The organism is Staphylococcus sp. SA22, assembly GCF_054165785.1.
On the sequence record NZ_JBSZQY010000001.1, the window covers coordinates 115,344 to 230,686 of the forward strand.

The 115,343-nt window shown below is 33.1% G+C and carries 81 protein-coding genes, 1 other RNA gene, 3 pseudogenes and 1 riboswitch (1 of these 86 only partly in view); of the genes and pseudogenes, 69 read left to right on the forward strand and 16 right to left on the reverse strand.

What is annotated here, in order from left to right; translation table 11 throughout:
* The 25 genes from rpsA to ACXQH5_RS00755 all read left to right on the forward strand — a co-directional run.
* On the forward strand, positions 1-251 hold the final stretch of the coding sequence (gene rpsA, locus ACXQH5_RS00635) for a 30S ribosomal protein S1 (protein WP_000133960.1). The gene continues 925 nt to the left of window position 1, outside the view; only the last 251 of its 1,176 coding nucleotides appear in the window; the start codon falls outside the window, past its left edge; the stop codon is at positions 249-251.
* A gap of 216 nt (positions 252-467) precedes the next feature.
* The gene (gene der / locus ACXQH5_RS00640; protein ID WP_000165530.1) at positions 468-1,778 is read left to right on the forward strand and encodes a ribosome biogenesis GTPase Der; all 1,311 of its coding nucleotides are present in this window, start codon (positions 468-470) and stop codon (positions 1,776-1,778) included.
* 16 nt (positions 1,779-1,794) lie between these two features.
* The gene (locus ACXQH5_RS00645) at positions 1,795-2,793 is read left to right on the forward strand and encodes an NAD(P)H-dependent glycerol-3-phosphate dehydrogenase (RefSeq protein ID WP_000161742.1); all 999 of its coding nucleotides are present in this window, start codon (positions 1,795-1,797) and stop codon (positions 2,791-2,793) included.
* 170 nt (positions 2,794-2,963) lie between these two features.
* Positions 2,964-3,236 (forward strand): HU family DNA-binding protein, encoded by a 273-nt coding sequence (locus ACXQH5_RS00650; RefSeq protein WP_001043863.1) that lies wholly within the window; start codon positions 2,964-2,966, stop codon positions 3,234-3,236.
* Between the two features lie 430 nt (positions 3,237-3,666).
* Complete coding sequence (locus tag ACXQH5_RS00655; protein WP_000450555.1) at positions 3,667-4,239, forward strand: heptaprenyl diphosphate synthase component 1; 573 nt, start codon at positions 3,667-3,669, stop codon at positions 4,237-4,239.
* Positions 4,240-4,241: 2 nt separating this feature from the next.
* Positions 4,242-4,967 carry a demethylmenaquinone methyltransferase gene (locus ACXQH5_RS00660; protein WP_000774684.1) on the forward strand — a complete coding sequence of 242 codons (726 nt, stop codon included), beginning with the start codon at positions 4,242-4,244 and terminating at the stop codon, positions 4,965-4,967.
* A 1-nt stretch (position 4,968) separates the two neighbouring features.
* Positions 4,969-5,928: a polyprenyl synthetase family protein gene (locus ACXQH5_RS00665; RefSeq protein ID WP_001096478.1), complete on the forward strand. Its 960-nt coding sequence runs from the start codon at positions 4,969-4,971 to the stop codon at positions 5,926-5,928.
* Positions 5,929-6,019: 91 nt separating this feature from the next.
* Positions 6,020-6,469 carry a nucleoside-diphosphate kinase gene (ndk, locus tag ACXQH5_RS00670; RefSeq protein WP_000442477.1) on the forward strand — a complete coding sequence of 150 codons (450 nt, stop codon included), beginning with the start codon at positions 6,020-6,022 and terminating at the stop codon, positions 6,467-6,469.
* Positions 6,470-6,678: 209 nt separating this feature from the next.
* Positions 6,679-6,879 carry a hypothetical protein gene (locus tag ACXQH5_RS00675; protein ID WP_000789522.1) on the forward strand — a complete coding sequence of 67 codons (201 nt, stop codon included), beginning with the start codon at positions 6,679-6,681 and terminating at the stop codon, positions 6,877-6,879.
* Positions 6,880-7,265: 386 nt separating this feature from the next.
* Entirely contained in the window at positions 7,266-8,432 is a 1,167-nt protein-coding gene (aroC, locus tag ACXQH5_RS00680) for a chorismate synthase (protein ID WP_001269940.1), read from the forward strand.
* 25 nt (positions 8,433-8,457) lie between these two features.
* Positions 8,458-9,522, forward strand: a complete 1,065-nt coding sequence (aroB, locus tag ACXQH5_RS00685) for a 3-dehydroquinate synthase (RefSeq protein WP_000776330.1) — start codon at positions 8,458-8,460, stop codon at positions 9,520-9,522.
* A gap of 9 nt (positions 9,523-9,531) precedes the next feature.
* Positions 9,532-10,830: a 3-phosphoshikimate 1-carboxyvinyltransferase gene (gene aroA, locus ACXQH5_RS00690; RefSeq protein WP_000245912.1), complete on the forward strand. Its 1,299-nt coding sequence runs from the start codon at positions 9,532-9,534 to the stop codon at positions 10,828-10,830.
* A 6-nt stretch (positions 10,831-10,836) separates the two neighbouring features.
* Complete coding sequence (locus ACXQH5_RS00695; RefSeq protein WP_000389518.1) at positions 10,837-12,081, forward strand: tetratricopeptide repeat protein; 1,245 nt, start codon at positions 10,837-10,839, stop codon at positions 12,079-12,081.
* A gap of 13 nt (positions 12,082-12,094) precedes the next feature.
* Positions 12,095-12,670: a YpiB family protein gene (locus ACXQH5_RS00700; protein ID WP_000005216.1), complete on the forward strand. Its 576-nt coding sequence runs from the start codon at positions 12,095-12,097 to the stop codon at positions 12,668-12,670.
* Positions 12,660-13,247 carry a DUF1405 domain-containing protein gene (locus ACXQH5_RS00705; RefSeq protein ID WP_000154692.1) on the forward strand — a complete coding sequence of 196 codons (588 nt, stop codon included), beginning with the start codon at positions 12,660-12,662 and terminating at the stop codon, positions 13,245-13,247. The genes ACXQH5_RS00700 and ACXQH5_RS00705 overlap by 11 nt, the downstream gene beginning before the upstream one ends.
* 71 nt (positions 13,248-13,318) lie before the next feature.
* Positions 13,319-13,999: a zinc metallopeptidase gene (locus ACXQH5_RS00710; protein ID WP_001827022.1), complete on the forward strand. Its 681-nt coding sequence runs from the start codon at positions 13,319-13,321 to the stop codon at positions 13,997-13,999.
* 335 nt (positions 14,000-14,334) lie between these two features.
* Positions 14,335-14,652, forward strand: a complete 318-nt coding sequence (locus tag ACXQH5_RS00715; RefSeq protein WP_000839926.1) for a nucleotide pyrophosphohydrolase — start codon at positions 14,335-14,337, stop codon at positions 14,650-14,652.
* A 257-nt stretch (positions 14,653-14,909) separates the two neighbouring features.
* Positions 14,910-16,052 carry an N-acetyl-alpha-D-glucosaminyl L-malate synthase BshA gene (gene bshA, locus ACXQH5_RS00720; protein WP_000690024.1) on the forward strand — a complete coding sequence of 381 codons (1,143 nt, stop codon included), beginning with the start codon at positions 14,910-14,912 and terminating at the stop codon, positions 16,050-16,052.
* A 4-nt stretch (positions 16,053-16,056) separates the two neighbouring features.
* Positions 16,057-17,259 (forward strand): CCA tRNA nucleotidyltransferase, encoded by a 1,203-nt coding sequence (locus ACXQH5_RS00725; RefSeq protein ID WP_000361537.1) that lies wholly within the window; start codon positions 16,057-16,059, stop codon positions 17,257-17,259.
* Positions 17,246-18,217, forward strand: coding sequence for a biotin--[acetyl-CoA-carboxylase] ligase (locus ACXQH5_RS00730; RefSeq protein WP_000049916.1), 972 nt, complete (start codon positions 17,246-17,248; stop codon positions 18,215-18,217). Before ACXQH5_RS00725 ends, ACXQH5_RS00730 begins: the two co-directional genes overlap by 14 nt.
* A gap of 23 nt (positions 18,218-18,240) precedes the next feature.
* The gene (locus tag ACXQH5_RS00735) at positions 18,241-20,934 is read left to right on the forward strand and encodes an ATP-dependent DNA helicase DinG (protein WP_458066381.1); all 2,694 of its coding nucleotides are present in this window, start codon (positions 18,241-18,243) and stop codon (positions 20,932-20,934) included.
* A gap of 321 nt (positions 20,935-21,255) precedes the next feature.
* The gene (asnS, locus tag ACXQH5_RS00740) at positions 21,256-22,548 is read left to right on the forward strand and encodes an asparagine--tRNA ligase (RefSeq protein ID WP_000858801.1); all 1,293 of its coding nucleotides are present in this window, start codon (positions 21,256-21,258) and stop codon (positions 22,546-22,548) included.
* Positions 22,549-22,876: 328 nt separating this feature from the next.
* Entirely contained in the window at positions 22,877-23,563 is a 687-nt protein-coding gene (locus ACXQH5_RS00745; RefSeq protein ID WP_000362218.1) for a DnaD domain-containing protein, read from the forward strand.
* Positions 23,553-24,212 carry an endonuclease III gene (nth, locus tag ACXQH5_RS00750; RefSeq protein ID WP_000253769.1) on the forward strand — a complete coding sequence of 220 codons (660 nt, stop codon included), beginning with the start codon at positions 23,553-23,555 and terminating at the stop codon, positions 24,210-24,212. The genes ACXQH5_RS00745 and nth overlap by 11 nt, the downstream gene beginning before the upstream one ends.
* A gap of 4 nt (positions 24,213-24,216) precedes the next feature.
* Positions 24,217-24,558 (forward strand): YpoC family protein, encoded by a 342-nt coding sequence (locus tag ACXQH5_RS00755; RefSeq protein WP_000182018.1) that lies wholly within the window; start codon positions 24,217-24,219, stop codon positions 24,556-24,558.
* 516 nt (positions 24,559-25,074) lie between these two features.
* Here the strand turns inward: ACXQH5_RS00755 and ACXQH5_RS00760 are convergent.
* Both ACXQH5_RS00760 and recU read right to left on the reverse strand, forming a co-directional pair.
* Positions 25,075-27,258: a transglycosylase domain-containing protein gene (locus ACXQH5_RS00760; RefSeq protein ID WP_000138347.1), complete on the reverse strand. Its 2,184-nt coding sequence runs from the start codon at positions 27,256-27,258 to the stop codon at positions 25,075-25,077.
* Positions 27,255-27,881, reverse strand: a complete 627-nt coding sequence (recU, locus tag ACXQH5_RS00765) for a Holliday junction resolvase RecU (RefSeq protein ID WP_001108885.1) — start codon at positions 27,879-27,881, stop codon at positions 27,255-27,257. The genes ACXQH5_RS00760 and recU overlap by 4 nt, the downstream gene beginning before the upstream one ends.
* Before the next feature lie 305 nt (positions 27,882-28,186).
* On the opposite strand from recU, the gene ACXQH5_RS00770 reads away from it, so the two are divergent.
* The 7 genes from ACXQH5_RS00770 to ACXQH5_RS00800 all read left to right on the forward strand — a co-directional run bounded on the left by ACXQH5_RS00770 (position 28,187) and on the right by ACXQH5_RS00800 (position 31,898).
* Positions 28,187-28,366 carry a hypothetical protein gene (locus ACXQH5_RS00770; RefSeq protein WP_001788819.1) on the forward strand — a complete coding sequence of 60 codons (180 nt, stop codon included), beginning with the start codon at positions 28,187-28,189 and terminating at the stop codon, positions 28,364-28,366.
* A gap of 54 nt (positions 28,367-28,420) precedes the next feature.
* Positions 28,421-28,771: a YppE family protein gene (locus ACXQH5_RS00775; RefSeq protein ID WP_001000801.1), complete on the forward strand. Its 351-nt coding sequence runs from the start codon at positions 28,421-28,423 to the stop codon at positions 28,769-28,771.
* Positions 28,764-29,327, forward strand: coding sequence for a DUF1273 domain-containing protein (locus ACXQH5_RS00780; RefSeq protein WP_000241301.1), 564 nt, complete (start codon positions 28,764-28,766; stop codon positions 29,325-29,327). Before ACXQH5_RS00775 ends, ACXQH5_RS00780 begins: the two co-directional genes overlap by 8 nt.
* A 13-nt stretch (positions 29,328-29,340) precedes the next feature.
* Positions 29,341-29,685, forward strand: coding sequence for a cell division regulator GpsB (gene gpsB, locus ACXQH5_RS00785; RefSeq protein ID WP_001286321.1), 345 nt, complete (start codon positions 29,341-29,343; stop codon positions 29,683-29,685).
* Positions 29,686-29,747: 62 nt separating this feature from the next.
* Positions 29,748-30,127, forward strand: an RNA gene (rnpB, locus tag ACXQH5_RS00790) — RNase P RNA component class B.
* Positions 30,128-30,336: 209 nt separating this feature from the next.
* Positions 30,337-31,482, forward strand: coding sequence for a THUMP domain-containing class I SAM-dependent RNA methyltransferase (locus tag ACXQH5_RS00795; protein ID WP_000487150.1), 1,146 nt, complete (start codon positions 30,337-30,339; stop codon positions 31,480-31,482).
* Between the two features lie 83 nt (positions 31,483-31,565).
* A complete protein-coding gene (locus tag ACXQH5_RS00800; RefSeq protein ID WP_000516799.1) occupies positions 31,566-31,898 on the forward strand; it encodes a DUF4889 domain-containing protein in 333 nt (110 codons plus the stop codon).
* Positions 31,899-32,106: 208 nt separating this feature from the next.
* Here the strand turns inward: ACXQH5_RS00800 and ACXQH5_RS00805 are convergent, their stop codons facing one another.
* Positions 32,107-33,444 carry a PepSY-associated TM helix domain-containing protein gene (locus ACXQH5_RS00805; protein WP_000798998.1) on the reverse strand — a complete coding sequence of 446 codons (1,338 nt, stop codon included), beginning with the start codon at positions 33,442-33,444 and terminating at the stop codon, positions 32,107-32,109.
* A gap of 303 nt (positions 33,445-33,747) precedes the next feature.
* On the opposite strand from ACXQH5_RS00805, the gene ACXQH5_RS00810 reads away from it, so the two are divergent.
* The 7 genes and pseudogenes from ACXQH5_RS00810 (at position 33,748) to ebh (ending at position 75,742) form a co-directional block, all read left to right on the forward strand.
* Complete coding sequence (locus ACXQH5_RS00810) at positions 33,748-37,188, forward strand: dynamin family protein (protein ID WP_000608498.1); 3,441 nt, start codon at positions 33,748-33,750, stop codon at positions 37,186-37,188.
* A 19-nt stretch (positions 37,189-37,207) separates the two neighbouring features.
* A complete protein-coding gene (locus ACXQH5_RS00815; RefSeq protein ID WP_001133012.1) occupies positions 37,208-38,086 on the forward strand; it encodes a 5'-3' exonuclease in 879 nt (292 codons plus the stop codon).
* Between the two features lie 474 nt (positions 38,087-38,560).
* On the forward strand, positions 38,561-39,679 hold the full coding sequence (ald, locus tag ACXQH5_RS00820; protein ID WP_000959419.1) for an alanine dehydrogenase: 1,119 nt from the start codon (positions 38,561-38,563) through the stop codon (positions 39,677-39,679).
* A gap of 94 nt (positions 39,680-39,773) precedes the next feature.
* A complete protein-coding gene (gene tdcB, locus ACXQH5_RS00825) occupies positions 39,774-40,814 on the forward strand; it encodes a bifunctional threonine ammonia-lyase/L-serine ammonia-lyase TdcB (protein ID WP_000210828.1) in 1,041 nt (346 codons plus the stop codon).
* 30 nt (positions 40,815-40,844) lie between these two features.
* Positions 40,845-42,167: an APC family permease gene (locus tag ACXQH5_RS00830; RefSeq protein ID WP_000064778.1), complete on the forward strand. Its 1,323-nt coding sequence runs from the start codon at positions 40,845-40,847 to the stop codon at positions 42,165-42,167.
* A gap of 155 nt (positions 42,168-42,322) precedes the next feature.
* Positions 42,323-43,714, forward strand: a complete 1,392-nt coding sequence (norB, locus tag ACXQH5_RS00835; RefSeq protein WP_000414687.1) for a multidrug efflux MFS transporter NorB — start codon at positions 42,323-42,325, stop codon at positions 43,712-43,714.
* 397 nt (positions 43,715-44,111) lie between these two features.
* A pseudogene (gene ebh / locus ACXQH5_RS00840) lies at positions 44,112-75,742 on the forward strand (hyperosmolarity resistance protein Ebh).
* 58 nt (positions 75,743-75,800) lie between these two features.
* On the opposite strand, the gene ACXQH5_RS00845 reads toward ebh, so the two are convergent.
* Together ACXQH5_RS00845 and ACXQH5_RS00850 are read right to left on the reverse strand one after the other, a co-directional pair.
* Positions 75,801-76,202, reverse strand: a complete 402-nt coding sequence (locus ACXQH5_RS00845; protein WP_001062933.1) for a ribonuclease HI family protein — start codon at positions 76,200-76,202, stop codon at positions 75,801-75,803.
* Positions 76,203-76,443: 241 nt separating this feature from the next.
* Positions 76,444-77,148: a queuosine precursor transporter gene (locus tag ACXQH5_RS00850; RefSeq protein WP_000282171.1), complete on the reverse strand. Its 705-nt coding sequence runs from the start codon at positions 77,146-77,148 to the stop codon at positions 76,444-76,446.
* A gap of 244 nt (positions 77,149-77,392) precedes the next feature.
* Here ACXQH5_RS00850 and ACXQH5_RS00855 point away from each other — a divergent pair, with 244 nt between their 5' ends.
* The 26 genes and pseudogenes from ACXQH5_RS00855 to brnQ3 all read left to right on the forward strand — a co-directional run bounded on the left by ACXQH5_RS00855 (position 77,393) and on the right by brnQ3 (position 102,042).
* Positions 77,393-77,587 (forward strand): zinc-finger domain-containing protein, encoded by a 195-nt coding sequence (locus ACXQH5_RS00855; protein WP_001824522.1) that lies wholly within the window; start codon positions 77,393-77,395, stop codon positions 77,585-77,587.
* 11 nt (positions 77,588-77,598) lie between these two features.
* The gene (locus ACXQH5_RS00860) at positions 77,599-77,850 is read left to right on the forward strand and encodes a NifU N-terminal domain-containing protein (protein WP_001165814.1); all 252 of its coding nucleotides are present in this window, start codon (positions 77,599-77,601) and stop codon (positions 77,848-77,850) included.
* Between the two features lie 37 nt (positions 77,851-77,887).
* Positions 77,888-79,012: a virulence factor gene (locus ACXQH5_RS00865; RefSeq protein ID WP_000404626.1), complete on the forward strand. Its 1,125-nt coding sequence runs from the start codon at positions 77,888-77,890 to the stop codon at positions 79,010-79,012.
* A gap of 15 nt (positions 79,013-79,027) precedes the next feature.
* Positions 79,028-79,465: a bacilliredoxin BrxA gene (gene brxA, locus ACXQH5_RS00870; protein WP_000995285.1), complete on the forward strand. Its 438-nt coding sequence runs from the start codon at positions 79,028-79,030 to the stop codon at positions 79,463-79,465.
* 423 nt (positions 79,466-79,888) lie between these two features.
* A complete protein-coding gene (locus ACXQH5_RS00875) occupies positions 79,889-80,845 on the forward strand; it encodes a thymidylate synthase (protein ID WP_000934885.1) in 957 nt (318 codons plus the stop codon).
* 199 nt (positions 80,846-81,044) lie between these two features.
* On the forward strand, positions 81,045-81,524 hold the full coding sequence (locus ACXQH5_RS00880) for a dihydrofolate reductase (protein WP_000175746.1): 480 nt from the start codon (positions 81,045-81,047) through the stop codon (positions 81,522-81,524).
* A 14-nt stretch (positions 81,525-81,538) separates the two neighbouring features.
* A complete protein-coding gene (gene fakB2, locus ACXQH5_RS00885) occupies positions 81,539-82,378 on the forward strand; it encodes a fatty acid kinase binding subunit FakB2 (RefSeq protein ID WP_057504501.1) in 840 nt (279 codons plus the stop codon).
* Positions 82,379-82,467: 89 nt separating this feature from the next.
* A complete protein-coding gene (gene msrA / locus ACXQH5_RS00890) occupies positions 82,468-83,001 on the forward strand; it encodes a peptide-methionine (S)-S-oxide reductase MsrA (protein WP_000159902.1) in 534 nt (177 codons plus the stop codon).
* Positions 82,994-83,422 carry a peptide-methionine (R)-S-oxide reductase MsrB gene (gene msrB, locus ACXQH5_RS00895; protein WP_000913315.1) on the forward strand — a complete coding sequence of 143 codons (429 nt, stop codon included), beginning with the start codon at positions 82,994-82,996 and terminating at the stop codon, positions 83,420-83,422. Before msrA ends, msrB begins: the two co-directional genes overlap by 8 nt.
* Before the next feature lie 11 nt (positions 83,423-83,433).
* A complete protein-coding gene (locus tag ACXQH5_RS00900) occupies positions 83,434-83,934 on the forward strand; it encodes a PTS sugar transporter subunit IIA (protein ID WP_000473654.1) in 501 nt (166 codons plus the stop codon).
* Positions 83,934-84,155 (forward strand): YozE family protein, encoded by a 222-nt coding sequence (locus ACXQH5_RS00905; RefSeq protein ID WP_000801007.1) that lies wholly within the window; start codon positions 83,934-83,936, stop codon positions 84,153-84,155. Before ACXQH5_RS00900 ends, ACXQH5_RS00905 begins: the two co-directional genes overlap by 1 nt.
* A 191-nt stretch (positions 84,156-84,346) precedes the next feature.
* The gene (locus ACXQH5_RS00910) at positions 84,347-85,837 is read left to right on the forward strand and encodes a S41 family peptidase (RefSeq protein WP_000342123.1); all 1,491 of its coding nucleotides are present in this window, start codon (positions 84,347-84,349) and stop codon (positions 85,835-85,837) included.
* Between the two features lie 399 nt (positions 85,838-86,236).
* Complete coding sequence (locus ACXQH5_RS00915) at positions 86,237-86,746, forward strand: GNAT family N-acetyltransferase (RefSeq protein ID WP_000620194.1); 510 nt, start codon at positions 86,237-86,239, stop codon at positions 86,744-86,746.
* A gap of 11 nt (positions 86,747-86,757) precedes the next feature.
* Positions 86,758-87,828, forward strand: coding sequence for an undecaprenyldiphospho-muramoylpentapeptide beta-N-acetylglucosaminyltransferase (locus ACXQH5_RS00920; protein ID WP_000160908.1), 1,071 nt, complete (start codon positions 86,758-86,760; stop codon positions 87,826-87,828).
* Between the two features lie 16 nt (positions 87,829-87,844).
* Positions 87,845-88,459, forward strand: coding sequence for a phosphatase PAP2 family protein (locus ACXQH5_RS00925; RefSeq protein WP_000084773.1), 615 nt, complete (start codon positions 87,845-87,847; stop codon positions 88,457-88,459).
* A 115-nt stretch (positions 88,460-88,574) separates the two neighbouring features.
* Positions 88,575-88,774: pseudogene (locus ACXQH5_RS00930) on the forward strand (hypothetical protein).
* Between the two features lie 475 nt (positions 88,775-89,249).
* A pseudogene (locus ACXQH5_RS00935) lies at positions 89,250-89,339 on the forward strand (hypothetical protein); the annotation flags it as partial.
* A 261-nt stretch (positions 89,340-89,600) separates the two neighbouring features.
* Positions 89,601-90,260: a response regulator transcription factor ArlR gene (arlR, locus tag ACXQH5_RS00940; RefSeq protein ID WP_000192137.1), complete on the forward strand. Its 660-nt coding sequence runs from the start codon at positions 89,601-89,603 to the stop codon at positions 90,258-90,260.
* Entirely contained in the window at positions 90,257-91,612 is a 1,356-nt protein-coding gene (gene arlS / locus ACXQH5_RS00945; RefSeq protein WP_000166795.1) for a sensor histidine kinase ArlS, read from the forward strand. Before arlR ends, arlS begins: the two co-directional genes overlap by 4 nt.
* A gap of 288 nt (positions 91,613-91,900) precedes the next feature.
* Positions 91,901-94,699 carry a 2-oxoglutarate dehydrogenase E1 component gene (locus ACXQH5_RS00950; RefSeq protein WP_000180678.1) on the forward strand — a complete coding sequence of 933 codons (2,799 nt, stop codon included), beginning with the start codon at positions 91,901-91,903 and terminating at the stop codon, positions 94,697-94,699.
* Positions 94,700-94,712: 13 nt separating this feature from the next.
* The gene (gene sucB, locus ACXQH5_RS00955) at positions 94,713-95,981 is read left to right on the forward strand and encodes a dihydrolipoyllysine-residue succinyltransferase (RefSeq protein WP_001115452.1); all 1,269 of its coding nucleotides are present in this window, start codon (positions 94,713-94,715) and stop codon (positions 95,979-95,981) included.
* 579 nt (positions 95,982-96,560) lie between these two features.
* The gene (locus ACXQH5_RS00960; protein WP_000334509.1) at positions 96,561-97,370 is read left to right on the forward strand and encodes a VOC family protein; all 810 of its coding nucleotides are present in this window, start codon (positions 96,561-96,563) and stop codon (positions 97,368-97,370) included.
* A 28-nt stretch (positions 97,371-97,398) separates the two neighbouring features.
* Positions 97,399-97,602, forward strand: a complete 204-nt coding sequence (locus ACXQH5_RS00965) for a DUF6501 family protein (protein WP_000902174.1) — start codon at positions 97,399-97,401, stop codon at positions 97,600-97,602.
* Positions 97,603-97,782: 180 nt separating this feature from the next.
* Positions 97,783-98,574: an ATP-binding protein gene (locus tag ACXQH5_RS00970; protein ID WP_001185421.1), complete on the forward strand. Its 792-nt coding sequence runs from the start codon at positions 97,783-97,785 to the stop codon at positions 98,572-98,574.
* A gap of 13 nt (positions 98,575-98,587) precedes the next feature.
* Positions 98,588-100,474, forward strand: coding sequence for a nitric oxide reductase activation protein NorD (locus tag ACXQH5_RS00975; RefSeq protein WP_001283670.1), 1,887 nt, complete (start codon positions 98,588-98,590; stop codon positions 100,472-100,474).
* A 224-nt stretch (positions 100,475-100,698) separates the two neighbouring features.
* Complete coding sequence (gene brnQ3 / locus ACXQH5_RS00980) at positions 100,699-102,042, forward strand: branched-chain amino acid-like transporter carrier protein BrnQ3 (protein ID WP_001039275.1); 1,344 nt, start codon at positions 100,699-100,701, stop codon at positions 102,040-102,042.
* Positions 102,043-102,115: 73 nt separating this feature from the next.
* Here the strand turns inward: brnQ3 and ACXQH5_RS00985 are convergent, their stop codons facing one another.
* From ACXQH5_RS00985 to ACXQH5_RS00995, 3 genes are read right to left on the reverse strand one after another with little or no spacing between them, the layout of a single operon-like run.
* Positions 102,116-103,252, reverse strand: coding sequence for a toxic anion resistance protein (locus ACXQH5_RS00985; protein ID WP_000138424.1), 1,137 nt, complete (start codon positions 103,250-103,252; stop codon positions 102,116-102,118).
* 31 nt (positions 103,253-103,283) lie between these two features.
* Positions 103,284-103,913, reverse strand: coding sequence for a 5-bromo-4-chloroindolyl phosphate hydrolysis family protein (locus ACXQH5_RS00990; protein ID WP_001788788.1), 630 nt, complete (start codon positions 103,911-103,913; stop codon positions 103,284-103,286).
* 18 nt (positions 103,914-103,931) lie between these two features.
* Positions 103,932-104,201 carry an acylphosphatase gene (locus ACXQH5_RS00995; RefSeq protein ID WP_001215907.1) on the reverse strand — a complete coding sequence of 90 codons (270 nt, stop codon included), beginning with the start codon at positions 104,199-104,201 and terminating at the stop codon, positions 103,932-103,934.
* Between the two features lie 158 nt (positions 104,202-104,359).
* Here ACXQH5_RS00995 and msaA point away from each other — a divergent pair, with 158 nt between their 5' ends.
* From msaA to ACXQH5_RS01015, 4 genes are all read left to right on the forward strand, one after another.
* Positions 104,360-104,668, forward strand: coding sequence for a regulatory protein MsaA (msaA, locus tag ACXQH5_RS01000; RefSeq protein WP_000269923.1), 309 nt, complete (start codon positions 104,360-104,362; stop codon positions 104,666-104,668).
* Positions 104,669-104,838: 170 nt separating this feature from the next.
* Positions 104,839-105,039, forward strand: a complete 201-nt coding sequence (gene cspA, locus ACXQH5_RS01005) for a cold shock protein CspA (protein WP_000809131.1) — start codon at positions 104,839-104,841, stop codon at positions 105,037-105,039.
* Positions 105,040-105,235: 196 nt separating this feature from the next.
* Positions 105,236-105,637: a sarA expression modulator MsaC gene (gene msaC, locus ACXQH5_RS01010; RefSeq protein ID WP_000876210.1), complete on the forward strand. Its 402-nt coding sequence runs from the start codon at positions 105,236-105,238 to the stop codon at positions 105,635-105,637.
* Between the two features lie 133 nt (positions 105,638-105,770).
* Positions 105,771-106,388, forward strand: coding sequence for an FMN-binding negative transcriptional regulator (locus ACXQH5_RS01015; protein ID WP_000558407.1), 618 nt, complete (start codon positions 105,771-105,773; stop codon positions 106,386-106,388).
* Positions 106,389-106,481: 93 nt separating this feature from the next.
* Here ACXQH5_RS01015 and lysA read toward each other — a convergent pair whose 3' ends face one another.
* From lysA to ACXQH5_RS01055, 8 genes are all read right to left on the reverse strand, one after another.
* Positions 106,482-107,747 (reverse strand): diaminopimelate decarboxylase, encoded by a 1,266-nt coding sequence (gene lysA, locus ACXQH5_RS01020; protein ID WP_000216951.1) that lies wholly within the window; start codon positions 107,745-107,747, stop codon positions 106,482-106,484.
* Positions 107,737-108,822, reverse strand: coding sequence for an alanine racemase (locus ACXQH5_RS01025; protein ID WP_000127590.1), 1,086 nt, complete (start codon positions 108,820-108,822; stop codon positions 107,737-107,739). Before ACXQH5_RS01025 ends, lysA begins: the two co-directional genes overlap by 11 nt.
* A gap of 4 nt (positions 108,823-108,826) precedes the next feature.
* Entirely contained in the window at positions 108,827-109,978 is a 1,152-nt protein-coding gene (locus ACXQH5_RS01030; RefSeq protein WP_001003796.1) for an amidohydrolase, read from the reverse strand.
* 142 nt (positions 109,979-110,120) lie between these two features.
* A complete protein-coding gene (gene dapD / locus ACXQH5_RS01035; RefSeq protein ID WP_000249844.1) occupies positions 110,121-110,840 on the reverse strand; it encodes a 2,3,4,5-tetrahydropyridine-2,6-dicarboxylate N-acetyltransferase in 720 nt (239 codons plus the stop codon).
* Between the two features lie 26 nt (positions 110,841-110,866).
* On the reverse strand, positions 110,867-111,589 hold the full coding sequence (gene dapB, locus ACXQH5_RS01040; RefSeq protein WP_000698238.1) for a 4-hydroxy-tetrahydrodipicolinate reductase: 723 nt from the start codon (positions 111,587-111,589) through the stop codon (positions 110,867-110,869).
* Positions 111,586-112,473, reverse strand: coding sequence for a 4-hydroxy-tetrahydrodipicolinate synthase (dapA, locus tag ACXQH5_RS01045; RefSeq protein WP_000149266.1), 888 nt, complete (start codon positions 112,471-112,473; stop codon positions 111,586-111,588). The genes dapB and dapA overlap by 4 nt, the downstream gene beginning before the upstream one ends.
* A 1-nt stretch (position 112,474) precedes the next feature.
* Complete coding sequence (locus tag ACXQH5_RS01050; protein WP_057504503.1) at positions 112,475-113,464, reverse strand: aspartate-semialdehyde dehydrogenase; 990 nt, start codon at positions 113,462-113,464, stop codon at positions 112,475-112,477.
* A 63-nt stretch (positions 113,465-113,527) separates the two neighbouring features.
* Positions 113,528-114,733 (reverse strand): aspartate kinase, encoded by a 1,206-nt coding sequence (locus ACXQH5_RS01055; RefSeq protein ID WP_000258709.1) that lies wholly within the window; start codon positions 114,731-114,733, stop codon positions 113,528-113,530.
* Between the two features lie 81 nt (positions 114,734-114,814).
* A riboswitch (Lysine riboswitch) is annotated at positions 114,815-114,990 on the reverse strand.
* Positions 114,991-115,343: the final 353 nt, after the last annotated feature.

Consider the following 115,343-nt stretch of genomic DNA (forward strand, 5'->3'; position numbering starts at 1 on the left):
CTGAAATTGCACACAAACACATTGGTACGCCAGGTGAAGTGTTAGAACCTGGTCAACAAGTAAATGTTAAAATATTAGGTATTGATGAAGAGAATGAAAGAGTATCACTATCTATTAAAGCAACATTACCAAACGAAGATGTTGTTGAAAGTGATCCTTCTACGACTAAGGCGTACTTAGAAAGCGAAGAAGAAGATAATCCAACAATTGGCGATATGATTGGTGATAAACTTAAAAATCTTAAACTATAATATTTAATAGTCAACTCCACATGTTTATGATTGCATGTGGAGTATTTTTATGTAACCAAATATATTCGGAATGATAACGTGGACAAATTAAACTAAGTGTTTTATAAGATAAAGTTTTAAGTGCTGATTTTTATCATTACAGTAATAAACTCATTTTGAATACACAGTCTCATGTGATATTATTAAAAAGATATAAGAAAGAGAGGAAGTTAGCTTATGACTAAACCTATAGTAGCTATTGTAGGTAGGCCTAATGTAGGTAAATCTACAATTTTTAATAGAATAGTTGGAGAACGTGTTTCGATTGTTGAAGATACGCCAGGTGTAACACGAGATCGTATTTATTCTTCAGGTGAGTGGTTAACACATGATTTCAATATTATTGATACAGGTGGTATTGAAATTGGTGATGCACCATTCCAAACACAAATTAGAGCGCAGGCAGAAATCGCCATAGATGAAGCGGATGTTATTATTTTTATGGTTAACGTGCGTGAAGGATTGACACAAAGCGATGAAATGGTCGCTCAAATTTTATACAAATCTAAAAAACCGGTCGTATTAGCGGTTAACAAAGTAGATAATATGGAAATGCGTACAGACGTGTATGATTTCTATTCATTAGGATTTGGTGAACCGTATCCGATATCAGGGTCACATGGTTTAGGTCTTGGTGACTTGTTAGATGCAGTTGTTTCTCATTTTGGTGAAGAGGAAGAAGATCCTTATGATGAAGATACAATTCGACTATCCATTATTGGACGACCAAACGTAGGTAAATCAAGTTTAGTAAATGCTATTTTAGGTGAAGATCGCGTTATCGTTTCTAATGTTGCAGGGACAACCAGAGACGCTATTGATACAGAGTATAGTTATGATGGACAAGATTATGTTTTAATCGATACTGCTGGTATGCGTAAAAAAGGAAAAGTATATGAATCAACTGAGAAATATTCAGTATTAAGAGCTTTAAAAGCGATTGAACGTTCAAATGTTGTTTTAGTGGTTATTGATGCAGAACAAGGCATTATTGAACAAGATAAACGTGTTGCAGGTTATGCACATGAACAAGGTAAAGCAGTCGTGATTGTCGTAAATAAATGGGATACTGTGGAAAAAGATAGTAAAACGATGAAGAAATTTGAAGATGAAGTACGTAAAGAATTCCAATTTTTAGATTATGCACAAATTGCTTTTGTGTCTGCTAAAGAACGCACAAGATTACGTACATTATTCCCTTACATTAATGAAGCAAGTGAAAACCATAAAAAACGTGTTCAAAGTTCAACTTTAAATGAAGTCGTTACTGATGCAATTTCCATGAACCCTACACCAACAGACAAAGGTAGACGTTTGAATGTCTTTTATGCAACACAAGTTGCTATTGAACCACCGACATTTGTTGTATTTGTTAATGATGTAGAATTAATGCATTTTTCTTATAAACGCTATTTAGAGAATCAAATCCGTGCCGCTTTTGGTTTTGAAGGTACACCAATTCATATTATAGCTCGAAAGAGAAATTAACGATTGGGGGATAACAATGACTAAAATTACCGTTTTTGGTATGGGAAGTTTTGGGACAGCCCTTGCCAATGTTCTTGCAGAAAATGGACATGATGTTTTGATGTGGGGTAAAAATCAAGATGCTGTTGATGAATTAAATACATGTCATACAAATAAAAAGTATTTAAAATACGCAAAATTAGACGTTAACATCATCGCTACTTCAGATATGACCAAAGCAATTCAATTTGCAGATATTTACTTAATGGCTTTACCTACTAAAGCAATGCGAGAAGTTGCTACTCAAATTAATGATAAGCTGACATCTAAAAAGACTTTTATACATGTTGCTAAAGGTATTGAAAATGGGACATTTAAACGTGTGTCAGAAATGATTGAAGATTCTATTTTACCTGAATATAATGCAGGTATTGGCGTGTTGTCAGGGCCAAGTCATGCGGAAGAAGTTGTAGTCAAGCAACCAACTACAGTTGCTGCTTCATCAAAAGATAAAAATGTAAGTAAATTAACGCAAGATTTATTTATGAATGATTATTTGCGTGTGTACACGAATGATGACTTGATTGGTGTTGAACTTGGTGGTGCATTGAAAAATATCATCGCAGTAGCAAGTGGGATCGTAGCTGGAATTGGCTACGGTGATAATGCAAAAGCTGCATTAATGACTCGTGGCTTAGCGGAAATTAGCAGATTAGGTGAAAAATTAGGTGCCGATCCTATGACATTTCTAGGTTTAGGTGGTATCGGTGACTTAATCGTTACTTGCACATCAACACATTCTCGAAATTTCACATTAGGATATAAACTTGGACAAGGTGAATCAATGGATCAAGCATTATCTGAAATGAATATGGTTGTTGAAGGTATTTATACAACTAAATCCGTTTATCATTTAGCTAAAGAAAAAAATGTGGATATGCCAATTACAAATGCATTATATAGAGTATTATTTGAAAATATTTCGGTAAAAGAATGCGTAAAAGATTTAATGGAGCGCGATAAAAAATCTGAATAAAATGTGTATTATTACACATATACAGCTAATAATTACGCAAAATGAATAGAAATGGCTTAAATTCAACGTTTTTGCCACATAAATGATTGCGATTTATGTAATGCTTGTGTTAAAGTTTTACCATAATGATATAAACATATCATTATCAAACCTCAGGAGGTGAATGTCTAATGAACAAAACAGATTTAATCAATGCAGTTGCAGAGCAAGCTGATTTAACTAAAAAAGAAGCTGGTTCAGCAGTAGATGCTGTATTCGAATCAATCCAAAACTCACTTGCTAAAGGTGAAAAAGTACAATTAATTGGTTTCGGTAACTTTGAGGTACGTGAACGTGCTGCACGTAAAGGTCGTAACCCTCAAACTGGTAAAGAAATTGATATCCCAGCAAGTAAAGTTCCAGCATTCAAAGCTGGTAAAGCATTAAAAGATGCTGTAAAATAATTTTACTTAAAAAGCCCTGAATAAGGGCTTTTTATTTTGCTTTTAATACTTACAACCTGTACTTAAATTGTAATGTTCTTCTAAGTTTTTAATCTTTGGAACATTCATTGTTTAAGCGTTCAAAATATTACATGACATAATAGTTTTGATAAAAATAGCAACTACAAAATATACATATGAATAATGAGATTAATTGTTAGCGTTGAATTTACTTAAAAGGTAACCATGTCTACTATAGTATTTTACGTTATTTAAAATGATGAATAATGTAAATGAAGTAAGGGTTATTATGAGAATTACAAAAGCTACATAAATTACTGTTAGTTTAAATTGAAATTTAAAAATGATAAGTAATCTTAATGCTTCAAAAGATTTTAATTTCTTACATATAATGTTAATATGAATAGTGATAATATCGTGAGGTGTAGACATGGAAACAACTGTTAGCAAATTGGAAAGACAAATAGAAGAAAGATTAAAGGGCGTATCAGAATATGAATCCATTAATATTAATCATCGGTTAGGTAAGTTACTCGATTCATATGATATTCCAGATGTTGCCAAAGTAGCATGCCTCACAATTGACACATCAATGAGACACCTTGATGACATTACATATAATCATTTGTCTAAGCATTCCATTTTGATTGGAGATTTAATTAGTGCACATTTTTATACGCTACTAGCAGAAATCAATGATTTATCATTTCAAAATGAAATTAGTAAAGCAATTGTTGAAATTAATGAATTGAAATCTTCATTACATCATCAAGCTTTAAATGATTATGAAATTTCTCAAGCAATAGTAAAAATTGAAACACTTTTCCCATATATTACGTTATCTCATTTCGGTATCAATATTGATGAGTCGGAAATATATAATTATTTATTTGAAGATATGTCTGATTACTATCCATCATACTTCAAGAAATATAATCAAAGTGAAGTAAAGCATTACTTACACGATATCCAAAAAAGTTATTTAAAAAGTAGAGGTAATTAAGCATGGCTGACAATAAAGCAAATAAAGAGCAAGTACATCGCGTTTTTCAAAATATTTCAAAAAAATATGACAGATTAAATAATATTATTAGTTTTGAGCAGCATAAAGTATGGAGAAAACGTGTCATGAAAGACATGGGTGTTAGAAAAGGGACGAAAGCATTAGATGTTTGTTGTGGTACTGGTGATTGGACAATCGCATTAAGCAAAGCTGTAGGACCAACAGGTGAAGTTACTGGTATTGACTTTAGTGAGAATATGTTAGAAGTAGGAAAAGAAAAAACTGCTTCAATGGAAAATGTTAAACTTGTTCATGGTGATGCAATGGAATTGCCGTTTGAAGACAATTCTTTTGATTATGTAACAATTGGGTTTGGATTAAGAAATGTGCCAGACTATTTAGTCGCGTTAAAAGAAATGAATAGAGTACTTAAACCAGGTGGTATGGTGGTATGTCTTGAAACGAGCCAACCAACTTTGCCAGTCTTTAAACAAATGTATGCATTATACTTTAAATTTGTTATGCCTATTTTTGGAAAATTATTTGCAAAATCAAAAGAAGAATATGAATGGTTACAGCAATCTACGTTTAATTTTCCTGGAAAAGAAGAGTTGAAGCGCATGTTTGAAGAAGCGGGTTTCATAAATGTAAGAGTACGTAGTTTTACAGGGGGCGTTGCTGCAATGCACCTTGGCTATAAAGAAAAAGATAATACCAAAGGTGATTAACGTGGCAAAGTTAAACATGAACAATGAAATTAAGAAAGTGGAACAACGACTTGAAAAGGCAATAAAAAGTAAAGATTCTGTATTAGAACAGGCATCATTACACTTATTGTCTTCTGGTGGTAAAAGAGTACGCCCAGCATTTGTAATTCTGAGTAGCCAATTTGGCAAAGATGAACAAACGTCTGAACAAACGTATCAAGTTGCAGTCGCATTAGAGTTAATTCATATGGCAACACTTGTTCATGATGACGTTATTGATAAAAGCGACAAGCGTCGAGGCAAGTTAACCATATCAAAGAAATGGGATCAGACAACTGCTATTTTAACTGGGAATTTTTTATTGGCATTAGGACTTGAACACTTAATGGCCGTTAAAGATAATCGTGTACATCAATTAATATCTGAATCTATCGTTGATGTTTGTAGAGGGGAACTTTTCCAATTTCAAGACCAATTTAACAGTCAACAGACAATTATCAATTATTTACGACGTATCAATCGCAAAACAGCACTGTTAATTCAATTATCAACTGAAGTTGGTGCAATTACATCTCAATCTGATAAAGAGACTGTACGAAAATTGAAAATGATTGGTCATTATATAGGTATGAGCTTCCAAATCATTGATGATGTATTAGACTTCACAAGTACCGAAAAGAAATTAGGTAAGCCGGTCGGAAGTGATTTGCTTAATGGTCATATTACGTTACCGATTTTATTAGAAATGCGTAAAAACCCAGACTTCAAACTGAAAATCGAACAGTTACGTCGTGATAGTGAACGCAAAGAATTTGACGAATGTATCCAAATCATTAGAAAATCTGACAGCATCGATGAGGCTAAGTCAGTAAGTTCGAAGTATTTAAGTAAAGCTTTGGATTTGATTTCTGAGTTACCAGATGGACATCCGAAATCACTACTTTTAAGTTTGACGAAAAAAATGGGTTCAAGAAACACATAGTATTTATGAAAAGTATTGAAAGCGCTTTACCAACCTGTTAATATATAATAGTAATATACATAAACCTATTAAACACAGGGGGATACATAAAGTGGAACGTACATTTTTAATGATTAAACCAGACGCAGTACAAAGAAATCTAATTGGTGAAGTAATTTCAAGAATTGAAAGAAAAGGACTAAAACTTGTCGGTGGTAAATTAATGCAAGTACCAATAGAACTTGCTGAAACACATTATGGTGAACACCAAGGTAAACCATTTTATAATGATTTAATTTCATTTATTACATCAGCACCAGTGTTCGCAATGGTAGTTGAAGGTGAAGATGCAGTTAATGTATCAAGACATATTATTGGCAGCACCAATCCTTCAGAAGCTTCACCAGGATCAATTAGAGGTGATTTAGGTTTAACTGTTGGTAGAAATATCATTCACGGTTCAGATTCATTAGAGTCTGCTGAACGTGAAATTAATTTATGGTTTAATGAAAATGAAATTACTAGCTATGCTTCACCACGTGATGCTTGGTTATACGAATAAAATATAAGATATAAACCTTTACGATTTATTTATAAAGGTAGAAAGGGTTTTGTTATGTGGTTAGTCATTATGATTATACATAACAAGGCCCGTTTTTTATGTTGTAGTAAATTACTTGAAAAATTTTATAGTTTTTTTGGTAACACGTATTAAAAAGAGAGGAATATTCTTTATCAAATGAAACTAAACAGAGAGAAGGGGTTGTTAAAATGAAGAATATTATTTCGATTATTTTGGGGATTTTAATGTTCTTAAAATTAATGGAATTACTATATGGTGCTATATTTTTAGATAAACCACTTAATCCTATAACAAAAATTATTTTTATACTGACTCTCATTTATATTTTTTATGTATTAGTAAAAGAATTGATTATATTTTTGAAGTCAAAGTATAACAAAAGCGCTTAACATATGTATATTTTTAATATCATAATTTTTTTAAACGGACTGATTAACTTTATTAATAATTAACAGTTCGTTCTTTTGTATTAAGAAATGTAGTCAGTATATTATTTGCTAAAGTTGCGATACGATTATATTAAAACGGCTAATCATTTTTAATTAATGATTATATGATGCAACTGTTTAGAAATTCATGATACTTTTCTACAGACGAATATATTATAATTAATTTTAGTTCGTTTAATATTAAGATAATTCTGACATTTAAAATGAGATGTCATCCATTTTCTTAATTGAGCTTGAAAACAAACATTTATGAATGCACAATGAATATGATAAGATTAACAACATATTATAATGTTATCGTGGAAGTATGAAAGGAGCGAGCGTGTATGAGATACCTAACATCAGGAGAATCACATGGACCTCAGTTAACAGTTATTGTTGAAGGTGTACCTGCAAATTTAGAAGTTAAGGTTGAAGATATTAATAAAGAAATGTTTAAGCGTCAAGGCGGTTACGGACGTGGACGTCGTATGCAAATTGAAAAAGATACAGTGGAGATTGTTTCGGGTGTAAGAAATGGTTATACATTAGGTAGCCCTATTACAATGGTTGTTACTAATGATGATTTTACACATTGGCGAAAAATTATGGGTGCTGCGCCAATAAGTGACGAAGAACGAGAAAATATGAAACGTACAATTACGAAGCCAAGACCGGGACATGCAGATTTAGTTGGCGGTATGAAATATAATCATCGGGATTTACGAAATGTATTAGAACGTTCATCTGCCAGAGAAACAGCAGCACGTGTAGCTGTTGGTGCATTATGCAAAGTTTTATTAGAACAATTAGATATCGAAATATACAGTCGTGTTGTTGAAATAGGTGGCATTAAAGATAAAGATTTTTATGATTCAGAAACATTTAAAGCAAACCTTGATCGAAATGACGTCCGTGTAATTGATGATGGCATCGCACAAGCAATGCGCGATAAAATTGATGAAGCGAAAAACGATGGTGATTCAATAGGGGGCGTAGTTCAAGTTGTAGTTGAAAATATGCCTGTTGGTGTAGGTAGTTATGTACATTATGATCGTAAATTAGATGGAAGAATAGCACAGGGTGTCGTTAGTATTAATGCATTTAAAGGTGTAAGTTTTGGAGAAGGATTTAAAGCAGCTGAAAAGCCTGGTAGCGAAATTCAAGACGAAATTCTCTACAATACTGAATTGGGCTATTATCGTGGGTCAAATCACTTAGGTGGTTTAGAAGGCGGTATGTCAAATGGAATGCCAATTATCGTTAATGGTGTAATGAAACCAATTCCAACGTTATATAAACCATTAAATTCAGTAGACATTAATACCAAAGAAGACTTTAAAGCAACAATTGAACGTTCTGATAGTTGTGCTGTTCCTGCAGCAAGTATCGTCTGCGAACATGTCGTAGCATTTGAAATTGCAAAAGCATTATTGGAAGAATTCCAATCAAATCATATTGAGCAACTTAAACAACAAATTATTGAGCGCAGACAATTAAATATTGAGTTTTAACAACAAGAACAATTGAGGTGTAATCATGAAATTACAAACAACATACCCTTCAAACAATTATCCAATATATGTAGAACACGGTGCAATCAAGTATATAGGCACATATTTAAATCAATTTGACCAAAGTTTCTTGTTAATTGATGAATATGTAAATCAATATTTTGCGAATAAATTTGATGATATTTTATTATATGAAAATGTACATAAAGTCATTATTTCAGCTGGTGAAAAGACGAAAACATTTGAGCAATATCAAGAAACCTTAGAATACATTTTGTCGCATCATGTAACGCGTAATACAGCGATTATAGCTGTTGGTGGTGGTGCGACAGGAGATTTTGCAGGATTTGTAGCAGCAACACTATTAAGAGGTGTCCATTTTATACAAGTTCCGACAACGATTTTGGCGCATGATTCTAGTGTTGGCGGTAAAGTGGGTATTAACTCAAAGCAAGGTAAAAACCTTATCGGTGCATTTTATCGTCCAACTGCTGTGATTTATGATTTAGACTTTTTAAAGACGTTACCATTTGAGCAAATATTAAGTGGCTATGCAGAAGTTTATAAGCATGCGTTATTGAATGGTGAATCAGCGACGCAAGATATCGAACAGCACTTTAAAGATAGAGAGATATTACAGTCATTAAATGGTATGGATAAATATATTGCTAAAGGTATTGAAACGAAGCTGGATATTGTTGTTGCAGATGAAAAAGAACAAGGTGTACGTAAATTTTTAAATTTAGGTCATACATTTGGGCATGCTGTTGAATACTATCATAAAATACCTCATGGTCATGCCGTGATGGTTGGCATTATCTATCAATTTATAGTTGCGAATGCTTTGTTTGATTCTCAGCATGATATTAATCATTATATTCAATATTTAATACAACTCGGCTATCCTTTAGACATGATAACTGACTTGGATTTTGAAACGTTATACCAATATATGCTAAGTGATAAAAAGAATGATAAGCAAGGTGTACAAATGGTCTTGATTAGACAATTTGGAGATATCGTTGTACAACATGTTGATCAACTAACATTACAACATGCATGTGAACAATTAAAAACATATTTTAAGTAGGTGAATGAAATGGTAAATGAACAAATCATTGATATTTCAGGTCCGTTAATGGGCGAAATAGAAGTGCCAGGCGATAAATCAATGACACACCGTGCAATCATGTTGGCGTCGCTAGCTGAAGGTGTATCTACTATATATAAGCCACTACTTGGCGAAGATTGTCGTCGTACGATGGACATTTTCCGACTGTTAGGTGTAGAAATCAAAGAAGATGATGAAAAATTAGTTGTGACTTCCCCAGGATATCAATCTTTTAACACGCCACATCAAGTATTGTATACAGGTAATTCTGGTACGACAACACGATTATTGGCAGGTTTGTTAAGTGGTTTAGGTATTGAAAGTGTCTTATCTGGAGATGTTTCCATAGGTAAAAGGCCGATGGATCGTGTTTTAAGACCGTTAAAAAGTATGAATGCAAATATTGAAGGAATTGAAGACAATTACACCCCATTAATCATTAAACCATCTGTAATTAAAGGTATTAATTACAAGATGGAAGTGGCAAGTGCACAAGTGAAAAGTGCCATCTTATTCGCAAGTCTATTTTCTAAGGAAGCGACGATCATTAAAGAATTAGATGTAAGTCGAAATCATACTGAGACGATGTTCAGACATTTTAATATTCCAATTGAAGCAGAAGGGTTGTCAATTACTACAACCCCTGAAGCAATTCGATACATTAAACCTGCAGATTTTCATGTTCCTGGCGATATTTCATCTGCAGCGTTCTTTATTGTTGCAGCACTTATCACACCAGGAAGTGATGTAACAATTCATAATGTTGGAATCAATCCAACACGTTCAGGTATTATTGATATTGTTGAAAAAATGGGCGGTAATATTCAACTTTTCAATCAAACAACTGGTGCTGAACCTACTGCTTCTATTCGTATTCAATACACACCAATGCTTCAACCAATAACAATTGAAGGTGAATTAGTGCCAAAAGCAATTGATGAACTGCCTGTAATAGCATTACTTTGTACACAAGCAGTTGGCACGAGTACAATTAAAGATGCCGAGGAATTAAAAGTAAAAGAAACAAATAGAATTGATACAACGGCTGATATGTTAAACTTGTTAGGGTTTGAATTACAACCAACTAATGATGGATTGATTATTCATCCGTCAGAATTTAAAACAAATGCAACAGTGGATAGTTTAACTGATCATCGAATAGGGATGATGCTTGCAGTTGCTTCTCTACTTTCAAGCGAACCTGTCAAAATCAAACAATTTGATGCTGTAAATGTATCATTTCCAGGATTTTTACCAAAACTAAAGCTTTTAGAAAATGAGGGATAATATAAAATGGAAGATATCTATAAATTAATAGACGATATCAATCTACAAAAACTAGAAAATTTAGACTCTCGTGTTAATGAAGCAATAACTACTGACAACGATGACGCATTATTTATTCTAGGAGAGACACTTTACAATTTTGGATTAATGCCACAAGGTTTGGAAGTATTCCGCGTGTTATATCACAAATATCCAGACGAAAGTGAATTGCTGATTTATTTTATTGAAGGTTTAATGTCTGAAAATCAAACTGACGAAGCGTTAGAATATTTAAGTTATGTTGAACCATCACCTGAAAAGTTGATGTTAGAAGCAGATTTATATCAACAAATTAATATGATGGAAGTTGCTATTGATAAATTACAAGAAGCACTTGAACTAGAGCCAAATGATCCAATAATCCATTTTGCATTGGCTGAAATGTTATATTATGATGGTCAATATTTACGTGCTACCTCTGAATACGAAACTGTTTTAGAAACTGGTGAATATCAAGTTAATGGTGTGAATTTATTCTCTCGTATGGCAGATTGTAGTTTGCAAAGTGGTAACTATAGTGATGCGATTCGCTTATACGATGAAATTAATGAAGATGAAATGACTTCAGAAGATTATCTCAAAAAAGCCATTTCTTACGATAAAAATGACATCACTCAAGAAGCAATTAAAATAATGACTACATTACTTTCTAAAGATCCTGATTATATTCAAGGCTACTTGTATTTACAATCATTATATGAAAATGAAAAAAATTATCCAGATGCCATTGAAACGGGTAAAGAAGGATTACGACTAAGTCATTTTTATAAAGAGTTAATGTATACAACTGGATGTTTGGAAATAGAACACGGCGATGCTAATGAAGGTGTATTATTGTTAAAACAAGCATTAGAGGTTGATAATGCTTACCAAGAACCTTTATTGATTTTAAGCGATTTATATCGTAATGAAGAAGATTATGAAGCAATCATTGAATTATTAACATATGTAGATGAAGAAGATTTGGATCCTACATTCATGTGGCATTTAGCGTTCGCCTATGGTCAAGAAGAGCGAGATAAAGAAGCTCAACATTTCTTTGAATTAGCATATCCAACGATGAAAACAAATATTGATTTTATGAGTGATTATTATTTCTATTTAATTGAAACTGGTCAAAAGGAACAAGCAATTACTATTTTAAATCAATTGTTGGAACTAGAACCTAGTAACGAAAATTGGCATGACGAATTATCAAGATTGCAATTTTAAAATGGGGTATTTGATGTCAGAGACACTCAATCAAATTAAAGAAAGTTTTATTGAATATTTACTTTTTCAATATCGATTTAAGTCGCGTATTGCAGTTTGGGTACTTAACTATATAAAAGTGAATGAGACGAAGTTGGCAAACATTCATTTTGTAGATACAAAAATTAATCATCATGAAACATTAGAAATTGCAGAAGTGGGAAGTCACGCTTCTGCAATTCAATTTACTAAGCATAATATAAAGTTAATGAATACAAATGAAATATTTGATTATATCGCTAATCATAATTGTGCTTTTGATATTCAAATTCACTTCGCAAACGTGTCAAAGCGTGAGCAAAGGCTAGATGATTTAATAGTTGCTCAACTAACGGAATCGCCCAGCTATCAAACTTATCTTCATGATTTAAATAGTATGTCTATAGATCGGCATAAACATGCGTTATTAATAGATTACTTGCTACATAATATTGATTTAAGTTTACAGATGAATGAAAAGCAACGTTTTTATCAACTAACGCAAATTTTAAATACACTCAAGCTAGTAAATAAACATAATCAATTTGAGGACTTAGCAGATGACGATTAATACATTTTGGCAATATACACTTTATCAACGTTCTTGGTTAATGATGCTACTCATTTGTAATATATTAGGGATGATTTATGGTTATATATGGTATGGTGAACAATTAAGTCATACGCCGTGGCAGTTTAAGATTTTTGTTCCAGATAGCCCAACTGCAATATTATTCTTAGTTATTTCTATCTCATTGATATTAATCCGAAAACAAAATAGTATTATCGATGCACTGGCATTTGTAACATTATTCAAATATGGGATATGGGCAGTTATTATGAATATATTATTTATTATTGAACAAGGTGATATTACAGTAAATGGCCTGGTATTAATGTTTTCCCACAGTATAATGGCTGTTCAGGCAATTTACTTCTATCCTAGGTTTAAACGTTCTATGATTGGAATCATTGTAGCGATGACTTGGGTATTTTTGAATGATTATATTGACTATTTTTACCTTCAATTTCCATATTATGATTTTATAACTACACATGTGTGGCAAATTGGTGTATTATCATGTTGTCTGAGTGTTTTTGGACTTTTGCTTTATATTGAATTAAACAAATTATTAAAGTGTAAATGATTTGATAAAAACGGCAAATGACAGTAAAATATTTATAAAGGAGAGTGAGTTTATTGTCTTCAATTTTTACTATGATAATTTATTTCGTAATATTAATGGTGCTTCCTTTATGGGCACAACACAAAGTTAAATCTAACTATGAGAAATATTCACAAGTTAGATCAACTAGTGGTAAAACGGGTCGTGAAGTTGCATTAGAAATTTTACATGCAAACGGTATTTATGATGTCGAAGTTGTTAAAGGTGAAGGATTCTTAACAGATCATTACGATCCTAAAAAGAAAGTTGTTTCACTATCTCCTGCAAACTATGACAGACCATCAGTTGCTGGAACTGCAATTGCAGCCCACGAAGTTGGTCATGCCATTCAAGATCACCAAGGATATTGGTTCTTAAGATTCAGAGCAGCATTAGTACCTGTTGCAAACCTAGGGAGTTCATTAAGTTATATGATCATCATGTTAGGTATTATCTTAACAGCGATAGGTAGTGCATTTGGTTCAACTGCTTTATGGATTGGTGCTGGTTTAATGTCATTAGCGGTATTATTCTCAATTGTTACGTTACCAGTTGAGTTTGATGCGAGTTCAAGAGCGATGAAACAAATTACGGCATTGAACATTGTAAATGAAAAGGAATACAAACATGCGCGTAAAGTATTATCTGCAGCAGCAATGACTTATGTTGCAGCAACTGCTGTCGCTGTAGCAGAGCTTGTACGTATTATTTTGATTGCGCGTTCAAGTGATTAATCTTATAGATTAACAATTAACTTAAATTAGACACTTATTAACTAGCTAATCACATTTTGTGTGATTGCTAGTTTTTTTGTGCTTATTTTTCTAATGGTAGATTATTCACTATATTATTTTATTGTAGTGGTACGTATCATAAAGTTATAATCCCAATTTCAATTGATTTAATTTAGTTAGGAATGCATTACATTTATATAAACTGAATTATTAAACTTCTAAAATAAACAACTTGTCATCTAGTTTAGCTAGAGTCAGTAGATTGTACTAAACATGCATGAGACTTCAAATTGATATATACTATATTAGAAATGCAATATAAGGAGAACGTAGAAATGAAATCAATGGTAGAAATGCAACGTGAAGTTGATGAATATATTGGACAATTTAAAACAGGATATTTTTCACCATTAGCTAACTTAGCTAGATTGACTGAAGAAGTGGGCGAACTTGCACGTGAAATAAATCATACCTATGGTGAAAAAAAGAAGAAAGATTCAGAGGAAGCAAATACGATTAAAGCAGAATTAGGTGATAATTTATTTGTGTTGTTATGTTTAGCGAATTCAATGGGAATAGATATGACAGAGAGCTTTAATGAAACAATGGAAAAGTTTAATACAAGAGATAAAAATCGATTCGAAAGAAAGTGAATATAAAAATATATGCTTTATTTGGATTTGATTAAGATTAAAAACATAGACCAATGAATTACATCGCATGAAATCATATTATTTTTAAAGTAAGTAGAACTAGATAAATGATTATATATACAGCACCTGTTTTTTTAGATATTTGAAATTATAAACTCAACATTACTATAAACTTAAATTGTAAAATTAAATTTAAACAATAATCTACGCATCGAGAATAATAGAAAGAGAAATAGAAAGAAAGGATGGGCAAGCGAATGAAGATAGGTATAACATGTTACCCGTCCATGGGTGGTTCTGGAATTATTGCCACAGAATTAGGAATTAAATTAGCAGAGCGAGGTCACGAAGTACATTTTATCACTTCAAATATCCCGTTTAGAATAAGAAAACCATTACCGAATATGATTTTTCATCAAGTTGAAGTGAATCAATATGCAGTATTTCAATATCCACCGTATGATATTACGTTAAGTACTAAAATCGCTGAAGTTATTAAAGAATATGATCTTGATTTGTTGCATATGCACTATGCTGTACCTCATGCAATTTGTGGGATTTTAGCTCGTGAGATGTCAGGTAAAGATATAAAAATTATGACAACGTTACACGGTACTGATATTACTGTTTTGGGCTATGATCATTCACTCCAAGGTGCAATTAAATTTGGCATTGAAAAAAGTGATATTGTAACAAGTGTGAGTAAATCTTTAGCGCAAGAAACACATGAAATTATTGAAACTAACAAAGAGATTATACCGATTTATAATTTTGTACGTGAAAATGAGTTTCCAACTAAACATAACACAGCATTAAAATCACAATTTGGTATAGCACCAGATGAAAAAGTGTTAATACATGTATCGAATTTTAGACAAGTAAAACGCATAGATACTATTATAGAAACATTTGCAAAAGTACGTGAAAAGATACCTAGTAAATTAATTTTACTTGGTGATGGTCCTGAATTAGTGCCAATGCGTCAAAAGACGAAAGAGTTAAACGTAGAAGAGGATGTTTTATTTTTAGGGAAACAAGATTGCGTAAGTGAATTTTACCAATTATCTGACTTAGTATTATTATTAAGTGAAAAAGAAAGCTTTGGACTAACTTTACTTGAGGCTATGAAAACAGGCGTCGTTCCAATTGGTTCAAATGCCGGTGGAATTAAAGAGGTTATTAAACATGGTGAAACTGGATTTGTCGTAGATGTGGGTGATAGTGATTCAGCGAGTGACTATGCTATCCGATTACTTGAAGATAAGGTGTTATACAACAAACTTCAGAAAAACATGCTAGCAGATATTGCTGAACGTTTTGGATCAGAACTCATTACAGATCAATATGAGTATTATTATCAAAAAATGCTAAATGAGCATAACAAAAGTAAAGGCGAGTAATAATATGGATAAATCATTATTTGAACAGGCAAGGCCTATATTAGAACAAATTCAAGACAATGGTTTTGAAGCATATTATGTAGGTGGCTCTGTAAGAGATTATGTCATGGGAAGAAATATTCATGATATAGATATCACAACAAGTGCAACGCCAGATGAAATAGAATCTATCTTTAGTCATACGATACCTGTAGGTAAAGAACATGGCACCATAAATGTAGTTTTTAATGATGAAAATTATGAAGTGACAACATTCCGTGCTGAAGAAGATTATGTCGATCACCGTAGACCAAGTGGTGTTACATTTGTTCGTGATTTATACGAAGATTTGCAACGAAGAGATTTCACGATGAATGCGATAGCAATGGATACAGCATACAAATTGTATGATTATTTTGATGGTCAACAAGATATTAATAATCGAATAATAAGAACTGTAGGTATAGCTGCGGAACGATTCCAAGAAGATGCTTTACGCATGATTCGATGTTTAAGATTCCAGTCACAATTATCATTTGATATTGCAACGGAAACATTTGAAGCAATGCGTACACAAATGGCAGATATTAAATTTTTATCAATTGAGCGTATAGTGATTGAACTAACTAAATTAATGCGAGGTATTAATGTTGAAGAGAGTTTTAATCATTTAAAATCGATGAAAGCATTTAATTATATGCCATATTTCGAACATCTTGATATGAATCAAATTAATGTGACTGAACCAATTGATTTAGAATTGTTGATTGCTATAGTGTCAGTTAAATTTGATATTAATTACTCATTAAAGCCTTTAAAGCTAAGTAACCGACAAGTAAAAGATATCAATCAATATATTCAAATTATGAATGCATTACCAAGTATTATTACAAAAGAACAATTAAAAATGTTTGTTTATGATTATGATACGAATCTCATTAAAAATGTAATGGTTGCAGCAGACGTGTTAAAGGCAAATGATATTCAAGGACATGAACCATTAATCGTTAACCTTCAAACGATTGATGAAACATTACTTCACTTACCTATGCATAATAGAAAAGACATGATGGTTAATGGCGGTGTACTTATGGCACATTTAAATGCCAAAAGTGGTCCGTGGTTAAAAGATGTGCTAAGACAAATTGAGATAGCGATTGTAACAGGTAAAGTAAGCAACGAAGAAACTGAAATTTTGAAATGGGTGGATAATCATGTCAAAATATAGTCAAGATGTACTTCAATTACTCTATAAAAATAAACCGAATTATATATCTGGACAAAGCATTGCGGAATCACTTAATATATCGCGCACTGCAGTAAAAAAAGTGATTGACCAATTAAAGTTAGAGGGATGTAAAATAGATTCAGTAAATCATAAAGGACATTTATTACAACAACTCCCAGATATTTGGTATCAAGGTATAATAGACCAATATACAAAAAGTTCTGCTTTGTTTGATTTTAGTGAAGTATACGATTCAATAGATTCTACACAACTTGCTGCGAAAAAGTCACTTGTTGGAAATCAATCTTCATTTTTTATCTTGAGTGATGAACAAACGAAAGGTCGTGGGCGATTTAATAGACATTGGAGTTCTTCAAAAGGGCAAGGACTTTGGATGTCTGTCGTGTTAAGACCTAACGTTGCATTCTCAATGATATCTAAATTTAATTTATTTATTGCATTAGGGATAAGAGATGCGATTCAACATTTTAGTCAAGATGAAGTCAAAGTGAAATGGCCGAATGATATATATATTGATAATGGTAAAGTGTGTGGTTTCTTAACTGAAATGGTTGCTAATAATGATGGTATAGAAGCAATAATATGTGGTATAGGTATTAATTTGACGCAACAACTAGAAGACTTTGATGAAAGTATTAGACATAGAGCAACAAGTATACAATTACATGATAAAAATAAATTAGATAGATATCAATTTTTAGAGAGATTACTTCAAGAAATTGAAAAAAGATATAATCAATTTTTAACGTTACCTTTTTCTGAAATTCGTGAAGAATATATTGCAGCTTCTAATATTTGGAATAGAACGTTGCTATTTACAGAAAATGATAAACAGTTTAAAGGACAAGCAATTGATTTAGATTACGATGGCTATCTAATTGTTAGAGATGAAGCGGGTGAATCACACCGTTTAATTAGTGCAGATATAGATTTTTAACACTAAAGCAAGGAGAGATAGCTATGGGTATGGCAACCTATGCCGTTGTGGATTTGGAAACAACAGGCAACCAATTAGATTTTGACGATATCATTCAAATTGGTATAACGTTTGTGCGCAATAACCAAATTATTGATACATATCATTCTATGATTAGAACAAATTTAGAGATTCCGCCATTCATTCAAGCGTTAACATCCATTGAAGAAAATATGCTACAACAAGCGCCATATTTTAATCAAGTTGCACAAGAAATCTACGATAAGATAAAAGATTGCATTTTTGTCGCTCATAATGTAGATTTTGATTTAAATTTTATTAAAAAGGCATTTAAAGATTGTAATATTCAATATCGTCCCAAAAAAGTTATAGATACACTAGAAATCTTTAAAATAGCTTTTCCTACAGATAAAAGCTATCAATTAAGTGAATTAGCAGAGGCACATGGTATTACTTTAGCAAATGCCCATCGAGCTGACGAAGATGCCGCTACTACTGCTAAATTGATGATATTAGCTTTTGAAAAATTTGAAAAGTTACCGTTAGATACTTTAAAGCAATTATATTATTTAAGTAAACAGTTGAAATACGATTTGTATGATATTTTCTTTGAGATGGTTAGGCAATATGATGCAAAGCCATTGGATAAATCGTACGAAAAGTTCGAACAGATTATCTATCGTAAGCAAGTTGATTTTAAAAAGCCGACAACAAATTATAAAGGCAGCTTGAAGTCTTTATATAGCAAAGCTGTAGATCAACTTGGCTTAACATATCGACCGCAGCAATTATATTTAGCGGAAACTATATTAGATCAGCTCATGCATAGTGAAAAAGCAATGATTGAAGCATCACTAGGCAGTGGTAAATCATTAGCATATTTACTTGCGGCCTTGATGTATAATATTGAAACTGGGAAGCATGTCATGATTTCTACCAATACCAAATTACTGCAAAGTCAATTGTTAGAAAAAGATATTCCAGCAATGAATGAAGCGTTGAATTTTAAAATTAATGCACTATTGATTAAAAGTAAAAGTGATTACATTTCATTGGGACTTATTAGTCAAATTTTAAAAGATGACACAAGTAATTACGAAGTGAATATCTTGAAAATGCAATTGCTGATTTGGATTACAGAGACGCCATCCGGAGATATCCAGGAATTAAATTTAAAAGGTGGTCAAAAGATGTATTTTGACCAGAAAATCGAAACATATGTACCGGCACGTCACGATGTTCATTATTATAATTTTATTAAGCGAAATGCACAGAACATTCAAATTGGTATTACAAATCATGCACATTTAATTCATTCTGATGTTGAAAATTCAATATATCAATTGTTTGATGATTGTATAGTAGATGAAGCACATCGCTTACCAGACTATGCCTTAAATCAAGTGACAAATGAGTTGAGTTATGCTGATATTAAATATCAGCTTGGTTTGATTGGTAAAAACGAAAATGAAAAATTGTTAAAGGCAATTGATCAACTGGAAAAGCAACGAATATTGGAAAAATTAGATATTGCACCAATTGATATTTTTGGCTTGAAGGCTAGTATGAATGAGATTCATGAGTTAAATGAGCAATTGTTCTCAACGATATTTACGATTATCAATGATTCTGATGTTTATGATGATGATATTCATCGTTTCCATAATGTATTTACTTTTGAAACAAAAGACATTTTGAAGGATTTACATGCGATTATCGATAAGTTAAATAAAACGCTAGAAATATTCAATGGCATTAGTCATAAAACAGTTAAATCATTACGGAAACAGTTGTTGTATTTAAAAGATAAATTTAAAAATATCGAACAAAGTTTAAAAGCTGGACATACTAGTTTCATTTCAATTAAAAATTTATCTCAAAAATCAACAATACGTTTATATGTGAAAGATTACGCTGTAAAAGATGTATTGACGAAACAAGTATTGGAAAAATTTAAATCACTCATTTTTATATCTGGTACTTTAAAATTTAATCATTCGTTTGATGCTTTTAAACAGTTATTCAACAAAGATGTTCACTTTAATACATTTGAAGTTAACACGTCGTTACAAAGTGCAAAAAATACAAGTGTATTTATACCGAGTGATGTAGCATCTTATCAATATAAAAATATAGATGAGTATGTAGCATCGATTGTAAGCTATATTATTGAATATACGACTATAACGTCATCAAAATGTTTAGTCTTATTTACGAGTTATAAAATGATGCATATGGTACAAGATATGCTAAATGAATTGCCAGAATTTGAAGATTATGTTGTATTAACACAACAGCAGAACCAAAATTATAAAATAGTACAACAGTTTAATAATTTTGATAAGGCCATACTGCTTGGTACGTCAACATTTTTTGAAGGCTTTGATTTTAAAGCAAATGGTATTAAATGTGTGATGATAGCGAAGTTACCGTTTATGAACAAGCATAATGCAAAATATTGGCTTATGGATTCTGAATTCACTTCAACTTTCAAGGAATATGTATTACCTGATGCAGTTACACGTTTTAGACAAGGACTTGGAAGATTAATTAGAAATGAAAATGATCGCGGCATAATAGTTTCATTTGATGATCGACTCATAAACAGTAATTATAAAAACTTTTTTGAACAAACACTTGAAAATTATCGTCAGAAAAAAGGCGACATTCAACAGTTTGGAAAATTATTAAGACAAATTCAAAAAAAGAAAAAGTGAGATACAAAGTAAAATTCTTGTGACATGACATGTGCTATGTTCTGTTACAAGAATTTTTGTTTGGTCGTCAATATTTGAGTTTTATAATTAAACTTGAATGTTAGCACAAAAAACGACCTTCATACTAATAATATTGAGGCTTTATTATATATTTTGTCTGAAACTGATGATTGCACTGTCTTAATATAAATTAATGTTCAAATCTGTGCTTAAATCATTACCATTTACACGTTATCTTTTAGTCTAGTTCTAGAACTTGAAAGCGGATTTTGTTAAAATGAATGAGTATTGTATAACGAAAAAATAAATAGGAGAATGGTTATGAAAACAACGATTAAACAAGCGAAAGATCATTTAAACCAAGACGTTACAATTGGTGCTTGGCTAACAAATAAACGTTCAAGTGGTAAAATCGCCTTTTTACAATTACGTGATGGAACAGGTTTTATGCAAGGCGTAGTAGTTAAATCAGAAGTTGATGAAGAGGTATTCAAACTTGCGAAAGAAATTACTCAAGAATCATCTCTATATGTTACAGGCACAATTACAGAAGATAATCGTTCTGACTTAGGATACGAAATGCAAGTGAAATCAATTGAAGTTATTTCAGAAGCGCATGACTATCCGATTACACCTAAAAATCACGGTACAGAATTTTTAATGGATCACCGTCATTTATGGTTACGTTCTAAAAAACAACATGCTGTAATGAAAATTAGAAATGAAGTTATTCGTGCAACGTATGAATTTTTCAACAAAAATGGATTTACAAAGGTTGATCCACCAATTTTGACAGCAAGTGCACCAGAAGGTACAAGTGAATTATTCCATACTAAATACTTTGATCAAGATGCGTTTTTATCTCAAAGTGGTCAGTTATACTTAGAAGCTGCGGCAATGGCACACGGAAAAGTATTTTCATTTGGTCCAACTTTCAGAGCTGAAAAATCAAAAACACGTAGACACTTGATCGAGTTCTGGATGATTGAAGGGGAAATGGCTTTCACAAATCATGCTGAAAGTTTAGAAATTCAAGAACAATATGTAACACATGTAGTAAAATCAGTTTTAGAAAATTGTAAACTAGAGTTGAAAATTTTAGAGCGTGATACATCAAAACTTGAAAAAGTTGCGACACCATTCCCTAGAATTTCATACGATGATGCAATTGAATTCTTAAAAGCAGAAGGCTTTGATGATATTGAATGGGGCGAAGATTTTGGTGCGCCACATGAAACTGCCATTGCTAATCATTATGATTTACCGGTGTTTATTACTAATTATCCAACTAAAATTAAGCCTTTCTATATGCAACCAAATCCTGAGAATGAAGAAACTGTATTATGTGCAGACTTAATTGCACCTGAAGGATACGGTGAAATTATAGGTGGATCTGAACGTGTGGATGACTTAGAATTGTTAGAACAACGCGTTAAAGAACATGGATTAGACGAAGAAGCATATAGTTACTACTTAGACTTACGTCGTTATGGTAGTGTGCCACACTGTGGATTTGGTTTAGGTTTAGAGCGTACAGTAGCATGGATTTCTGGTGTTGAACACGTTCGTGAAACAGCGCCATTCCCAAGATTATTAAACCGTTTATATCCATAAGTTTTAGGATCGTTACTTAAAATTTATATTATGATAATAAAAAGAATCGTCCAGCCTATATTAATAGCTGGGCGATTTATGCTTGGAAAATGTAGATTGATAACGGCTTTCATTAAGCATGAACAAACTTTTGTTTAGTAATTATATTTGGAAAATAAATAGCTCATTTGATTATACATAAAGTTCATTGTTAAAAACTAGTTTTAAAAAAATACTGTTATTTAAAATTTGTTTGCTACTAGTTAAATATATTAAGCATTTTAGTCGAAAATTAAAGAAAATGATTTATACTATTAAGTAATGGTTAAATTTAAAAGGGGGCACGAACATGGATAAATATCAATTAAAAGCAAGACCTGTAGTGATACGAAGAGAATTATTAGACCATTACAGTGACTTAGGTTTAGATGAGCAAGATTTAGTCATTTTGCTTAAATTGATTTATGCTTCCGAAACATCAAATAAACAGCCTTCAATTGAATTACTTCAGAAGGGCTCAACTATGCAACCACGCGATATTACAATGGTTATTCAAAATTTGATACAACGTGAATTGCTAGAATTACAAGTTCAAAAAGATGAAGAAGGTAGATTTACCGAATATATGAATCTAGATCCTTTTTTCGAAAAATTAAGTCATATATTGAAGCAACAAAGTATGGAAACGAAAGAGCAAAATAGTAAAGAAAAATTTAAACAATTATTTAGAGTTTTAGAGGATACATTTGCAAGGCCGTTATCTCCATATGAAATAGAAACGTTAAATCAATGGATTGATGTTGATAAACACGATAGTGCAATTATACAAGCGGCATTAGACGAGGCGAATAGTTTGAATAAACTTAGCTTTAAATATATGGATCGTATTTTACTTAATTGGAAGAAAAACAATGTCAAAACAATTGACGATTCTAGAAAAATAAGAGAAAAATTTAATAAACCGAAAATGACGCACACAGTTAAAACGGTACCTAAATTTGATTGGTTAAACGGGGAGAACCTTGATGGTAAGTAAGAAAAAAGCATTAGAAATGATTGATGTTATAGCAAATATGTTTCCGGATGCAGAATGTGAATTAAAACATGATAATCCGTTCGAATTAACTATTGCTGTATTATTGTCAGCGCAATGTACAGACGTTCTAGTAAATAGAGTAACAACTGAGCTGTTTAAAAAATACAAAACGCCTGAAGATTATTTGGCAGTCAGTGATGAAGAACTTATGAATGATATTCGTTCCATCGGTCTGTATCGTAACAAAGCTAAGAATATTAAGAAACTTTGTCAATCTTTGATTGATCAATTTAATGGAGAAATACCACAAACACATAAGGAATTAGAAAGTTTAGCAGGTGTAGGACGTAAAACTGCTAATGTAGTCATGAGTGTAGCATTTGGTGAACCTTCATTAGCTGTTGATACGCATGTAGAACGTGTTTCTAAACGCTTAGGTATTAATCGTTGGAAAGATAATGTGAGACAGGTAGAAGACCGTTTATGTTCTGTTATACCTAGAGATAGATGGAATAGGAGCCATCATCAACTCATTTTCTTTGGAAGATACCACTGTTTAGCCCGAAAACCTAAATGCGATATTTGTCCACTATTAGAAGAGTGTAGAGAAGGACAAAAACGTTATAAAGCTAGTTTGAAAGAAGCGTGATAACATGACAAATATTACAAAAGAGGTATTTGATATTTTAGAACAAGAGATTGATGTATTTGCCAAAAATAAGACATTAGGTTCTAGTGAAGCAAAGCCCTACTTGGATGAATACCATAGTAAAATTATTGATTATTTTAATCAGATTAATGACATAACTGGCAATATTGATTTTGATAATTTAAATCAATATCCTGTTGTGCCAATGAATTTTAAAGAAAGATATGATTATATGATTGAACGTAAATATCATTTTATGGGCTATCGACAAATGAAGACCTTTAAAACTGAATTGATTAAAATGAATGCTAGTTATCAAACAAGGTTAAAGAATAAGCAGGTATAGACAAGTTTGATCATTTCCTAATGTTGAAAAGATGTAAAACTATTTCATGCACACATATTTGTATTTATGTTAGGTGTCGTGACATTACAACATTTTAATATAAAAACTGTCCATCTACATCATAATGGATATCTTGAGGTATGTTTTAAGATATCTATTTCGAATCGTAGGTGGATTTCTTATATCTATGAATGTGAAAATACGTTACAAACATGTTGATATTTCACTGATTAACGTACACAGGGAATTGATAAACATATCAATTTAAAACAGCGTCTAAGATGACTATGAGAAAATATAATCATAATTTTAAAAATGGGAACAACCATTTTTGCAATTTCAATAATTTAAAATAGCTAAAGATGTGAATATGAAAAACTATTTAGATGTTTCAAAATGAATGTGAATGACTGATTTTACGGTTTCTACTAATATAGCAATAGCTTATGAATACTTATAAAAAATCCTCAGCTACACCATAAATATGGTATAACTGAGGATTTTATGTTGAGTGGATTAGTTGAATATACCTGTTAATCCACCGCTGTTTCTAGATTGTTGAGATCTAGTATTGTTATTTGATTGTGCAGTACCACTGCTGTTTGCTGATGTGTCACTACCACCGTGTGTACTACGATTTGTAGTGTTGTTATCTTGACTACCAGAAACATTGATTGATGGGATACTACCACTTACTGAGCTAGGACGTTTAAAGTCTTCGCCATCTCTAGATGAAATTTTTGACATCACATTTTCATATAAGAACTGTGGATATTCTTGTTGGCTATGTCCCACAAATGAGTTTTCACCATATTGTTTAACTTTACTGAAGCCCATCCACACTGACATAGTGTATTGAGGTGTAAAGCCGTTAATCCACACGTCTTTCGCTGCATTATCAGGTAAATTATATTGTGAATAAGTTTCAGCACCGTAAGTACCAGTACCTGTCTTAGCACCCATATTTACTCCAGATACACCATGGCCATATGCAGAACCATATGGTTTAAATGTACCTTTTAGCATCTCAGCTAACATGTATGCAGTGTAATCACTCATCGCTTTATGGCTAGTATGATCGTATTCGATTGTTTCACCATCACGAGTAACTACTTTTTGAATTGAATGCGCGTTGTTATAAGTACCACCGTTAGCGATTGCAGCAAATGCTGATGCTAATTGTGTTGGTGAGAATTCTGAAGCAGAACCACCAAGTACTTCAGATGGACCAATATCGCCTTCGTAGTTTAAGCCAAGTTTGGCAGCGAATTTCTTAGGTGCATCATTACCAGCATTTTGCTTAACTGATTGCCAAGCTTTTAAAGCTGGGATATTGAAACTTTGTCGTAAAGCATCATAAATTGATACAGTACCGTGACTCTTCACATCGTAGTTTCTAAATGTAGATCCATCAACTTGATATGAAGATTCATCTTGAATCGCATGGTTTGTTGCCCATTTCATATTTTCAATGGCAGGTCCATACGCTAAGAAAGGTTTTAAAGATGAACCAGTAGGGTGAGGATCTGTTGCTTGGTTTCTGTTAACGACGTCTTTGAAATCACGTCCACCAGATATAGCAACTAAACCACCAGTTTTACTATCAAGAATCGTTGCACCAACTTGTTGGTCTTTATTCTTGTAGAAGCTACCATTATCAACATCATTTTGTAATGTTTTTTGAACATCTTTATCCATGTTTGTATAAATTTTAATACCACTTTGTAATACATTACCTAAATTTTCATCTTTGAATGCTTTATTATTCATTAATTCAGATTTTACAAAGTTAACGTATGAATTATACTCAGAATCTTGATTTGTATCAATGTTTTGACGTTCTTCAGCAGTACGATTTACTAAGTTCGCTTTTAAATCGATTTTCTTAGCATCTTCCCACTGTTTATCTGTAATGCGTTTATGATAATGCATTAAGTATAAAACAGTGTTTTTACGATCTTCAGCAGCTTTTGGATGATCATAAATATTATAGTTGTTTGGAACCTGAGGTAAACCGGCTAAATAAGCTTCTTCCGCTAAGTTTAAATCTTTTAAATCTTTATTAAAGTAGTACTTTGCAGCAGCTTTAATACCTGTTACGCCATCAGAATAGTAAATTTTATTTAGATATACTTGGAAGATATCATCTTTACTATACTCTTGTTCTAAACGATATGATAAGTATGCTTCTTGAGCTTTACGTCCAATAGATTTATGTTGTGATAAAAATGCATCTTTAACAACTTGTTGTGTTAATGTTGAGGCACCTTCAGAACCAAATCCACCAGTCAAGTTCTTACCAATTGCACCGAATAAACGTTTATAATCAAGTGCGCCATGTTCGTAGAAACGATTGTCTTCAGTTGCAAGTACTGCGTCTTTCATTGATTTCGGCACGTCTTTTAAATTTACATGCTCATGTCTTTGGCCATTATCTAATGTTTTAACAAGTTCTCCGTTCTTGTCATATATCTTTGCAGGAATCGGATCTTGTAATTTAGCTTCGGTAAAAGCAGGTGCTTTCCAAGCATAATAAGCAAACAATAAGATACCTAGTAAAAGAACAACGAAAAATGCAATAATCATGAAGCCAATAATCTTAATAATCGTTCTCTTCACATTTCTATTCTTTTTTGAGTTGGATTTCCCACCATTATTACCATTTTTCTTAGGCTGAGAAGATCCTTTGTTTTCCGTCATACGCGGTCCTCACTTTCATCTAATATCAACTTATCAACTGCTTTTAGATAGTCTAATCTTGGTTGATACTGATAAGGAATATGGTAACCATTTTTTCGTATTTCATCAACTGTTATAGACTTTTTAATATTATCTTTATATCTCTTCCAAAATATTTCGAATTTTGAATAGGGTAAAAGATAAACTTCATCTAGCGTTTTAAAACGAATCATTAAAAACACAATACCTTTTTGTTGATATGCATTTTTCATGTGTTCGACTTGATGGTCATGAATATTATTTAAAGGAAAGGACGTCTTGTTTTTAGTTTCCTTTGCTTCAAAATCAATATAATAACCTTGATAAACGCCGTTGTAATCAGTTGTTGAAGGTGTACGAAAATAAGCTTCGTTAATCACAGCTTTACTCCGTTTAGGATAGTTGACATTAACTATTTGTACTGGCGTAGGCTTTTTGTGAATAACTGCAATGTCGCTTTTAAGATAAAACGCATTTGAATGTTCGATATCTTTTTCAAGTGACATACCACGTCCACCATACTCAATATTACTAAAGGCAGCGGTCTTTTTCCCTCCGTCTATAGCACTATTTTTACGATATGGTTTACCATTTGGATAATTCATAAATTTCACCACACAAGTTTGGTAGTAAACGTTGTTTATTATACACAACATTATAGTGAAACACCAAACTTAAATTAGTATATATGCGAAAGACACAATACACCAAAGCTTATTTTAACGTGATTTCAGCATTAACACAATAATATTATAATACATTTACCGTTAATGTTGGAATTTTACACACAATTTTAATTAATTGAAAAGTTTTGCTTATAAAAATGAATACTCATTACAATATTTTTGAATTTTGTTATAAAAGTCAAATCATGATCAGTAATTATTATTTTTGAGGCAAGTACAAGTATGTGTTGTTAATCAGCAGAGGTGTATTTGATTTAAATGATTTTATTAGATTAAAAGTATTTTCATCGTATAACAACATACACGATAAAATTTTGTATTTATATAGGAAGTTTTTAGATTTACTTGATTTAACAGATAACACATTTGAAAAAATAGTTAAATCAAATTATATAGAGTGTTAAAACATGACGAATACAGTATATTGTGATAAATTAAAAAATGTAGGAGGCGTCCTCATGAATGATGTAGTCGAATCACTAATTTATGAAGTTAACAACATGCAACAAAATTTTGAAAATGTGAAATCACAACAACAAGATCATGATTTTTACCAAACTGTAAAGCCATATACTGAACATATTGATAGCTTGCTCAATGAGATCAAATTACATCGTGAATTTATTATAGAAGTACCTTATATGAATTCAAAGAAATTTGAGCTACTGATTGCTAACATTGAACAACTTTCTGTCGAATGTCATTTTAAGCGAACAAGTAGAAAGTTATTTATAGAAAAGCTTAAAAGTGTTCAATATGATTTACAAAATATATTAGATGGCATAACTAAAGAGGGCACTTATGGTTAAAACAGTTTATGTAACAGGTTACAAATCATTCGAATTAAACATTTTTAAAGATGACGCACCTGAAGTACATTATTTAAAACAATTTATAAAACATAAAATTGAACAACTGTTGGATGAAGGATTAGAATGGGTGTTAATACAAGGGCAAATGGGTATAGAATTATGGACTGCAGAAGTTGTTATTGAATTACAACGAACATATGATTCGTTAAAGTTTGCTGTAATTACACCGTTCCAAGGACATGCAGAAAAGTGGAATGAACATAATCAAAGTAAGTATGCCAACATAATTAAGCATGCAGATTATGTTGATAGTATTTTTCATACGTCATATCAAGGTCCTTTTCAATTTAAACAAGCAGATCAATTTATGCTTGAACATTCGGATCAAACATTGCTCATTTATGATGAGGAACAAGAGGCGAGTCCTAAGTTCTTCAAGCAGATGTTAGTTGATTTTATGGATAAAACAAACTATACTTGTGATATTGTGACGTTCGATGAATTAACAGCATTCATCAATGACTTACAGTGGTCTGAAGATCAAAGTTTCTAATGAGGTGGAAAAAATGTCAGATGTTTCATTGAAATTATCAGCAAAAGATATTTATGAAAAAGATTTTGAAAAAACAATGGCTCGTGGCTATAGAAGAGAAGAAGTAGATGCATTTTTAGATGACATTATTGCTGATTATCAAAAAATGGCCGATATGAATAATGAAGTTGTAAAATTATCAGAAGAGAATCACAAACTTAAAAAAGAATTAGAAGAATTACGACTACGTGTAGCAACATCTAGACCTCAGGAAAATAAAAGTTTTTCTTCGAATAATACAACAACAAATACATCTTCAAATAATGTAGATATTTTAAAACGTATTTCAAACTTAGAAAAAGCTGTATTTGGTAAATAATTACTAAATACAAAAGTTTAACTGTCTTACTAATAATGACTATGTTATAATTTTAAAAGTGATATTTTGGGTAATCGCTATATTATATAGAGGAAAGTCCATGCTCACACAGTCTGAGATGATTGTAGTGTTCGTGCTTGATGAAACAATAAATCAAGGCATTAATTTGACGGCAATGAAATATCCTAAGTCTTTCGATATGGATAGAGTAATTTGAAAGTGCCACAGTGACGTAGCTTTTATAGAAATATAAAAGGTGGAACGCGGTAAACCCCTCGAGTGAGCAATCCAAATTTGGTAGGAGCACTTGTTTAACGGAATTCAACGTATAAACGAGACACACTTCGCGAAATGAAGTGGTGTAGACAGATGGTTATCACCTGAGTACCAGTGTGACTAGTGCACGTGATGAGTACGATGGAACAGAACATGGCTTATAGAAATATCACTACTAGTTTAGCTCTCCTAGATGATGGAGAGCTTTTTTCATGAAAAGAACACTTAAAATTAACGCCTTGTCTTGATATAATGACACTGCCTTGTTTTAAAATGATAAGCAAATGCGTTAATGTATCAGCGATTAAATTTGTTGGAAATGTATAAAAAAACACAAGCTAAGAATAAAATACCTGTATAAAAGGAGAATCATATATGTTTCAATTACTTGCAGTTTGTCCGATGGGATTAGAAGCTGTTGTTGCTAGGGAAATTCAAGAATTAGGCTATGAAACAAATGTTGAAAATGGCCGTATATTTTTTGAAGGAGACGCAAGTGCAATTGTAAAGGCAAATTTATGGTTGCGCACAGCAGACCGAATCAAAATTGTTGTTGGACGTTTTAACGCAACAACGTTTGACGAATTATTCGAACAAACCAAAGCGCTCCCTTGGGAATCTATTATTGATAAAGAAGGTAACTTCCCAGTTCAAGGTAGAAGCGTTAAATCAACACTACATAGTGTGCCAGATTGTCAGGCGATAACTAAGAAAGCTATTGTTGAACGATTACGTCGCGCATATAACGAAAAAGGTTGGTTAAATGAATCAGGTGCGAAATACCCCGTTGAAGTTGCCATTTTAAAAGATAATGTATTATTGACTATCGACACATCAGGATCTGGTTTGAACAGACGTGGTTATAGATTAGCACAAGGTGAAGCACCAATTAAAGAAACGTTGGCAGCAAGTTTAATCCGTCTTGCAAACTGGAAAGGTGATACACCTTTAATTGATCCATTTTGCGGTTCGGGTACAATAGCTATAGAAGCTTGTTTAATTGCTCAAAATATCGCACCTGGTTTTAATCGCGAGTTCGTATCAGAGCAATGGAACATCATGCCAGCAAATATTTATGATGATTACCGTGATGAAGCGGATAAGATGGCTGATTATGATAAAGAAATCGAAGTATATGCTTCTGATATCGATCCTGAAATGGTAGAGATTGCTAAGCGTAACGCTGAAGAAGTTGGGTTGTCTGATATTATTAAATTTAGTGTAAAAGATGTCAATACGTTAACAATTGATACAGAAGAACCGGTGGCGTTAATTGGAAATCCTCCATATGGTGAACGTATTGGTGATCGTGAAGAAGTTGAAGAAATGTACCGTTATATTGGTAAACTAATGAAACAACATCCATTTTTATCTACATACATTTTAACAAGTAATAAAGAATTTGAATATTTAGTAGATCGTAAAGCAACGAAGCGACGTAAGTTATTTAATGGATATATAGAATGTACTTATTATCAATACTGGGGTAAAAAAACAGAACGTAAAACTATTGAAAACTAAAGTGTTTCTAATGTGTGACTAAAATTAGTAATAATTAAGTTCTCATGATAATAGGTATTTTTGAAAAATGGAGGAGTCTATAAATGGGTAAAAAAATGGGTCTAGGTTTATCTATAGCATTGGTTGTTATTGGTATTGCCGTTGTATGTTTAATGATTTTTTCTAGTCAAAAAACGACTTATTTTGGTTATATGAATAGTAATACAAATGCAGAAAAAGTTGTCAGTGAAAAAGATGGATTAGTCAAACATAATATCAAAGTAGAACCATCAAATGATTTTAAACCGAAAAAAGGAGACTTTGTAAAATTAGTTTCTAAAGATGATGGGAAGACATTTTATAAACATGAAATTGTTAAACATGATGACGTCCCACACGGTTTAATGATGAAAATTCACGACATGCATATGAATTAATAAAAAGCATCTATAACGTAATTTGGAAGAAGTAAAGTAATCTTCTTATACGTTTTAGATGCTTTTTTATCTTCAAATTCAAAAAATCGGACAGATGAAAAGTAAAAAACTTTTTATCAGTTCGATTTATTATAGAGCCCGTTTTAAGTAATTAGAGAGTCGAGAATCATTTTGTAAATTTCGTCAGTTCAAAACTTTAAGTGCATGATTATTTAGCACGACGATCTTTAATATATAATATTAATTCAATTATAAATACTAGGATAAGTGATAATCCAAATAATGGCATTAATAGTCCTAATACAATTAAACATATAATGAGTGATATAGATGCTGGTTTTTTTACGCGATGTGGTACTTTTACTGCAGTATTTTTTGTACGCTTTATCCAAGAGACAAATCCCATACCAATGGCTACTAATAAAGCGATACATACAAATAAATTAATGATTTTGTTTAAAATACCGAATAAATGACCTTCGTGAAGCGGAATGCCCCATGTAAACCATTTAGCAATAATACCGTAGTCATCATATTTAATCGTACCTAGCTTTTTACCGCTATATTGGTCGAAATAAAGTGTTTGTTCCTTGTTAGGTGATACATCTAGCCCAGTAACACCTGAATTACTAGTATTAGATACAATAAAGGTACCATGTTTATCACTTGGATATACGATTGAAAACGGCTTTTTAATACCAGCTTTTTGCGCCTGTTCAACGACCTTATCAATAGATATTTGATAATCTAATTTGGTTTGAGGCATTGCTGCATTACCATGATGACTACTTGAACCTTTTTCGGATGAAGCTGGCTGTTTATTTTTACGAGTAGCCCAAGGTAATTCATTCAAATCTGATTTAGGTGGATTAATCACTAATTCACCTTGACCAAGGTCACCGTTTGTGTCCATCATACCGGCAATTTTACTGCCCATAAAACCAGACCATGGCAATCCAGTTAAGACTAATACAAACACTGGAATTGCAATGATAACTCCAATCATTGCGTGCCACTTTTGCCAACGAAGTGCCTTACTTTTGTTAGAAATTAAATGCTTCTTAATGAGTAAATAAGTACCAGATAAAATCATGAATATCGTCCAACATGCGGTTAACTCAACTAAATAATTAATAATAGTATTTTCAGTAAACAAAGAACTATGTATACTTCGCATCACATTAGAATACGTATGTTTCGCATTTTGATCTGCAACAAATTGATTGTTATGATCTAGAAAGACGTAACGCTGATTTCCTGCCATATCACTCAGTGTAATTCGTTTGTTATATGGTTCATCAAGTATGCTAACTTTACTTACAAAGAATCCTTCATATTGTCGTTCAACTTGATGTACTGCATCATTTAATGTTTGATGCGTTTTTACATCACTGTCACCAAAAAACTCATTCTTATAAATATTATTTTCAACTTCTGGAAAGAACAAGTAACCAATGCCCGAAATGGTTAAAGTGATTAACAGTGGAGCAATAAATATTGCTGCATAGAAATGTAATCTTTGTAATGGATTAAATGTATTTTTCATATTTCCCTCCCAATTGGCTATTATACGGTGTCAATTCTGTGACGTGTGTGAACAAACTGTGACAATATTTATTTTCTAGAAAAATTTAACGATGATTTGTGATTTTTAGAAAAATGAACTTTTAAGTTGGAATGTTTGAAGAAAATTGATTATTCGTATGTTTTATCAAGCAGCTATGATAAAATTTAAACATAATACAATGCGAGCCATTTAACGATCTATGTTTAAATGGACATCGATATTGTATGAATTCGTTTTAACAAGCAAGTATTTCTATGTGAACGAACCAAAGGGGAAAGTAACATGATTAATAAAGAACAATTAGATCTTTTATATAAATTAAAAAAAGAAGTTGAAAAGTCGCGAAATGAAGCACTTTTACATACAATTAACCAAGTAATTAAGAAAGTATATTTGCAGCAATATACATGTTCGTTCGTTGGACATTTTTCTGCAGGTAAATCGACACTGATAAATTTATTAATTGAACAAGATATCTTACCAAGTTCACCTGTACCAACGACAAGTAATACTGCTATCGTGTCAGTTTCAGACAATCACGATATTATTGCTAATTTGCCGAATCAAACGTATGCCAAATTATCTAATTATGATGAAGTAAGGGAAATGAATCGCCAAAATGTCGACGTTGAATCTGTAGAAATTAATTTTCAATCAGCTAAATTTGAAAATGGGTTTACGTTGCAAGATACACCAGGTGTTGATTCAAATGTTGCATCACATCAGTCAATAACAGAACAATATATGTATACAAGTAATATGATATTTTATACGGTTGACTATAACCACGTTCAATCTGAACTTAACTTTAAGTTTATGAAGCATATAAATGATGTTGGAATACCTGTTGTGTTTATCATTAATCAAATTGACAAGCATCAAGACGATGAATTGTCATTCTCTACGTTTAAATCACGAGTTGAAAAATCAATTGCAGATTGGGGTATTAAATTAGAACGCACCTTTTATGTATCGAAATTTGATCACCCTGAAAATGAACTTGAAGCATTATCAAGTTATCTAGTTTCATTAGATCAACATAGAGAGACAATTGAGGATTATACATCAAGAACGGTTGAATATATTACCGAAGCTCAGCTAGATTACATTCAGTCTGAAATTCAGGAAGTACTAGAAGATTTAGGTATCGAAGAAGCAGAGTTTGAACAAGCATTTTTAAATAGTCAACAACATCAAGCAATTAGTGAAGAGGCACAACTTTTAAATAATCCAGATGAATTAATGGCATTTTTAAAGAATAAGCGTAAAAATATTTTAGAAAATGCATACATTATGCCGCATAATATGAGAGAAATGTTACGAAGTTATTTGGAGAGTATGTCTCAAGACTTTAATGTTGGCGGCCTTTTTAATAAAAAGAAGAAAAAGCTACAAATTCGACAACAGCGATTATTAACAGCGACAGATGCGTTACAAGAACATGTTAATCAACAAATTCGTCAACCAATGCGAGAAGATATGTCATTTGTTACGCGTTTTATCAATAAAAAAGAAGCTTCAGATAAAGTATTAAATCAGCATTATGACGTTAAGCCGGAAATGATTGAAGGTTTATATCAACCACAAACATCAATCAGCAATACTTATGTACTTACATTTTCAGACGAAGTGGTTAAAGCCATTAAGAAATATGTTGAACAACAATCAACACCGATTTTTAAAGAAATAATAGAAAATGTGCAGGCAGATGAATTACCAACAGAAGAAAGTGATGATTTAAAAGAATATCAACGTTATACAGAATTAAATGAGCTGCGTCAGTCATTGACGACTAAGAATTATCGTCACTACTATATTCATTTAGATGAATCTCTAGATAAATTAGTAGATCGACAAGAGACAACATATCAAGTGGCTACTGATAATGCTCAGGATAATCGTGATCATCAGCAGCTAAATCAAAATACAGCTACAACAAATATGTCTATAGATATTCAAAAAGCACTTGATATAATTTCGGATGTGCCTTTGTTCAAGCGTACAAAGCAGGATATCCACGAAACATTAACACGTATAGATAATAAATTAATAAAAATAGGTGTATTTGGAACATTTAGTGCGGGTAAAAGTAGTTTGATAAATGCATTATTAGGCGAGCATATTTTAGTCAGTTCTCCAAATCCTACTACAGCAGCTACTACAGAAATATCTTATGGAGATGAGAGTTATATAACGCTAAAATCACAATCGCAATTATTAGATGAAATTAATGCAGTAGTTGAATACCAAAATATATCTTTTTCAACTATAGAAGACTTTATTAATTCAGATTTAGAAAAGTTAAAATCACATTTAAATAAAAACCAACTTGCTTTTGTTCATGCAGTTGAAAAACATTATAATTTGTATGTCAATATGTTAGAAAATGGTGAAAAACATGCCATTAATCAACAAGAATTGAAAAAGTGGAGTGCAGAAGATGAATACGCAACATTTGTTAAAACAGTACACATTGCATTAATGCATGATTGGTTAAAAGGTAAAATAATTGTTGATTCATTAGGGCTACACTCAAATAACCAAAGGCATACAAATGAAACCGAGCAAATTTTAACTTCTTCAGACTTAATATTGTATGTAAGTTATTTTAATCATTCATTTACTGATAATGACAAGGCGTTTATAGAACACATGAAAGATATGAACCAACTGAATGAAAACCAAGCATTTAAAATGGTAATTAATGCTGCTGATTTAGCAGAAAGTCAAGATGATCTTGAAGCGGTTGAAACATATGTATCAGATGCATTAAGACAAGTACACTTACAATCAGACATTTTTGCTGTATCAAGTCGAAATGCATTGCAAGCTGAAGATAAGGGTATTGATCAATTAAAACAAAGCATACAACAATTTGTTGATGTTGAATCTAAATCAATTTTAGAACAACAAATGATTCATCAGCTTCAACAAATGGATCGTTCTTATGTAGAGATGATTACAGAATTTGAAACAAATAAAGCTGATATTTCACGTCGCCAACAAAGGTTAACAGTCTATAAAGATAAACAGCGTTTACAACATCAATTAATTGATGCGACGTTACAACATACAGACAACGAAGTTGAAGAACAAGTTTATCATTTAAATGCCCGTTTAAAACTACAACTACTTGACGATGTTAAATCAGTGTTTAATTCTCAAATGACGCAAAATAGTGATTTTAATGAAGAAAAGAAAGTGTCTACGAGAGTATACTTAGATCAAATTCATCAACGATTGTTTTTAGAGCAATCTTTAATTACAGAACGTATAAAAAAATACTTTAATAAGCAACTCACTGAGCAAATTGCACCAATCGTTCAACAATTAGCAGATTTACATGTCATTGTTAATCCTCAGTTTAACTTTGAATCAGCTAATATAGAGCAACCATTATTGCACATCGATTTCAACGATATGCTAAATGCATTGCCTAAACAATTGACAAAACGTAAAATTTTGAATCCAAATGGGCAAAGAGATATACATGAATCAATTTGTCAAAGTACGTTAGGATTATTACAACCACAAATGGGATTATTGAGGCAACAGCTTGAATTATATGTAAAGCAAATGGCTGTAGAAGCTGAATCGCAATTTGAAAGTTTTGAAGCTAATATTCAAACGCAAATAAACGATTTATTAGCATTTGATTTAGATACAACACTTATCAATCAATTGAAAGATAAACATCAACAACTGAAAACTATTTTATATTAAGAAAGAAGGAACGTTTTAAATGCCTAATAAAATATTACTTGTAGATGGTATGGCGCTATTATTTAGACATTTCTACGCTACAAGTCTTCATAAACAATTTATGTACAATTCACAAGGTATACCTACAAATGGAATACAAGGATTTGTGCGTCATATCTTTTCGGCAATACATGAAATACGCCCTACACATGTAGCTGTATGTTGGGATATGGGACAATCAACTTTTAGAAATGATATGTTTGATGGTTATAAGCAAAATCGTTCTGCACCACCAGAAGAATTGATACCACAATTTGATTATGTTAAAGAAATTTCAGAGCAATTTGGCTTTGTAAATATTGGCGTTAAAAACTATGAAGCGGATGATGTTATAGGTACATTAGCACAACAATATTCAACTGATAACGATGTCTATATTATTACGGGGGACAAAGATTTACTGCAATGTATTAATGACAATGTTGAAGTTTGGCTAATTAAAAAAGGATTTAACATTTATAATAGATATACATTACATCGTTTTAACGAAGAATATGCCCTTGAACCACAACAACTAATCGATATTAAAGCGTTTATGGGTGATACAGCAGATGGATATGCAGGTGTTAAAGGAATTGGTGAGAAAACGGCTATTAAGTTAATTCAGCAATATCAAAGCGTTGAAAATGTGGTTGAAAACATTGATGCATTATCAGCTGGGCAACGTAATAAGATTAATGACAATTTAGATGAACTATATTTATCAAAGCGACTGGCTGAAATTCACACACAAGTACCAATTGATAGTGAAGCGCTTTTTGAGAAAATGTCATTTGCAACAACGCTTAATCATATTTTATCAATTTGTAACGAACATGAATTACATGTTTCAGGAAAATATATTTCATCCCATTTTTAAAGAGTATAAGATTTTATGAAAAATTAAACCAATTAAGTATAAAAAGACTATTTCTATCGATACAAGGTAGAAATAGTCTTTTTGCGTATTTGGATATGTCAAAGTGAATAAATAAGCCGAATTTTGATTGATACATATTTGATTAATCAATAGAGTTTAAAGAATTATATTTCATCCAAATAAATTACCATACACTACAAAATAGTACAGTTACAACTTTATTCATTAAAAAAATGGATTTTATTAATTAGTTTTTGAGTCAATGTATTAATACAACTATAAATCAAATGGAGTATAAGAAATAAATATAGTGGTATAATTGCACATAATATTTAAGAATAAGAATAATATATTAAATATTTATTAACAAATTATAGATAAAATATGAATAATTAATTAATGGTATTTACATATTCATAACCAAAGGATAAAATAATTGTGAAATTATTCACAAACGAAAGAGGAGTGTTGCAAATGTTAGTTGCAGTAGTCAAAGAATTAAAACAAGGTGAAGGACGTGTAGCTTGCACACCCGAAAATGTGCGTAAGTTAACGGATGCAGGACATAAAGTAATTGTTGAAAAAAATGCTGGCATTGGTTCAGGATTTTCTAACGATATGTATGAAAAAGAAGGCGCTAAGATCGTAACTCACGAACAAGCATGGGAAGCAGATCTTGTTATCAAAGTAAAAGAACCTCATGAAAGCGAATATCAATATTTCAAAAAGAATCAAATTATATGGGGATTTTTACATCTAGCATCTTCAAAAGAAATAGTAGAAAAAATGCAAGAAGTTGGTGTAACTGCGATTAGTGGTGAAACCATTATAAAAAATGGAAAAGCAGAATTATTAGCGCCAATGAGTGCTATAGCAGGTCAACGCTCAGCAATTATGGGAGCTTACTACTCTGAAGCACAACATGGTGGTCAAGGTACATTAGTGACTGGTGTACATGAAAATGTGGATATACCTGGTAGTACATATGTGATTTTCGGTGGTGGAGTAGCAGCAACAAATGCAGCAAATGTTGCCTTGGGACTAAATGCTAAAGTAATCATTATCGAGTTAAACGATGACCGCATTAAATGTCTTGAAGATATGTATGCAGAAAAAGATGTAACAGTAGTCAAATCAACACCAGAAAATTTAGCAGAACAAATTAAAAAAGCAGATGTATTTATTTCTACAATTTTAATTCCAGGTGCGAAACCGCCAAAATTGGTTACTCGTGAGATGGTTAAATCAATGAAAAAAGGTTCAGTATTAATCGATATAGCTATTGACCAAGGTGGAACTATTGAAACAATTAGACCAACTACAATTTCTGATCCAGTGTATGAAGAAGAAGGTGTGATTCATTATGGTGTACCAAATCAACCAGGAGCAGTCCCAAGAACTTCAACAATGGCATTAGCACAAGGAAATATTGATTATATATTAGAAATTTGTGACAAAGGCTTAGAACAAGCAATTAAAGATAATGAAGCATTAAGTACTGGTGTAAACATTTACCAAGGACAAGTGACAAATCAAGGATTAGCTACATCACATGACCTAGATTATAAAGAAATATTAAATGTTATCGAATAGATAGTAATTTAAATGAAATTGAGTGAAATGAATATTTTAAATATAGCATTATTGTTTGGACTAAAAATTTACAAAACGGAAGGATGTAATTATTATGACAACCAACACAGTTACATTACAAACAGCACATATTGTAAGTTTAGGAGATATCGAAGAAGCTAAAGCAAGCATTAAACCATTTATTCGTCGAACACCTCTAATTAAATCAATGTATTTAAGCCAAAGTATAACTAAAGGGAATGTATTTCTAAAATTAGAAAATATGCAATTCACAGGATCTTTTAAATTTAGAGGCGCTAGCAATAAAATTAATCACTTAACAGATGAACAAAAAGAAAAAGGCATTATCGCAGCATCTGCTGGGAACCATGCACAAGGTGTAGCTTTAACAGCTAAATTATTAGGCATTGATGCAACTATCGTAATGCCTGAAACAGCACCACAAGCGAAACAACAAGCAACGAAAGGCTATGGGGCAAAGGTTATTTTAAAAGGTAAAAACTTTAACGAAACTAGACTTTATATGGAAGAATTAGCGAAAGAAAATGGCATGACAATCGTTCATCCATATGACGATAAGTTTGTAATGGCAGGCCAAGGAACAATTGGTTTAGAAATTTTAGATGATATTTGGAATGTGAATACAGTCATCGTACCAGTTGGCGGTGGAGGATTAATTGCAGGTATTGCCACCGCATTAAAATCATTTAACCCTTCAATTCATATTATCGGTGTTCAATCTGAGAATGTTCATGGTATGGCTGAGTCTTTCTATAAGAGAGATTTAACTGAACATCGAGTGGATAGCACAATAGCAGATGGTTGTGATGTAAAAGTTCCTGGTGAACAAACATATGAAGTAGTTAAACATTTAGTAGATGAGTTTATTCTTGTTACAGAAGAAGAGATTGAACATGCTATGAAAGATTTAATGCAGCGTGCCAAAATTATTACTGAAGGTGCAGGCGCATTACCAACAGCTGCAATTTTAAGTGGAAAAATAAACAATAAATGGCTTGAAGATAAAAATGTTGTTGCTTTAGTTTCAGGCGGGAATGTTGACTTAACAAGAGTTTCAGGTGTCATTGAACATGGACTGAATATTGCAGATACAAGCAAGGGTGTGGTAGGTTAAAACATTTAATCTTAAAAATGAGGTGTAATTATGTCAAATGGTAAAGAATTACAAAAAAATATAGGTTTCTTCTCAGCGTTTGCTATTGTTATGGGGACAGTTATTGGTTCAGGAGTATTCTTTAAAATATCAAACGTAACAGAAGTAACAGGAACAGCAGGAATGGCCTTGTTTGTATGGTTCCTAGGCGGCATCATTACCATTTGTGCGGGGTTAACAGCAGCAGAACTTGCTGCTGCAATCCCTGAAACAGGTGGCTTAACGAAGTATATAGAATATACATACGGTGATTTCTGGGGCTTCCTATCAGGTTGGGCGCAATCATTTATTTATTTTCCAGCTAACGTAGCAGCATTGTCTATCGTATTTGCGACACAGTTAATTAATTTATTCCATTTATCTATAGGTTCGTTAATACCGATAGCAATCGCATCAGCGTTATCTATTGTGTTGATAAATTTCCTAGGTTCAAAAGCAGGCGGAATTTTACAATCAGTTACATTAGTAATTAAACTGATTCCAATCATCGTTATCGTAATTTTTGGTATTTTTCAATCTGGAGATATTACTTTTTCATTAATTCCAACTACAGGTAATTCAGGAAATGGTTTCTTTACAGCAATTGGTAGTGGTTTATTAGCAACTATGTTTGCATATGATGGTTGGATTCATGTAGGAAATGTTGCGGGGGAACTTAAAAATCCTAAACGCGATTTACCTTTAGCGATTTCAGTTGGTATCGGTTGTATTATGGCTGTGTATTTATTAATTAACGCTACATTCTTATTAACACTGCCAATAGAACTACTTGCTGGTAATTTAAATGCAGCTTCAGATACATCAAAAATATTATTTGGTGAAAATGGCGGTAAGATTATTACAATAGGTATATTAATTTCTGTTTATGGTACGATCAATGGCTATACTATGACTGGTATGCGCGTACCATATGCAATGGCTGAAAGAAAATTATTGCCATTTAGCCACTTATTCGCAAAATTAACAAAATCTGGCGCACCATGGTTTGGCGCAATTATCCAACTTATAATCGCTATCATCATGATGTCAATGGGAGCATTTGATACGATTACAAATATGTTAATCTTTGTTATTTGGTTGTTCTATTGTATGTCATTTGTTGCGGTAATAATTTTAAGAAAACGTGAGCCAAATATGGAGCGACCATATAAAGTACCGTTATATCCGATCATACCTTTAATTGCTATTTTGGCAGGATCATTTGTATTAATTAATACACTGTTTACACAATTTATATTAGCAATCATTGGAATTCTAATAACAGCACTTGGTATACCAGTTTATTACTATAAGAAGAAACAAAAAGCAGCATAAGGTAAGATAACTAGCATTGAGAATAAATGGATGGACTACTAATAAATTTAAAGTTTTACACATTAAAATCAAAAACCATTCAATTATTCTATCGAACAGACAAATTTCTGTTATGGAATTTGTCTGTTTTCAAAAGTATAGGGAGGCAAATAGAGATGGAAAAGCCGTCAAGAGAGGCATTTGAAGGCAATAATAAGTTGTTAATAGGAATTGTTTTAAGTGTAATAACGTTTTGGCTATTTGCACAATCATTGGTTAATGTTGTACCAATACTTGAAGATAGTTTCAATACAGATATTGGAACGGTTAATATCGCCGTTAGTATAACTGCTTTATTTTCAGGAATGTTTGTAGTAGGAGCAGGTGGTCTTGCTGATAAATATGGCAGAATTAAACTCACGAACATTGGTATTATCTTAAATATATTGGGTTCATTATTAATCATTATTTCAAATATTCCTTTATTACTTATTATAGGAAGATTAATTCAAGGACTTTCAGCAGCATGTATTATGCCTGCAACTTTGTCTATTATTAAGTCATATTACATTGGGAAAGATAGACAACGCGCTTTAAGTTATTGGTCAATTGGCTCATGGGGCGGCTCTGGTGTTTGTTCATTTTTTGGAGGTGCAGTTGCAACGCTTTTAGGTTGGCGTTGGATTTTTATCCTATCAATTATAATTTCATTAATTGCGCTGTTTCTTATTAAAGGCACACCTGAAACTAAATCTAAATCGATTTCTCTAAATAAATTTGACATTAAAGGTCTGGTTCTTTTAGTCATTATGCTCCTCAGTTTAAATATTTTAATTACTAAAGGATCAGAATTAGGTGTAACCTCACTTCTTTTTATCACTTTATTAGCAATTGCAATTGGATCTTTTAGTTTATTTATAGTTCTTGAAAAGCGTGCTACAAATCCTTTAATCGATTTTAAATTATTTAAAAATAAAGCTTACACAGGTGCAACAGCTTCAAACTTTTTGTTAAATGGTGTTGCCGGAACATTAATAGTAGCCAACACATTTGTTCAAAGAGGTTTAGGATATTCTTCATTGCAAGCAGGAAGTTTATCAATCACTTATTTAGTAATGGTATTAATTATGATTCGTGTTGGTGAAAAGTTACTTCAAACACTCGGATGCAAGAAACCAATGTTAATTGGAACAGGAGTTCTTATTGTCGGAGAATGCCTCATTTCATTAACATTTTTGCCAGAAATATTGTATGTCATTTGTTGTATTATAGGTTATTTATTCTTTGGTTTAGGACTAGGAATATATGCTACACCATCAACAGATACAGCAATTGCAAATGCACCGTTAGAAAAAGTAGGCGTTGCTGCAGGTATCTATAAAATGGCTTCTGCATTAGGTGGAGCATTTGGCGTCGCATTGAGTGGTGCAGTTTATGCAATCGTATCAAATATGACAAACATTTATACAGGTGCAATGATTGCATTATGGTTAAACGCAGGAATGGCAATTTTATCATTCGTTATCATTTTGTTACTTGTGCCTAAACAAAACGACACTCAATTATGATAATTGAGAATTAAATTGAAATCATACAAGTCGCTACAATATTAAACAAAAATATAAACCGATTCTTATGTGTCATTATTTTAAATGAACATAGGGATTGGTTTTTTATTACTCTTTTACGCTACTTTATTTATAATTATTATAAATTGTCACAAATTCAATTTACCTTACAATATATTTTGTATTATTATATTCTGTAGCATAAATAAATTGTTCAACACATAGTTGTAATGTTTTTCAATACTTTTTGGATAGATTGCGAAATTGTATTGAATCGTCATCGTTTTAAATTTTTAAATGAGAATGGAATGAGCATTACAATACACAAGCAATCAAAAGTAAATACATTCACAACACAACAGAGACATAACAACAAGATAAGGAGTGAACAATAGCTGTGAATTATCGTGATAAAATTCAAAAGTTTAGTATTCGTAAATATACAGTTGGTACATTTTCAACTGTCATTGCGACATTGGTATTTTTAGGATTCAATACATCACAAGCACATGCTGCTGAAACAAATCAACCAGCAAGTGTGGTTAAACAGAAACAACAAAGTAATAATGAACAGACTGAGAATCGAGAATCTCAAGTACAAAATTCTCAAAATTCACAAAATGGTCAATCATTATCTGCTACTCATGAAAATGAGCAACCAAAAATTAGTCAAGCTAATTTAGTAGATCAAAAAGTAGCGCAATCATCTACTACTAATGATGAACAACCAGCATCTCAAAATGTAAATACAAAGAAAGATTCGGCAACGGCTGCGACAACACAACCAGATAAAGAAGAAAATAAGCATAAACAAAACGAAAGTCAATCTGCTAATAAAAATGGAAACGACAATAGAGCGGCTCATGTAGAAAATCATGAAGCAAATGTAGTAACAGCTTCAGATTTATCTGATAATGGTAACGTACAACATGACCGAAATGAATTACAAGCATTTTTTGATGCAAATTATCATGATTATCGCTTTATTGACCGTGAAAATGCAGATTCTGGCACATTTAACTATGTAAAAGGCATTTTTGACAAGATTAATACGTTATTAGGCAGTAATGATCCAATAAACAATAAAGACTTGCAACTTGCATACAAAGAATTGGAACAAGCTGTTGCTTTAATTCGTACAATGCCTCAACGTCAACAAACTAGCCGTCGATCAAACAGAATTCAAACGCGTTCGGTTGAGTCAAGAGCTGCAGAGCCTAGATCAGTATCAGACTATCAAAATGCAAATTCATCATATTATGTTGAAAATGCTAATGATGGTTCAGGATATCCTGTAGGTACATATATCAATGCTTCTAGTAAAGGGGCGCCATATAATTTACCAACTACACCATGGAATACATTGAAGGCCTCTGACTCAAAGGAAATTGCTCTTATGACAGCGAAACAAACTGGAGATGGCTACCAATGGGTTATTAAGTTTAATAAAGGACATGCTCCACATCAAAATATGATTTTCTGGTTTGCATTACCAGCAGACCAAGTGCCAGTAGGAAGAACTGACTTTGTAACAGTTAATTCAGATGGAACAAATGTACAATGGAGTCATGGAGCAGGAGCAGGTGCAAATAAACCACTTCAACAAATGTGGGAATATGGAGTAAATGACCCTCATCGTTCACATGACTTTAAAATAAGAAATAGAAGTGGCCAAGTAATATATGAGTGGCCAACTGTCCATATTTATTCTTTAGAAGATTTATCTAGAGCGAGTGATTATTTTAGTGAAGCTGGAGCAACAGCTGCTACTAAAGCATTTGGTAGACAAAATTTTGAATATATTAATGGTCAAAAACCTGCTGAATCACCGGGTGTTCCTAAAGTTTATACTTTCTTCGGTCAAGGTGATGCAAGTTATACAATTTCATTTAAAACACAAGGGCCAACTGTTAATAAATTGTACTATGCAGCAGGTGGGCGTGCTTTAGAGTACAATCAATTATTTATGTACAGTCAACTATACGTCGAATCAACTCAAGACCATCAACAACGTCTTAATGGTTTAAGACAAGTGGTTAATCGTACATATCGCATAGGTACAACTAAACGTGTAGAAGTGAGTCAAGGAAATGTACAAACGAAAAAGGTATTAGAAAGTACAAACCTAAATATAGATGATTTTGTTGATGATCCATTAAGTTATGTTAAGACGCCGAGTAATAAAGTGTTAGGATTTTATTCGACTAATGCAAACACTAATGCTTTTAGACCGGGTGGAGCCCAAGAATTAAATGAATATCAATTAAGTCAATTATTTACTGATCAAAAATTACAAGAAGCAGCAAGAACTAGAAACCCAATAAGATTAATGATTGGTTTCGACTATCCTGATGGTTATGGTAACAGTGAAACTTTAGTTCCTGTTAACTTAACAGTATTACCTGAAATCCAACATAATATTAAATTCTATAAAAATGACGATACTCAAAATATTGCTGAAAAACCATTTTCAAAACAAGCTGGGCATCCAGTTTTCTATGTATATGCAGGTAACCAAGGGAATGCTTCCGTGAATTTAGGTGGTAGCGTAACATCTATTCAACCATTACGTATTAATTTAACAAGTAATGAGAATTTTACAGATAAAGATTGGCAAATTACAGGTATTCCGCGTACATTACACATTGAAAATTCGACAAATAGACCTAATAATGCCAGAGAACGCAATATTGAACTAGTTGGTAACTTATTACCAGGGGATTACTTTGGCACGATACGTTTTGGACGTAAAGAACAATTATTTGAAATTCGTGTTAAACCACATACACCAACCATAACTACGACAGCTGAGCAATTAAGAGGTACAGAATTACAAAAAGTTCCTGTTAATATTTCAGGAATACCGTTGGATCCATCAGCATTGGTTTATTTAGTTGCACCAACTGCTCAAACTACGAATGGTGGTACTGAGGCGGATCAAATACCTTCGGGTTATACGATACTTGCGACTGGTACACCTGATGGGGTGCACAACACAATTACTATACGACCGCAAGATTATGTTGTATTCATACCACCTGTAGGTAAACAAATTAGAGCAGTAGTTTATTATAATAAAGTAGTTGCATCTAATATGAGTAATGCTGTTACTATTTTGCCAGATGACATTCCACCAACAATCAATAATCCTGTTGGAATAAATGCCAAATACTATCGAGGCGACGAAGTCAACTTTACAATGGGTGTCTCTGATAGACATTCTGGAATAAAAAGTACAACTATTACGACATTGCCAAGTGGTTGGACATCAAATTTAACTAAATCCGACAACAAAAACGGCTCATTAGCTATTACAGGTAGAGTCTCTATGAATCAGGCATTTAACAGTGATATTACATTTAAAGTGTCAGCGACAGATAATGTCAATAATACGACAAATGATAGTCAATCTAAACATGTGTCAATTCATGTAGGTAAAATTAGTGAAGATGCTCATCCGATTGTATTAGGAAATACTGAGAAAGTTGTAGTAGTCAATCCGACTGCTGTATCTAATGATGAAAAGCAAAGCATAATTACTGCCTTTATGAATAAAAACCAAAATATAAGAGGATATTTAGCTTCATCTAATCCAGTAACTGTCGATAATAATGGTAATGTCACATTACATTACCGTGATGGTTCATCAACGACGCTTGATGCTACAAATGTGATGACATACGAACCAGTTGTGAAACCTGAATACCAAACTGCCAATGCTGCTAAAACAGCAACGGTAACGATTGCTAAAGGACAATCATTTAATATTGGTGATATTAAACAATATTTTACTTTAAGTAATGGACAAGCTATTCCAAGTGGAACATTTACAAATATTACATCTGATAGAGCTATTCCAACTGCACAAGAAGTTAGTCAAATGAATGCAGGTACGCAGTTATATCATATAGTTGCTTCAAATGCATATCATAAAGACACAGAAGATTTCTATATTAGTTTAAAAATCGTTGATGTGAAACAACCTGAAGGCGATCAACGTGTATATCGTACGTCAACATATGATTTAACTACTGATGAAATCTCAAAAGTAAAACAAGCTTTTATTAATGCAAATAGAGATGTAATTACTCTTGCCGAAGGTGATATTTCAGTTACAAATACACCTAATGGTGCTAATGTAAGTACTATTACAGTAAATATTAATAAAGGTCGATTAACGAAATCATTCGCGTCTAACCTAGCTAATATGAATTTCTTGCGTTGGGTTAATTTCCCACAAGATTATACAGTGACATGGACGAATGCAAAAATTGCAAACAGACCAACAGATGGTGGTTTATCATGGTCCGATGACCATAAATCTTTAATTTATCGTTATGATGCTACATTAGGCACACAAATTACAACTAATGATATTTTAACGATGCTAAAAGCGACTACTACAGTGCCTGGATTGCGTAATAATATTACTGGTAATGAAAAAGCACAAGCAGAAGCAGGTGGAAGACCAAACTATAGAACAACTGGTTATTCACAAGCAAATGCATCTTCTGATGGCCAAAGACAATATACGTTGAATGGTCAAGTGATTCAAATATTAGACATCATCAACCCTTCAAACGGTTATGGTGGGCAAACTGTTACAAATTCAAATACTCGTGCAAACCATAGTAACTCAACTGTTGTTAACGTAAATGAACCGGCAGCTAATGGTGCTGGCGCATTTACAATAGACCACGTTGTAAAAAGTAATTCTACACATAATGCAAGTGATGCAGTTTATAAAGCGCAGTTATACTTAACGCCATATGGGCCAAAACAATATGTTGAACATTTAAATCAAAATACAGGAAATACTACTGACGCTATTAACATTTATTTTGTACCAAGTGATTTAGTGAATCCTACAATTTCAGTAGGTAATTATACTAATCATCAAGTGTTCTCAGGTGAAACATTTACAAATACTATTACAGCGAATGATAACTTTGGTGTGCAATCGGTAACTGTACCAACGACATCACAAATTACAGGCACTGTTGATAATAACCATCAACATGTTTCAGCAACAGCACCAAATGTGACATCAGCAACTACTAAGACAATCAATTTATTAGCAACTGATACAAGTGGTAATACAGCTACAACTACATTCAATGTAACAGTGAAACCTTTGCGTGATAAATATCGAGTTGGTACTTCATCAACGGCTGCTAATCCTGTGAGAATTGCCAATATTTCGAATAATGCGACAGTATCACAAGCTGATCAAACGGCAATTATTAATTCATTAACGTTTACTGAAACAGTACCAAATAGAAACTATGCAACAGCAAGCGCAAATGAAATCACTAGTAAAACAGTTAGTAATGTCAGTCGTACTGGAAATAATGCCAATGTCACAGTAACTGTTACTTATCAAGACGGAACAACATCAACAGTGACTGTACCTGTAAAGCATGTCATTCCAGAAATCGTTGCACATTCGCATTACACTGTACAAGGCCAAGACTTCCCAGCAGGTAATGGTTCTAGTGCATCAGATTACTTTAAGTTATCTAATGGTAGTGCCATTCCAGATGCAACTATTACATGGGTAAGTGGACAAGCGCCAAATAAAGATAATACGCGTATTGGTCAAGATATTAATGTAACAGCAAATATCTTAATTGATGGCGAAACAACGCCGATTACGAAAACAGCAACATATAAAGTAGTAAGTTCAGTACCGAAGCATGTCTTTGAGACGAATAGAGGCGCTGTGTTCCCAGGTGTATCTGATGTGTATGATGCGAAACAATATGTTAAACCAGTTAATGATTCTTGGACACAAAATGCGCAACGTATGAATTTCCAATTTACAAATTCATATGGACCAAGTAAAGATGTGGTTGGTATTTCAACAAGGGATATTCGAGTTACTTATGATAATCACCAAACGCAAATTATCAAGATTTTAGCAAAAGTTAAACCAGATCCACCGCGAATTGATGGCAATTCTGTGACTTATAAAGCAGGTCTTACTAACCAACAAATTAAAATTAATAATGTGTTAAGTAGTTCATCTATTAAATTATTTAAAGCAGATAATACGCCATTAACGATTACAAACACGACTTATGGTAGTGGTAATACTGCTGTTGTAACGGTAAGTGATGCGTTACCAAATGGTGTGATTAAGGCAAGGTCTTCTATCACAATGAATAATGTGACGTACACTACTCAAGATGAACATGGTCGAGCGATAGATGTAACAATAAATGAATCTGTTGATTCAAATGACAGTGCAACAGTAACAGTGACACCACAATTACAAGCAACTACTGAAGGCGCTGTATTTATTAAAGGTGGCGACGGTTTTGATTTCGGACACGTAGAAAGATTTATTCAAAACCCACCACATGGAGCAACGGTTGCATGGCATGATAGTCCAGATACATGGAAGAATACAGTCGGCAACACTCATAAAACTGCGGTTGTAACATTACCTAGTGGTCAAGGTACGCGTAATGTTGAAGTTCCAGTCAAAGTTTATCCAGTTGCTAATGCTAAGGCGCCATCACGTGATGTGAAAGGTCAAAATTTGACTAATGGAACAGATGCGATGAACTACATTACATTTGATCCAAATACAAACACAAATGGTATCACTGCAGCATGGGCAAATAGACAACAACCAAATAACCAACAAGCAGGCGTGCAACATTTAAATGTCGATGTAACTTATCCAGGCATTTCAGCTGCAAAACGTGTACCTGTTACTGTGAATGTATATCAATTTGAATTCCCACAAACTACTTATACAACAACAGTTGGTGGCACTTTAGCAAGTGGTACGCAAGCATCAGGTTATGCACAAATGCAAAATGCTACAGGTTTACCAACAGATGGATTTACGTATAAATGGAATAATGCAGCAACAGGTACAAACGATGCAAACTGGGCAGCTATGAATAAACCCAATATGGCTAAAGTCGTTAATGCAAAATATGATGTCATCTATAATGGACATACATTTGCAACATCACTACCAGCGAAGTTTGTAGTAAAAGATGTGCAACCAGCGAAACCAACTGTGACTGAAACAGCGGCAGGAGCGATTACAATTGCACCTGGAGCAAACCAAACAGTGAATACACATGCCGGTAACGTAACGACGTATGCTGATAAATTAGTTATTAAACGTAATGGTAACGTTGTGACGACATTTACACGTCGCAATAATACGAGCCCATGGGTGAAAGAAGCATCTGCAGCAACTGTAGCAGGTATTGCTGGAACTAATAATGGTATTACTGTTGCAGCAGGTACTTTCAATCCTGCTGATACAATTCAAGTTGTTGCAACACAAGGTAGTGGTGAAACAATCAGTGACGAACAACGTAGTGATGATTTCACAGTTGTCGTACCACAACCGAACCAAGCGACTACTAAGATTTGGCAAAATGGTCATATTGATATCACGCCTAATAATCCAACAGGGCATTTAATTAATCCAACTCAAGCAATGGATATTGCTTACACTGAAAAAGTGGGTAATGGTGCAGAACATAGTAAGACAATTAATGTTGTTCGTGGTCAAAATAATCAATGGACAATTGCGAATAAGCCTGACTATGTAACGTTAGATGCACAAACTGGTAAAGTGACATTCAATGCCAATACTGTCAAGCCGAATTCAGCAATTACCATTACACCGAAAGCAGGTACAGGTCACTCAGCAAGTAGTAATTCAAGTACATTAACTGCACCGGCAACTCATACTGTCAACACAACTGAAATTGTAAAAGATTATGGTTCTAATGTAACAGCAGCTGAAATTAACAATGCAGTTCAAGTTGCTAATAAACGTACTGCAACAATTAAAAATGGCACAGCAATGCCTACTAATTTAGCTGGTGGTAGCACAACGACGATTCCTGTGACAGTAACTTACAATGATGGCAGTAGTGAAGAAGTACAAGAGTCCATTTTCACAAAAGCGGATAAACGTGAGTTAATCACAGCTAAAAATCATTTAGATGATCCAGTCAGTACAGATGGTAAAAAGCCAGGTACAATTACGCAGTACAATAATGCAATTCATAATGCGCAACAACAAATCAATACTGCGAAAACAGAAGCGCAACAAGTTATTAATAATGATCGTGCAACACCACAACAAGTGAACGCAGCATTATCTAAAGTTCAAGCTGCACAAACTAAGATAAATGAAGCTAAAGCATTACTTCAAAATAAAGAAGATAATAGCCAATTAGTAACATCTAAAAATAACTTACAAAGTTCTGTGAACCAAGTACCATCAACTGCTGGTATGACGCAACAAAGTATTGATAACTATAATGCGAAGAAGCGTGAAGCAGAAACTGAAATAACTGCAGCACAACGTGTTATAGACAATGGAGATGCAACTGCACAACAAATTTCAGATGAAAAACATCGTGTCGATAACGCATTAACAGCATTAAACCAAGCGAAACATGATTTAACTGCAGATACACATGCCTTAGAGCAAGCAGTACAACAATTGAATCGTACAGGTACAACGACTGGTAAGAAACCAGCAAGTATTACTGCGTACAATAATTCGATTCGTGCACTTCAAAGTGACTTAACAAGTGCTAAAAATAGTGCCAACGCTATTATTCAAAAGCCAATAAGAACAGTGCAAGAGGTACAATCTGCATTAACAAATGTAAATCGTGTAAATGAGCGATTAACGCAAGCTATTAATCAATTAGTACCTTTAGCTGATAATAGTGCTTTAAGAACAGCTAAGACGAAACTTGATGAAGAAATCAATAAATCAGTAACTACTGATGGTATGACACAATCATCAATCCAAGCATATGAAAATGCTAAACGTGTGGGTCAAACAGAATCAACAAATGCACAAAATGTTATTAACAATGGTGATGCGACAGATCAACAAATTGCCGCAGAAAAAGCTAAAGTAGAAGAAAAATATAATAGCTTAAAACAAGCAATTGCTGGATTAACACCAGACTTGGCACCATTACAAGCTGCGAAAACTCAGTTGCAAAATGATATTGATCAGCCAACGAGTACGACTGGTATGACAAGCGCATCTGTTGCTACATTTAATGAAAAACTTTCAGCAGCTAGAACTAAAATTCAAGAAATTGATCGCGTACTGGCATCTCATCCAGATGTTGCAACGATTCGTCAAAACGTGACAGCAGCGAATGCTGCTAAAACAGCACTTGATCAAGCACGCAATGGCTTAACAGTTGATAAAGCGCCTTTAGAAAATGCGAAAAATCAACTACAACATAGTATTGACACGCAAACAAGTACAACTGGTATGACACAAGACTCGGTAAATGCTTATAATGCGAAGTTAACGGCTGCACGTAATAAGATTCAACAAATCAATCAAGTATTAGCAGGTTCACCTACAGTAGATCAAATTAATACAAATACGTCTGCAGCAAACCAAGCTAAATCTGATTTGGATCATGCACGTCAAGCGTTAACACCAGATAAAACGCCGCTTCAAACTGCGAAAACGCAATTAGAACAAAGTATTAACCAACCTACAGATACAACAGGTATGACGACCGCTTCGTTAAATGCGTACAACCAAAAATTACAAGCAGCGCGTCAAAAGTTAGCTGAAATTAATCAAGTGTTAAATGGCAATCCAACGGTCCAAAATATCAATGATAAAGTGACTGAAGCAAACCAAGCTAAGGATCAATTAAATACAGCACGTCAAGGTTTAACATTAGATAGACAACCAGCGTTAAATACATTACATGGTGCATCTAACTTAAACCAAGCACAACAAAATAATTTCACGCAACAAATTAATGCTGCTCAAAATCATGCAGCACTTGAAACGATCAAGTCTAACATTACAGCTTTAAATAATGCGATGACGAAATTAAAAGAGAGTGTTGCGGATAATAATACGATTAAATCAGGTCAAAATTACACTGACGCAACACCAGCTAATAAACCAGCGTATGACAATGCAGTCAATGCAGCTAAAGGTGTTATTGGAGAAACGACTAATCCAACAATGGATGTTAATACAGTGAACCAAAAAGCAGCATCTGTGAAATCAACTAAAGATGCTTTAGATGGTCAACAAAACTTACAGCGTGCGAAAACAGAAGCAACAAATGCGATTACGCATGCAAGTGATTTAAACCAAGCGCAAAAGAATGCATTAACACAACAAGTGAATAGTGCGCAAAATGTTCAAGCAGTAAATGATATTAAACAAACAACTCAAAGCTTAAATACTGCAATGACAGGTTTAAAACGTGGCGTTGCTAATCATAACCAAGTCGTACAAAGCGATAATTATGTCAACGCAGATACTAATAAGAAAAATGATTACAACAATGCATACAACCATGCGAATGACATTATTAACGGTAATGCACAACATCCAGTTATAACACCAAGTGATGTTAACAATGCTTTATCAAATGTCACAAGTAAAGAACAAGCATTGAATGGTAATACAAAATTAAATGCTGCGAAGCAAGAAGCGAACACTGCATTAGGTCATTTAAATAACTTGAATAATGCACAACGTCAAAACTTACAATCGCAAATTAATGGTGCGCATCAAATCGAGACAGTTAATACGATTAAGCAAAATGCAACAAACTTAAATAGTGCAATGGGTAATTTAAGACATGCTGTTGCAGATAAAGAGCAAGTGAAACGTACAGAAGATTATGTGGATGCAGATACAGCTAAACAAAATGCATATAACAGTGCAGTTTCAAGTGCTGAAACAATCATTAATCAATCAACAAATCCAACGATGTCTGTTGATGATGTTAATCGTGCAACTTCAGCTGTTACTAATAATAAAAATGCATTAAATGGTGATGAAAAATTAGCACAAGCTAAAACAGATGTTGCAAGAGCAATTGATGCATTATCACATTTAAATAATGCACAAAAAGCAGATGTTAAATCTAAAATTAATGCTGCATCAAATATTGCTGGCGTAAATACAGTTAAACAACAAGGTACAGATTTAAATACTGCGATGGGTAACTTGCAAGGTGCGATCAACGATGAACAAACGACGCTTAATAGTCAAAATTATCAAGATGCGACACCAAGTAAGAAAACAGCATACACAAATGCGGTACAAGCTGCGAAAGATATTTTAAATAAATCAAATGGTCAAAATAAAACGAAAGATCAAGTTGCAGAAGCGATGAATCAAGTGAATTCGGCTAAAACTAACTTAGATGGTACGCGTTTATTAGATCAAGCGAAGCAAACAGCGAAACAGCAGTTAAATAATATGACGCATTTAACAACTGCTCAAAAAACGAATTTAACAAATCAAATTAATAGTGGTACTACTGTCGCTGGTGTTCATACGGTTCAATCAAATGCGAATACATTAGATCAAGCGATGAATACGTTAAGACAAAGTATTGCCAACAAAGATGCGACTAAAGCAAGTGAAGATTACGTAGATGCTAATAATGATAAGCAAACAGCATATAACAACGCAGTAGTTGCTGCTGAAACGATTATTAATGCGAATAGTAATCCAGAAATGAATCCAAGTACGATTACACAAAAAGCAGAGCAAGTGAATAGTTCTAAAACGGCACTTAACGGTGATGAAAACTTAGCTACGGCAAAACAAAATGCGAAAACGTACTTAAACTCATTGACGAGTATTACAGATGCTCAAAAGAACAATTTGATTAGTCAAATTAGTAGTGCGACAAGAGTTAGTGGTGTTGATACTGTAAAACAAAATGCACAACATCTAGATCAAGCTATGGCTAACTTACAAAATGGTATTAACAACGAATCTCAAGTGAAATCATCTGAGAAATATCGTGATGCTGATACAAATAAACAACAAGAGTATGATAATGCTATTACTGCAGCGAAAGCGATTTTAAATAAACAACATGGCCCAAACACTGCGCAAAATGCAGTTGAAGCAGCATTGCAACGTGTGAATACTGCGAAAGATGCATTGAATGGTGATGCAAAATTAATTGCAGCTCAAAACGCAGCGAAACAACATTTAGTTACTTTAACGCATATCACTACAGCACAACGTAATGATTTAACAAATCAAATTTCACAAGCTACAAACTTAGCTGGTGTTGAAACTGTTAAGCAAAGTGCGAATAGTTTAGATGGTGCAATGGGTAACTTACAAACGGCTATCAACGATAAAGCCGGAACATTAGCGAGCCAAAACTTCCTAGATGCTGATGAGCAAAAACGTAATGCTTACAATCAAGCTGTATCAGCTGCCGAAACAATTTTAAATAAACAAACTGGACCGAATACAGCGAAAACTGCAGTTGAACAAGCACTTAATAATGTTAATAGTGCGAAACATGCATTAAATGGTACGCAAAACTTAAATAATGCGAAACAAGCAGCGATTACAGCAATCAATGGCGCATCTGATTTAAATCAAAAACAAAAAGATGCATTAAAAGCACAAGCTAATGGTGCTCAACGCGTATCTAATGCACAAGATGTACAACGTAATGCGACTGAACTGAACACAGCAATGGGCACATTAAAACATGCCATCGTAGATAAGACGAATACGTTAGCAAGCAGTAAATATGTTAACGCCGATAGCACTAAACAAAATGCTTACACAACTAAAGTTACCAATGCTGAACATATTATTAGCGGTACGCCAACGGTTGTTACGACACCTTCAGAAGTAACAGCTGCAGCTAATCAAGTAAACAGCGCGAAACAAGAATTAAATGGTGACGAAAGATTACGTGTAGCAAAACAAAACGCCAATACTGCTATTGATGCATTAACGCAATTAAATACACCTCAAAAAGCTAAATTAAAAGAACAAGTGGGACAAGCCAATAGATTAGAAGACGTACAATCTGTTCAAACAAATGGACAAGCATTGAACAATGCAATGAAAGGCTTAAGAGATAGTATTTCTAACGAAACAACAGTCAAAGCAAGTCAAAACTATACAGACGCAAGTCCGAATAACCAGTCAACATATAATAGCGCTGTGTCAAATGCGAAAGGTATTATTAATCAAACTAATAATCCGACTATGGATGCAAGTACGATTACTCAAGCTACAACACAAGTGAATAATGCTAAAAATGGTTTAAACGGTGCCGAAAACTTAAGAAATGCACAAAACACTGCTAAGCAAAACTTAAATACGTTATCACACTTAACCAATAACCAAAAATCTGCAATCTCATCACAAATTGATCGTGCAGGTCATGTGAGTGAGGTAACAGCTGCTAAAAATGCAGCAACTGAGTTAAACACGCAAATGGGCATATCCATGATCAAAACACAGTTAAACAAGGTGTTAACTTCACTGATGCAGATAAAGCCAAACGTGATGCGTATACTAATGCGGTAAGCAGAGCAGAAACAATTCTGAACAAAACGCAAGGTGCAAATACGTCTAAACAAGATGTTGAAGCAGCTATTCAAAATGTTACAAGTGCTAAAAATGCATTGAATGGTGATCAAAACGTTACAAATGCGAAGAATACAGCTAAACATGCATTAAATAACTTAACGTCAATTAATAATGCTCAAAAACGTGACTTAACAACTAAAATTGATCAAGCAACAACAGTAGCTGGTGTTGAAGCGGTATCTAATACAGGTACACAATTGAATACAGCGATGGCTAACTTGCAAAATGGTATTAATGATAAAGCGAATACTTTAGCGAGCGAAAACTATCATGATGCTGATTCAGATAAGAAAACTGCTTATACTCAAGCCGTTACGAACGCAGAAAATATTTTAAATAAAAATAGTGGATCAAATTTAGATAAAGCTGCCGTTGAAAACGCGTTGTCACAAGTGACAAATGCGAAAGGTACCCTAAATGGTAACCATAATTTAGAGCAAGCTAAATCAAATGCAAACACTACTATAAACGGACTTCAACATTTAACAACTGCACAAAAAGATAAATTGAAACAACAAGTGCAACAAGCACAAAATGTTGCAGGTGTAAATACTGTTAAATCAAGTGCCAACACATTAAATGGTGCTATGGGTACGTTAAGAAATAGCATTCAAGATAATACAGCTACGAAAAATGGCCAAAACTATCTTGATGCTACAGAACGTAACAAAACAAACTATAACAATGCTGTTGATAGTGCTAATGGTGTCATTAATGCAACAAGCAATCCAAATATGGATGCTAATGCAATTAACCAAATCGCTACACAAGTGACATCAACGAAAAATGCATTAGATGGTACACATAATTTAACGCAAGCGAAACAAACAGCAACAAATGCCATCGATGGTGCTACTAACTTAAATAAAGCGCAAAAAGATGCGTTAAAAGCATAAGTTACAAGTGCGCAACGTGTTGCAAATGTAACAAGTATCCAACAAACTGCAAATGAACTTAATACAGCTATGGGTCAATTACAACATGGTATTGATGATGAAAATGCAACAAAACAAACTCAAAAATATCGTGATGCAGAGCAAAGTAAGAAAACTGCTTATGATCAAGCTGTAGCTGCTGCGAAAGCAATTTTAAATAAACAAACTGGTTCAAATTCAGATAAAGCAGCAGTTGACCGTGCATTACAACAAGTAACAAGTACGAAAGATGCATTGAATGGTGATGCGAAACTAGCAGAAGCGAAAGCGGCAGCTAAACAAAACTTAGGTACTTTAAACCATATTACAAATGCACAACGTACTGCGTTAGAAGGTCAAATCAATCAAGCGGCGACTGTTGATGGCGTTAATACTGTAAAAACAAATGCCAATACATTAGACGGCGCAATGAATAGTTTGCAAGGTTCAATCAATGATAAAGATGCGACATTAAGAAATCAAAATTATCTTGATGCAGATGAATCAAAACGTAACGCATATACTCAAGCTGTCACAGCAGCTGAAGGCATTTTAAATAAACAAACTGGTGGTAACACATCTAAAGCAGACGTTGATAATGCATTAAATGCAGTTACAAGAGCGAAAGCGGCTTTAAATGGTGCTGAAAACTTAAGAAATACGAAAACTTCAGCAACAAATACAATTAATGGGTTACCAAACTTAACACAATTACAAAAAGACAACTTGAAGCATCAAGTTGAACAAGCGCAAAATGTAGCTGGTGTAAATGGTGTTAAAGATAAAGGTAATACGTTAAATACTGCCATGGGTGCATTACGTACAAGTATCCAAAATGATAATACGACGAAAACAAGTCAAAATTATCTTGATGCATCTGATAGCAACAAAAATAATTACAATACTGCTGTAAATAATGCAAATGGTGTTATTAATGCAACAAGCAATCCAAATATGGATGCTAATGCGATTAATGGCATGGCAAATCAAGTCAATACAACAAAAGCAGCGTTAAATGGTGCACAAAACTTAGCTCAAGCTAAAACAAATGCAACGAACACAATTAACAACGCACATGACTTAAACCAAAAACAAAAAGATGCATTAAAAACACAAGTTAACAATGCACAACGTGTATCTGATGCAAATAACGTTCAACATACAGCTACTGAATTGAACGGCGCGATGACAGCACTTAAAGCAGCTATTGCTGATAAAGAAAGAACAAAAGCAAGCAGTAATTATGTCAATGCTGATCAAGAAAAACGTCAAGCGTATGATTCAAAAGTGACGAACGCTGAAAATATCATTAATGGTACACCGAATGCGACATTAACAGTCAATGACGTAAATAGTGCGACTTCACAAGTCAATGCGGCTAAAACAGCATTAAATGGTGATAACAACTTACGTGTTGCAAAAGAAAATGCTAATAATACAATTGATGGATTAGCACAATTAAATAATGCACAAAAAGCAAAATTAAAAGAACAAGTTCAAAGTGCAACTACATTAGATGGTGTTCAAACTGTTAAAAATAGTTCTCAAACGTTGAATACAGTGATGAAAGGCTTAAGAGATAGTATTGCGAATGAAGCAACAATTAAAGCAGGTCAAAACTACACTGACGCAAGTCCAACTAATCGTAACGAGTACGACAGTGCAGTTACTGCAGCAAAAGCAATCATTAATCAAACATCGAACCCAACGATGGAACCAAATACTATTACGCAAGCAACATCACAAGTGACAACTAAAGAACATGCATTAAATGGTGCGCAAAACTTAGCTCAAGCTAAGACAACTGCGAAAAACAACTTGAATAACTTAACATCAATTAACAATGCACAAAAAGATGCATTAACGCATAGCATAGATGTTGCAACAACAGTAGCTGGTGTAAATCAAGAAACTGCCAAAGCAACAGAATTAAATAACGCAATGCATAGTTTACAAAATGGTATCAATGATGAGACACAAACAAAACAAACTCAGAAATACCTAGATGCTGAGCCAAGTAAGAAATCAGCTTATGATCAAGCTGTAAATGCAGCGAAAGCAATTTTAACAAAAGCTAGTGGTCAAAATGTAGACAAAGCAGCAGTTGAACAAGCATTACAAAATGTGAACAGTACGAAGACGGCGTTGAACGGTGATGCGAAATTAAATGAAGCTAAAGCCGCTGCGAAACAAACGTTAGGTACATTAACACACATTAATAATGCACAACGTACAGCGTTAGATAATGAAATTACACAAGCAACAAATGTTGAAGGTGTTAATACAGTTAAAGCCAAAGCGCAACAATTAGATGGTGCTATGGGTCAATTAGAAACATCAATTCGTGATAAAGACACGACGTTACAAAGTCAAAATTATCAAGATGCTGATGATGCTAAACGAACTGCTTATTCTCAAGCAGTAAATGCAGCAGCAACTATTTTAAATAAAACAGCTGGCGGTAATACACCTAAAGCAGATGTTGAAAGAGCAATGCAAGCTGTTATACAAGCAAATACTGCACTAAACGGTATTCAAAACTTAGAACGTGCGAAACAGGCTGCGAACACAGCTATTACAAATGCTTCGGACTTAAATACAAAACAAAAAGAAGCATTAAAAGCACAAGTAACAAGTGCAGGACGCGTATCTGCAGCAAATGGTGTTGAACATACTGCGACTGAATTAAATACTGCGATGACAGCTTTAAAACGTGCCATTGCTGATAAAGCTGACACAAAAGCTAGTGGTAACTATGTCAATGCTGATGCGAATAAACGCCAAGCATATGATGAAAAAGTGACAGCTGCAGAAAATATCGTTAGTGGTACACCAACACCAACGTTAACACCATCTGATGTTACAAATGCAGAAACGCAAGTAACGAATGCTAAGACGCAGTTAAACGGTAATCATAATTTAGAAGTAGCGAAACAAAATGCTAACACAGCAATTGATGGTTTGACTTCTTTAAATGGTCCGCAAAAAGCAAAACTTAAAGAACAAGTGGGTCAAGCGACGACGTTGCCAAATGTTCAAACTGTTCGTGATAATGCACAAACATTAAACACTGCAATGAAAGGTCTACGAGATAGCATTGCGAATGAAGCAACGATTAAAGCAGGTCAAAACTACACAGATGCAAGTCAAAACAAACAAACTGACTACAACAGTGCAGTCACTGCAGCAAAAGCAATCATTGGTCAAACAACTAGTCCAACAATGAATGCGCAAGAAATCAATCAAGCGAAAGACCAAGTGACAGCTAAACAACAAGCGTTAAATGGTCAAGAAAACTTAAGAACTGCGCAAACAAATGCGAAGCAACATTTGAATGGCTTAAGTGACTTAACTGATGCTCAAAAAGATGCAGTAAAACGCCAAATCGAGGGTGCAACGCATGTTAATGAAGTAACACAAGCACAAAATAATGCGGATGCATTAAATACAGCTATGACGAACTTGAAAAATGGTATTCAAGATCAAAATACGATTAAGCAAGGTGTTAACTTCACTGATGCAGATGAAGCGAAACGTAATGCATATACAAATGCAGTGACGCAAGCTGAACAAATTTTAAATAAAGCACAAGGTCCAAATACTGCAAAAGACGGTGTCGAAACTGCATTACAAAATGTACAACGTGCTAAAAACGAATTGAACGGTAATCAAAATGTTGCGAATGCTAAGACAACTGCGAAAAATGCATTGAATAACCTAACATCAATCAACAACGCGCAAAAAGAAGCATTGAAATCACAAATTGAAGGTGCGACAACAGTTGCAGGTGTAAATCAAGTATCTACAACGGCATCTGAATTAAATACTGCAATGAGCAACTTACAAAATGGTATTAATGATGAAGCAGCTACAAAAGCAGCTCAGAAATATACTGATGCAGATAGAGATAAACAAACTGCATACAATGATGCTGTAACAGCAGCTAAAACGTTATTAGATAAAACAGCTGGCACAAATGACAATAAAGCAGCCGTTGAACAAGCATTACAACGTGTGAATACTGCTAAAACAGCATTAAATGGTGACGCGCGATTAAATGAAGCGAAGAACACAGCTAAACAACAATTAGCGACAATGTCACATTTAACTGATGCTCAAAAAGCAAACTTAACAGAACAAATTGAACGCGGTACGACTGTTGCTGGTGTTCAAGGTATTCAAACTAATGCCGGTACTTTAGATCAAGCAATGAATCAATTAAGACAAAGTATTGCTTCTAAAGATGCGACTAAATCAAGCGAAGATTATCAAGACGCGAATGCAGATTTACAAACTGCATACAACCGTGCAGTATCTGATGCTGAGGGTATTATTAGTGCAACGAATAACCCTGAAATGAATCCAGATACGATTAATCAAAAAGCGAGCCAAGTGAACAGTGCGAAGTCTGCATTGAACGGTGATGAAAAATTAGCAGCTGCAAAACAAACTGCGAAAACAGATATCGGTCGTTTAACAGACTTGAATAATGCCCAACGAACTGCGGCAAATGCTGAAGTGGATCAAGCACCAAATCTTGCAGCTGTAACAGCGGCTAAAAATAAAGCAACATCGTTAAACACAGTGATGGGTAATTTGAAACATGCACTTGCTGAAAAGGATAATACGAAACGTAGTGTTAATTACACAGATGCGGATCGACCAAAACAACAAGCGTATGATACTGCGGTTACACAAGCAGAAGCAATTACTAATGCTAATGGCAGCAACGCGAACGAAACACAAGTTCAAGCAGCACTTAACCAATTGAATCAAGCTAAAAATGACTTGAATGGTGATAATAAAGTTGCTCAAGCGAAAGAATCAGCGAAACGTGCATTAGCTTCATATAGTAACTTGAATAATGCGCAATCAACTGCAGCAACTAGTCAAATTGACAATGCAACGACAGTAGCAGGCGTAACGGCTGCACAAAATACTGCTAATGAGTTAAATACAGCAATGGGTCAACTTCAAAATGGTATTAATGACCAAAACACTGTTAAACAACAAGTGAACTTTACAGATGCTGACCAAGGTAAGAAAGATGCTTACACAAATGCTGTTACGAATGCTCAAGGTATTTTAGATAAAGCAAACGGTCAAAATATGACAAAAGCACAAGTTGAAGCTGCATTAAATCAAGTAACGACTGCTAAGAATGCTTTGAATGGTGACGCAAATGTAAGACAAGCAAAATCAGATGCGAAAGCAAACTTAGGTACATTAACACACTTAAATAATGCACAAAAACAAGATTTAACATCACAAATCGAAGGCGCAACAACAATCAACGGTGTAAATGGTGTTAAAACGAAAGCACAAGACTTAGATGGTGCAATGCAACGATTAGAGTCAGCAATCGCAAATAAAGATCAAACTAAAGCGAGCGAAAACTACATCGACGCAGATCCAACTAAGAAAACAGCATTTGATAATGCCATCACACAAGCTGAATCTTACTTAAATAAAGATCATGGTGCGAATAAAGATAAGCAAGCTGTTGAACAAGCAATTCAAAGTGTAACGTCTACTGAAAATGCTTTGAACGGTGACGCAAACTTACAACGCGCTAAAACTGAAGCTACACAAGCTATCGATAACTTGACACATTTGAATACACCACAAAAAACAGCATTAAAACAACAAGTGAACGCTGCGCAACGTGTATCAGGTGTAACTGATCTGAAAAATAGTGCTACATCACTTAATAATGCGATGGATCAATTAAAACAAGCAATTGCTGATCATGACACAATTGTAGCTGGTGGTAATTACACTAACGCAAGTCCTGATAAGCAAGGTGCTTACACTGATGCATATAATGCTGCGAAAAACATTGTAAATGGTTCACCTAATGTGATTACAAATGCAGCAGATGTTACAGCAGCAACACAACGTGTCAATAATGCTGAAACAGGTTTAAACGGTGATACAAACTTAGCAACTGCGAAGCAACAAGCTAAAGAAGCATTACGTCAAATGACGCATTTATCTGATGCACAAAAACAAAGTATTACTGGACAAATTGATAATGCGACTCTAGTAACTGGTGTACAAAGTGTGAAAGATAATGCAACAAATCTTGACAATGCAATGAATCAACTTCGAAATAGTATTGCGAATAAAGATGAAGTTAAAGCAAGTCAACCATATGTTGATGCAGATACGGATAAACAAAATGCATACAACACAGCTGTTACAAGTGCTGAAAATATCATTAATGCAACGAGTCAGCCGACACTTGATCCATCTGCAGTAACACAAGCAGCTAATCAAGTGAACACTAACAAAACAGCGCTTAATGGTGCACAAAACTTAGCAAATAAAAAGCAAGAAACAACTGCTAACATCAACCAATTAAGTCATTTAAATAATGCTCAAAAGCAAGATTTAAATACGCAAGTGACAAATGCACCAAATATTAGCACAGTAAATCAAGTGAAAACTAAAGCTGAACAATTAGATCAAGCAATGGAACGTTTAATCAACGGAATCCAAGACAAAGATCAAGTGAAACAAAGTGTTAACTTTACAGATGCAGATCCAGAAAAACAAACAGCATACAACAATGCGGTAACTGCTGCTGAAAATATTATTAATCAAGCAAATGGTACAAATGCGAACCAATCACAAGTTGAAGCAGCACTTTCAACTGTAACAACTACGAAACAAGCGTTGAATGGTGATAGAAAAGTAACAGATGCTAAAAACAATGCAAACCAAACATTATCTACGTTAGATAACTTAAACAATGCACAAAAAGGTGCTGTTACTGGAAACATCAATCAAGCGCACACTGTAGCTGAAGTAACGCAAGCCATTCAAACAGCTCAGGAACTAAATACAGCGATGGGTAACTTGAAAGATAGCTTGAATGATAAAGACACTACACTTGGCAGTCAAAACTTTGCAGATGCTGATCCAGAGAAGAAAAATGCGTACAATGAAGCGGTTCATAATGCTGAAAATATTTTAAATAAATCTACAGGTACAAACGTGACTAAAGATCAAGTTGAAGCAGCTATGAATCAAGTGAATACTACAAAAGCAGCGCTTAATGGTACTCAAAACCTTGAAAAAGCTAAACAACACGCAAATACAGCAATTGACGGTTTAAGCCATTTAACAAATGCACAAAAAGATGCATTAAAACAATTGGTACAACAATCGACTACTGTTGCAGAAGCACAAGGTAATGAACAAAAAGCAAACAATGTTGATGCAGCAATGGACAAATTACGTCAAAGTATTGCAGATAATGCGACAACAAAACAAAACCAAAATTATACTGATGCAAGTCCGAATAAAAAGGATGCTTACAATAATGCTGTCACAACTGCACAAGGTATTATTAATCAAACGACAAGTCCAACTTTAGATCCGAATGTTATCAATCAAGCTGCTGGACAAGTAAGCACAACTAAAAATGCATTAAATGGTAATGAAAACCTAGAGGCAGCGAAACAACAAGCGACACAATCATTAGGTTCATTAGACAACTTAAATAATGCGCAAAAACAAGCTGTTACTAATCAAATTAATGGCGCGCATACTGTTGATGAAGCAAATCAAATTAAACAAAATGCGCAAAACTTAAATACAGCGATGGGTAACTTGAAACAAGCGATAGCTGACAAAGATGCTACGAAAGCAACAGTTAACTTCACTGATGCAGATCAAGCAAAACAACAAGCATATAACACTGCTGTTACAAATGCTGAAAACATCATTTCAAAAGCTAATGGTGGCAATGCAACACAATCAGAAGTTGAACAAGCAATCCAACAAGTTAATGCAACAAAACAAGCATTAAATGGTAATGCCAACGTTCAACATGCAAAAGACGAAGCAACTGCTTTAATTAATAGCTCTAACGATCTTAATCAAGCACAAAAAGATGCATTAAAACAACAAGTTCAAAATGCAACAACTGTTGCTGGTGTAAACGATGTTAAACAAACGGCGCAAGAGTTAAATAATGCAATGACACAATTAAAACAAGGCATTGCAGATAAAGAGAAAACTAAAGCAGATGGTAACTTTGTCAATGCAGATCCTGACAAACAAAATGCATATAATCAAGCAGTAGCAAAAGCTGAAGCATTAATTAGTGGTACGCCTGATGTAGTCGTTACACCTAGCGAAATTACTGCAGCGTTAAATAAAGTTACGCAAGCTAAAAATGATTTGAATGGTAATACGATCTTAGCAACGGCGAAACAAAATGTTCAACAAGCTATTGATCAATTGCCAAACTTGAATCAAGCGCAACGTGATGAATACAACAAACAAATTACGCAAGCAACACTTGTACCAAACGTCAATGCTATTCAACAAGCGGCAACAACGCTTAATGACGCAATGACACAATTGAAACAAGGTATTGCGAATAAAGCACAAATTAAAGGTAGCGAGAACTATCACGATGCTGATACTGACAAGCAAACAGCATATGATAATGCAGTAACAAAAGCAGAAGAATTGTTGAAACAAACAACAAATCCAACAATGGATCCAAATACAATTCAACAAGCATTAACTAAAGTGAATGATACAAATCAAGCACTTAACGGTAATCAAAAATTAGCTGATGCCAAACAAGCTGCTAAGACAAATCTTGGTACATTAGATCATTTAAATGATGCGCAAAAACAAGCGTTAACAACTCAAGTTGAACAAGCACCAGATATTGCAACAGTTAATAACGTTAAACAAAATGCTCAAAATCTGAATAATGCTATGACTAACTTAAACAATGCATTACACGATAAAACTGAGACATTAAATAGCATTAACTTTACTGATGCAGATCAAGCTAAGAAAGATGCTTATACTAATGCGGTTTCACATGCAGAAGGTATTTTATCTAAAGCAAATGGCAGCAATGCGAGTCAAACTGAAGTCGAACAAGCGATGCAACGCGTGAGCGAAGCGAAACAAGCATTGAATGGTAATGACAATGTACAACGTGCAAAAGATGCAGCGAAACAAGTAATTACAAATGCAAATGATTTAAATCAAGCACAAAAAGATGCACTAAAACAACAAGTCGATGCTGCGCAAACTGTTGCAAATGTAAACACAATTAAGCAAACAGCACAAGATTTAAATCAAGCAATGACACAATTGAAACAAGGTATTGCAGATAAAGACCAAACTAAAGCAAATGGTAACTTTGTCAATGCTGATACTGATAAGCAAAATGCATACAACAATGCGGTAGCACATGCTGAACAAATCATTAGTGGTACACCAAATGCAAACGTGGATCCACAACAAGTGGCGCAAGCGTTACAACAAGTGACTCAAGCTAAGGGTGATTTAAACGGTAACCATAACTTACAAGTTGCTAAAGACAATGCGAATACAGCCATTGATCAGTTACCAAACTTAAATCAACCACAAAAAACAGCATTAAAAGACCAAGTGTCACATGCAGAACTTGTTACAGGTGTTAATGCTATTAAGCAAAATGCTGATGCATTAAATAATGCAATGGGTACGTTGAAACAACAAATTCAAGCAAACAGTCAAGTACCACAATCAGTTGACTTTACACAAGCGGATCAAGACAAACAACAAGCATATAACAATGCAGCTAACCAAGCGCAACAAATCGCAAATGGCACACCAACACCTGTATTGACGCCTGATACAGTAACACAAGCAGTTACAACTATGAATCAAGCGAAAGATGCATTAAACGGTGATGAAAAATTAGCGCAAGCGAAACAGGATGCTTTAGCAAATCTTGATACGTTACGCGATTTAAATCAACCACAACGTGATGCGTTACGTAATCAAATCAACCAAGTACAAGCGTTAGCTACAGTTGAACAAACTAAACAAAATGCACAAAATGTGAATACAGCAATGGGTAACTTGAAACAAGGTATTGCGAATAAAGATACCGTCAAAGCAAGTGAGAACTATCATGATGCTGATGCCGATAAGCAATCAGCATATACAAATGCAGTGTCTCAAGCTGAAGGTATTATCAATCAAACGACAAATCCAACGCTTAACCCAGATGAAATAACACGTGCATTAACTCAAGTCACTGATGCTAAAAATGGCTTAAACGGTGAAGCTAAATTGGCAACTGAAAAGCAAAATGCTAAAGATGCTGTCAATGCAATGACGCATTTAAACGATGCTCAAAAACAAGCATTAAAAGGTCAAATCGATCAATCGCCTGAAATTGCGACAGTGAACCAAGTTAAACAAACAGCAACGAGCCTAGACCAAGCAATGAATCAATTATCACAAGCTATTAATGATAAGACTCAAACATTAGCGGATGGTAATTACTTAAATGCAGATCCTGACAAACAAAATGCGTATAAACAGGCAGTAGCAAAAGCTGAAGCATTATTGAATAAACAAAATGGTACTAATGAAGTACAAGCCCAAGTTGAAAGCATCACTAATGAAGTGAACACAGCGAAACAAGCATTAAATGGTAATGATAATTTAGCGAATGCTAAGCAACAAGCGAAACAACAACTGGCGAATTTAACACACTTAAATGATGCACAAAAACAATCATTTGAAAGTCAAATTACACAAGCGCCACTTGTTACAGATGTCACTACAATTAATCAAAAAGCGCAAACATTAGATCATGCGATGGAATTATTAAGAAATAGTATTGCGGATAATCAAGCGACATTAGCGTCTGAAGATTATCATGATGCAACTGCGCAAAGACAAAATGACTATAACCAAGCAGTAACAGCTGCAAATAATATCATTAACCAAACAACATCACCTACGATGAATCCAGATGATGTTAATAACGCAACAAATCAAGTGAATAACACGAAAGTTGCATTAGATGGTGATGAAAACCTTGTAGCAGCTAAGCAACAAGCGAACAATAGACTTGATCAATTAGATCATTTAAATAATGTGCAAAAGCAACAGTTACAATCACAAATTACGCAATCATCTGATATTGCTGCAGTTAATGGTCACAAACAAACAGCAGAATCTTTAAATACCGCAATGGGTAACTTAATTAATGCGATTGCAGATCATCAAGCCGTTGAACAACGTGGTAACTTCATCAATGCTGATACTGATAAACAAACTGCTTATACTACAGCGGTAAATGAAGCAGAAGCCATGATTAACAAACAAACTGGTCAAAATGCGAACCAAACAGAAGTAGAACAAGCTATTACTAAAGTTCAAACAACACTTCAAGCGTTAAATGGCGATCATAATTTACAAGTTGCTAAAACAAATGCGACGCAAGCAATTGATGCTTTAACAAGCTTAAATGATCCTCAAAAAACAGCATTAAAAGACCAAGTTACTGCTGCAACTTTAGTAACTGCAGTTCATCAAATTGAACAAAATGCGAATACGCTTAACCAAGCAATGCATGGCTTAAGAGAAAGTATTCAAGATAACGCAGCAACTAAAGCAAATAGCAAATATATCAACGAAGATCAACCAGAGCAACAAAACTACGATCAAGCAGTGCAAGCTGCAAATAGCATTATCAATGAGCAAACAGCGACATTAGATAATAATGCGATTAATCAAGCAGCGACAACTGTGAATACAACGAAAGCAGCATTACATGGTGATGTGAAGTTACAAAATGATAAAGATCATGCTAAACAAACGGTTAGTCAATTAGCACATCTAAACAATGCACAAAAACATATGGAAGATACGTTAATTGATAGTGAAACAACTAGAACAGCAGTTAAGCAAGATTTGACTGAAGCACAAGCATTAGATCAACTTATGAATACATTACAACAAAGTATTGCTGACAAAGATGCAACACGTGCGAGCAGTGCATATGTCAATGCAGAACCGAATAAAAAACAAGCATATGATGAAGCAGTTCAAAATGCTGAGTCTATCATTGCAGGATTAAATAATCCGACTATCAATAAAGGAAATGTATCAAGTGCGACACAAGCAGTGACAACATCTAAAAATGGTTTAGATGGTGTTGAACGATTAGCTCAAGATAAGCAAACAGCTGGAAATTCTCTGAATCATTTAGATCAATTAACACCAGCTCAACAACAAGCGTTAGAAAATCAAATTAATAATGCAACAACTCGTGATAAAGTGACTGAAATCATTGCACAAGCGCAAGCATTAAATGAAGCGATGAAAGCATTAAAAGAAAGTATTAAAGATCAACCACAAACTGAAGCAAGTAGTAAATTTATTAACGAGGATCAAGCGCAAAAAGATGCTTATACGCAAGCAGTACAACACGCGAAAGATTTGATTAACAAAACAACTGATCCTACATTAGTTAAATCAGTAATTGATCAAGCAACACAAGCAGTGAATGACGCTAAAAACAACTTACATGGTGATCAAAAATTAGCTCAAGATAAGCAACGTGCAACAGAAACGTTAAATAACTTGTCTAACTTGAATACACCACAACGTCAAGCACTTGAAAACCAAATCAATAATGCAGCAACTCGTGGCGAAGTAGCACAAAAATTAACTGAGGCACAAGCACTTAACCAAGCAATGGAAGCATTACGTAATAGCATTCAAGATCAACAGCAAACAGAAGCGGGTAGCAAGTTTATCAATGAAGATAAGCCACAAAAAGATGCATACCAAGCAGCAGTACAACATGCAAAAGATTTAATTAATCAAACTAGCAATCCAACGCTTGATAAAGCACAAGTTGAACAATTGACACAAGGTGTTAACTAAGCTAAAGATAACCTACATGGTGATCAAAAACTTGCAGACGATAAACAACATGCAGTTACTGATTTAAATCAATTAAATGGTTTAAATAATCCGCAACGTCAAGCTCTTGAAAGTCAAATAAACAACGCAGCAACTCGTGATGAAGTAGCGCAAAAATTAGCTGAAGCAAAAGCGCTTGATCAAGCAATGCAAGCATTACGTAATAGTATTCAAGATCAACAACAAACAGAAGCGGGTAGCAAGTTTATCAATGAAGATAAACCACAAAAGGATGCTTATCAAACAGCGGTTCAGCATGCAAAAGATTTAATTAACCAAACAGGTAATCCAACACTTGATAAATCACAAGTTGAACAATTGACACAAGCAGTAACAACTGCAAAAGATAACCTACATGGTGATCAAAAACTTGCTCGTGATCAACAACAAGCAGTAACAACTGTAAATACATTGCCAAACTTAAATCATGCACAACAACAAGCATTTACTGATGCTATAAATGCAGCGCCTACAAGAACAGAGGTTGCACAACATGTTCAAACTGCTACTGAACTTGATCACGCGATGGAAACATTGAAAAATAAAGTTGATCAAGTGAATACAGATAAGGCTCAACCAAATTACACTGAAGCGTCAACTGATAAAAAAGAAGCAGTAGATCAAGCATTACAAGCTGCAGAAAGCATTACAGATCCAACTAATGGTTCAAATGCGAATAAAGACGCTGTAGAACAAGCATTAACTAAGCTTCAAGAAAAAGTAAATGAGTTAAATGGTAATGAGAGAGTCGCTGAAGCTAAAACACAAGCGAAACAAACTATTGACCAATTAACACATTTAAATGCTGAACAAATTGCAAATGCTAAACAAAATATTGATCAAACGACGAAACTTCAACCAATTGCTGAATTAGTAGATCAAGCAACGCAATTGAATCAATCTATGGATCAATTACAGCAAGCAGTTAATGAACATGCTAACGTTGAGCAAACTGTAGATTACACGCAAGCAGATTCAGATAAGCAAAATGCTTATAAACAAGCTATTGCAGAAGCTGAAAATGTATTAAAACAAAATGCGAATAAGCAACAAGTGGATCAAGCACTTCAAAACATTTTAAATGCAAAACAAGCATTAAATGGTGATGAACGTGTAGCACTTGCTAAAACAAATGGTAAACATGACATCGACCAATTGAATGCATTAAACAATGCTCAACAAGACGGATTTAAAGGTCGCATCGATCAATCCAACGATTTAAATCAAATCCAACAAATTGTAGATGAGGCTAAGGCACTTAATCGTGCAATGGATCAATTGTCACAAGAAATCACTGGCAATGAAGGACGCACGAAAGGTAGCACGAACTATGTCAATGCAGATACACAAGTCAAACAAGTATATGATGAAGCGGTTGATAAAGCGAAACAAGCACTTGATAAATCGACAGGTCAAAACTTAACTGCAGAACAAGTTATCAAATTAAATGATGCAGTCACTGCAGCTAAGCAAGCATTAAATGGTGAAGAAAGACTTAATAATCGTAAGTCTGAAGCATTACAAAGATTAGATCAATTAACACATCTAAACAATGCTCAAAGACAATTGGCAACCCAACAAATTAATAATGCTGAAACGCTAAATAAAGCATCTCGAGCAATTAATAGAGCAACTAAATTAGATAATGCAATGGGTGCAGTACAACAATATATTGACGAACAGCACCTTGGTGTTATCAGCAGCACAAATTACATCAATGCAGATGATAATTTGAAAGCAAATTATGATAATGCAATTGCGAATGCAGCACATGAGTTAGATAAAGTGCAAGGTAATGCAATTGCAAAAGCTGAAGCAGAGCAATTGAAACAAAATATTATCGATGCTCAAAATGCATTAAATGGAGACCAAAACCTTGCAAATGCCAAAGATAAAGCAAATGCGTTTGTTAATTCGTTAAATGGATTAAATCAACAGCAACAAGATCTTGCACATAAAGCAATTAACAATGCCGATACTGTATCAGATGTAACAGATATTGTTAATAATCAAATTGACTTAAATGATGCAATGGAAACATTGAAACATTTAGTTGACAATGAAATTCCAAATGCAGAGCAAACTGTCAATTACCAAAACGCTGACGATAATGCTAAAACAAACTTCGATGATGCTAAACGTCTAGCAAATACATTGCTAAATAGTGATAACACAAATGTGAACGATATCAATGGTGCAATTCAAGCAGTCAATGATGCAATCCAAAATCTTAATGGTGATCAACGATTACAAGATGCTAAAGACAAGGCAATTCAATCGATTAATCAAGCATTAGCTAATAAACTAAAAGAAATCGAAGCTTCAAACGCGACGGATCAAGACAAGCTTATTGCGAAAAATAAAGCAGAAGAATTGGCAAACAGCATCATTAATAACATTAATAAAGCAACAAGTAATCAGGATGTATCTCAAGTTCAAACAGCTGGCAACCAAGCGATTGAACAAGTGCACGCCAATGAAATACCGAAAGCTAAAATTGATGCAAATAAAGATGTTGATAAACAAGTTCAAGCATTAATTGATGAAATTGATCGAAATCCAAATCTAACAGATAAGGAAAAACAAGCACTTAAAGATCGTATTAATCAAATACTTCAACAAGGTCATAACGGCATTAACAATGCGATGACTAAAGAAGAAATTGAACAAGCCAAAGCACAACTTGCACAAGCATTACAAGATATCAAAGATTTAGTGAAAGCTAAAGAAGATGCGAAGCAAGATGTTGATAAACGTGTACAAGCTTTAATTGATGAAATCGATCAAAATCCAAATCTAACAGATAAGGAAAAACAAGCACTTAAAGATCGAATCAATCAAATACTTCAACAAGGTCATAACGGCATTAACAATGCGATGACTAAAGAAGAGATTGAGCAAGCAAAAGAGCGTTTAGCACAAGCATTACAAGACATCAAAGATTTAGTGAAAGCTAAAGAAGATGCGAAAAATAAAATAAAAGCCATAGCTAATGCGAAGCGTGATCAAATCAATTCAAATCCAGATTTAACACCTGAGCAAAAAGCAAAAGCGCTCAAAGAAATTGACGAAGCTGAAAAACGAGCACTACAAAACGTTGAGAATGCTCAAACTATAGATCAATTAAATCGAGGATTAAACTTAGGTTTAGATGACATTAGAAATACGCATGTATGGGAGGTTGACGATCAACCTGCTGTAAATGAAATTTCTGAAGCAACACCTGAACAATTGCTTGTTAATGGTGAACTAATCGTACATCGTGATGACATCATTACAGAGCAAGATGTTTTAGCACACATTAACTTAATAGATCAGCTTACAGTAGAAGTTATCGATACACCATCAACTGCAACGATTTCTGATAGCTTATCAGCAAAAGTTGAAATTACATTGCTTGATGGATCAAAAGTGATTGTTAATGTTCCTGTAAAAGTTGTAGAAAAAGAATTGTCAGTAGTCAAACAACAGGCAATTGAATCAATTGAAAATGCGGCACAACAAAAGATTAATGAAATCAATAATAGTGTGACATTAACACTGGAACAAAAAGAAGCAGCAATTGCCGAAGTTAATAAGCTTAAACAACAAGCAATTGATAATATTAATAATGCGCCTGATGTTCATTCAGTTGAAGAAATTCAACAACAAGAACAAGCGCATATTGAACAATTTAATCCAGAACAATTTACGATTGAACAAGCAAAATCAAATGCAATTAAATCGATTGAAGATGCAATTCAACACATGATTGATGAAATCAAAGCTCGTACTGATCTAACAGATAAAGAGAAGCAAGAAGCTATTGCTAAGTTAAATCAATTAAAAGAACAAGCAATTCAAGCGATTCAACATGCGCAAAGCATCGATGAAATAACTGAGCAATTGGAACAATTTAAAGCTCAAATGAAAGCAGCTAATCCAATAGCAAAAGAACTAGCTAAACGCAAGCAAGAAGCTATTGGTAGAATTAAAGACTTTTCAAATGAAAAAATGAATAGTATTCGAAATAGTGAAATTGGCTCAGCTGATGAAAAACAAGCAGCAATGAATCGAATTAACGAAATTGTGCTTGAAACAATTAGAGATATTAATAATGCGCATACATTACAGCAAGTTGAGGCTGCATTGAACAATGGTATTGCTCGAATTTCAGCAGTACAAATTGTAACATCTGATCGTGCTAAACAATCATCAAGTACTGGAAATGAATCTAATAGCCATTTAACAATTGGTTATGGAACTGCAAATCATCCATTTAACAGTTCGACTATTGGACATAAAAAGAAACTTGATGAAGATGATGACATTGATCCACTTCATATGCGTCACTTTAGTAATAATTTCGGTAATGTTATTAAAAACGCTATTGGTGTGGTGGGTATCTCTGGCTTACTAGCTAGTTTCTGGTTCTTCATTGCGAAACGTCGTCGTAAAGAAGATGAAGAGGAAGAATTAGAAATAAGAGATAATAATAAAGATTCAATAAAAGAGACTTTAGACGATACAAAACATTTACCACTTTTATTTGCGAAACGTCGCAGAAAAGAAGATGAAGAAGATGTTACTGTTGAAGAAAAAGATTCGCTAAATAATGGCGAGTCACTCGATAAAGTTAAACATACGCCGTTCTTCTTACCAAAACGCCGTCGTAAAGAAGATGAAGAAGATGTGGAAGTTACAAATGAAAACACAGATGAAAAAGTGTTGAAAGATAACGAACATTCACCACTCTTAATCGCAAAACGACGCAAAGATAAAGAGGAAGATGTTGAAACAACAACTAGTATTGAATCTAAAGATGAGGACGTTCCTTTATTATTGGCTAAAAAGAAAAATCAAAAAGATAACCAATCCAAAGACAAAAAGTCAGCATCAAAAAATACTTCTAAAAAGGTTGTAGCTAAAAAGAAGAAAAAGAAATCTAAGAAAAATAAAAAATAATTTGTTTCTTTGATAAATAGAGGAGCACCGATTGACATCACATCAGTCGGTGCTCCTTTTATTTATTCTTTTTAATTAATTTATACAATGCCTGTTGAGCGTGTTGATTCGCTTCTTTGTTTTGTTCTCTCGGTATCCATTTAACAAATAATAAATCAAAACTTTTTTCAAATATTTCTATTTGATCAAAATAAGGTTTGAAATTTGCGTTTTTCACATAACCAGCTTCAATGCTATCCGCAATTAACTTAGAGTCAGTGTACAACAGCGCATTGCTGACATTTAATTCACGTGCATGTTCTAGTGCATAAATACATGCAGCCCATTCTGCAGTGTGGTTATCCATTTCGCCTAATTCATGTATATATGTATAATGCTGTTCATCTTCTTTGATTACAATGGCACATGTACTTATGCCTGGATTTCCTTTCGTCGCAGCATCAAAATTTATTTTCGCCATAATAAACCTACTTTCTATTCGAATACTTAGTTAAAGTTACTATTACTGTAATACAAAATATGTTGGGTAATCCATTAAAAAACACGCATCACTTAAATAAGTAACACGTGTTTAAAGTACTCGCTGATTCAAAGATGATTTTCTAATACGTAGTACTGTAATATACTTCCTAAAAAAATCATCTTGATAAAATTTTCTCAGATATCAGCCTTAAAACTTATTCTTTTGTGTAGTAAGTGCTTTAATAGCCTTGATCTAACTTATCAATTTTACCTTTACGATAAAATGATTTAGCAATATATCCAAATGGTACATTGAAAACTGTTGAAGCTAATTTTAGTACGTACGTTGTAATAAATATTTCAAATACAACCGTACCAGGTAAACTTCCGATAAATGCGATAGCTACAAATAAAGCTGTATCAATTATTGAGCTTAAAAATGTACTACCATATGCACGGATGAAAAACGTTTTATCAGAACTAAATACTTTTTTTATTAGTGAAAAGATAAATACATCAATATGTTGACCAATAATATATGCGACGATTGAGCCTAAAGCAATGCGTGGCACAACATCAAAGATTGCGTGTAATGCTTTTTGTGCCATATCTTCTGGTGCAGGAATAAAATGTAATGACAATTGCATAACAATAATCATAATTAATGTTGATGAAAAGCCTAACCAAACTGCTCTTTTTGCAACTCTACGACCATAAATATCGTTTAATATATCTGTTGCTAAATAAATAGAAGCAAACATGACATTACCTAAAGTTGCTGAAATACCAAAGATTTCTACAGTTTTAATCACTTGTATGTTGGCAATAATTGTACCAATTGCAACCCATGCAATTAAACCTTGTTTACCAAAAAAGCGATACATAAGTACCATTAGCACGAACGTTGCAATAAACGTAACTAGTCCTAAAATTTCATTATACATATTAAAATGTCCTCCTAAATTTTGATCATGCGGGTGTTTAGAAACCGCTCAATAAATAACTTACTCATTTTACTGAAAAATCGTTTGCGATGCAATAGCATTTGAATATAAATACATTTTACGTATAGAATTGTAAAAGGTTTCATTCAAATCTTAGGGTCAAAAATGTTATAATATTTTTATGTCAAATTTAAAACAGTAACACTTATTTACAAGGTTGCAATATTTTGAAGTAATAAAGGAAGTGTCGCGTATTTTAACTTTTTCAGAGCAAAATGCACTCGCGAAAATAGATAATTTAATGAATACTTATTGCAATCAATGTCCAATCAAAACTCGTCTGCGTAAATTAGAGGGGAAAACGAAGGCGCATCATTTTTGTATCAATGAGTGTTCAATAGGGAAAGAAATAAAACAATTAGGAAATGAACTTCAATAGGAGGAAGTCAAATGCAAATTATATCTATATCAGAAACACCGAACCACAACACAATGAAGATTACACTTAGTGAAAGCAGAGAAGGTATGACATCAGATACGTATACTAAAGTTGATGATTCACAGCCAGCATTTATTAATGACATCTTAAAGGTTGAAGGCGTTAAATCAATTTTCCATGTTATGGACTTTATTTCAGTAGATAAAGAAAATGACGCAAATTGGGAAACTGTATTGCCAAAAGTAGAGGCTGTATTCGAATAAATTTTTCATCAACTAGTATTCGGGGGGAATAAAGTATATGGAAATTTTACGTATAGAGCCAACGCCAAGTCCAAATACAATGAAAGTTGTTTTGTCATATACAAGAGAAGACAAGTTATCTAATACTTATAAAAAAGTAGAAGAAAATCAACCAGAATTTATAAATCAGTTGTTATCTATAGATGGTATCACTTCCATTTTTCATGTCATGAACTTCTTAGCTGTTGATAAGGCACCAAAAGCTGATTGGGAAGTCATATTACCTGATATTAAAGCTGCTTTTTCTGATGCGAATAAGGTTTTAGAATCTGTAAATGAACCTCAAATTGACAATCATTTTGGTGAAATTAAAGCTGAACTATTAACTTTTAAGGGTATACCGTATCAAATTAAGCTAACTTCTGCTGACCAAGAATTAAGAGAACAATTACCACAAACATATGTTGATCATATGACGCAAGCGCAAACAGAACATGACAATATTGTTTTTATGCGTAAATGGCTAGATTTAGGAAATCGCTATGGAAATATTGAAGAAGTAATGGATGGTGTCCTAGAAGAAGTGCTAGCTACTTATCCAGAATCACAGTTACCCGTATTGGTAAAACATGCTTTAGAAGAAAATCACGCAACTAATAATTATCATTTCTATCGACATGTCTCTTTGGATGAATATCATGCGACTGATAATTGGAAGACTCGATTACGAAAGTTAAACCATTTTCCAAAGCCGACTTTTGAAGATATACCGCTGCTTGATTTAGCTTTATCTGATGAAAAAGTACCGGTTAGACGTCAAGCGATTGTATTATTAAGTATGATTGAAAGTAAAGAAATTTTACCGTATTTATATAAGGGGCTTCGTGATAAAAGTCCTGCTGTAAGAAGAACAGCAGGGGATTGCATAAGCGATTTAGGGTATCCAGAGGCACTACCAGAAATGGTGCTACTATTAGATGATCCACACAAAATCGTTAGGTGGCGTGCTGCTATGTTTATCTTTGATGAAGGTAATGCAGAGCAGCTTCCCGCACTTAAAGCTCATATTAATGACAATGCGTTTGAAGTTAAATTACAAATTGAAATGGCCATATCTCGTATTGAAAACGGAGATGAAGCACTTGGTTCAGTATGGAAACAAATGGCAAACAGAACAATTTAATTGGAGGAATTAAATATGAATGCATATGATGCTTATATGAAAGAAATTGCGCAACAAATGCGTGGCGAATTAACTCAAAATGGTTTTACAAGTTTAGAAACAAGCGAAGCAGTATCAGAGTATATGAACCAAGTAAAGGCAGATGACACTACTTTTGTAGTTATTAACTCTACATGCGGCTGTGCAGCTGGATTAGCAAGACCAGCTGCAGTAGCAGTTGCAACACAAAATGAACATAGACCTACAAATACAGTTACAGTTTTTGCTGGGCAAGATAAAGAAGCAACTGCTACAATGCGAGAATTCATTCAGCAAGCACCATCTAGTCCTTCATATGCTTTATTCAAAGGTCAAGATTTAGTTTATTTTATGCCTAGAGAATTTATCGAAGGTAGAGATATTAATGACATTGCAATGGACTTAAAGGATGCCTTTGACGAAAATTGTAAATAGTACACATAAATAAATATAAAGGTTAACACATTTTATAATATTAAAAATGGTGTCTGTCATTGAAAATAGAGAATATAGTTGTATTCCATTTGTTATATAAAGTACGTTCTTACCAACTATATTTTCTATAAATTTAACTGTTTTAATAGGACATCAAACATAATATTCAAATCATGTGTTAACCTCTTTTTTAAAATTTTTTAGCATTAAAGTTTTAGATTTGGGTAAACAATTAGCAATTGGAAACATAGATCACGTTATGATGTGGCAGGTACTTAATCAGCATTTTATAAATAAAGTAACGGAATCCATGATATTAATATCACATTCCTAAAATGATTGATCACAAAATGCTACATAAAGTTAAATTATATCGAACTAAATTTACATACTATAAATAATGAAAATGAGGTGTTATCGCATATGTTGAATTCATTTGATGCAGCATATCACAGTCTTTGTGAAGAAGTTTTAGAAATAGGAAATACACGAAATGATCGCACAAATACAGGTACGATTTCGAAATTTGGTCATCAACTTCGCTTTGACTTATCTAAAGGATTTCCACTATTAACGACAAAGAAAGTTTCTTTTAAATTAGTAGCAACCGAATTATTATGGTTCATTAAAGGAGATACCAATATCCAATACTTATTAAAATATAATAATAATATTTGGAACGAATGGGCTTTTGAAAATTATATCAAATCAGACGAGTATAAAGGTCCAGATATGACTGATTTTGGGCATCGTGCATTGAGTGATCCTGAATTTAACGAACAATATAAAGAACAAATGAAACAATTTAAGCAACGTATTCTTGAAGATGATACATTTGCGAAGCAATTCGGTGATTTAGGAAATGTTTATGGTAAACAATGGCGAGATTGGGTTGATAAAGATGGTAATCATTTTGATCAACTTAAAACAGTAATTGAGCAAATTAAGCATAATCCGGATTCAAGACGACACATCGTATCTGCATGGAATCCAACAGAAATTGACACAATGGCACTTCCGCCTTGTCATACCATGTTCCAGTTTTATGTCCAAGATGGTAAGTTAAGTTGCCAGTTATACCAACGTAGCGCAGATATCTTTTTAGGTGTGCCATTTAATATCGCAAGCTACGCTTTATTGACACACCTTATTGCCAAAGAATGTGGACTTGAAGTAGGAGAATTTGTGCATACATTTGGAGATGCACATATTTATTCAAATCATATTGATGCGATTCAAACACAATTAGCACGTGAAAGCTTCAATCCTCCAACATTAAAAATTAACAGTGACAAGTCTATTTTCGACATAAATTATGAAGATTTGGAAATTGTTGACTATGAATCACATCCAGCAATAAAAGCTCCAATAGCAGTTTAGTCGTTGCATAGTTAGCTAACCATTTAGACATCAAAATGACATCATAGTATTTTCAAGTGCAAAAAAGTACTTTTTTGTGTTAAACGTTTTCATAAATTATGCAAAATCATTATTTCTATCACACTTTATGATAAAAATTGTGTTAAATTAAAGATAACTTAGTAATAAAAAATGAAATGATAGAAGAAGGAGGATAATTATGACTTTATCCATTCTAGTTGCACATGACTTGCAACGAGTAATTGGTTTTGAAAATCAATTACCTTGGCACCTACCAAATGATTTGAAGCATGTTAAAAAATTATCAACAGGTCATACTTTAGTAATGGGTCGAAAGACATTTGAATCGATTGGTAAACCACTACCGAATCGTCGAAATGTTGTACTTACTTCAGATACAAGTTTCAACGTAGAGGGCGTTGATGTAATTCATTCTATTGAAGATATTTACCAACTACCGGGCCATGTTTTCATATTTGGAGGGCAAACATTATTTGAAGAAATGATTGATAAAGTGGACGACATGTATATTACTGTTATTGAAGGTAAATTCCGTGGTGATACGTTCTTTCCACCTTATACATTTGAAGACTGGGAAGTTGCCTCTTCAGTTGAAGGTAAACTAGATGAAAAAAATACAATTCCACATACCTTTCTACATTTAATTCGTAAAAAATAAGGGGGAAAATGACCATGACAAAACAGATTATAGTGACAGACTCAACATCCGATTTATCTAAAGAATATTTAGAAGCAAACAACATACATGTAATCCCTTTAAGTTTAACTATTGAAGGAGCTTCATACGTTGACCAAGTAGATATTACATCAGAAGAATTTATTAATCATATTGAAAATGATGAAGATGTAAAGACAAGTCAACCAGCCATAGGCGAATTTATATCTGCTTATGAAGAACTAGGAAAAGATGGCGCTGAAATCATAAGTATTCATCTTTCTTCAGGATTAAGTGGTACATTTAACACTGCTTACCAAGCAAGTCAAATGGTAGATGCTAATGTAACTGTTATTGATTCAAAATCTATTTCTTTTGGTTTAGGGTATCAAATACAACACCTAGTAGAGCTTGTAAAAGAAGGTGTCTCAACTTCTGAAATAGTTAATAAGTTAAATCATTTAAGAGAAAACATTAAATTATTTGTAGTTATAGGGAAATTGAATCAATTAATTAAAGGTGGCAGAATTAGTAAAACAAAAGGTTTAATTGGTAATCTTATGAAAATTAAACCAATTGGTACACTAGACGATGGTCGCTTAGAGCTTGTGCACAATGCGAGAACTCAAAATTCTAGTATCCAATACTTGAAAAAGGAAATTGCTGAATTTATAGGAGATCATGAAATCAAATCCGTTGGTGTCGCACATGCTAACGTCATTGAATATGTTGATAAATTGAAGAAAGTTTTTAATGAAGCTTTTCATGTGAATAATTACGATATAAATGTAACTACACCAGTTATTTCTGCACATACTGGTCAAGGTGCGATTGGCCTCGTAGTCCTTAAGAAGTAAATTTAATCTTTTCAGTGTTAATTACTTCCATTTCAATCCTTTATAGACTAAATTTATAATTAGATAGATAGATAGAGGAGGTAATTCATATGACAAAAGAATATGCAACATTAGCAGGAGGATGTTTCTGGTGCATGGTTAAACCATTTACATCATATCCAGGCATCAAGTCAGTCGTATCTGGTTATAGTGGCGGTCATGTTGACAATCCAACTTATGAACAGGTATGTACGAATCAAACCGGCCATGTCGAAGCAGTACAAATTACGTTTGATCCAGAGGTTACTTCCTTTGAAAATATATTAGACATATATTTCAAAACATTTGACCCAACCGATGATCAAGGGCAATTTTTCGATAGAGGCGAAAGCTATCAACCAGTCATTTTCTATCATGATGAGCATCAGAAAAAGGCTGCTGAGTTTAAAAAGCAACAATTAAATGAACAAGGTATTTTCAAGAAACCAGTGATTACACCTATTAAACCATATAAAAATTTCTATCCAGCTGAAGACTACCATCAAGATTATTATAAAAAGAACCCGGTACATTATTACCAATATCAACGTGGTTCAGGTAGAAAAGCGTTTATAGAATCACATTGGGGGAATCAAAATGCTTAAAAAAGATAAAAGTGAACTAACAGACATAGAATATATTGTTACACAAGAAAATGGCACTGAACCACCATTTATGAATGAATATTGGAATCATTTTGCTAAAGGAATTTATGTAGATAAGATTTCTGGTAAACCTTTATTTACATCTGAAGAAAAGTTTCATTCTGAATGTGGATGGCCTAGCTTTTCCAAAGCGCTTGATGACGATGAAATTATAGAATTAGTCGACAAATCTTTTGGTATGTTGAGAACTGAAGTGCGTTCAGAAGAATCAAATAGTCATTTAGGACATGTCTTTAATGATGGACCTAAAGAAAGTGGTGGCTTAAGATACTGTATCAATTCCGCTGCAATTCAATTTATTCCATATGAAAAATTAGAAGAATTGGGTTATGGCGATTTAATATCACATTTTGATAAGTAGGAGTGGAAAGTATGTTTAAAAAATTATTCGGAAAAGGCAAAGAAGTTCAGAAAGATATCGCAATTTATGCACCATTAACTGGAGAATACGTGAAAATTGAAGATATTCCAGATCCTGTATTCGCACAAAAAATGATGGGCGAAGGTTTTGGTATTAATCCAACTGAAGGAGAAGTTGTGTCTCCAATAGCAGGACGTGTTGATAATGTCTTTCCAACTAAGCATGCGATTGGTTTGAAAGCAGATAACGGATTAGAATTATTAGTTCATATCGGTTTAGACACAGTTCAATTAGACGGTGAAGGATTTGAAGTGTTAGTGTCTAGTGGTGACGAAGTTAACGTCGGAGATCCATTAGTAAGATTCAACCTTGAATATATTAATAATAATGCTAAATCTGTTATTTCACCTATTATTATTACTAACACAGATCAAGCAGCTTCAATTAATATTTATGATGAAAATGCTGTGATTAAAGGTGAAACAAAAGTGATTGATGTGACAATGAACTAATGAAAAACTATTCGTTTTATCAATTTGTCATGACAGTTCGTGGGCGACACGACGATAAAGGTCGTCTAGCAGAAGAGATATTTGACGATCTTGCTTTCCCAAAACACGATGATGATTTTAACATACTGTCTGATTATATTGAGACACATGGTGATTTCACATTGCCAATGTCTGTATTTGATGATTTATATGAAGAATATACGGAATGGCTAAAATTTTAATATAATTTTTAATAATAATAGTTAGAACCAGGGTGATGCAATTTGTTATCCTGGTTTTAATTTAAAATAAACTAAGTTGTGACTAAAAATTAATCAATTATAGTGAAATATGGTGCGCTATCTTGCATAAATTGATATGATTAACTACACAGAATTTAAAAGTACATAATACATAATAAGGAAGTGATACAATGGATGATAAGCAACACAAATCTTCATCCGATGATGAACGCGCTGAAATTGCAACAAGCAATCAAGACCAACAAACTAATTCATCGAAACGCGTTCATTTAAAACGTTGGCAATTCATATCAATTTTAATTGGTACAATCCTAATAACGGCTGTCATCACAGTTGTTGCATATATTTTTATAAATCAAAAAATAAGTGGTTTAAACAAAACTGATCAAGCAAACTTAAATAAAATTGAAAATGTGTATAAAATCTTAAATAGTGATTATTTTAAAAAACAGAACTCTGACAAGTTGAGTAAAGCTGCAATTGATGGCATGGTCAAAGAATTAAAAGATCCTTATTCTGAATATTTAACAAAAGAACAAACTAAATCCTTTAATGAAGGTGTTTCAGGTGATTTTGTAGGTATTGGTGCAGAAATGCAAAAGAAAAATGATCAAATTATGGTTACTAGCCCTATGAAGGGTTCTCCAGCAGAACGTGCTGGCATCCGTCCTAAAGATGTCATTACTAAAGTAAATGGAAAATCAATTAAAGGTAAAGCATTAGATGAAGTTGTCAAAGATGTTCGTGGTAAAGAAAACACTGAAGTAACTTTAACTGTTCAACGAGGCAGTGAAGAAAAAGACGTTAAGATTAAACGTGAAAAAATTCATGTTAAAAGTGTTGAGTATAAGAAAAAAGGTAAGGTTGGAATTATTACTATTAATAAATTCCAGAATGATACATCAGGTGAATTGAAAGATGCAGTTCTTAAAGCTCACAAAGATGGTTTGAAAAAGATTGTTTTAGATTTAAGAAATAACCCAGGTGGACTACTAGATGAAGCTGTTAAAATGGCAAATATTTTTATCGATAAAGGAAAAACTGTTGTTAAACTAGAAAAAGGTAAAGATACTGAAGCAATTCAAACTTCTAATGATGCGTTAAAAGAAGCGAAAGACATGGATATATCCATCTTAGTGAATGAAGGTTCAGCTAGCGCTTCTGAAGTGTTTACTGGTGCGCTAAAGGACTATCATAAAGCTAAAGTTTATGGGTCAAAAACATTCGGCAAAGGTGTCGTACAAACTACAAGAGAGTTTAAGGATGGTTCGTTGTTAAAATATACTGAAATGAAATGGTTAACGCCAGATGGTCATTATATTCACGGTAAAGGCATTAAACCAGACGTTACTATTGACACACCTAAATATCAATCTTTAAATGTCATTCCTAATACGAAAACATTTAAAGTTGGAGACGATGATAAAAATATTAAAACTATTAAAATTGGATTATCAGCTTTAGGTTATAAAGTTGATAATGAATCAACGCAATTTGACCAAGCTTTAGAAAATCAAGTTAAAGCTTTCCAACAAGCGAATAAACTAGAGGTAACTGGTGAATTTAATAAAGAAACGAATAATAAATTTACTGAGTTATTAGTTGAAAAAGCTAATAAACATGATGATGTTCTCGATAAATTGATTAATATTTTAAAATAAGCGATACACACTACTAAAATTGTATTAATATTATGTTAATGACACGCTTCCTAAATTTGCAAAGATAGCAATTTAGGAGGCGTGTTTATTTTTATTGACGTCTAACTCTAAAAGATATAAATTAGACATTTACAAATGATGTAAATAACGCAATTTCTATCATCGCTGTTAACAATTCATGCTTTAATATACTATGAGCATATACTTTTTAAATAGTATTATTCACTAGTTTTAACAATCAATTAATTGGCATATGATACTTTTATTGGTTATTTTCATCCCATAGTGTGATAATTACTATTTTTCATTCATAATAAAGGTTTAAAGCATGTTAATAGTGTGTAAGATTAACATGTACTGAAAAACATGTTTAACATAACGATATAAGGAGTGACGTACATGATCCGTCTAGGTAAAATGTCAGATTTAGATCAAATCTTAAATCTAGTAGAAGAAGCAAAAGAATTAATGAAAGAACACGACAACGAGCAATGGGACGATCAGTACCCTCTTTTAGAACATTTTGAAGAAGATATTGCTAAAGATTATTTGTATGTATTAGAGGAAAATGACAAAATTTATGGCTTTATTGTTGTCGACCAAGACCAAGCAGAATGGTATGATGACATTGACTGGCCAGTAAATAGAGAAGGTGCCTTTGTTATTCATCGATTAACTGGTTCGAAAGAATATAAAGGAGCTGCTACAGAATTATTCAATTATGTTATTGATGTAGTTAAAGCACGTGGTGCAGAAGTTATTTTAACGGACACCTTTGCGTTAAACAAACCTGCACAAGGTTTATTTGCCAAATTTGGATTTCATAAGGTCGGTGAACAATTAATGGAATATCCGCCATATGATAAAGGTGAACCATTTTATGCATATTATAAAAATTTAAAAGAATAGAGGTAATATTAATGACGAAAATCGCATTTACCGGAGGGGGAACAGTTGGACACGTATCAGTAAATTTAAGTTTAATTCCAACTGCATTATCACAAGGTTATGAAGCGCTTTATATTGGTTCTAAAAATGGTATTGAAAGAGAAATGATTGAATCACAACTACCAGAAATTAAGTATTATCCTATTTCGAGTGGTAAATTAAGAAGATATATTTCTTTAGAAAATGCCAAAGATGTATTTAAAGTATTGAAAGGTATTCTTGATGCTCGTAAAGTTTTGAAAAAAGAAAAACCTGATCTATTATTTTCAAAAGGTGGATTTGTATCTGTGCCTGTTGTTATTGCAGCCAAATCATTAAATATACCAACTATTATTCATGAATCTGACTTAACACCAGGATTAGCGAATAAGATAGCACTTAAATTTGCCAAGAAAATATATACAACATTTGAAGAAACGCTAAACTATCTACCCAAAGAGAAAGCTGATTTTATTGGAGCAACAATTCGAGAAGATTTAAAAAATGGTAATGCACATAATGGTTATCAATTAACAGGCTTTAATGAAAATAAAAAAGTTTTACTCGTTATGGGTGGAAGCTTAGGAAGTAAAAAATTAAATAGCATTATTCGCGAAAACTTAGATGCATTATTACAACAATATCAAGTGATACATTTAACTGGTAAAGGATTAAAAGATGATCAAGTTAAAAAATCAGGATATATACAATATGAATTTGTTAAAGAGGATTTAACAGATTTATTAGCAATTACGGACACAGTAATAAGTAGAGCAGGATCAAATGCGATTTATGAGTTCTTAACATTACGGATACCAATGTTATTAGTACCATTAGGTTTAGATCAATCCCGAGGCGACCAAATTGACAATGCAAATCATTTTGCTGATAAAGGTTATGCTAAAGCGATTGATGAAGAACAATTAACAGCACAAATTTTATTACAAGAACTAAATGAAATGGAACAGGAAAGAACTCGAATTATCAATAATATGAAATCGTATGAACAAAGTTATACGAAAGAAGCTTTATTTGATAAGATGATTAAAGACGCATTGAATTAATGGGGGGTAATGCTTTATGAGTCAATGGAAACGTATCTCTTTGCTCATCGTTTTTACATTGGTTTTTGGAATTATCGCGTTTTTCCACGAATCAAGACTAGGGAAATGGATTGATAATGAAGTTTATGAATTTATATATTCATCAGAGAGCTTTATTACGACATCTATCATGCTTGGGGCTACTAAAGTAGGTGAAGTCTGGGCAATGTTATGTATTTCATTACTTCTTGTGGCATATCTCATGTTAAAGCGCCACAAAATTGAAGCATTATTTTTTGCATTAACAATGGCATTATCTGGAATTTTGAATCCAGCATTAAAAAATATATTCGATAGAGAAAGACCTACATTACTGCGTTTAATTGATATAACAGGATTTAGCTTTCCTAGCGGTCATGCTATGGGATCAACTGCATATTTTGGAAGTGGTATCTATCTATTAAATCGATTAAATCAAGGTAATTCAAAAGGTATTCTTATAGGGTTATGTGCAGCTATGATTTTATTGATTTCCATATCACGTGTATATCTAGGTGTACATTATCCAACAGATATTATTGCCGGCATTATTGGTGGCGTATTTTGTATTATTTTATCAACGTTATTACTTAGAAATAAATTAATCAATTAAATAGTAAAAAACAAAAGCAGTAAACCTAAAGTGTCGTAAGGGTTTACTGCTTTTATAAAACGTTGTTATAACGTATATTGTCTTTTACGGGCATATAAAAGGGGAATATTTGAAAATGACCAATCCAACAAGAACGAAACGTTGTGGGGGGATGTTCTATGTGGTATTGATAATCATTTTCAACTACTATTATACATTAGTGAGAATCATTGTCAATTAGAAACTAAAACTTTTTTTGAATATTTTTTAAGAATAGTAAATAAAACGCATGATTACGCTATTTTAGAAAATAAAAAAATTTGTATTTCTCAGTAGAATTAGAATATTTAAAAGTGATGAAGCTTAAAAATTATATTGTTTACATATTCCTTTTGAATTCATACATTAAGAAATGTTACTTGCAAGTTCAAACAGGCTGGGAAATAAATCAATGTTCTATGATCTACGAAATTATATTGGCAGTAGTTGACTGAACGAAAATGCGCTTGTAACAAGCTTTTTTCAATTCTAGTCAGGGGCCCCAACACAGAAGCTGACGAAAAGTCAGCTTACAATAAAGTGCAAGTTGGCGGGTCCCCAACATAGTAGCTGCGGAAAGCCAGCTTACAATAATGTGCAAGTTGGGGCGGGACGACGATAAAGAAATACTTTTTCTATAGAAATTAGTATTTCTTATGCATGAGTTTTACTCATGTATTCTTATTTTTAAGTACACATTAGCTGTGGCTAATGTGTAAGAACCACTACATAATAAATCATTAGTGGCTCTTTATCATTTCTGTCCCACTCCCAAATGTTTAAACTACGGTCATTTTGTGAAAATAAAGATAATAACTATTCATTTTACATTAGTGAAAAGTCAGTATACGACAACAATTGATATTGCGGTAAGACCTTGTGTTACAGTATTCTATATTTAAGTACTGCAATCAGAAATAACAAAATTCCATTAACTGATTATTAAATATTTGAGTTAATAAATAATTAATGATTGTAGCTTGAAAATTTTAAAACATGGTTATTGATTTGTGATAAAATTTAAACGTAAACAAACTAATTTAAAAAGCAACTATTGTATAGAAAAATACAAAATTTAAAATATATTACCTTATTAGAAAAAGTCGTAATATGAGGTGTACAAATGACGCAAATTTTAATAGTAGAAGATGAACAAAACTTAGCAAGATTTCTTGAATTGGAACTCACACATGAAAATTACAATGTGGACACAGAGTATGATGGACAAGACGGTTTAGATAAAGCGCTTAGCCATTACTATGATTTAATCATATTAGATTTAATGTTGCCGTCAATTAATGGCTTAGAAATTTGTCGCAAAATTAGACAACAACAATCTACACCTATCATTATAATTACAGCGAAAAGTGATACGTATGACAAAGTTGCTGGGCTTGATTACGGTGCAGACGATTATATAGTTAAACCATTTGATATTGAAGAACTTTTAGCAAGAATTCGTGCGATTTTACGTCGTCAGCCACAAAAAGATATTATCGATGTCAATGGTATTACAATTGATAAGAATGCTTTTAAAGTGACGGTAAATGGCGCAGAAATTGAATTAACAAAAACAGAGTATGATTTACTATATCTTCTAGCTGAAAATAAAAACCATGTTATGCAACGGGAACAAATTTTAAACCATGTATGGGGTTATAATAGTGAAGTAGAAACAAATGTCGTAGATGTTTATATAAGATATTTAAGAAACAAGTTAAAACCATACGATCGTGACAAAATGATTGAAACAGTTCGTGGCGTTGGGTATGTGATACGATGACAAAACGTAAATTGCGCAATAACTGGATTATTGTTACCACGATGATTACGTTTGTCACGATATTTTTGTTTTGTTTAATTATTATCTTTTTCTTGAAAGATACACTGCATAATAGTGAGCTTGATGATGCAGAACGAAGCTCAAGCGATATTAATAATTTATTTCATTCTAAGCCTGTTAAAGATATATCTGCATTAGACTTGAATGCATCTTTAGGTAATTTTCAAGAGATTATTATTTATGATGAGCATAATAATAAATTATTTGAGACATCGAATGATAACACAGTGAGAGTTGAACCAGGTTATGAACACAGGTATTTTGACCGCGTAATAAAAAAACGTTATAAAGGCATTGATTATTTAATTATTAAAGAACCAATCACAACGCAAGATTTCAAAGGGTATAGCTTGTTAATTCATTCACTAGAAAATTATGATAATATCGTAAAATCATTGTATATCATTGCGCTCGCATTTGGAGTGATTGCAACAATTATAACTGCCACAATCAGTTATGTATTTTCAACTCAAATAACTAAACCGCTTGTCAGTTTATCAAATAAAATGATTGAGATTCGACGAGATGGTTTTCAAAATAAATTGCAATTAAATACAAATTATGAAGAAATAGATAATTTAGCAAATACGTTTAATGAGATGATGAGCCAAATTGAAGAATCATTTAATCAACAAAGACAATTTGTTGAAGATGCGTCACATGAATTACGAACACCATTACAAATTATTCAAGGTCATTTAAATTTGATTCAGCGATGGGGAAAAAAAGACCCGGCAGTATTAGAAGAATCGTTAAATATTTCTATTGAAGAAATGAATCGTATCATAAAATTAGTCGAAGAATTACTTGAATTGACTAAAGGAGATGTAAATGACATTTCTTCTGAAGCGCAGACCGTGCATATTAATGATGAAATTCGCTCGCGAATACACTCATTAAAACAATTGCATCCAGATTATCAATTTGATACGGATCTGACATCTAAAAATCTAGAAATTAAAATGAAACCTCATCAATTCGAACAATTATTTTTAATCTTTATTGATAATGCAATCAAATATGATGTGAAGAATAAGAAAATTAAAGTTAAGACAAGGTTAAAAAATAAGCAAAAAATAATTGAAATTACAGATAATGGAATTGGTATTCCAGAGGAAGATCAAGATTTCATTTTTGATCGCTTTTATCGAGTGGATAAATCTCGTTCAAGAAGTCAAGGCGGTAATGGACTCGGATTATCTATTGCGCAAAAAATCATTCAATTAAACGGTGGATCGATTAAAATTAAAAGTGAAATTAACAAAGGAACAACGTTTAAAATCATATTTTAATCATGTCTGAGACGTCAATTAAAGTCATAGGATCAATTATTTAAGTACACATTAGCTATGACTAATGTATAAGAACGGCTATAAAACAAATAAACAGTGGTTCTTTATCATTTCTGTGGAACTCACCTCCCAAAATTTACAATAAAATACATCTATAAACCTAGAAGAATCAACGCTTTTGTTGATTCTTCTTTTTAGCATATAAATAGGTAAATCTACTTTAACAAATAACTAAATAGTGATATTATTACATTGTAAGCGTTTCAACATTTTTGTGGAGGGTGTAAAATGACTAACGAAAGAAAAGAAGTTTCAGAGGCTCCTGTAAACTTCGGTGCGAATTTAGGTCTAATGTTAGATCTATATGATGACTTTTTACAAGATCCATCATCTGTACCAGAAGATTTACAAGTCTTATTCAGCACAATTAAGAATGATGACTCAATTGTACCAGCTTTAAAAAGTACAAGTAGTCAAAATAGCGACGGCACAATTAAGCGTGTCATGCGTTTAATTGATAATATTCGCCAATACGGGCATCTTAAAGCCGATATTTATCCTGTAAATCCTCCGAAAAGGAAACATGTACCTAAATTAGAGATTGAAGACTTTGATTTAGATCAACAGACTTTGGAAGGTATATCAGCAGGAATTGTTTCAGATCACTTTGCCGACATTTATGATAATGCTTATGAAGCAATTTTAAGAATGGAAAAACGTTACAAAGGACCAATTGCATTTGAGTATACACATATTAATAACAATACCGAACGTGGTTGGTTAAAAAGAAGAATTGAAACGCCATATAAAGTAACGTTAAATAATAACGAAAAAAGGGCACTATTCAAACAATTAGCGTATGTTGAAGGGTTTGAAAAATATCTTCATAAAAACTTCGTTGGTGCTAAGCGTTTTTCAATTGAAGGGGTAGACGCACTTGTACCGATGTTACAACGTACTATTACGATTGCTGCGAAAGAAGGTATTAAAAATATACAAATAGGCATGGCTCACCGTGGACGTTTAAACGTTTTAACGCATGTCTTAGAAAAACCGTACGAAATGATGATTTCAGAATTTATGCATACAGATCCAATGAAATTCTTACCTGAAGATGGTAGCTTGCAGTTAACTGCTGGATGGACTGGTGATGTGAAATATCACCTTGGTGGCATTAAAACTACTGATTCATACGGTACAATGCAGCGTATTGCACTGGCAAACAATCCAAGTCACTTGGAAATTGTTGCACCTGTTGTTGAAGGGCGTACAAGAGCAGCACAAGATGATACACAGCGTGCTGGGGCTCCGACGACTGATCATCATAAAGCAATGCCAATTATTATACACGGCGATGCTGCTTATCCTGGTCAAGGAATTAACTTCGAAACAATGAACTTAGGCAACTTGAAAGGCTATTCTACGGGTGGTTCATTGCATATTATTACTAACAATAGAATTGGATTTACTACAGAACCAATTGATGCACGTTCAACAACTTATTCTACAGATGTGGCTAAAGGTTATGATGTGCCAATATTCCATGTCAATGCTGATGACGTTGAAGCTACTATTGAAGCAATTGATATTGCAATGGAATTTAGGAAAGAGTTTCATAAAGACGTCGTTATTGATTTAGTAGGTTATCGTCGTTTCGGACATAACGAAATGGATGAACCATCAATTACTAATCCAGTTCCTTATCAGAATATTCGCAAACATGACTCTGTTGAATATGTGTTTGGTAAAAAGCTTGTTAATGAAGGTGTCATTTCAGAAGATGAAATGAATTCATTTATAGAACAAGTCCAAAAGGAACTAAGACAAGCACATGATAAAATTAATAAAGCTGATAAAATGGATAATCCAGATATGGAAAAGCCTGCAGATCTTGCATTACCGTTACAAGCAGACGAACAATCATTTACGTTTGATCACTTGAAAGAAATAAATGATGCATTGTTAACATATCCGGATGGCTTTAACATTTTGAAAAAGTTAAACAAAGTTCTTGAGAAGCGTCATGAGCCATTTAATAAGGAAGATGGTTTAGTTGATTGGGCACAAGCAGAACAACTTGCATTTGCGACAATTTTACAAGATGGTACACCGATTCGCTTAACTGGTCAAGATAGTGAACGTGGTACATTCAGTCATAGGCATGCCGTGTTACATGATGAGCAAACAGGTGAAACATATACACCTTTACATCATGTTCCTGATCAAAAAGCGACATTTGATATACACAATTCTCCGCTTTCAGAAGCAGCAGTAGTTGGTTTTGAATACGGCTATAATGTGGAAAACAAAAAAAGCTTCAATATTTGGGAAGCACAATATGGTGATTTTGCAAATATGTCACAAATGATTTTTGACAACTTCTTATTCAGTTCTCGCTCAAAATGGGGAGAACGTTCAGGATTAACATTATTCTTACCTCATGCATATGAGGGTCAAGGACCTGAACATTCATCAGCAAGATTAGAGAGGTTTTTACAATTAGCTGCTGAAAATAATTGCACAGTTGTCAACTTATCTAGTTCAAGTAATTATTTCCACTTATTGCGTGCACAAGCGGCTAGTTTAGATTCTGAACAAATGCGACCATTAGTTGTTATGTCGCCAAAAAGCTTGCTGAGAAATAAAACAGTTGCAAAACCAATTGATGAATTTACTTCTGGTGGATTTGAGCCAATTTTGACAGAATCATATCAAGCGGATAAGGTTACAAAAGTTATTTTAGCAACTGGTAAAATGTTCATTGATTTAAAAGAAGCATTAGCTAAAAATCCAGACGAATCAGTATTACTCGTTGCGATTGAAAGATTGTATCCATTCCCAGAGGAAGAGATTGAAGCATTACTAGCACAATTGCCAAACCTTGAAGAAGTGTCATGGGTACAAGAAGAACCTAAAAATCAAGGTGCCTGGTTATATGTTTATCCATATGTTAAAGTGCTAGTTGCAGATAAATATGATTTAAGTTATCATGGCAGAATTCAAAGGGCTGCTCCAGCTGAAGGCGATGGAGAAATTCATAAACTTGTTCAAAATAAAATTATAGAAAATGCATTAAAAAATAACTAGGGGGAAATAAGTCATGCCAGAGGTTAAAGTTCCAGAATTAGCAGAATCTATTACAGAAGGTACCATTGCAGAATGGTTGAAAAACGTAGGGGATAGCGTAGAAAAAGGTGAAGCTATTCTTGAATTAGAAACTGATAAAGTTAATGTCGAAGTTGTATCTGAAGAAGCAGGTGTATTATCTGAACAACTTGCAAGTGAAGGCGACACTGTAGAAGTTGGACAAGCAATTGCTGTCATCGGCGAAGGTAGTGGCAATGCTTCTAAAGAAAATAGTAACGACAATACTCCACAACAAAATGAAGAAACAAATAATAAAAAAGAAGAAACAACAAATAAATCGGCAGATAAAGCTGAAGTCAATCAAACAACTGATGACAATCAGCAGCGTGTTAATGCTACACCTTCTGCGCGTCGATATGCTCGTGAAAATGGTGTGAATCTTGCTGAAGTAAGTCCGAAAACAAATGATCTTGTTCGTAAAGAAGATATTGATAAGAAACAACAGGCACCGGCATCAACACAAACAACACAACAAGCACCTGCAAAAGAAGAGAAAAAATACAATCAATATCCTACAAAACCAGTGATTCGTGAAAAAATGTCACGCAGAAAGAAAACAGCTGCTAAAAAATTATTAGAGGTATCTAATAATACAGCTATGTTAACAACTTTTAACGAAGTTGACATGACAAATGTTATGGAATTGCGTAAACGTAAGAAAGACCAATTTATGAAAGATCATGATGGTACTAAATTAGGATTTATGTCATTCTTTACTAAAGCTTCTGTAGCAGCTTTGAAAAAGTATCCAGAAGTTAATGCAGAAATCGACGGCGACGACATGATTACGAAACAATATTATGATATTGGTGTAGCTGTTTCTACAGATGATGGATTATTAGTACCATTCGTAAGAGATTGTGATAAAAAGAATTTTGCAGAAATCGAAGCAGAAATTGCTAATTTAGCAGTTAAAGCACGAGAGAAAAAACTTGGCTTAGATGATATGGTTAATGGTTCATTTACGATTACAAATGGCGGTATTTTTGGATCAATGATGAGTACGCCAATTATCAATGGTAATCAAGCTGCAATTTTAGGCATGCATTCAATTATTACAAGACCAATTGCGATTGATCAAGATACAATCGAAAATCGTCCAATGATGTATATTGCATTAAGCTATGATCATAGAATTATTGACGGTAAAGAAGCAGTTGGATTCTTAAAAACAATTAAAGAATTAATTGAAAACCCAGAAGACTTATTATTAGAATCTTAATCCACAACACAAAATAGTTTACTATTCCTAAAAACGGGATCAAATCAATAACAAACAGCAGTAAGATTATTTTCTAGTCGAAATATCTTACTGCTGTACTTTATTTTTATAATGATTCGTATTAAAATGTGGGTTTATTTTTGACTACTTAAAAAATATATCATTTCTATTGAAATAGACTCACAATAGAAATATAGGTAGAATAGCGTGTTTCAATATGCTAATGAATGCATTTTAGATAATAACAAACGATGAAATTTATGAATTCTATAAGCGCCTTTAGTTAATTTAAAATCATCTGAACATGATGTAAATTCGCTTTATGGACACGACATATATATGTTTTTCATGTCCTACAAAAAACGAAATATTCAATTGCTATATACTGATACTCATTAATGACATACTCAATAGCAACCATAACTATATTATGTTACCTATTTAAATGAAATAGTTCTTTTAAAGAAATACATTTTTCACATATTAATCTATAATCAAAATCAACTGACCGATATTCTATAATTTATGATTAAAATAAGTTATAATATAATAGTAAAGATAAAGATAGAGGTGGCTATAATGTGTGGACTTAGAAGTATAACATTAGGTACAACAAATATAGAACAGACAAAACATTTCATGGTTGACATATTAGGATTAAATTGTGAAGAACTTCTTGAAAACTCAATTCGTTTCGGCGATGCAGATATAAGCCCAGGAACAAGACTTCAATTTATACAAGTTCCAAGTGAGCAATTAGAAGAATCTCACTTTGTTGGTATTGGATTACGTACACCAACTGACTCAGGTTTAGAGGAGTATGCGGAAATATTATCGAGTAAAGAAATTCCATTTACAACAACTAAAGAGCTAAATGGTAATAAATATTTTAGTTTTGAAGATAATAACGGTCATATTTTCTCAATTTACTCAAATGAGAATAATTATGGCGTCGGTTTAGGAATGCCTTCTTTCGAAAGTGCTGTCAATCCGTTACATCAAGTGCAAGGTTTAGGACCAGTGATTCTTAAAGTGAATCATGTAGATATTACAGGTCAAATTTTAACAAATATATTCGGACTTGAAGTATTTGCAGAATACCAACCCTTCGACAATGCTGACTATCATGTACAAGTATTCAAAATTGGAACGGGTGGTCTAGGTGGCGAAATACATTTAATGCCTGTAGAAACCGAAATGACAATGCCTGAATATGGTGCAGTCGATCAAGTTGAGTTTGAAACGAAAGATGCAGATTTCTTTAATCAAGCGAAATCGCGCTTAGATGAAGTGGAAATACCATATCAAACGCTTGAGCAAGATGATATTGAATCAATTAGAATTACTGAAAACAGTGGATTATCGTTTATATTCACTTTACAAAAATAATTTTTTTACGATAGTGAGGACAAAATTTATGTTACATGAAACTTGGAAAGAACGTACACCAATCAAGAAAGTAGAAGTCATTAATACAGATGCAAAGAAATTTACAGTTTCTGACATGTTAACTGTAGGCAAACAATATGATGTTATCAACGAAACTGAAGAATATTATCAAATAATAGATAATTCAGGATTAATTGGCGGTTACTATAAAACATATTTCAAAGAAGTTTAAACGCATAATTATTGAAATGAAGCCTAATATGAGATTTTCAATTAGTAAATTTGGTAAAATATAAACAATTCGCATACTAAGCATTGCGTTTTATATCAGAATAGAATAGTAAACTAAGGCATTTGGAGAACTTATTCCATGTCTTAGTTTTTTAATTTATTTAAAGGAGAACGTTTTAAAATGGCACTAAAACATTATAAGAATTCAGATTCAACAGTTTTCAATGATGCGAAGGCATTATTCGATTTAAATAAAAATATTTTACTTAAAGGTCCAACAGGTTCAGGGAAAACGAAGTTGGCAGAAACATTAAGTGAAGTTGTTGATACACCCATGCATCAAGTCAACTGTTCTGTTGATTTAGATACAGAAAGCTTATTAGGCTTTAAAACAATTAAAACAAATGCGGAAGGACAACAAGAAATTGTCTTTGTAGATGGTCCAGTTATTAAAGCTATGAAAGAGGGGCATATTTTATATATTGATGAAATAAATATGGCTAAACCTGAAACATTGCCTGTATTAAATGGGGTCTTAGATTATCGTCGTCAAATTACGAATCCATACACTGGTGAAGTAATCAAAGCTGTACCAGGATTTAACGTTATAGCAGCGATAAATGAAGGTTATGTTGGTACATTGCCAATGAATGAAGCACTAAAAAATCGCTTTGTTGTTATTCACGTTGACTATATTGATGGGGACATTTTAAAAAATGTGATTAAAGAGCAAAGTTTATTACAAGATGATAAACAAATCGAACAAATTATAAAGTTTAACGAAGATTTACGTACTATGTCTAAGCAGGGACAAATTTCTGAAGAAGCCGCTAGTATCCGTGCATTATTAGACTTGTGTGATTTAATCACTGTAATGCCAGTTGAACGTGCAATTAAACGTACAATTATTGATAAATTGGAAGATGAACGTGAACAACAAGCAATATATAATGCTGTAGAACTAAACTTTTAAAGAGGGATAAAACATGAGTGATCGTTTCATAAAATTTAACGACGAACAGTTAGATGCCAAGCAAGTAATGATGTTGCAAGACTTAGCTCGACTCTTATTAAAAAATGAACAAACACAAGTTAAAATCCAAAAATTCCCTTACTATAATCCTGTTCAAAATGTTTTGATTACGAGTTGGTTTTGGTCACATCGACCAAGCCATATCGAAATGGCTGGTTTAAAAACAGATGTTATGTTAGCTGCTTACGGTTATCATATGATGGATGTACAAATTGTAAATGAAGTAGTACAAGATAAAACTTTTAAACACCCTAAATTTTATCAACAACTTTTTAAATTATTAGAAGATATGCGCGTATTAAATTCTATTAAAGTTGAGCGCCCAAGTACTGCTAAATTAATTGATCTTCGCTTAGATACACGGATATCATATACGGAATCTCAAATTAAAGTGTATCGTACTAAAACACAATATACAGATTTATTATTTTTGTATTTAGAACATGCATTTTTAAGTCAAGATTTCTTTGATATACCATCTATACATTCAGATTTAGATGATATTTTAGTTAATATGTTCTTATATTTACCTAATTTTTTCCAAAATCAAAATTCTGAAGATAATATGTATCTGGCTCAAAGAATTATGTATCAAGTAGATGATATTTTAAAAGAAGATATGCTAAACGAATATTATTACTTACCTAAAACACTATATAATACATTAGCTAGTCCAGAGTTTGAAGATTTAAAGAGAACTGATGCAAGTCAAGTCGATGGGCAAGATGATACTTCAGAAGATGATGATAACCAAAGTGAAAAAGCTGACTCTAAATCTGCAGATAGTGAATCAAAAGGTGGCGCTTATTTAGAAATGGAGCTTCACGAAGGACAAAATAGTGAAACATTGGGTAATGATGAAGCACGTGAAGGCGATGCTACAGACGATATGACTGATATGATGACCAAAAAGGGCAAAGGATCAAACGATACGCTAAATCGTGAAGAAGGCGATGCTGTTGGTCAAAGCCAGGCATTTCAACTTGATGGTGTGAACAAAAATGTAGAAATAAAATGGCAAATTCCTGAAATTGAGCCACAATATGTTTTAGAATATCAAGAATCGAAACAAGACGTACAATATGAAATCAAAGACTTAATTCAAATTATAAAGAAAACGATTGAACGAGAACAACGAGATGCACGTTTTAATTTAACAAAAGGGCGATTACAAAAGGATTTAATTAATTGGTTTATCGACGATCAGTATAAATTGTTTTACAAAAAACAAGATTTAAGTAAATCATTTGATGCGACGTTTACATTGTTAATTGATGCGTCAGCAAGTATGCATGATAAAATGGCTGAAACGAAGAAAGGTGTAGTGTTATTCCACGAGACGTTAAAAGCATTGAACATTAAACATGAAATTTTATCATTCAGTGAGGATGCCTTTGATTCAGACGAGCATGCACAACCAAATATCATTAATGAGATTATTAACTATGATTACTCAACCTTTGAAAAAGATGGCCCACGTATTATGGCACTTGAACCTCAAGATGATAATCGTGATGGTGTTGCTATTAGAGTTGCAAGTGAACGATTAATGCGTCGAAATCAACATCAACGATTTTTAATCGTATTTTCAGACGGCGAACCGTCTGCATTTAATTATAGTCAAGATGGTATTATTGATACGTATGAAGCTGTAGAAATGTCGCGTAAATTTGGCATTGAAGTATTTAATGTATTTTTGAGTCAAGATCCAATAACTGAAGATGTTGAACAAACAATTCATAATATTTATGGTCAATATGCTATTTTCGTTGAAGGTGTTGCGCATTTACCTGGACATCTCTCTCCATTATTAAAAAAATTACTACTTAAATCTTTATAAATAAATTTAAAATATGAGTTTATATGAAATTGTGAATAAAAGTCATCAGTTACTATTTAAAAAGTAAATTTGAAGAATTTTATTTTCTGTCATAATTTGATTTAAACAACACATGTGTTTTGTTTCTGCTATGTACAACATATTTCATATAGACTCTTTATTATTTTTTGTGCTAAAATATTTACTTGTAAATTATTTCGTGTTTTAAAAAAAGGAGTAACTCTATGAATAAAAATACATGGGTCATTGGGTTTACGCTCTTCGCTATGTTTTTTGGCGCAGGCAATCTAATTTTTCCTCCTAATCTCGGATTGGATAGTGGTCAATTTTTCTGGCCCGCCATTTTAGCGTTTGTTCTAACTGGGATTGGTTTACCATTATTAGGTGTGATTGTAGGTGCACTTGATAAAGAAGGATATATTGGCGCATTAAATAAAATTTCACCTAAATTTTCAATATTGTTCTTAATCATCATTTATTTGACTATAGGGCCACTTTTCGCAATACCTAGAACTGCATCTACATCTTTTGAAATGACAATTACACCAATTATACATAGCAATAGTAGTATCGCTTTATTTATATTTACGATTATCTACTTCATAGTCGTTTTGTATATTTGTTTAAATCCATCTAAGTTAATCGATCGTATTGGTTCATTATTAACACCATTATTATTGATTACTATTTTAGCGATGATTATTAAGGGATACTTAGATTTTAGCGGTAATAGTGCTGGAAAGGGCAATGAAGCACTATATCATTCTAATTTTTCAAGTTTTGCTGAAGGCTTTACACAAGGCTATTTAACAATGGATGCCATTGCAGCAATTGCATTTTCAATGATTGTTGTTAATGCAGTAAAACTAACAGGTATTACTAAAACAAATCAAATATTCAAACAAACTTTGACTGCTGGTTTAATTGCAGCGGTTGCTTTAATTTTCATATATATTTCATTAGGTTATATTGGTAATCATATGCCAGTAAGTGACATGACGTTAGATCAATTGAAATCCAAAGATCGAAACATTGGGACATATTTATTAACGACAATGGCTTCAACAGGATTTGGTTCATTCGGAAAATATTTATTGGGCATCATTGTGGCGTTGGCATGTCTAACTACAGCATGCGGACTTATTGTTGCAGTTTCTGAATATTTCCATAGAATCGTACCTAAAGTATCATACAAAGCATTTGTATTAGTTTTCATTTTAATGAGTTTTATTATTGCTAACCAAGGTTTAAATGCTGTTATCTCAATGTCAATTCCGGTATTAAGCATTGTATACCCAGTAGCAATAACTGTTGTGTTATTAATTTTAATTGCCAAATTCATACCGACAAAACGCATTTCACAACAAATTCCAGTTATTATCGTATTTATATTGTCGATTTTCAGTGTTATTAGTAAGTTAGGTTGGCTGAAAATTAACTTTATAGAATCATTGCCTCTAAGAGCGTATTCTTTAGAGTGGTTCCCAGTAGCAATTATTGCAACGATATTAGGCTATCTAGTCGGCATATTTGTAAAACAAGATCCAATTAAATATCAACAGGAATAACGAATAATATAAAAGGAAGCATCTCCAATTTAATCTTAGGATGCTTCCTTTTTTGTTATATCTAATTCGTAATTTATGATTGTTTATTCGGTCCTTTGATGTTCACTAAATGTGACTTTAAATCTTGTTCTAATTGTTGTAATTCTTTTTCAGCTAATTGTCGTTCTTCGCGACCGTGTTGTTGAATAATTAATGTTTCTTCAATTGTTTCAATAATGTTACGCTGTGTACGTTTCAATGTATCAAGGTCAACAATGCCACGCTCATTTTCTGTTGCAGTTTCAATCGCATTTTGTTTCAACATTTCAGCATTTGCTGTTAATAAATCATTAGTTGTATCAGTGACAGCTCGCTGTGCAGCAACTGCATTACGTTGTCTCATTAATGTAAGCGCAATGGCCATTTGATTTTTCCATAGTGGAATACTTGTCAAAATTGAACTTTGTATCTTCTCGGCAAGGGCTTGATTAACATTTTGAATCATACGAATTTGTGGCGCAGTTTGCAACGCTATTTGTCTTGAAAGCTGTAAGTCATATATGCGTTTATCTAGTCTATCTATAAATTGCTGCATATCTGCAACTTGTTGAATATCCATTTGATTAGTGGATTGCTGCGCTTGCTGTTGCAATTGTGGTAGCTTTTCATTTTCTAATTGCAACTTTTTTTGCTGTGCAGCAATGATATGCAATGATAAGTCATCAAAGTATTGTTTGTTTTTATCATATAGCGTATCTAATAATTCAATATCTCTTGTTAAATGTGTTTGATGTTTCTGCAGTTGAATCGTTATGCGATCGACTTGAGCACTAACTGATTGCATTCTTGAAAAGATTTCATTGATAGACGACTTTGCTCTGCTAAAAATTCTTTTTAACATAGATGGTTTATCAGTATTTAACTCATTTGGATTAACTGACTTTAGTTTTGACATGAGATCTGACAAAGTATCTCCAATAGGACCAACATCTTTACTTTGTACTTCATCCAACATTTGATGTGAAAATTGAGACATTTGTTTCTGTAAACCAGAACCAAACGCTAATAAACCTTCATTGTCTAAAGGGTTAATTTGTTTACTGATTGTGTCTACCTGTTTTTGTTGTTCAATTGTTAACTTTTCTTTTTGAATAGTAGTATTCGATAATTCTTTATCGCTTATAAAATCATCTAGTGGATGGCTTTCTTTGAAACTTTTATTTTCAGTCATCAATCATCTCTCCAATAGTTGCTATTTTACATCAATCTTGATGATGCTTTTGATGTAACTTATTTAATTCCATTTCAATATCTAAACGTTCATAATCATCTTCGTTGAGACGCTTTAAATCAGCGATTAATGTTCGTTTGACCTCATCCAAAGTAATTCGTGTTTGTTCTAATTTTTGCTGTTCATTAATTGATTTTTTGGGCATTTTTGCTAGACGTGTATATGCATCAACCAAATTTAATGCATTATCAATATGAGAATAAAAAAAGCCTTCAACTTTATAAAATGATGCAGGTCTCTGTCTAACTGTCGTATAAATAGAACGTGAAATTTGATATATATCATTAATCTGCCTAAAATCTTTAATTGATCTTATATTGACATACGTTTTTAAAATACCTCTAAGTTTTTGATGTGTATGATTTAACTGATTTCGAATATAGCGATAGTCTTTTCTAGTCAAACCAATTTCGTTTAAATATTTGCGTGAAGTGAGTTTTTGTATCGGTAGGTATGTCATTAAAAAGCCAACAATACCAATAGACATATCAATTAAAAAAGATACATCAAGTGCAATCATCCCAAATATGCTTGTTAAAAACGCTACAGGAATTCCCACTAACACCCCAAATATATGAGAAATATTATATCTCACTGTCATCTTCCTTTATTTAGCATTTTATATTGATCGAAAATCCGATAATTTTTGATTTAGTTCTAACTCTTCAAGTTGATGGCTCGTTACATTTGATGCTGGTGAGGCACCTTCAATTACACCTTGAATAAATCTCTCTATATCTGCGTCATCCCCTTGTGCATATATCTCTACATAGTCATCTACATTTTGAACAGTACCGACAATGTTATAGTTCATTGCAATGCGTTGTGTAAAATATCTAAATCCGACGCCTTGAACGCGTCCGAATACTTGTAAATGTATATGTCTCATTTTTACCACCTCATAATATTATTATACGTAGTTTTACTTAAAAAAACTAATAATTACTATAGTTAATACTTTGTTTCAAGTCGTCAAACTTGATTTTCAGAGGATAAAGGTATAAAAATAAGTATAGAGTTTTTGAAGTATGGAAGGGGTCTTTAATAATGTGGACAGTTACCAAAATTAGAGCCGATTATGAGGGATGGTGGTTATTCAGTGACTGGCCAGAAAACATTGTTGAAAAATATCAATATCAAGATTTTGATGACATGTTTAAGCACTATCAACAATTGATTAATCAATGTAAAGTTCAGTTCGATAATTATGTCACAGGCAAATATAATATTTATGCATTTTATAATAATTGTGACATGAACTATTGCGAAGATTGTGAAGAGGATTTACAAATATTTTATAGTTTCATTGTTTTACAAAATAATGAAGTATATTATAAACTACCAATAATTGATTAAATGAATATTTTTTATTATTGTATTGCAATTTGGTAATAACTGCACTATAATACAAGTTAAGCAGATGATTATTCCATATTGCAAAGAATATTTGAGTGAAATTTGCATGTCTTTTTTGTAATATGCGAATAAGCATATTGAATGAATTTTAGTCTTGGAGGTTTCAGATTATGAAACAAGGTACAGTTAAATGGTTTAACGCTGAAAAAGGATTCGGCTTTATCGAAGTTGAAGGAGAAAATGACGTATTCGTACATTTTTCAGCAATTAACCAAGATGGTTACAAATCATTAGAAGAAGGTCAAGCTGTTGAGTTTGAAGTAGTTGAAGGCGACCGCGGTCCACAAGCTGCAAACGTTGTTAAACTATAATTCTTAGATTTGAATCATTGATTTTAACTAACACCTTACCAAGAAGTAAGGTGTTTTTATATGCTTATTACAAATACTTAACGCGATGAGTTTCTCAACCAAATTGAGAACTCTTTTTTTATATCACCAACATTGTTTGCAATAGAAAATTATATTTATATAATATAATTATGGTGTACAACGACGAGGTGATTTTATGAAATATCTTATCCTTAGTTTAGTTGCTAATTTATTAGTTTTCGGTGTATTATCTGCAATTGGTTTAAATATTAATATTTTAGCAGCAATGATGATGATTCTAGTTATTCCAATTACGATATCAGGAATATTATTCTTTAAAACTAATTTAGATAAGACATACATATTTTTTAACATAATTTTTATAGACTTTTATTACTATATTTACAATGTACATTTAATGGCCTTACCAAGATTTAATAGTTATATTAAAACAGAGATGATGGAATTAGAACATATTGATGTATTAATTACAAGTAAAGATTTTGGATTTGATGAAATTTTATTTTTTACACTGTATTTGTTATTAATCCTTATCATTTTATATTATTTAAAAAAGCAAGTTAAAACTAAAAGTTAAAGCCTAATTATTTTTGTTTCATAGTTTATTTTATAAATGAGTGATACTATGGCATTACTCTAACTTATTTATCCTTAGATTTTTTAATGATAAAATATATTAAAATGAATTGTTATTCACAGGGGGAGATCATATGCATGTGCCAAAGTATTTTCAAGTAGATGATTTTAAAGAAATCGAAAAGTTTATTCATAGTAATTCTTTTGGAATGATTGTAACTGTGGATCGAGTAAAGCCTATAGCTACCCATGTACCATTAGTTTTAGATAAAAAAGGGGACGACTATTATATTAGTGGGCATCTAGCTAAAACAAATCCTCAATGTAATACATTAAAAGATAATCAAAATGTATTAATCATATATCAAGGTGCACATTCTTACGTTTCTTCAGCGTGGTATGAAAAAGAAAATGTACCTACATGGAATTATCAAGCAGTTCATTTATATGGTGAATCAAGTATATTAAGTGAGGAAGAAACAATAGATGACTTGAAAAGACTATTGGTAAAGTATGAAAGGCATCGTGAAGACCCAGTATTATGGGACAATATTTCTGAAAATACCAAAATGCAGGCCAAAGGTATTGTAGGCTTTAAAGTCAAGATACACAAGATAGAGGCTGCATACAAAATGAGTCAGAATCGTAATGAAAAGGATTATAATAACATAATTGAAAAGCTAGAAGATGAATCTAATGCAAGCAGTGTTGCTGTAGCTCAAGTAATGAAAAATATTCATCCATATTCATAAACCAACAAGCAATAAACTCTTAATTAAATAATCTTAAAAATTCCCCGAGTCACAGTATAATTTTCTGTTCTTCGGGGATTACTTTGTTTATTTTTATTTTGTATCATTAATAATAAGTTGTCTTAACGATTGTCGCTTTATAACTTCACGTGCTTTGCCATCTTTTAAGAAAAACACAGAAGGCTTTTGCATTTGGTTGTAATTGGATGCCATAGAGTAATGATATGCACCAGTTGATAATATAACAAGATAGTCTCCACGTTTGACTGATGAAGGTAATTTAGCGTCTTTAATAATGATATCACCAGACTCACATAATTTTCCAGCTATAGTTACACTGTCATCTGCTTCTTCATTTCTATTAACAAGCAATGCTTGATACTTTGCGTCATAAAGTGCAGTTCTGATATGATCACTCATACCGCCATCGATTGAAACATATTTATTAATCTCTGGAATCTCTTTAATGGTTCCAACTTCATATAAAGTAACGCCAGCTTCACCTACAATAGATCGTCCCGGTTCAATACCTATTTCTGGTGCATCTATACCTAGAACTTTAATTTCAGATTTTATTGCGTCTGTAATATCTTTAATACCACTTTCGATAGGGAAACTTTCGTCACCTTCAACATATTTAATACCAAAGCCACCACCAAGGTTTAATAATTCAACTTGAATGCCTTGCTCTTTAAGCCAACGTAAAACAATTTTAGCAGTTTCAATAAATGCTTCTGTACCTTCAATCTGTGAACCAATATGACAATGTACACCTTTTAATTTAAGATGTTTAGATTGTTGCACTTTGTTAATTGCTTGTTTAGCTAAGCCATATTGAATTGATAAGCCAAACTTACTATCTTCTTGACCAGTTTGAATAAATTCGTGTGTATGTGCTTCAACACCTGGATTAACTCGTAATACAACTTGAACCGTATCATTAGCATAGCGGTCTATTAATTCAATTTCTTCTAATGAATCTATAACAAAATAACCGATGTTATTTTCTAAAGCATACCTAATTTCATGTTTCGTTTTATTGTTACCATGGAAATGGATCCGACTCGGTTCAAAACCTGCTTCTAACGCTGTATATAATTCACCTTCAGAAACAACATCTAACTGTAAATCTTCCTCAGCTACAAGTTTGACCATTTGAATGCAAGTAAATGCCTTTGAGGCGTATGAAATATTGTATTTTAATCCACTATCTTTAAATGCGCGATGGTAACGGCGCATCTGTTCTCTAATTTGCAGTTCATCATAAACAATGGTAGGTGTACCAAAGCTTTGCGCAATCGTTTTTAAACTAATACCATCCATTGTTAATTCGCCATTTTGATTATATTTAACAGTCATTTGAAATGTACTCCTTTTTTAAAGAATCATGATTCATAGCACTTAATTGTTCAGAATTTGCACCAACACCTTTAAAAGTATATTCATCGATGCGGATATCATTATTATAAAGAATAACTTCATCTTGTGCATGTACATTGCCATCTACTTCAACAAACATATGGCTCATCATTAATGCACGTATCGGGTAGCGTTTACCATTGATAAGTGCTTCATGTTTAGCACGAGTTCTTAAAATTCCATCGCCATAACCGATATCAACTACAGCTAATTTTGTATTGTTTTTAGTCACTTCAAAGGCAAAGCTATAACCGCAATAATCACCCGCTTGTACTTCGCGCACTTGAATAACATGTGCTTTTACAGTTAATGACTGAACTATATCATGTTGATTCAGTGAACTATATGGTCTTGAACCGTATAACGCAATACCTACACGCGCATGTGTATGGTGGGGTAGTAATATTTGTCCTTCCCGATAAAAACTCGCACTATTTTGAGCATGGATTAGGTCGAACTGATAACCTTCAGATAAGAGTGCTTCAACAATTTCCATCCATTGTGAACGTTCAATATTATAATCTGACACATCGAATTCATCAGCATATCCAAAATGGGTCCATAAACCACTAATGATCATTTTTGCATTTTGATTTTGATGGTGATCTTTCAATACTTCTTTAATTTCGTTTAAATCTTTAAATCCAGACCGATGTAATAAATTTTCAAATTCTAAGTGAACATGAATACCTACTAAATCATCTTTATGGTTATAGTAATATGTCAACGACGGCAAAGTCATGTGTATTTGATGTTCACGGACTAAATCAAACTCGTAAACTGCATTCATTAAAAAGATTGTTGCATCTGGAGCAAGTTGTCTAATTTGAATTGCTTCTCGTAGTGATGTTGTACTAAATGTATCTATACCTGCATGGATAAACTGAGTTACAGCAAATTCTAGGTCATAGTGATATGCATTATTTTTAACAACTGCCATTAATGGCTGATTGTTTTTGACTGTGATTGCATTTTGTAAAAATATTTTCTTATTTACAGACCATGTTGCTGTCAATGTATTACACCTCTTTGTAATTATTTAATAAATTTTCGTAAAAATTAGCCACGTTTATTAACACTTTTTCATCAAAATTTAAATGTGATGTGTGCAAACCAGTTACAAAACCTTTATCTTCATTTCGTGTTCCTATAAAAACAAAGTAAGCTGGAGCTAGTTGTTGACCATAAAAACTAAAATCTTCCCCAAATAAGAATGGCGTTGGTTTGTCATAGACATTTAAATCAGCTTTTATTAAAGCGTCCTCTATTTGAGTACGTAATTTCGGACTATTGATTGTAGGGGGATAACCTTCTGCAAATTTAACTTCACAGTCTACATTAAACAGAAGCTTGACACTTTCTGCTATCTTTTGCATTTGATTTTTAACGATTGTTAAATCATCAATATCATATGTACGAATTGTACCTTCTAAATAACCATTACTTGGTACAGTATTAATCGCTTCACCAGCTTTAAAATGACCAATATGAACAATATTTCGTTTCAAACCGTTAAGGTGAAATTGTTGAATTTGTGATATTTGAGTTAATACATGTTGTAATGCTTCACCACAAGAATGACCTTGTTCTTTATCAGCAACATGACTTGACAGGCCTGTTAAGAAAAAGCGATACTCTGTTGCACTGGCCGTAATTTCTTCATCTCTTATCACTGCAATGCCTTCATCAGCAAATGGATTAACATGAATACCAAATACCGCTTCAATTGGATACTTATCAAAGGCACCGGCTTTTATTAATCGATTTGCACCGCCACCAGTTTCTTCTGCAGGTTGGAAAATGAAAACGACATTTTGCGGTAATTGACCCGCATCTTGCATGTCTTTGCAACGTTGTACAAAAAGCATTAATGCAGTTGTATGACCATCATGTCCACAAGCATGCATCACATGATCAGATTGACTGCGATAAGGCACATCATTTTCCTCTAAAATAGGTAACGCATCAATATCAGCTCTATACGCTATCGTATGTGAGCCATTACCTTCTAAGTATGCAATGACGCCAGTTTCCAATGGGCAATCGTATTTAATATTTAAACTATCTAAAAATGCTTTAATATAAGCAGTTGTTTCAAATTCATGTAAGCTTAATTCAGGATGTTGATGTAAATGACGGCGATGTTTCGTAACAAATTCTAATTCATTCATAATTATCAATCCTTTGTGTTAAATTACTATATAAATAGTGTAACGTATTTCGAAATTTGTGATCATAAGTTTATTCAATGATAAACAATAAGGTTGAGACATAATCGTATCTCAACCTTGAAATTATTATACGTTGACGTCACTAGTCATTCAGTTTTCTTAATGCTGCTACAATCTCTTTTTTAGTATCTTGTACTTCAGAAGCTTGCTTAATCACTTTCGCAGGTGTACCAGCAACAACTGCACCAGCTGGTACATCTTGTGTCACAATCGCGCCAGCTGCAACAATAGCACCTTTACCAACACATACACCTTCTAAAATAACTGCATTTGCACCGATTAATACATCATCCTCGATTATAACTGGTGAAGCACTAGGGGGTTCAATCACGCCTGCTAATACTGCGCCAGCCCCTACATGTACATTTTTACCAGTTGTAGCACGACCACCGAGAGTAGCATTCATATCAATCATCGTACCTTCGCCAACGACTGCGCCAATATTAATTGTTGCGCCCATCATAACGACAGCACCATCTTCAATAATAGCTTGTTCTCTAATAAATGCACCTGGTTCAATACGTGCATTAGTATTTGTTAAGTCTTTTAATGGAATGGCAGAATTGCGGCGATCCATTTCAATTTCTATATCTTCGAATTGACTACCATATGTTTCGTAAAAAGGTTTCCAATCATCTGCTTCACAAAAGATTACTTTAGATTGTTCTGAACCAAATACTTTAAAACTTTCTGGATATGTGATGCCTTCAAAATTACCATTTAAATATACTTTTATTGGTGTAGACTTTTTAGCATCACTTATATATTGAATAATTTCTTCAGCTGTTAAATGTTGTACCATAAAATAATCGATCTCCTTTAATATGTTTATAGGTTGTCAAACGTATAAAAGCCGTTTGGTTTATTAACTAAGCGTTCTGCTGCTTGTATTGCACCATTCGCAAAAATATCTTTTGATTGTGCACGATGCGTGATTTGAATCGTTTCATCAGTGCCGGCAAATAGAACTTCATGTTCACCGACAATCGTACCTCCACGAATAGAATGAATACCAATATCATGTGGCTGGCGTTTTTCATTTAATTCATGTCTATCATAAACAGGAGTTACATTTTCTTTCAAAGATACAATCACGTCATATAATTTTTCTAACGTACCACTTGGTGCATCTACTTTTTTATTATGATGTGCCTCAGTCAATTCGATGTCGAAATCATCAAGTAGGGGAACAGCAGCTGCTAAAATTTTAGTCAGTGCATGCACGCCATAACTCATGTTCGCACTGAAAAATACAGGCATATTTTGACTCAATTCATCTAACTTATTAAGTAGTTTTTCTTTCTCGCCAGTTGTTGCCACAACTAATGGCAAATGAAACTCTTCATCTAATAAAGGGAAAAGCAGATTTGGATTTGAAAAATCTATTGCAACATCGGCATCTTTAACATCAGCAATATGTTGGTATTGTTGATATGGCGTTGTTGCTTTCGGTGTAGGTTCGATTACCCCCACAATTTCATGGCCTTTTTCTTCTGCTAATCTAGCAACGCGTTGATTCATTGCGCCATAGCCAATTAGTAATATTTTCACTCATTTTCACCCGCTTTAAATATGTTATATGCTTCACGAAGCACTTTAGTATCTGTTTCTTCTAGTGTAATCAATGGCAGACGTAATTCATAGTTTCCAAATCCTAAATAACTTGTTAAAGCTTTAATAGGAATTGGGTTAATATCAACTGATAGAGCTGATAACAGTATGCCGATTGGTTTAAATTGATCTTGAATATCTAATCCGCTTTGTTGAGCATCGTATAACGCTTGAAATTCTTTAGGAATTACATTAGCAATGACAGAAATAACGCCTTTACCGCCACGTTCATAGTATTCGACGACGTTGTCATCATTGCCACTATATAATGCAAATGAATTTGTATCAATTCGCTTTTTCAGTTCTTCTAAATACTCAAAATCATTCGTAGCATCTTTTAAAGCTACAATATAAGGATGTTGACTTAATATTTCTACAGTTTCTGGTTCAATTGTCATGTTCGTTCTTGAAGGAACATTGTACAGCACGACTGGTAATTTCACAGCATCTGCAATCGCTTCAAAATGTTTTACTAAACCACGTTGATTCGTTTTGTTGTAGTAGGGCGTAATTAACATAATTGCATCAGCCCCTAAGGCTTTAGCTTGGATTGAAGCTTGGATTGACTTTTCAGTATCATTAGTTCCAGTTCCTGCTATGACAGGAACACGTTTATCTACAAGATCAATAACTGTTTTTAGAATGAGTTCTTTTTCATCTGTTGTTAAAGTAGGGCTCTCAGCAGTAGTTCCATTAACGATGATTGCTTGGGCATTATTTTCTAGTAAAAAATTAACGTGTGCTTTCAAAGCTTCAAGATTAACTTTGTTATTTGTAAAAGGGGTTGTAAGTGCAACGCCAACACCCTCAAATAAATGTGTCATTTTAATTCGCTCCTTTTAAACGCATAACTTGTTCCAATACTTGTACAGCATTTAATGCAGCACCTTTTAATAAATTGTCTGATGTACACCATACATGGAAAGTATTTTCTAATGAATCATCTCTACGTATACGGCCAACAAATACTTCATCTTTATTAGTAGAATTGATTGCCATTGGATATTCATTGTTCTCTGGATTGTCTACTAAAACAACGCGGTCATCTTGATCAAATAATGCTTTAATATCTTCTGCAGTCGCTTCTTTTTCAAGCGTTACATTAATTTCAACACTATGACTATCTTGAACAGGAACACGTGCACATGTTGCTGTTACTTTTAAGTCTGGTACATTTAAAATCTTTCTAGTTTCATCAATCATCTTTTGCTCTTCTTTTGTATATCCATTTTCTAAAAACACATCAATATGCGGTAATACATTATTATAAATTGGATGTGGATATGCTTCAGGCGCCTTACCATTAATTCCCTCAGCTAAATCTTTTTTACCTTTCATCCCTGAACCTGATACCGCCTGATATGTTGTATATGCCACTCGTTTTAATCTATAGGCATCTTGTAATACTTTTAGAGGTACAACAGATTGAATCGTAGAGCAGTTTGGATTGGCAATGATACCTCTTGTAAATGTAGGTTCATTGACTTCCGGAACGATTAAATCAATATCTTCTGCCATACGCCATTGACTTGAATTGTCTATAACGATTGCACCAGCTTTTTCAAAGAGTGGGGCAAAGTGTTCGCTTGTACCGCCACCAGCACTCATTAATACATAATCGAAATGTTCACTTGCACGAGCATCAGTTAATTCTTGAACTGTATATGTTTTTCCTTGAAATTCAACTTCTTGCCCTGCAGAACGTGCTGATGAAAATAATACTAATTCATCGAAAGGAATATTTTTACGATTTAATGTCTCTAACATTTTTGTTCCTACTAATCCTGTTGCACCCACAACTGCTAATTTTGTCATAACTTGTCACTCCATTTTATAATAATTTCCAATTTTTAGAATATTTTAACAATCATTTTACCATTAAATGTTAAATGCGTCATATAGTTTTTCTACCGCTTGTTGCCCATTAAAATCATCAATGACGTATGAAATACTTATTTCAGATGTTGTTGTTTGGTAGAAAGGGATATTATTTTCAATTAATGTCAAAAATGCTTTTGATGCCACACCTGACATATCACGCATACCTGAGCCAATTAATGAAATTTTGACATAATGCTCATTGATTTTATAAGCTAATGCTTCATATTGATTCTTTAATGTTTCAAGAATCATAGAAATTTGATGAAAATCACTATCTTTAATCGTGAAGGATAGTTGTAGCCCATCCAAGTTGACGATTTGTGAAATCATATCAACATTTACAGCGCCTTCTTCAAGTTCCGTAAATAGTTGTGTAAGTAGCTGATTGTCAGGTAGGGGATAACTAATTGTTACATGCATCATATGTTTATCCAAAGCCACACCAGTAACTGCTTTTTTCTCTAATATTTCTTCATTTGACATAATCCATGTTCCTTTCACATTCGATAAAGTTTTTCCTAAATATAAAGGGATATTATAGTTTTTAGCTAATTCAACACTTCTTGTTTCAAGTACACCAGCACCTAAAGCGCTCATTTCCATCATTTCTTCATATGAGACGATGTCTAGTCGTTTAGCTTTTGGTAAAAGTCTTGGGTCAGTGGCATACACACCATCAACGTCGGTATAAATTTCACAAGGTATTTGATTACTAACAGCAAGTGCCACAGCGGTCGTATCAGAACCACCTCTGCCTAAAGTTGTTAATTCCTGATGTTCATTGATGCCTTGAAATCCAGCAACTACTAAAATATCGTTTTCTTGAAAGGCTTGTTCAAATGTTTGAGGATTAATTTGAGCAATTTTACTTTTTAAATGATGGCCAATGGTTTTAATACCCGCTTGATAGCCAGTCATTGCTTTGGCATTCACACCGATATCATTTAATACCATTGATAAATAAGATACAGTTTGTTGCTCTCCGGTTGTCAATAATAATGCCAATTCTTGTTGTTTTGGTGTTTTAGTCAATGTCGATACATTCGTCATTAATTCATCTGTTGTGTTACCCATAGCACTTACAACGACAATTAATTGTTCATCTTGATTGACCCGCTCCTTTAACATTTCAGCGATCCTTTTTATTTTTGTAAAATCACTGACGGATGATCCGCCAAATTTCAACACACTTCTTGTTACCATATAATCCTCCTAATTGTTAGGAAGGGCACACAATAATAAAAAAAGAACAAGTTCGGAATGCGAACTTGCTCTTAATCTATATACAAGTGATGCACTCCATTATTTTTAAATAATGACAAACTCTCAGCTCTTAACCAAAAAGTCCAACAAATTATAACTGCTATTATAATCGCTTCGGCATCGCACCCTTTCAAATTCAGCTGTTAGCAGACAGTAATCTAAACTTTACTCATGATTGATGCGCCTCATCAAAATATTATTAAATTGGTATGTGTTCATTATACATATGACAAATATGAATGTAAACCGATAATTTAGATTTTTTGGAATAACCTGAAAATTCAAGTTATAGCGTTGCTTATATTATAAAAGGTGGTGATAATGAGACTTTTCGAAAAATAAAATCCAAAATACTTATAGCATACTCAATATGCACATTAAATAAATATACTCTTTTAATGCGTTGATAACTGTATTTGTAATTTAGAGAAGGGGTGTTCACTATGCTGATGTGTTAAAAAATAAAATAAAAAGGACACCTCGATGCTATAAACATTAGCATCGAGACGCCCAGTTAATGTCTATTAAATTGAATATAGTCTCGGACATG

Bases quoted from the DNA above. Each gene is read 5' to 3' on its own strand.
- der (WP_000165530.1), top strand. From the start codon at position 468: ATGACTAAACCTATAGTAGCTATTGTAGGTAGGCCTAATGTAGGTAAA.
- ACXQH5_RS00645 (WP_000161742.1), top strand. From the start codon at position 1,795: ATGACTAAAATTACCGTTTTTGGTATGGGAAGTTTTGGGACAGCCCTT.
- ACXQH5_RS00650 (WP_001043863.1), top strand. From the start codon at position 2,964: ATGAACAAAACAGATTTAATCAATGCAGTTGCAGAGCAAGCTGATTTA.
- ACXQH5_RS00655 (WP_000450555.1), top strand. From the start codon at position 3,667: ATGGAAACAACTGTTAGCAAATTGGAAAGACAAATAGAAGAAAGATTA.
- ACXQH5_RS00660 (WP_000774684.1), top strand. From the start codon at position 4,242: ATGGCTGACAATAAAGCAAATAAAGAGCAAGTACATCGCGTTTTTCAA.
- ACXQH5_RS00675 (WP_000789522.1), top strand. From the start codon at position 6,679: ATGAAGAATATTATTTCGATTATTTTGGGGATTTTAATGTTCTTAAAA.
- aroC (WP_001269940.1), top strand. From the start codon at position 7,266: ATGAGATACCTAACATCAGGAGAATCACATGGACCTCAGTTAACAGTT.
- aroB (WP_000776330.1), top strand. From the start codon at position 8,458: ATGAAATTACAAACAACATACCCTTCAAACAATTATCCAATATATGTA.
- aroA (WP_000245912.1), top strand. From the start codon at position 9,532: ATGGTAAATGAACAAATCATTGATATTTCAGGTCCGTTAATGGGCGAA.
- ACXQH5_RS00695 (WP_000389518.1), top strand. From the start codon at position 10,837: ATGGAAGATATCTATAAATTAATAGACGATATCAATCTACAAAAACTA.
- ACXQH5_RS00700 (WP_000005216.1), top strand. From the start codon at position 12,095: ATGTCAGAGACACTCAATCAAATTAAAGAAAGTTTTATTGAATATTTA.
- ACXQH5_RS00705 (WP_000154692.1), top strand. From the start codon at position 12,660: ATGACGATTAATACATTTTGGCAATATACACTTTATCAACGTTCTTGG.
- ACXQH5_RS00710 (WP_001827022.1), top strand. From the start codon at position 13,319: ATGATAATTTATTTCGTAATATTAATGGTGCTTCCTTTATGGGCACAA.
- ACXQH5_RS00715 (WP_000839926.1), top strand. From the start codon at position 14,335: ATGAAATCAATGGTAGAAATGCAACGTGAAGTTGATGAATATATTGGA.
- bshA (WP_000690024.1), top strand. From the start codon at position 14,910: ATGAAGATAGGTATAACATGTTACCCGTCCATGGGTGGTTCTGGAATT.
- ACXQH5_RS00725 (WP_000361537.1), top strand. From the start codon at position 16,057: ATGGATAAATCATTATTTGAACAGGCAAGGCCTATATTAGAACAAATT.
- ACXQH5_RS00730 (WP_000049916.1), top strand. From the start codon at position 17,246: ATGTCAAAATATAGTCAAGATGTACTTCAATTACTCTATAAAAATAAA.
- ACXQH5_RS00735 (WP_458066381.1), top strand. From the start codon at position 18,241: ATGGGTATGGCAACCTATGCCGTTGTGGATTTGGAAACAACAGGCAAC.
- asnS (WP_000858801.1), top strand. From the start codon at position 21,256: ATGAAAACAACGATTAAACAAGCGAAAGATCATTTAAACCAAGACGTT.
- ACXQH5_RS00745 (WP_000362218.1), top strand. From the start codon at position 22,877: ATGGATAAATATCAATTAAAAGCAAGACCTGTAGTGATACGAAGAGAA.
- nth (WP_000253769.1), top strand. From the start codon at position 23,553: ATGGTAAGTAAGAAAAAAGCATTAGAAATGATTGATGTTATAGCAAAT.
- ACXQH5_RS00755 (WP_000182018.1), top strand. From the start codon at position 24,217: ATGACAAATATTACAAAAGAGGTATTTGATATTTTAGAACAAGAGATT.
- ACXQH5_RS00760 (WP_000138347.1), bottom strand. From the start codon at position 27,258: ATGACGGAAAACAAAGGATCTTCTCAGCCTAAGAAAAATGGTAATAAT.
- recU (WP_001108885.1), bottom strand. From the start codon at position 27,881: ATGAATTATCCAAATGGTAAACCATATCGTAAAAATAGTGCTATAGAC.
- ACXQH5_RS00775 (WP_001000801.1), top strand. From the start codon at position 28,421: ATGAATGATGTAGTCGAATCACTAATTTATGAAGTTAACAACATGCAA.
- ACXQH5_RS00780 (WP_000241301.1), top strand. From the start codon at position 28,764: ATGGTTAAAACAGTTTATGTAACAGGTTACAAATCATTCGAATTAAAC.
- gpsB (WP_001286321.1), top strand. From the start codon at position 29,341: ATGTCAGATGTTTCATTGAAATTATCAGCAAAAGATATTTATGAAAAA.
- ACXQH5_RS00795 (WP_000487150.1), top strand. From the start codon at position 30,337: ATGTTTCAATTACTTGCAGTTTGTCCGATGGGATTAGAAGCTGTTGTT.
- ACXQH5_RS00800 (WP_000516799.1), top strand. From the start codon at position 31,566: ATGGGTAAAAAAATGGGTCTAGGTTTATCTATAGCATTGGTTGTTATT.
- ACXQH5_RS00805 (WP_000798998.1), bottom strand. From the start codon at position 33,444: ATGAAAAATACATTTAATCCATTACAAAGATTACATTTCTATGCAGCA.
- ACXQH5_RS00810 (WP_000608498.1), top strand. From the start codon at position 33,748: ATGATTAATAAAGAACAATTAGATCTTTTATATAAATTAAAAAAAGAA.
- ACXQH5_RS00815 (WP_001133012.1), top strand. From the start codon at position 37,208: ATGCCTAATAAAATATTACTTGTAGATGGTATGGCGCTATTATTTAGA.
- ald (WP_000959419.1), top strand. From the start codon at position 38,561: ATGTTAGTTGCAGTAGTCAAAGAATTAAAACAAGGTGAAGGACGTGTA.
- tdcB (WP_000210828.1), top strand. From the start codon at position 39,774: ATGACAACCAACACAGTTACATTACAAACAGCACATATTGTAAGTTTA.
- ACXQH5_RS00830 (WP_000064778.1), top strand. From the start codon at position 40,845: ATGTCAAATGGTAAAGAATTACAAAAAAATATAGGTTTCTTCTCAGCG.
- norB (WP_000414687.1), top strand. From the start codon at position 42,323: ATGGAAAAGCCGTCAAGAGAGGCATTTGAAGGCAATAATAAGTTGTTA.
- ACXQH5_RS00845 (WP_001062933.1), bottom strand. From the start codon at position 76,202: ATGGCGAAAATAAATTTTGATGCTGCGACGAAAGGAAATCCAGGCATA.
- ACXQH5_RS00850 (WP_000282171.1), bottom strand. From the start codon at position 77,148: ATGTATAATGAAATTTTAGGACTAGTTACGTTTATTGCAACGTTCGTG.
- ACXQH5_RS00860 (WP_001165814.1), top strand. From the start codon at position 77,599: ATGCAAATTATATCTATATCAGAAACACCGAACCACAACACAATGAAG.
- ACXQH5_RS00865 (WP_000404626.1), top strand. From the start codon at position 77,888: ATGGAAATTTTACGTATAGAGCCAACGCCAAGTCCAAATACAATGAAA.
- brxA (WP_000995285.1), top strand. From the start codon at position 79,028: ATGAATGCATATGATGCTTATATGAAAGAAATTGCGCAACAAATGCGT.
- ACXQH5_RS00875 (WP_000934885.1), top strand. From the start codon at position 79,889: ATGTTGAATTCATTTGATGCAGCATATCACAGTCTTTGTGAAGAAGTT.
- ACXQH5_RS00880 (WP_000175746.1), top strand. From the start codon at position 81,045: ATGACTTTATCCATTCTAGTTGCACATGACTTGCAACGAGTAATTGGT.
- fakB2 (WP_057504501.1), top strand. From the start codon at position 81,539: ATGACAAAACAGATTATAGTGACAGACTCAACATCCGATTTATCTAAA.
- msrA (WP_000159902.1), top strand. From the start codon at position 82,468: ATGACAAAAGAATATGCAACATTAGCAGGAGGATGTTTCTGGTGCATG.
- msrB (WP_000913315.1), top strand. From the start codon at position 82,994: ATGCTTAAAAAAGATAAAAGTGAACTAACAGACATAGAATATATTGTT.
- ACXQH5_RS00900 (WP_000473654.1), top strand. From the start codon at position 83,434: ATGTTTAAAAAATTATTCGGAAAAGGCAAAGAAGTTCAGAAAGATATC.
- ACXQH5_RS00905 (WP_000801007.1), top strand. From the start codon at position 83,934: ATGAAAAACTATTCGTTTTATCAATTTGTCATGACAGTTCGTGGGCGA.
- ACXQH5_RS00910 (WP_000342123.1), top strand. From the start codon at position 84,347: ATGGATGATAAGCAACACAAATCTTCATCCGATGATGAACGCGCTGAA.
- ACXQH5_RS00915 (WP_000620194.1), top strand. From the start codon at position 86,237: ATGATCCGTCTAGGTAAAATGTCAGATTTAGATCAAATCTTAAATCTA.
- ACXQH5_RS00920 (WP_000160908.1), top strand. From the start codon at position 86,758: ATGACGAAAATCGCATTTACCGGAGGGGGAACAGTTGGACACGTATCA.
- ACXQH5_RS00925 (WP_000084773.1), top strand. From the start codon at position 87,845: ATGAGTCAATGGAAACGTATCTCTTTGCTCATCGTTTTTACATTGGTT.
- arlR (WP_000192137.1), top strand. From the start codon at position 89,601: ATGACGCAAATTTTAATAGTAGAAGATGAACAAAACTTAGCAAGATTT.
- arlS (WP_000166795.1), top strand. From the start codon at position 90,257: ATGACAAAACGTAAATTGCGCAATAACTGGATTATTGTTACCACGATG.
- ACXQH5_RS00950 (WP_000180678.1), top strand. From the start codon at position 91,901: ATGACTAACGAAAGAAAAGAAGTTTCAGAGGCTCCTGTAAACTTCGGT.
- sucB (WP_001115452.1), top strand. From the start codon at position 94,713: ATGCCAGAGGTTAAAGTTCCAGAATTAGCAGAATCTATTACAGAAGGT.
- ACXQH5_RS00960 (WP_000334509.1), top strand. From the start codon at position 96,561: ATGTGTGGACTTAGAAGTATAACATTAGGTACAACAAATATAGAACAG.
- ACXQH5_RS00965 (WP_000902174.1), top strand. From the start codon at position 97,399: ATGTTACATGAAACTTGGAAAGAACGTACACCAATCAAGAAAGTAGAA.
- ACXQH5_RS00970 (WP_001185421.1), top strand. From the start codon at position 97,783: ATGGCACTAAAACATTATAAGAATTCAGATTCAACAGTTTTCAATGAT.
- ACXQH5_RS00975 (WP_001283670.1), top strand. From the start codon at position 98,588: ATGAGTGATCGTTTCATAAAATTTAACGACGAACAGTTAGATGCCAAG.
- brnQ3 (WP_001039275.1), top strand. From the start codon at position 100,699: ATGAATAAAAATACATGGGTCATTGGGTTTACGCTCTTCGCTATGTTT.
- ACXQH5_RS00985 (WP_000138424.1), bottom strand. From the start codon at position 103,252: ATGACTGAAAATAAAAGTTTCAAAGAAAGCCATCCACTAGATGATTTT.
- ACXQH5_RS00990 (WP_001788788.1), bottom strand. From the start codon at position 103,913: ATGACAGTGAGATATAATATTTCTCATATATTTGGGGTGTTAGTGGGA.
- ACXQH5_RS00995 (WP_001215907.1), bottom strand. From the start codon at position 104,201: ATGAGACATATACATTTACAAGTATTCGGACGCGTTCAAGGCGTCGGA.
- msaA (WP_000269923.1), top strand. From the start codon at position 104,360: ATGTGGACAGTTACCAAAATTAGAGCCGATTATGAGGGATGGTGGTTA.
- cspA (WP_000809131.1), top strand. From the start codon at position 104,839: ATGAAACAAGGTACAGTTAAATGGTTTAACGCTGAAAAAGGATTCGGC.
- msaC (WP_000876210.1), top strand. From the start codon at position 105,236: ATGAAATATCTTATCCTTAGTTTAGTTGCTAATTTATTAGTTTTCGGT.
- ACXQH5_RS01015 (WP_000558407.1), top strand. From the start codon at position 105,771: ATGCATGTGCCAAAGTATTTTCAAGTAGATGATTTTAAAGAAATCGAA.
- lysA (WP_000216951.1), bottom strand. From the start codon at position 107,747: ATGACTGTTAAATATAATCAAAATGGCGAATTAACAATGGATGGTATT.
- ACXQH5_RS01030 (WP_001003796.1), bottom strand. From the start codon at position 109,978: ATGAATGAATTAGAATTTGTTACGAAACATCGCCGTCATTTACATCAA.
- dapD (WP_000249844.1), bottom strand. From the start codon at position 110,840: ATGGTACAACATTTAACAGCTGAAGAAATTATTCAATATATAAGTGAT.
- dapA (WP_000149266.1), bottom strand. From the start codon at position 112,473: ATGACACATTTATTTGAGGGTGTTGGCGTTGCACTTACAACCCCTTTT.
- ACXQH5_RS01050 (WP_057504503.1), bottom strand. From the start codon at position 113,464: ATGACAAAATTAGCAGTTGTGGGTGCAACAGGATTAGTAGGAACAAAA.
- ACXQH5_RS01055 (WP_000258709.1), bottom strand. From the start codon at position 114,733: ATGGTAACAAGAAGTGTGTTGAAATTTGGCGGATCATCCGTCAGTGAT.